The following is a 113373-nucleotide window of genomic DNA, read 5'->3' on the forward strand; positions in this document are numbered from 1 at the left end:
TCGGCGATGGCCCGGGCGACGACGGAGGTGGCATAGGCCTCGGCATCGGCGGCGATGCGGCGCGCCTTGGCGATCTGCTCGGCGGCGTAGAGCTCGGCATCGGCATTGAGTTCTACCGCGCGCTTGGCGCCCTCGGCCCGCGTCACCTGCGCGCGGCGCTCGCGCTCGGCGTTGAGCTGCTGAAGCATGGCGTCGCGCGTCGCCTGGTCGAGATTGACGTCGAGGATCTCGGCCCGCGTCACCTCGATCCCCCAATTGTCCACGGCGTCCTCGACCGAATTCTTGATCGTCTCGATCAGCTGGGCGCGGTTCGATTGCACCTCGTCGAGGTCCATCTTGCCCATCTCGGCGCGCACGATCCCGGCCACGGTCGTGGCGATGGCGCCGTCCACGTCGCGGATGCGGTAGACCGTCTTCTCGGGCTGGACGATCCGGTAGAAGACCGAGCTGTCGACCTGCACCAGGACGTTGTCCTTGGTGATCGCATCCTGGCTCGCCGTGGGCAATTGGCGCTCGAGGATCGAGATGCGATGCGCCACCTTATCAAGAAAGGGCACGATCATGTTGATGCCCGGCGCCAGCACCGAATGAAGCCGCCCGAAGCGCTCGACCACATGCTGCTCGGATTGCGGGACGATCTTGATCGCGCCGAAGATCGTGACGATCACGAGGATCGCCAGAAGGATGAGAAGGATGTTGGACGACAATATGTCCACGAGCGCGTCTTCTGTCATGTATCCGGTCCTGAAATGATGCGGCGGGCCGCTATGCCTTTTGCAAAGCAGCCTAATGCGCTTTATGCAGCCGCAAAAGCGAATTGAGGGCATGGGCCATGACGAAGCGGATCGAATTCGAGCTGGCGGCGACGGACGGGCAGGCGCGCACCGGGCGCATCACAACGCCGCGCGGCGACATCCGCACGCCCGCCTTCATGCCCGTGGGCACGGCGGCGACCGTCAAGGCGATGATGCCCGAAAGCGTTGCGGCGACGGGCGCCGACATCCTTCTGGGCAACACCTATCACCTCATGCTCCGCCCCACGGCGGAACGGATCGCGCGCCTCGGGGGACTGCACGACTTCATGAACTGGCAGGGGCCGATCCTGACGGATAGCGGCGGCTTTCAGGTGATGAGCCTTGCCGATCTACGCAAGCTGACCGAGGAGGGTGTCGCCTTCCGCAGCCATATCGATGGCTCGAAACACATGCTGACCCCCGAGCGCTCGATGGAGATCCAGCGCCTTCTGGGCAGCGATATCGTGATGTGTTTCGACGAATGCCCCGCCTTGCCCGCGACGGACAAGGCCGTGGCCGAGAGCATGGAACTCTCGATGCGGTGGGCGCGCCGCTCCAAGGACGCCTTCGGCGAGCGGCCGGGCCACGCGCTCTTCGGGATCATGCAGGGCGGCGTGACGCGCGAGCTTCGCGCCATAAGCGCCGGTAAACTCGTCGATATCGGTTTTGACGGCTACGCCATCGGCGGGCTTGCCGTGGGCGAGGGGCAGGAGGCCATGTTCGGCGTTCTGGACTACGCGCCCGGCATGCTGCCCGAGGACAAGCCGCGTTACCTGATGGGCGTGGGCAAGCCCGACGATATCGTCGGCGCGGTCGCGCGCGGCGTCGACATGATGGATTGCGTGCTGCCCTCGCGCTCGGGCCGCACCGGGCAGGCCTGGACGCGGAGGGGGCAGGTCAATATCAAGAACGCACGCCACGCGGACGATCCGCGCCCGCTGGATGAAGACTGCACATGCCCCGCCTGCCGGAACTACAGCCGCGCCTACCTGCATCACGTCTTCCGCGCGCAGGAGATGATCTCGGGGATGCTGCTGACCTGGCATAACCTGCATTACTACCAAGAGATCATGGCCGGGATGCGTGGCGCGATCGCGGAAGGCACGTTCGATGCGTGGCAACGTGAGTTTCACAGCCTCCGCGCCGAAGGCGATATCGAGCCTCTCTGACAACCTGTAAGCCAGGCTTTCAGATCATCACGAAAACTGATGCAGTCGTGCCTTGCTGCAGCGCAGCGCGTTCTTACCTGTCAGTCCACGCAGCAGCATTTCCGAAAGGCATTCGCAATGACCGAGACACTCTTCACCCCCATCGACGCCGGCGCGCTCCACGCGAAGAACCGCGTGGTGATGGCGCCACTGACCCGGAACCGGGCCGACAACGACACCGGCGAAGTGGGAGACATGCATGTCGACTATTACCGCCAGCGTGCGGGCGCCGGCATCATCATCACCGAGGCCACGCAGATCAGCCCCGAAGGCAAGGGGTATTTCCAGACCCCCGGCATTCACACCGAGGGACAGGTCGCCGCGTGGAAGCGCGTCACCGACGCCGTGCACGAAACGGGTGGCACCATCGTGATACAGCTGTGGCATGTGGGGCGCGTCAGCCATACCTCGCTGCAGCCGGGCGGCGGGCAGCCCGTCGCGCCCTCGGCCATTTCGGCAGGCGTGCAGACCTTTACCGCCGATGGCTTCGTCGACACGTCGACGCCCCGCGCTCTGGGGCTGGACGAAATGCCACGCGTCGTCGCCGATTACGTCCACGCGGCCAAAATGGCCAAGAAGGCCGGGTTCGACGGGGTCGAGGTGCATGGCGCCAATGGCTATCTGCTGGACCAGTTCCTGAAGACCGGAAGCAACCACCGGACGGATGCCTATGGTGGCAGTCCCGAGAACCGTGCACGCCTTCTGCTCGAGGTTCTGGACGCCGTGACCGAGGTTTGGGGCGGCGATCGCACCGGCCTGCGCCTGTCGCCTTTCTCGCCCGCCAATGGCATCGAGGACGCGCATGCGCAGGAGACAGCGGAATACCTCATCCCGAAGCTCAATCGCTTCGGCCTTGCCTACCTGCACATGATCGAAGGGGCGACCGGCGGGCCGCGCGAGCTGGACGAAGGCCAGAGCCTCGCCGCGCTTCGCAAGCTTTTCAATGGCGTCTACATGGGCAATAACGGCTATGATCGCGCGATGGCCATCGAAGCCGTCGAGACCGGCAAGGCCGATATGGTCGCCTTCGGCGTGCCCTTCATCGCCAATCCCGACCTGCCCGAAAGGCTGCGGCAGAACGCTCCGCTGAACGCCCCCGACAAGGACACGTTCTATGGCGGCGGACGCGAAGGCTATACCGATTACCCCGCCCTGCCTGAAACCGTTTCTTGATCGGCGAGAACGAGAGGGCGGCTCATGGCCGCCCTCTCCACCTCGGGCGACTTGCGCAATTTAGACCAAATCGGCGCGGGGAAGACCTTGCCCCTCGCGCGCCGCGGCGTCATTCTGACCCGCAAGGTTGAAAGCGGCGGGGGACCGCCCCAAATCAACTCCCAGACGGAGAGGGCATGGCCGCCGCCGGGCGGGGCCTGACCCTCTTGCCAATAAAGGTTCGGAGAGAATTCGGGCCGATGCATAAGGAAAGAGCATGAAAGAGCCTCTCAACTCCTCCTACCCGGTGCTGCCGCTGCGCGATATCGTGGTGTTCCCGCACATGATCGTGCCGCTTTTCGTGGGCCGGGAGAAATCCGTGCGCGCGCTCGAGGAGGTCATGTCGGACGACAAGCAGATCCTGTTGTCGAGCCAGATCGACCCGAGCGTCGACGATCCGGACGCCAAGGGCATCTACAAGGCCGGCGTGCTGGCCAACGTGCTGCAACTGCTGAAACTGCCCGACGGCACCGTCAAGGTGCTGGTCGAGGGCGTGGCGCGGGTGCGCATCACCGAATATCTCGACAACGCGGATTTCTTCGAGGCCCGCGCCGAGTATCTGACCGAGATGCCGGGCGACGCCACGACGATCGAGGCGCTGCTGCGCTCCGTCACGAACGAGTTCGAGCGCTATTCCAAGGTAAAGAAGAACGTGCCCGAAGAGGCGCTGACAGCCGTGGCCGAAGCGGGTGATCCCGCGCGCCTCGCCGATCTTGTCGCCGGCCATCTCGGGATCGAGGTGCAGCAGAAGCAGGAGCTTCTGGAGACGCTTTCGGTCAGCGAGCGGCTGGAGAAGGTCTACGGCCTGATGCAGGGCGAGATGAGCGTTCTTCAGGTCGAGAAGAAGATCAAGACGCGCGTCAAGAGCCAGATGGAGCGCACCCAGCGCGAATATTATCTGAATGAGCAGATGAAGGCCATTCAGAAGGAGCTGGGCGACGGCGAGGATGGCGAGGGCGAAGTCGCCGAGCTCGAAAAGCGCATCGGCGAGACCAAGCTCAGCAAGGAGGCGCGCGAGAAGGCCGAGGGTGAGCTGAAGAAGCTCAAGAACATGAGCCCGATGAGCGCCGAGGCGACCGTCGTGCGCAACTATCTCGACTGGATGCTGTCGATCCCGTGGGGCGTGAAGAGCCGCGTGAAAAAGGATCTTGGCCGCGCCGAGCAGATCCTCGATGACGATCACTATGGTCTCGAGAAGGTCAAGGAGCGCATCGTCGAGTATCTGGCCGTCCAGCAGCGCTCGAAGAAGCTGAAGGGCCCGATCATGTGCCTCGTTGGACCTCCGGGCGTGGGCAAGACCTCGCTCGGCAAGTCGGTCGCCAAGGCGACCGGGCGGGAGTTCATCCGCATCAGCCTTGGCGGCGTGCGCGACGAAAGCGAGATCCGCGGCCACCGCCGGACCTATATCGGCTCCATGCCGGGCAAGATCATTCAGGCGCTGAAAAAGGCCAAGACGACGAACCCGCTCATCCTTCTCGACGAGATCGACAAGATGGGGCAGGACTTCCGCGGCGATCCGGCCTCGGCCATGCTCGAGGTGCTCGACCCCGAGCAGAACGGGACCTTCGTCGACCACTATCTCGAGGTGGAATACGACCTCTCGAACGTGATGTTCCTGACCACGTCGAACAGCTACAACATGCCCGGCCCGCTGATGGACCGCATGGAGATCATCCCGCTGGCCGGCTATACCGAGGACGAAAAGCGCGAGATCGCCAAGCAGCACCTGCTGTCGAAACAGGTCAAGAACCACGGCCTCAAGAAGGGCGAGTTCGAGCTGACCGATGCGGCGCTGACGGATATCATCCGCTACTATACCCGCGAGGCGGGCGTGCGGAACCTCGAGCGCGAGATCGCGAAGGTCGCGCGAAAGGCGGTGACCAAGATCATCAAGAAGGAGGTCGCCTCCGTCACGGTGACGCCGGAAAACCTCAGCGACTTCCTCGGCGTGCGCAAGCACAAGTTCGGACTGGCCGAGGAGGCCGATCAGGTCGGCGTCGTCACGGGTCTTGCCTACACATCCGTTGGCGGGGAGCTTCTGAATATCGAAGCGCTGCGCCTGCCGGGCAAGGGCCGGATGAAAACCACTGGCAAGCTCGGCGACGTGATGAAGGAGTCGATCGACGCGGCGAATTCCTATGTCCGCTCGGTCGCGCCCGCCATCGGGATCAAGCCGCCGCGCCTCGAGAAGTGGGATATCCACGTGCATGTGCCCGAAGGTGCGACGCCCAAGGACGGGCCGAGCGCGGGTCTTGCGATGGTGACCTCCATCGTGTCGGTGCTCACGGGCATTCCGGTGCGCAAGGATATCGCCATGACCGGCGAGGTGACGCTGCGCGGCAACGCGCTGCCCATCGGCGGCCTCAAGGAGAAGCTGCTCGCCGCGCTGCGGGGCGGGATCAAGACGGTGCTCATCCCGCAGGAGAACGAGAAGGATCTGAGCGAGATTCCGGACAATGTGAAGGAAGGGCTCGAGATTGTTCCCATCACCCATGTGCGCGATGTTCTGCGCCTCGCGCTGACCCGCGCGCCCGAGCCGGTGGAGTGGGACGAGGCCGCCGAGGAGGCCGCCGCCGCAGAGGCCGCGCTCAAGGCGGGGCCGGACAGCACCGGCGCGACCGCGCATTGATTTGGATCGCATGAGACTTTGAAAGGGCGCCCTAGTGGGCGCCCTTTATTATCTCAAAACATAAGCTTACGCAAATGAGTTCGCGCGGAAATCAGATGTGATGACGCTCAGTTCGCGCTGACCAAGGCCGTGATGAACACGAGCGCCGTGAGCGACAGCGCGACGATCTCGGCTTGGTTTGTCGACGAGCTGGCCGTCTCGGCCTCGATCACGGCAGGCTCCATGACCGGCTCGGAAAGATTGCCGGCCATGACGGGCGCGGCGGCGAATGTCGCTGCGGCGATGGCCGCGAGAAAAGTTGCTTTCATGAAAATCCCCCAAGGTTGTTCGCGCTTGCCGCGATTTGTTTTCGATGTGGAGCGCGAGCATTTGCGGCGCCGCGCTTGGTCCCATTCCGAGGTTTGCAGCATACTGACGTTGCGTCAAGCATCGCCGCGCCGTCAGATCAGCGGCGCCTCCGCCTCGGCCCGTTCCAGATCGGCCAGAAGCGCGGCATAGGTCTTGGCCGCGCGGGCGATGCGGCCGGGGGGAAGGCCGAGATTCTCCACTCGGATCAGCGCCTCGAAGCCGAGAAAGAACGGCAGGACCACGCCGCGCTCGTGTGCATCGAGCGCAAAGCCTTGCGCGAACTCGGCTAGGCAGTCGCGGTCGACGCCGAAGACGCTGACGGGCGAGAGGCGCAGGCGGCGACGGCCCATATGCATCGCGAAGCGGGCGATGTCCTTGAGCACGGGCATGCGGCGCGAGCCGCCGAGATCGATCCCCGTGACGCGCGGTGCCTCGACGATAAGGTTGTTGGGATGAAAATCGCCGTGGCAGATCGCGCAGCGCCAGGGCGCCGCCTCGATCGCGGGCGCAAGGCGCCGCATCTGCGCGAGGATGCCCGCCTCGATCTTCTGCAATCCGTCAAAGGGCTGCTGGCGGGCGGCGCGCTCGGCACGGGCGATCCAGCGGTCCGGTTGCGCGGCCTCGAAGGCCTCGGTCGGGGCGGTGCTGGCGCGCAGCCACGCAGCGGCGCGCGGCAGATGGGCGCCGCGCTCGGCCTCGTCGAGACTGTAGAGAAGGCTCATCAGCGGGGTTCCCGGCACGTCCTCCTGAACCGTCACGCCCGCCTCGGGCGCGGCGCAGATCGGTTCGGGAATGCGCAGGTCGCCCTGCGACATGTAGGGCCAGAGGCGCTCCATCTCGTCCCAATCGCGCCGCGCCGCGCCGTCCGCCGGATCGAGATGCATGCGCAGGATGACGGCGCGCCCGTCCAGAGCGGCGCGCAGGATGATGCGTTTGCGCTTCACATGCCGGATGAGCGCGCCGGGCACGATCCGCGCGAGGCGCGGCTCGGCGCGGGCGGCATCTTCCAACTGGCGCGCGACGAGGCTGCGAAGCTGCGGGTCGAGGGGGGCATCGGCATTCATCGGCGCAGTCAAGCGCAGGGGCGCGGCGCGGTCAATCGGGCAATCGCGCGGCTGGGCGTTGAACCCCTCGGGGCGCGCGGCTATGCTCGCCGCTGCGGCGGGACGGCCCCGCCGAATGCCAGACGCGAGAGGCCCCAGATGAGCGATAGACCCGTTGCCGAAATGAGTTTCGAAGAGGCGATGGCCGAACTCGAGCAGGTGGTCGGCCGCCTCGAGAGGGGCGATGTGGCGCTGGACGAGTCGATCACCCTCTATGAGCGCGGTGCCGCCTTGAAAAAACGCTGCGAATCCAAGCTGAAAGAAGCCGAAGAGAAGGTTGCCGCGATCACGCTCGACAGCGATGGAGAGCCTGCGGGCCTGCGCCCCGTCGACGGGGTGTGAGCAGGGTGGAGGCCGAGCTGGACGCCGCGCGCGCGGCGGTCGAAGCGCATCTGGACCGGGCGCTCGCGCCTTTCGGTGGGCATGATATCGCCGCCGCCATGCGCCACGCGGCGACAGGCGGCAAGCGGTTGCGCGCCTGCCTCGTGCTGGCCTCCGCGCGGCTGCACGGCGTGCCCGACCATCAGGCCATATGGCCCGCATGCGCCATCGAGGCGCTGCATGCTTATAGTCTCGTCCATGACGATCTGCCCTGCATGGATGACGACGATGCACGGCGCGGCCAGCCCACTGTGCATGTCAAATGGGACGAGATGACGGCCGTTCTGACGGGCGACGCGCTTCAGGCGCTAGCTTTCGAGCTGGTCACCCATCCCGAGGCCGGGAGCGGCGAGGTGCGCGCGGGGCTGGCGCGCAGCCTCGCGCAGGCGGCGGGCGGGCAGGGCATGGTCCTCGGCCAGGCGCTCGACATGGCGGCCGAGCGGCCGGGGGCGGCGCTCAATCTCGAGCAGATCACGGCCTTGCAGCGCGGCAAGACGGGCGCGCTTTTCGAGTGGAGCGCCGCGGCGGGCGCGCGCATGGCCGAGGCCGATCCCGCGCCGCTCATCCGCTATGCCGCCGCGATGGGGCAGGCCTTCCAGATCCACGACGATGTGATCGACGTGACGGGCGATGCCGAAGCGGCGGGCAAGGCGGTGGGCAAGGACGCCGCCAAGGGCAAGGCGACCTTCGTGTCGCTCCTCGGCCTCGAGGGCGCGCGCGCACGCGCCGCCGCGCTGGTTGACGAGGCCGAGGACGCGCTATCTGGTTACGGGAGCGCCGCCGATCCCTTGCGGCGCATCGCTCGCTTCGCTATCTCGCGGAAAAGCTGATCCGCCGCCCGGCGCGGACTTTCCGCGCATCACCGCCCCGAGGAGGGGCAGAGCCATGACTACCGAACCCGACACGGCACCCCGCACACCGCTTCTCGATGGCGTCTCGAGTCCCGCCGATCTCAAGCGGCTGAGCGACGCGGACCTCGGGCGCCTCGCGGGTGAGCTGAGGGCCGAGACGATCCACGCGGTTTCGCAGACCGGCGGGCATCTGGGGGCGGGTCTCGGCGTGGTGGAGTTGACCGTCGCGCTTCATGCGGTGTTCGACGCGCCGCGCGACAAGATCATCTGGGATGTGAGCCATCAGAGCTATCCGCACAAGATCCTGACGGGCCGGCGCGAGCGGATGAAGACCATCCGGCAGAAGGACGGTCTCAGCGGCTTCACCAAGCGCAGCGAGAGCGCTTACGATCCGTTCGGCGCGGCTCATTCCAGCACCTCGATCAGCGCCGCGCTCGGTTATGCCGTGGCGCGTGATCTGGGCGGCGCCTGCGAGACGGGCCACGGCGACTGCGTCGCCATCATCGGCGACGGCGCGATGAGCGCGGGCATGGCCTTCGAGGCGATGAACAACGCGGGCGCGCTCGGCAAGCGGATGTTCGTCATTCTCAACGACAACGAGATGTCCATCGCGCCGCCCGTCGGCGCGCTCTCGTCCTACCTCTCGCGCCTCTATGCCGAGCAGCCGTTTCAGGAATTGAAGGCCGCCGCGAAGGGCGCGGTCTCGCTCCTGCCCGGCCCGTTTCAGGAGGGTGCGCGCCGCGCCAAGGAGATGCTGAAGGGCCTCGCGGTGGGCGGCACGCTCTTCGAGGAGCTTGGATTCTCGTATCTCGGGCCCATCGACGGGCATGACATGGACCAGCTTCTGCCGATCCTGCGCACCGTCCGCCAGCGCGCGACGGGGCCCATGCTGATCCATGTGCTGACGAAGAAGGGCAAGGGCTATGCGCCCGCGGAGGGCGCAGACGACGGCGGGCATGCGACGGCGAAATTCGACGTGGCGACGGGCAAGCAGAAAAAGGCGCCCAGCAACGCGCCGAGCTATACGTCGGTCTTCGGGCGGGCGCTGGTGGAGCATGCGAGCCGTGACGACCGGATCGTCGCGGTCACGGCGGCCATGCCGGGCGGCACGGGCCTTGATCTCATGGCCGAGCGCTATCCGTCGCGCTGTTTCGACGTGGGCATCGCCGAGCAGCACGCGGTGACCTTCTCCGCCGGGATGGCGGCGGGCGGCTTGCGGCCCTTCTGCGCGCTCTATTCGACCTTTTTGCAACGCGGCTACGACCAGGTCGTGCATGACGTGGCGATCCAGCGCCTTCCCGTGCGCTTCGCCATCGACCGTGCGGGGCTGGTGGGCGCCGATGGTGCGACCCATGCGGGCAGTTTCGACACGGCGTTCCTCGCCAATCTGCCCGGATTCGTCGTGATGGCCGCGGCTGACGAGGCCGAGCTTGTGCATATGGTCGCCACCGCCGCCGCGCATGACGAGGGTCCCATCGCGTTCCGCTATCCGCGCGGCGAGGGCGAGGGGGTGACCATGCCCGAGCGCGGCGAGCCGCTCGAGATCGGCAAGGGGCGCATGATCGAGGAGGGCAGCCGCGTCGCGCTGCTCAGCTTCGGCACGCGCCTTGGCGAGGTGCGCCGCGCCGCCGAAGCGCTGCGCGCGCGGGGCATCACCCCCAGCATCGCCGATGCGCGCTTTGCCAAGCCGCTCGACCGGGACATGATCCTGAAACTCGCGCAGGATCACGAGGCGCTCATCACCATCGAGGAAGGCGCGATCGGCGGTTTCGGCAGCCATGTGGCGCAGCTTCTGGCGGATGAGGGCGTGTTCGATCACGGGCTGAAATTCCGCGCGATGGTGCTACCCGACATCTTCATCGACCAGGCGAGTCCTGCGGACATGTATGCGGTGGCGGGCCTCGGGGCCGAGCAGATCGAGGCGAAGGTGCTCGAGGTTCTGGGCGTGGCGCAGATCGCGGGCAAGCGGGCATAGGCGGAAAACCGGCACGGCCCGCAATTCGGCCTTTTCTTGGGGCGATGCCGGCTTAGCTTTCACTGCATGATGATGTTTCGTGCCCTCGCCGCCGCGTTTTTGATCGCTTCTCCCGCCATCGGGCAAACGCTGGATGGCCCGAGCGGCCCCATTCCCGTCACGCGCATGGCCGATGGGCTGGACGGTCCCTGGTCCTTCGGGTTTCTGCCGGGTGGCGATGTGCTCATCACCGAGAAGGGTGGCACGCTCTGGCGTCTTTCGGACGGCCCCAAGACCGAAATCGGCGGCGTCGGCCCCATCGAGGTGATCGGGCAGGGCGGCCTGCTAGACGTTCTTGTCCCGCGCGATTTCGCCGAGAGCCGCCAGCTTTATTTCTCCCATTCGATCCGGCAGGGACGCGGCGCTGGCACGGCCCTAGCGGTCGCGACGCTGGCGGAGGGCGCCGATACGCTCGGCGACTGGCGTGTGATCTTCGAGATCGAGGAGGGCAGCCAGGGCGGGCGCCATTTCGGCTCGCGTCTCGTCGAAGGCACGGACGGGCTGATCTACATGACCGTGGGCGAGCGGGGCGACCGGCCCTCGGCGCAAGATTTAGGCCGCGAGAACGGGAGCGTGCTGCGCCTGACGCGCGAGGGCGCGCCGGCGCCGGGCAATCCCTTCATCGGGCGGGAGGGCGCGCAGTCCGCCATCTGGTCCTACGGGCATCGCAATCCGCAGGGCGCGGCGCTTGACGCGCAGGGCACTCTATGGGTGAGCGAGCATGGCGCGGCGGGCGGCGACGAGGTCAACCGCGTCGCCGAGGGCGCGAATTATGGCTGGCCCGTCATCTCCTACGGCACGCATTATTCGGGCCGGCCCTTCGAGGCGACGGCGAAGCCCGGCATGGAGCAACCCGCTTTCTATTGGGACCCCAGCATCGCGCCCTCGGGCCTCATGATCTATTCCGGCGCGCTCTTGCCCGAATGGGAGGGCGATTTCTTCACCGGATCGCTCAAGTTCGGCTTCATCTCGCGCCTGTCGGGCGATCCTTTGGAAGAGGTTCAGCGGCTCGAAGGCCCCGAGACGGCCCGCCTGCGGGACATCCGCGAGGGACCGGACGGCGCGATCTGGTTTCTGAGCGAAGGTCAGGGCGCCCTCTTCCGCATGGCACCCTGACGGGTCAGACCGACAGGCGCGAGGAATGCGAGCCGCGCTCGCGGTAAGGCGTCGTGTTGTAATGCGCGCGGTAGCATTTCGAGAAATGCGAGGGCGAGGAAAAGCCGCAGGCCAGCGCCACGTTGATGACCGTCATATCCGTCTGCATCAGCAGGTTGCGCGCTTTCTGGAGTCGCAATTCCATGTAATAGCGCTTGGGCGAGCGGCTGAGATAGCGGCGGAAGAGGCGCTCGAGTTGCCGGGTGGACATGCCCGCATCGCGCGCGAGCGTCGCGGGGCTGATCGGCTCCTCGACATTACTCTCCATCATCTGGATCACCTGGCTCAGCTTGGGATGGCGCACGCCGATCCGCGTCGGAACCGACAGTCGCTGCGTGTCCTGATCGGTGCGGATCGACGAATAGATGAGCTGATCGGCGACCGCGTTCGCCAGCTTCTCGTCATGGTCCTGCGCGATGATGTTGAGCATGAGGTCGATGGACGAGGTGCCGCCTGCCGTCGTCATGCGCGCGCCGTCGACGGTGAAGACCGACTTCGTTAGGTTCACCTCGGGAAACTCCTCGGAGAAGCTGTCGTGGTTCTCCCAGTGGATCGTCGCGCGCTTGCCGTCGAGCAGCCCCGCGCGCGCCAGAAGATAGGAGGCGGTGCAGAGCCCGCCCATCTTGAGACCGCGCCGGGCCTCGCGGCGCAGCCAGTTCAGCATGCGCTTGGTCGCGGCCTGCTGGATCTCGATCCCGCCGCAGAGAAGCACGGTGTCGTCGCGGCTCAGCTCGCCCAAAGACCCGTCGAGCTGAAAGCGCGAGCCGGCCGAGCAGGCGATCACGTCGTCGCTGTCGCCGATCACGGACCATTCATAGATCGTCTTTTCCGCCATGCGGTTGGCGATGCGCAGGCATTCCACGGCGGCGGCGAAACTCAGCAGCGTGAAATTGTCGATCAGCACGAAGACGAAGCGCCGCGGCGCCGCGGAGGCGCTGGCGGGTTTTGCGGCAGAGAGGCCGGTGGCCGTGCCGTACTGGCTCTTGCGCGGGTCGCTGGACATGAACGATGCGGCCTCGGGTTGGCGTTTCGATTAAACGGGTGTTCCACGAAAACGATGCTTTTGACAAGGGATGCGGCGCGAAATTGACATGCGCGCGGCATTATTCGTGTGGCGCTGCGCCGAGGCCTTTGCTATGCAGCCGTCTCAGAATTGACCAAGGCGGAGTGGATCTGATGGCTGAATGGAGCAAATCCGACTGGCGCGCGATGCCGCGCGTTCAGATGCCCGACTATACCGATGCGGCAGCGCTGAAGGATGTCGAGGCGCGGCTCGCGCAGTTTCCGCCGCTGGTCTTCGCGGGCGAGGCGCGGCGCCTCAAGGCGCAGCTCGGCGCGGCGTCGCGCGGCGAGGCGTTCCTGCTGCAAGGGGGCGACTGCGCCGAGGCGTTCAACCAGTTCAGCGCGGATGCCATCCGCGACACGTTCAAGGTGATGCTGCAAATGGCGATGGTGCTGACCTTCGCTGCCAAGGTGCCCGTCGTGAAGGTCGGCCGCATGGCCGGCCAGTTCGCCAAGCCGCGCAGCGCGCCCACCGAGACGGTGGATGGCGTGGAGCTGCCGAGCTATCGCGGCGACATCATCAACGAGCTGGCATTCTCCAAGGAGGCGCGGGTTCCCAATCCGGCCAACATGCTCAAGGCCTATACGCAATCCTCGGCGACGCTGAACTTCCTGCGCGCCTTGTCCAAGGGCGGCTATGCCGACATGAACAAGGTCCATAGCTGGACGCTCGGGTTCACCGAAAGCGAGAAGGCCGCCCGCTTCCGCGAAATGGCGGGCCGGATCACCGATGCGCTCGACTTCATGCGCGCGGCCGGGATCAACGACGGCTCGACCGAGGCGCTTCAGACGGTGGATTTCTACACCAGCCACGAGTCGCTCCTGCTGGAATACGAAGAGGCGCTGACGCGGCTCGACACCACCTCAGGCAACTGGCTCGCCGGGTCTGGGCACATGATCTGGATCGGCGACCGCACGCGCCAGCCCGACGGCGCGCATGTCAACTTCGCCAGCGGCGTGCTCAACCCCATCGGCCTCAAATGCGGACCCAGCATGACCGAGGAGGATTTGAAGCTCCTTCTGGCCAAGCTGAACCCCGCGAACGAGGCCGGACGCCTCACGCTGATCGCGCGTTTCGGCGCGGGCAAGGTGAGCGAGCATCTGCCGCGCCTCATCCGCACCGTGCGCGACGTGGGCGCCAACGTGGTCTGGGTGTGCGATCCGATGCACGGCAACACGATCAAGTCGGCCTCGGGCTACAAGACGCGGCCTTTTGACGCTGTCCTGCGCGAGGTGCGCGAGTTCTTCGCCGTGCACAAGGCCGAGGGCACGATTCCCGGCGGCGTGCATTTCGAGATGACCGGCCAGGACGTCACCGAATGCATCGGCGGCGTGCAGGCCGTGACGGACGAGGATCTGAGCGATCGCTACCACACCGCCTGCGATCCGCGCCTCAACGCATCGCAATCGCTCGAGCTGGCCTTTCTCGTCGCGGAGGAACTGTCCTCGCTTCATGAGGAGCGCCGCGCCGAAGCGGTGTGACGCTGCCGGCGTCTTCGGGTAAAGGCGCGCGGGGCCTCCCTGCGCGCCTTTTTCATGCCCGAGCTTACCTGCACAATCAGACGTAAGCTGCTCAATAATTGGGCAAACCATTCCGCGCAGGCACGAATTTGCGGCGACGCAGCATTTCTCTCGCTCTTGCAGCGCATTCGGGTTGCCGCATCGCAGCAAGGCATGGTTTCAATGAGAGACAGGCGGAAGCCAGCGATACCTCCTCCCATCGCTTTTCGCCCACACGATCCGTTCGGGGCACCTCCTCCCGCCCCGCCCGGCACGATAAAGGCAGCGCCACGGTATCCTCCTCCCACCACGGCGCTGACGACAAGAAATGGTCCAACAGGGCACGGCCGGGCGGCATCCACCGCTCGGCCGTTTTCCGGTCAGCTCTTGACGAGGCGCAGGTAGGGGCGCTCCGACGGCCTGCGCGGGGCCGGGGCGGGCGCGGCAGGCTCCTCGGCCGGCAGGGTCGGCGCCGCATCCGGCCTGTCATCACCGCAGAGCGGCGACAGCTCGGCATGCGCGATCTCGAACCGGCGCGGCCCGCGCCCGATCGTGCCCGTCGTCACGAGGCAGCCGAGGGCCCGCGAGATATCGCCTAGATCGCTGCGCAGGGGCATCATGAGAAGCGTGCCGTGCAATTCGGGCGCGCCGGGGCGGGCGGCGCTGGAGAGGGTGAGCCGCACCGTGGCGGGCTGATCGAAGAGGCAGACGAGGTGATGCGCGAGCGCGTCGCGCGCGCCCGGTTCGAGAAAGGCGCTGATCGGCATGCCGCGCACCTCCATGCCCATGAGGTCCGTCAGGTGCCCGCCCGCGATGCGCAGCCGGGCGAGACCGGGCGCGATGCGCTCGGTGATGAAGGCATGGCTCAGCAAGGGCTCGATCCCGCGCGGGTCGATGTCGGAGCGGCGCGGCACCAGCGCGCCACGGCGCATCTTGCGCCAATAGGCCTCGAACGCCGCGAGGGCAGGGCCGTGCGGGCCTGCGCCCGGCGCCGGGGCCTGCGATGGTCCGAATGGTCTGCCGCCGTGATCCTTGCTCATCCTCTGGCCCTCCAGCCACCAGCAATGCAGTCCGAACAGCCGGGCAGACGGCCCGGTTCCCCCCCGGTTCCCCCTGACGCCGCGCGCCATGCGCCTCATGTTCGGTCTGTCCCCCAGTCCCGGCGCCTCGACCGAGTCGATGCGGCGCCTCGGATCGATCATGCCACAGGTCCGGCGGCATTTATCTAAAATCCTATTCAACTGGTTAATCTTTGCCGAGCGCCGCGCGCGGCGGACCAAGGACGCGCTGCGGCTTGCCTCGGGCGCGGCGGCGCCTTAGACCGGGCGCTGTTCGATGATCGACACCAGCCAAAGGGATCGCCATGACCGCACCCCAAGCCTCGCTCCGCTCGATGACCGCCTTCGCCGCAGGGCGCGGCGGCGTGCCCGGGCATGAGTGGACATGGGAGCTGCGCAGCGTCAACGGCAAGGGGCTCGATCTGCGGCTGCGCGTGCCGGACTGGATTTCGGGACTGGAAGCCGGTCTGCGCGCCAAGCTGACGGCGGCGCTGTCGCGCGGCAATGTCTCGCTCTCGGTCCGGGTGCAGGCCGAGGAGGCGGGCGGGCGGCTGACCGTCAATGCCGCGCAGCTCGATGCCGCGCTCGATGCCGTGGCCGAGGTCGAGGCCCGCGCGATGGCGCGCGGCCTCTCGCTCGCCCCGGCGCGTCCCGGCGATCTTCTGGGCATTCGCGGCGTGCTCGAAATGACGAGCGCCGAGGCCGATACCGAAGCGCTCTGTGCCGCCATGCTGACCGATTTCGACGCCGTTCTGAGCGATTTCGAGACGATGCGCGCGCAGGAAGGCGCGGCGCTCGCCGCGCTGCTCGAGGGGCATCTGGCCGAGATCGCGCGCCTCACGGACGCCGCCGCGACCGCCGCCGAGGCCCGGCGTCCCGAGGCCGCCGCCGCGCTCACCGCGGCGCTCGCGCGGGTGATGGAGGGCGCGCCCGGCGCGGACGAGGCGCGCGTCGCGCAGGAGCTGGCGCTCATCGCCGTCAAATCCGACATCACCGAGGAGATCGGCCGGCTTCACGCCCATGTCGAGGCGGCGCGCGCGCTTCTGGCCAGCGGTGCACCCGTGGGGCGCAAGCTCGATTTCCTCGCGCAGGAATTCAACCGCGAAGCCAACACGCTTTGCTCCAAGGCCGGCTCGAGCACGCTCACGGCCATCGGCCTCGAGATGAAGGCCGCCGTCGATCAGCTGCGCGAGCAGGTCCAGAATGTCGAGTGAGGGTTAAGCATGGTGCAAAGACGCGGCCTTTTGATCATCCTGTCCTCGCCCTCGGGCGCGGGCAAGTCCACGCTGTCGCGCCGGCTGCGCGCCTGGGACGAGAATGTCCTCTTTTCGGTCTCGGCCACGACGCGCGCGCCGCGCGAGGGCGAGGTCGAGGGGCAGGACTACTATTTCATGCAGACCGACGATTTCAAACGGCAGGTCAACGAGGGCGAGATGCTCGAACATGCCTATGTCTTCGGCAATCTCTACGGCTCGCCCAAGGGACCGATCGAGGCTGCGATCAACGCGGGGCGCGACGTTCTCTTTGATATCGACTGGCAGGGCGCGCAACAGATCCAGAACTCGGATCTGGGCAAGCACACGCTGTCGATCTTCATCCTGCCGCCCTCCATCGCCGAGCTGCGCCGCCGCCTCGAATCGCGCGGGCAGGACAGCGCCGAGGTGATCGCCAAGCGCATGAAGAAAAGCTGGGACGAGATCAGCCACTGGGCGGAATACGACTATGTCCTGACCAACGACAATCTGGACGCGACCGAGACCAAGCTCAAGCAGATCATCGCCGCCGCGCGCCTGCGCCGCATCCAGCAGCCGGAACTGACCGAGCATGTGCGCAGCCTTCAGATGGAATTCGAGGATATCGCATGACACTTTACGCATTGGACGGCATTCGGCCCGAAACCCCGGAGAGCGGCGATTTCTGGGTCGCGCCCGGTGCGCATGTGATGGGCCGCGTGACTTTGGGCGAGGCGAGTTCGGTCTGGTTCGGCGCGGTCCTGCGCGGCGATAACGAGATGATCGCCGTGGGCGAGGGGACGAACATACAGGAAAACTGCGTTCTTCACACCGATATGGGCTTCCCGCTCACCATCGGCGCGGGGTGCACCATCGGGCACAAGGCGATGCTGCATGGCTGCACGATCGGCGAGAATTCCCTGATCGGCATGGGCGCGACGGTGCTGAACGGCGCGCGCATCGGGCGCGATTGCCTGATCGGGGCCGGGGCCTTGGTGACGGAAGGCAAGGAAATCCCCGACGGCAGCCTCGTCATGGGTGCGCCCGGCAAGATCATCCGCGATCTCGACGACGCCGCCATCGAGCGGCTTCGGGAAAGCGCGCGCCATTACCAGCGCACGATGCGGCGGCACAAGGCTGGCCTGAAGCCGATTTAGATTGGCGATCAGCGCGGTAGAAGGTCTTCTTCATCCGCCTGAAGGGCCAGCCACTCACGGAACTTGGCGAGCGCGGCGTCCTCCGCCTTGGTCTCGGGCCAGATCAGGAAATAGCTGCCCGGGCTGGGGACGGGACCACCCCAGACCGGCACGAGCCGCCCCGCCTCGAGATCGCCGCGCGCGAGATATTCCGGCAGGAGCGCAACGCCCAGCCCATGAAGCGCCGCCTGCGTGATGGTCGCGAATTGGTCGTAGACCGTGCCCGGCACCCGTGCGACCTCGACCCCCTGCGCAGCCAGCCACGCCCGCCAGGCATCGGGCCGCGTCTCGATATGCATGAGCGGCAGGTCCAGCAGGTCGCGCGCGTCGCGCGGCGCTTGCGCATCGATCAATTCGGGCGCGCACACGGCAATGACCGTCTCGCCCCTCAGCCGGAAGGAGGCCGTGCCCGGCCAATCGGCGGCGCCGAAATGTATCGCCGCGTCAAAGGGTTCTACATCGAAGTTGAATGGCTTTATCCGGGTGGACAGGTTCAGCGTCACTTCGGGATGCTGGCGCGCGAAATCGGGCAGGCGCGGGATCAGCCAGCGCATTCCGAACGTCGGCAGAATGGCGAGGCTGAGCGAGCCGCCCGAGGGATTTACCGCGAGTTTCATCGAGGCCTGCGCGATCCGCGCGAGCGCCTCGCGTATCTCGGCCGCGTAGTGCACCGCCTCGGGCGTGAGGCCCATCCGCCGCCCGGCCTTGACCACGAGCGCCACGCCCAGTTGTTCCTCGAGCGCCTGGATCTGGCGGCTGACCGCGCTTTGCGTGAGCGCCAGCGCCTCGGCGGCGGCCGTCGCGCTGCCCAGCCGGTCGAGCGCCTCGAGCGCGCGCAGGCTCGCGATAGAGGGCAAAAAGCGGCGGGGCAGGGTCATCTATTCCATTTCCTCATGGAAACTTCCGAAACACTTGGTGTTCTTCTGGCGCCCCGGGGCCTATATTGCAATCAGAACCCGTAAAACTCATGAAAGGGAATGGCATGAGCCTCGACGCCCCCGCAGAACGACCTAGCATCAAGGCCAAGGACGCGCCCGATCTCGCCGGTTTCGACTGGCAGGATCCGTTCCGCCTCGACGACCAGCTCGAGGAAGACGAGCGCATGATCGCGCAGAGCGCGCGCAGCTTCGCGCAGGAGACGCTCCAGACACGCGTCGTCAAGGATTACGCCGAGGAGGCCGTCGCACCCGAGCTTTTCCCGCAGATGGGCGAAATGGGCCTTCTTGGCACCACGATCCCCGAGGAATACGGCGGGCTGGGTGCGGGGTATGTCAGCTACGGCCTCGTCGCGCGCGAGATCGAGCGCGCCGACAGCGGGTACCGCTCGATGATGAGCGTGCAGTCCTCGCTCGTGATGTATCCGATCTATGCCTATGGCAGCGAGGAGCAGCGCCGGAAATATCTGCCCAAACTGGCCGCGGGCGAGTGGATCGGCTGTTTCGGCCTGACCGAACCCGATGCGGGCAGCGATCCCGCGGGCATGAAGACGCGCGCCGAGAAGATCGACGGTGGCTATCGCCTCACCGGCTCCAAGATGTGGATCTCGAACAGCCCCATCGCGGATGTCTTCGTGGTCTGGGCGAAGTCCGACGCGCATGATGGGAAAATCCGCGGCTTCGTTCTCGACAAGGGCATGAAGGGCCTCTCGGCGCCCAAGATCGCGGGCAAGCAGAGCCTGCGCGCCTCGGTCACCGGCGAGATCGTGATGAAGGGCGTCGAAGTGGGCGAGGAGGCGCTTCTGCCGCATGTCGAGGGCCTCAAGGGCCCGTTCGGCTGCCTCAACCGCGCGCGCTATGGCATCGCCTGGGGCGTGATGGGCGCCGCCGAGTTCTGCTGGCACGCCTCGCGTCAATATGGGCTCGACCGGCACCAGTTCCGCAAGCCGCTGGCGCAGACGCAGCTCTTCCAGCTCAAGCTCGCCAACATGCAGACCGAGATCACGCTGGGCCTTCAGGCCGCCTTGCGCGTCGGGCGCCTGATGGACGAGGCCAACGCCGCGCCCGAAATGATCAGCCTCATCAAGCGCAACAATTGCGGCAAGGCGCTCGATATCGCGCGCATGTCGCGCGACATGCATGGCGGCAACGGCATCTCCGAGGAGTATCAGGTGATCCGCCACATGGTGAACCTCGAGACGGTCAACACCTATGAGGGTACCCATGATGTCCACGCGCTGATCCTCGGGCGCGCGCAGACGGGCCTTCAGGCGTTTTTCTGAGGTCCGGGCAGGGCGGGCATAGCGCCCGCCCTTGATCCCGCGCAGGTTCGCGGCCAATGATCCGCGTGACATCAGCCCAAGGAGCTTTCCCAATGTCCGACATCACCCGCAGCCATACCGGCCCGCGCATGAGCCAGATCGTCACGCATAACGGCACCGTCTATCTTGCCGGTCAGGTCGGCAATGCCGGCGACAGCGTGAGCGAACAGACCAAGACCTGTCTTGCGAATATCGACGCGCTGCTGGCCGAGGCCGGGTCGGACAAGACGCGTATCCTCCAGACGATCATCTGGATGGCCGACATGAAGGACTTCGCCGAGATGAACGCCGTGTGGGAAGACTGGATTCCCGAGGGCCAAACGCCCGCGCGGGCCACGGGCGAGGCGAAACTGGCAACGCCGGACTACTTGGTCGAATTCATCGTGACCGCCGCTCAGAAGTGATGATGATGCGCCGCGGCGGGGGATGTCCGCCGCGGTGCAAACCTGCGCGATTGGCTTAATCCCAATTACGCATAATCAGTATTATGTAAATGTTTAGACTGAAAAGCATTGCGTAGGTGAAGCGCCACAACCCTTGCGGCACAATACCTTGCGCCACTCACTTCAACCTCAGACCGCATTCTTCGAATGCCTCGCGCGTCGCGGCCTTCTCGGCGTCCGTCAACTGCAAGAGCGGCGCGCGCACCGGCCCGCCGACCTGGCCCAGAATTTCCTGCCAGTATTTGCCATGCGCCTGCGGCTTGCCGCCCGGCTTGGTCCGGCGGATCGCGTCGCGCACCGGATCTAGGCTGTCGCGCACACGGCGCGCTTGCGCGAAATCCCCGGCGAAGGCCAGTTGTGTGTACTCGTGCATCCTGCGGTCCACCTTCGTCTGAAGCTGATACGGCGGCGACGAGCACAGGTAGAGCTTCCAGCCCAGTTCCTCGATATTGTCGAGCCATTCGGCCTCGGATGCGGTCGAGACATGGATCTTGTCGCCCACCATATGCGTGAGCCGGACATACATCTCGCGCGGCACGGAATACTTGATGGCGACGATGTTGGGCAGCTCCGCGATGCGCGCACAGAGTTCGGGCGACATGAGATAGCCGCTGTCAGGATGGCTCCACATCGCGATCCCGATATCCACTTCGTCGCATAATGCCTTGTAATAATTGAAGACCGTCTCATCCTGATCGGTCACGAAATGCAGCATGGGAGCATGGACGACGATATAGTCGGCGCCGCAATCCTGTGCATGGCGCGCAAGCTCGCGAACGGTGTCGAAATTCTGGTCCGAGGCCGACATGATCGTCGCGGCGCGGCCGTCACAGGCATCGACGGCGATCTCGATGTTGCGCTTGCGCTCTTCGAGGCTCATCGAAAAGAATTCGCCTTGCTTTCCGGCGATGAACAATCCTTGTATTTCAAGATCCTCCACCCAATGCCTGATGTTCTGCCTGAAGCCTTCTTCATCGAAGGCGCCATCCGGCTTGAACGGGTTGAGCGCGGCGGCCCAGATGCCGCACATATGCTCGCGGGCATAATCCTTGGCGTCGAGTTTCGAGTAGTTCATGTGGCCTCTCTTTCCTGCCGCGCGCGCGTCATCGCCTGCCAGAGCGTCAGCGAAGTCAGCGGCATTTGCAATTCCTCGACGCCGAGCGGCGCCAGCGCGTCGATGGCGGCATTGAGGATCGCCGCAGGCGCGCCGATCGTGCCCGCCTCGCCCACGCCCTTTGCCCCGAGCGCGTTCATCGGGCTGGGCGTCTGCATCTCGGCGAGCGTGACGGGCGGCATGTCGCCTGCGCGAGGCGCCGCGTAATCCATGAGCGAGGCGGTCAGAAGCTGGCCGCTCGCATCAAAGCGCACCGCCTCCATCAGTGCGGCGCCCAGGCCTTGGGCGAACCCGCCGATGATCTGCCCGGCCACCGACGCCGCATTGATGACGCGGCCCGCATCGTCCACGCAGAACGCGGCCTCGACGCTGGGCGCGCCCGTCTCGGGATCGACGCTGAGTTGCACGAGATAGGCGCCATAGCCCCAAGCCTGCCCGCTGGTCTCGTACCGGGTCTCGCGCGTGATCGGCAGCGTCTCGCCCGCCTCTTGCGCCGCGTGCACGGCGCGGCAGGCCTCGAACACGGCGCTGCCGCCGATGGCGGTGCTGCGCGAGGCGACGGCGCCGATCCCTTCGGGATCGGTCAGCGTGTCGCCGAAGCTCACATCGACCTGATCGGGTGCAAGGCCGAGCGCCTCGCCGGCGATGGCGGCATAGCTGCGCGCGCGGGCCTGCCCTTGGGCCGAGCTGCCGCTCGCCACATGCGCGCGGCCCTCCGCGCCGAGCGTCACGCGGGCGGATTCCCATCCCTCGCCGGAAGGCTCGAGAAAGAAGGCGACGCCCAGCCCGACAAGCGCACCCTCGGCGCGGCGGCGCTGCTGCGCCTCGCGGCGCGCGTCATAGTCGGAGACCTCGCGCAGGCGCCGCAGTGCGCCCGCATAATCGCCGCTGTCGAGCGTCTGGCCCGTGGCCGTCGATTTCGGCAGATCGCCGGGTGCGGGCAGGTTGCGGATGCGCAGATCGAACGGATCGCGCCCGGACGCGCGCGCGGCCTTGTCCACGAGCCGCTCCATCAGGGCCGCCGCCTCTGGCCGCCCTGCCCCGCGATAAATGCCCGTTGCTGCGCGATTTTCGCGCGAAAGCCGCGCCGAGACGCGAAGCGCGTCGATATCGTAGCCGCCCGGCAGAATACGCGCCGCGTTCCAGCCGGGAATGAGCGCGCTGTTGGGCAACCAATGCCCGAGGGGTGCCGCGATATCGGCCTCGAGCGCGGTGAAGCGGCCTTCGGCATCGAGCGCGAGCGTGCCCGTCATCTCGATGCCCCGGCCATGCGTGGCCGACAGGAAATCCTCGCTGCGCGTCGCGCTCCAGCGCACCGGGCGGCCGAGCCTGTGCGCGGCCCAGACGCAATAGACCTCCTCGGGATAGAGCGAGGCCTTCATCCCGAAGGCGCCGCCCACATCGGGCGCGATGACGCGCAGGCGCGCGGGATCGAGGCCGAGCATCCGGGCCAAGTGGCTGCGCGTGCGGTGCGGGGTCTGGGTGGAATGCCAGATGGTCAGGCGCCCGCCCGCCGCGGGACGCACCGCGATCTGCCGCGTCTCGAGGCTGAGCGGCGCGGTGCGCGGATGCGCGATGCGGGCGCTGACGCGGCAGGCGGCGCGCGCCATTTCGGCGGCAGGCGCGCCCGCATGCCAGTCGCGCGACGCGACGGCCTCGGGCGGCGGCGGCGCCTCCGCGTCGATGTCGAGCAGGATCGCCTCGGCGGCATCGAAGCCCTGCGCGCGCGTCTCGGCGAGGATCGCGGCCACGGGCTGGCCCACGGCCTGCACGGCGCCTTGCGCGAGGATAGGAAAGGCGCAGTCCGCCTCGAGCGGCATCACCTCGTTCACCGGAAGCGCGCCGATATGCGCGACATCGGCGCCGGTATGAATGGCCGCAACGCCCGGAAGCGCCTCCGCCTCGGTGCAGTCGAGCGCGGCGATCCGGCCCGCGGGCTCGTCGCTGCGCAGAAAGGTCACGCGCAAGGCGCCGGGAAGCGCGATGTCGTCGCAATAAAGGCCCGCGCCCCGCAGAAGGGCCCCGGGCGCGGGATCGCGGAAGCGGTCGGTCATGGGCGGACGGGATGCAGGTGGCGGATCATGCGTCAGCATGGCCCGCGCCCCGCCCCGCTGCAAATACCGACGCGGCGTGGCGCTATCACCAAATCCGATAGCCAGACGCTCTGGGCTTAGCTATCTTCTCGCAATGACGGGAGAGACGGTATGACATCCATCGGCATCATCGGTTTCGGGGCCATCGCGCAATATGTGGCGCGGGAGCTGGAGCGCGGCGGGCTGCGCGCGGCGGTCGTTCTGGCCCGACCGGGCCGCGAAGATGCGGCCCGCGCCGCGATGCAGATCGAGGCGGTCACCGATGCCGACGCGCTGGCCGAGCGCGCCGATCTCGTCATCGATTGCGCGGGTCACGCGGGCCTTGCGGCGCATGGGCCGACGCTTCTCGGAGCCGGGACGCGCCTCGTCACGCTGTCGCTGGGCGCGCTGGCGGATGAGGCGCTTGTGGGCGCGCTCGAGGCGGCGGCGCGGCGTGGCGGCGGCGTGCTTCAGCTCGCGTCCGGGGCGATCGGGGCGCTCGATGCGCTGGCGGCGGCGCGGGTCGGCGGGCTGGATGTCGTGCGCTACACCGGAACCAAGCCGCCGCGCGGCTGGGCCGGATCGCCAGCCGAGGAGGCGCTCGATCTCGGCGCGCTCACGCAAGCGGAGGCGCATTTCACCGGCACCGCCCGCGCCGCCGCGCTGGCCTATCCGAAAAACGCCAATGTCGCCGCCGCCGTGGCGCTGACCGGGCGCGGGTTCGACGCGACGGAGGTGCGGCTCATCGCCGATCCCGCGGCCACGCAGAACACGCACCGGATCGAAGCCGAGGGCGCGTTCGGGCGGCTCGACGTCACGATCAGCGGACATGCCTTGCCGGATAACCCCCGCTCCTCCGCGCTGGCCGCGATGAGCGCGGTGCACGCGGCGCGGCGCGAGACCGAGTGGATGCGCCTGTGAGCGCGGGAGGCCATGCGCAGATCACGGGCCGCGTCATCAACCGGCTGAAGCTGCGGCAGTTGCGCCTCCTGATCGCGGTCGGACGGCACGGCAGCATCCTGCATGCCGCGCGCGAGATGAACCTCTCGCAGCCCGCCGCGACCAAGATCATCAAGGATCTCGAGGCCGATTTCGAGGTGCAGCTCTTCGAGCGGACCAATCGCGGCGTTCTGCCGACCGCCGCCGGGGAGGCGCTCATCCGCGGCGGTCAGCTCATCTTCAGCCAGATCGGCACGACGGCGCAGGAGCTCGAGGATATCGCGGGCGGAAATGCGGGACGGATCGTGGTGGGGACGCTGCTCGCCGCATCGGCGCGGCTCCTGCCCGAGGCCATCGCGCGCGTGTCCGAGCAGCGCCCCCGCCTCGTCATCAAGGTGGTCGAGGGCACGAACGAGGTGCTGATGCCGCGCCTGCGCGCGGGCGAGCTCGATCTCGTGGTCGGGCGCCTGCCGATGATGCGCCATCGCTCGGATCTCGCGCAGGAAAAGCTGATGCAGGGCCGCATCGCGCTGGTGGTACGGGCGGGGCATCCGTTGCTGGCGCGGGGCACGCTCGCCTTCGACGACTTGCGCGCGCATGGCTGGATCCTGCCCCCTGCGGACACGACCCTGCGCCGCCAGCTCGACCAGTTCTTCGTCGAGGAGGGCCAGTTCGTGCCGCCGCGCGTGGTGGAATCGGTCAGCTTCGTGACCAACCGCGCGCTCCTCGCCGGGAGCGACATGATCTGCGCGATGCCGGCGGAGCTCGCGCATGGCGATCCGGCGGGCGGGCTTGCGGAGCTGCCCTTCGCGCTGCCCTTCGGCGACGGCCCGGTCGGCGCTTCCTACCGCAGCACGACGTCCCTGCCCCCGGCGGCCGCGGCGCTACTGGAGGCGCTGCGCGCCGTGGCTCAGCCGATCAGCGCGAGCGAGAGGCTCGGCCAGTAGCAGACGGCCAGCAGCACCAGCACCACCGCGACGAGGAAGGGCCAGAGTGCGCCGAAGATCGCGGTCGGCTTCACCTCGCTCATCGAGGCCGCGATATAGAGCCCGACCCCCACGGGCGGCGTGAGAAGGCCGAGCGCGAGATTGATGCTGATGACGACGCCGAACTGGAAGGGGCTGATGCCGTAATCGCCGGTCGCGATGGGCAGAAGGATGGGCGTGACGAGGATCAGCGCCGCGATCCCGTCGATCAGCATGCCCACGAGCAGCAGCGCCCCCATCACGATCAGCAGGAATACGAAGGGGTCCGACGTGAGCGAGGTGATCAGCGCGGCGAGTTTCTGGGGGATCGCCTCGTAGATCACGACCCAGCCGAAGACATTGGCCGCAGCCACCATGAAGATGACGAGCGAAGCGTTCTGCGCCGTGCGACGGAAAAGCGCGGCGAGATGCGAGGGCCGCAGCTCGCCATAGACCAGCCAGCCGAGCAGGAAGGCGATGAGCGAGGCGACCGCCGCGCTTTCGGTCGGGGTGGCGATGCCCATGACGATGCCGCCGATGATGGCGACGGGGATGAGCGCCGCCGGAAGCGCGGCGAGGATGGCGGCCACCGCCTCGCGCGCGCTCATCCATTCGCCCTTGGGGAATTCGGCGGCCAAGCCGATAAGCGTGACGACGATGAAGAAACTGCCCGCCATGAGAAGGCCCGGCAGGATCCCGGCGAGGAACATGTCGCCGATGGGGATCTGCGCCAGCACGCCGTAGATGACGAAGAGCATCGACGGCGGGATCACCGGCGCCAGAAGCCCGCCCGCCGCCGTGGTCGCGGCGGCGAAGCCCCGGTCATAGCCCTCGCGCTCCATCGCCGGGACCATCGCGCGGCTCATCACCGCGATCTGGCTCACGGCCGAGCCGATGATGGCGGCCATGAACATGTTGGCCAGAAGGTTGATCCAGACGAGGCCGCCGCGGAACCCGCCAACGAGCACGCGGGCGGCATTGACCAGACGCTTGGTCATACCGCCTTCGTTCATGAGCTCGCCCGTCAGCATGAAGAGCGGGATGGCGAGCAGGCCGTAATTCTCGGTTCCGGCGAACATCTGCTGCGCGAAGCTGTCGAAGAGGACGGTATTGCCCGATTGCTGGATATAGCTGATCGCCGTCATTGCGAGCACGATCGAGACGGGCACGGCCCCGAAGAGAAGGACGAGAAAGAGCGCGGCGGTCATGCTGTCGCCTCCGCCTCGGCGCGGCGCGCGATGTTGGCCACGGCATGCAGCGTCAGGCCGAGCGCGAAGAGCGGCATGATGAGCCAGAGCCAGAACTTACGGATGCCGAGCGTCAATGTCGGCTCCGCGTAGATGAAATTGAAGGTCGCGCCCTGGAAGGCCACCGTATCGAAGCCCGCGCGCATGAGGTCCAGCGGCAGGAACCAGCGCCAGCAGAGCCAGACCATCGTCAGCGCGAAGATGAGCACGACCATGTCGACGACACGGCCCGCAATGCGCGCGGCGCGCGGCGGCAGCATGTCGGTAAAAAGCGTCACGGCCACGGATTGCCCGTAATGCACCGCCGCCGAGGCGGCGAGGAAGGTCATCCATGTCATCGCATAGATCGCGGCCTCATCGACCCAAAAGATCGACGCGCTCATCGCGCGCGTGACCACGTTGAGGAGCACGAGCCCGGTGATCGCCACCGCGAGCGCGGCGGCGAGGCCCATCTCGATCCGGGCCCATAGATGTGAAAGCCTTTGCAGCACCCTGCCCCTCTTCGCGCCCGCCGAACGTGCGATTGGCCGCCCGAGCGCCGGGCGGCCATTGCTTCAGATCCGTGGCGCGATCACTCGGCCGATGCGGCGGCCGCTTCGCGCATCTCGGCGAGAACCGAGGATTGCTCGGACCAGATTTTGTCCCACTCGGCGGGAACGTCGCCGAAGAACTCCGGGCCGACATCGGTGAAGGCCGTGCCGGTGCCGCGCACCTGCTCGAGCCACTCCTGATCCTTGACGATATAGGTCGCGATGCACTCGTCGAGGCGCTTCTTCATCAGCTCGGTGATGGTCGCGCGCTCTTCCTCGCTCAGCTCGTTCCAGACCTTGGCCGAGACGAGGCCGACCATCGGGAACATCATGTGGTTCGAGGCGATCACGGTGTCGGCCTGCTCGAAATACTTGAGCTTCCAGATCAGCTCGGCATCCATGTCGATCGCGTTGACCTGACCGTTCGCCAGCGCGTCATAAACGGCGGGCAGCGGCATGGGCGTGGGCGCGGCGCCGAGGAGGTTGTAGAAATCGAGGATCGGCTTGAAGGGCGTGATGCGCAGCTTCTTGCCCTCGAGATCGGCGGCCGAGGTCACCTCGCCCTTCGAGACGATCTGGCGCAGACCGGCCATTCCGTAGCCGATGCCGACCACGCCGGCCTTGGCGGGCAGATCCTCGAGCATACGCAGCGCGAGATCCGATTGCAGGATGCGGCCCGCATGGGCGATGTCCTGCGCCATGTAGGGCGCGTAGAAGGCGCCGAAATCGGGCACGCGGTTCGAGACTTCGGCGACGGTCAGAAACGCCATGTCGAGCGCGCCGGTCTGGAGCTGCTGCATCATTTCGGCTTCGGAGCCGAGCTGCTGCGCCGGGAAGACGGTGATCGAATGCGTGCCGCCCGTCGCCTCGGCAAGGTCCGCGCCGAAATTCTCGGCGGCCTGCGTCCAGATGTGGTTGGGCGGCGTGATGAGGCCGAGGCGCATATCCTTGGCCGAAGCGGCGCCCGCCAGCAGCATCGTCGCGGCGGCCAGAGAGGCCGTCAGCGCGGCGGGCAGTTTGAAGTGATACGTCATGGTGGGGTTCTCCTCCCGTGGTGTCTGAACGCGCCTCTCTTGCGGAGGCGCTTGGAAGTCATGCGGGGTCCAGTCGGACCCAGCCCGCCGGCGGCTCCTTGCCCGGATGAACGCTGCCGCAATTCGGGCAAGTGCGCGCCTCGGTCGAGGCGTAGAAACGTTCATAGACAGGCGGCAGGTCGTCCACAATGGATTTCAGTTGCATCTCGGCGCGGTGGACGAGCGAATTGCACTCGAAACAATACCATTCGATGGCATCGAGCTCGCCCGTCTGGCGCTTGGGTTCGATCACGAGGCCGATGCTGCCCTCCTGCGGGCGCTGGGGCGAGTGGCGCACATGCGGCGGCAGAAGAAAGACATCGCCCTCGCGGATCGGCACATCATAGAATTCGTCGCCGTCCTTCAGCTTGAGGAGCATGTCGCCCTTGAGCTGATAGAAGAATTCCTCGACCGGATCGTCGTGATAGTCGGTGCGCTTGTTCGGGCCGCCGACGACGGTCACCATCAGGTCGGCATCCTCGAAGACTTTCTTGTTGCCGACCGGGGGCTTGAGCAGGTGCTTGTGCTCGTCGATCCACTTGTGAAAGTTGAATGCGGCCAGTCTGCCCATGCGCGTCTCTCCCCTTGATGCCCCGTCATTCTTCGCCCTGCCCGGCTGCCGCGCAATCAGGCAGGGCGAAATCCGCTATCGCGCTTTTGGATAGCAGGCGACCAAACTCTCGACCAAAGCGATAAGCGGCACAAGCGTTGGGATGCCGGAGACGTCAGGCCGTGGCGAAGAGATCGCCGAAGCGCTCGCGCAGGATGTTCTTTTGCACCTTGCCCATCGTGTTGCGCGGCAATTCGTCCAGCACGATCAGCTTGCGCGGATGCTTGAACCGCGCCAGCGCTTCGCCCGCCGCGCTCATGATGGCGGCCTCGTCGGGCGTCTTGCCCGGCTCGGGCACGAGAACGCCCACCACCGTCTCGCCGAAATCGGGATGCGGCACGCCGATCACCGCGCTTTCCAGCACGCCCGGCTGCTCGTCGAGGACAAGCTCGATCTCCTTCGGATAGATGTTGTAGCCGCCCGAGATGATGAGATCCTTGCCGCGCCCGACGATCTGCACATAGCCCTGGCTGTCGATCAGTCCCAGATCGCCGGTGATGAAGAACCCGTCCTCGCGCAATTCCTCGGCGGTCTTCTCGGGCATCTGCCAATAACCCTGAAAGACGTTCGGCCCACGCACCTCGAGCTGGCCCACCTCGCCCTGCGGCAGTTGCTCGCCCGTTTCGGGGTCCGTCACCTTCAACTCGACCCCCGGCAGCGGAAAACCCACGGTTCCGGCGCGTCGGTCGCCGTCATAGGGGTTCGAGGTATTCATGTTGGTCTCGGTCATGCCGTAGCGCTCGAGGATCGCATGGCCGGTGCGGTCCCGGAAACGGTCATGAGTCTCGGCCAGAAGCGGTGCGGAGCCGGAGGTGAAAAGCCGCATGTGGCGCGTTGCGTCCTTGTCGAAGCGCGCATCGTCCAGAAGACGTGTGTAGAAGGTAGGAACGCCCATCATGGTCGTCGCGCGCGGCAGATGCGCCATCACCGCGTCCACGTCGAATTTCGGCAAGAAGATCATCGCGCCCCCCGCCATCAGCGTCACGTTGCTCGCCACGAAAAGGCCGTGCGTGTGGAAAATGGGCAGGCAATGCAGCAGCACGTCATCGGCGGTGAAGCGCCATTCGCGCACCAGCACCTCGGCATTGCTCAGAAGGTTCTTCTGGCTCAGCATCGCGCCCTTCGAGCGGCCCGTCGTGCCCGAAGTATAGAGGAGCGCGGCCAGATCCTCCTCTCCCCGCGTGGCGGTCTCGAAACGGGCGGGCCGGCCCGCCGCGCCCTCCATCAGGCTGCCCGAGCCATCGCCGTTCAGCGTCTCGACCCGAGCGCCCTGCCCCTTCGCGATCCCCTCCATCGCCTCGCGCCCGGATGCGTCGCAAACGACCATGGAGGCGCCGGAATTCTCGATGAAATAGGCAAGCTCGCTCGCGGTATAGGCGGTGTTGAGCGGCAGGAAGACGACGCCCGCCTGCGCACAGGCGGCGTAGAGGGCCAGCGCCTCGGGCGATTTGGCGATCTGCGCGGCGAGCCGGTCGCCCGGCTCCAGCCCCGAGGCGGCAAGATGGCCCGCGATGCGCGCCGCCATCTGAAGAAAGGCGTCGTAGCTTACCTCCGCGCCGTCCGGCAGGATGAGAAACGGCGCGTCCGAGCCGGCATGGCGTCCGAAAAGCGTATCGTAAAGCGGGTTGGCCATGGCTCAGGCTCCTTTGGTCATCTTGGTCTCGGCGGCGGCGGCGAGCGATTTGACCGCGCTCGTCGCGGCCACGGCGCCCGTCGCGGCGAAGGCCTCGTGCCGCTCGGCGGTGCGGCGCAGATCGTAGAGGTAGTTCACCATCACGCCGCCCGACTGGGCGCGGCCCTTTTCCGACAGATCGGCCTGCCCGTGCAAGGCATGAACGATCGCGCCATTGCCCAGATGGAACCGCGCAACCGGATCGCGCGGCAGCTCGGCCCGCCCCTTTGCATTCAGCAGGTAATGGGCGGCGAAAGCGGGCAGATCGGCTTCGGCGGGGGCCAGCTCTTCGGAGCCGAGCCACTCCATCAGCCCCGGAATGGGCGAGAGCGTGACGAAGCGCGACAGCCCGTCCAGCTCGGCCGACAGATCGCCCGCCACCTGCTTGATGAGCGAGTTGCCGAAGGAGATGCCCGCAAGCCCCGATTGGCAATTCGAGATCGAGTAGAAGACTGCCGTGTCGGCCTCGCCGGCCTTCAGCGCGGCGCGCTCCTCGGCCAGAAGCGGGCCGATCGCGCCGGGGATGCCGCGCGTCAGCGCGACCTCGACGAAGATCAGCGGCTCGTCCGGCATGGCCGGGTGAAAGAAGGCGAAGCAGCGCCGGTCCTCGGGCTGCACGCGGCGGCGCAGGTCGTCCCAACTGCTGATCCGGTGGACCGCCTCGTAGGCGATGATCTTCTCGAGGATCTGCGCGGGCGTGTTCCATGTGATGCGCCGCAGCACCAGAAAGCCTCGGTTGAACCACGACGCGAAAAGGTGCCGGAAGTCGAGATCGAGCGCCTCGAGTTCGGGCGTGCCGCGCCCGAGGCGCAGCAGATCCGCCCGCATCTCGACAAGCGCACCGGTCGCGCCCGGAACCTGGTTGAGCCGGCGGATCAACTCCTGCCGGGGCGGCTCGCAGGCGGCCATGAAATCGCGATAGCTGCCACGCGCGGGCGCCGCCTCGTAGGCGTCGAGCGCGGCGCGCGCCGTCGCCGGATCGACGTTCATCGCGTGGGCCACATGGGTGAAGAAGGCCAGCTTCGCCGCATCGTCCATCGCGGCATAGCGCGTCAGGATCTGCTCGGCGAGGATCGTGCCCGACATCTCGCCATGCGTCGTGACCAGCGCATCGGCCAACTCCTCGAGCGGGCGGCGCGACCAGTCCCCGCGCCGCGCGCCGCCCGCGCCCCTCTCGAAGACCGAGGCCAGAAGATCGCTGAGAACCGTCATGTCGCCGCGCCCATCACATAGTCGGGAAGCCAGGTGGCAAGGCCCGGAAAGAGGCAGAGAATGATGATGGCGATCACCATGCAGGCCACGAAGGGCAGCGAGCCGGTGAGGATGGTCTTGAGCGAGATATCCGGCGCGATGCCGTTGATGACGTAGAGGTTGAGACCCACGGGCGGGCTGATGAGGCCGATCTCCATGTTGATCGTGAGGATCACGGCGAACCAGATCGGATCGAACCCCGCGACAGTGATGATGGGCAGAAGGATCGGCGCCGCCATCAGGATCACCGCCACCGGCGGCAGGAAGAAGCCCGCGACCAGCAGGAACACGTTGATCGCGCCCATCAGCACCCAGCGGTTCACCTCGAGCGTGCCGATCCATTCCGCGATGGACTGCGTGATGAAGAGGCTGCTGAGCATGTAGCTGAAGACGCCCGCCGCACCGATGATGAAGAGGATCATGACGCTCTCGCGGGTCGAGTCGCGCAGGATGAGCCACAGGCCCGCCGGGCTCCAGAGTCTGTAGATCACGACCGCGATCACGATGCAGAGGAGCGCGCCGACAGCCGCCGTCTCGGACGGTGTCGCGATGCCGCCATACATGGCGTAGAGCACGCCGAGGATGATGACGATGAACGGAATGACGCGCGGCAGGATCTCGAATTTCTGGCGCCATGTGTAGGTGCTGACGGTCAGGACCTGAATGTTGCCCGATCTCACCGTGGCGTAAATCGACCACGCCATGAAGAGCGCGACCAGAAGAAGGCCCGGAATGACGCCCGCGAGGAAAAGCCGCCCGATCGAGGTTTCGGTCGCGATGCCGTAGACGATCATGGTGACCGAGGGCGGGATGAGGATGCCGAGCGTGCCGCCCGCCGCGATGCTGCCCGCGGCCACGCCGTCGGGATAGCCGCGCTTGCGCATCTCGGGAATGCCCATCTTGCCGATCGCCGCGCAGGTCGCAGGGCTCGAGCCGGACATGGCCGAGAAGAGCGCGCAGGCACCGAGGTTCGAGACCACCAGACCGCCCGGCACGCGCGTCAGCCAGCGCTCGAGCGCCTCGTAGAGGTCGGCCCCCGCGCGCGTCGATGCGATGGAGGCACCCATGATGATGAACATCGGAATGCTGAGAAGCGCGAAGCTGTTGAGCTTGCCGAAGAATATCTCGGGCATCAACTCGAGCGAGCGCATGCCGTCGAAGACGACGAGGAACCCGCCCGAGACGATCAGAAGCCCGAGCGCGACGGAGACGCCGGAGAAAAGCACCGCGATGGTGAAAAGGGCGACAAGCCCCCCGAGAACGAGCGGATCCATCAGTTATCCTCCAGGCCGAAGGGCGGCTCGACACGCAGCACGAGGGCGACGAGATCCGCGATGAGTTGCAAAAGCAGCAGGCCGAAGCCCACGGGAATGGCGAGATAGGGGATCCACAGGCGCACGCCCCAGATCGTGTCGGATTTCCAGCCACGCTCCCATGCGAAATGCCAGTACTCGTAGCCGTACCAGAGCATGATCGCAACGATGAGCGCGCTGATGCCGAGCGTGAAGATCGCCATGACGTAGCGCGCGCGCGGCGGCAGCGCGATGGGCACGAGATCGACATTCACATGCCCGCGCAGGCGCTGCACATAGGGCAGGCCGATCAGCGTGGCGGCGATCATCAGATAGACGACCATCTCGGTCTGCCAGATCGTCGACTGGTTCAGCACCGCGCGCACGAAGATCATCTGGCAGGTGATCCCGACCGCCACGACGATCATCGCCGCCGAGATCCAGCCCGCCAAGGTCGACAGCGCAGCGACGATTTTCAGAAAGATGTTGTCGCCTGTCTGGGCGACCCTGTGGGTCACTTGTCCGGCCATGTCGCGCTCCTTTTGGGTGAGGTGCCGCTGAATTCGGGGTGCAGGCCGCCGCCCCTTTCGCGCGGATGGCGCATGAAAGGGTCCCGGCCTGCGATGTTTCGAGAAAGGATGCAGGCAGGGCGCGGCGGATGCGCACCCTGCCCGCCCGGCGTCACTCGACGGCGAGCGCCATGTCCAGAAGCTCCTGCCCGTCGGGCACGGAGGCGATGAAGTCCTTGTAGGACGTCTCGGCGGCCACGGCACGCCAGGCCTCAAAATCGGCTTCGCTCATCTGCGCGATCTCGACGCCCGCATCCTTGAAGGCCTGCACGGAGTCGGAGTCTTCTTTCTTGGCCTCCTCGACGTAATAGGCCTCGGCCTTGGCCGCCGCGTCCGTCAGCGCCTGCTGCTGCTCGGGCGTGAGGCCCTCGAAGGTCGACTTGTTCATCAGGAGCGGCTGATACATGAACCAGAGCGCGTAGTCGCCCGGGGGCGTGTAGCAGGCGACCTGCTCGTAGATGCGGTAGCTCACGAAGGACGAGGACGAGGTGTTCGCCGCGCTCAAAACGCCCGTCTGCATTGCGTTGTAGATCTCCGAGCTCGACATCGATGCGATCGAGGCGCCGGCACCGGCCAGCATCTGCTCGAACGCCTTGCCGGCGGCGCGCGTCTGAAGGCCCGCCACATCCTCGGGCTTGGTGATGCACTTGTCCTTGCCGACGAAGCCGCCCGCGAGATAGCCGTGCACCAGCACCATCACGTCGTCCTCAGCCATCTTCTCCTCGATCGCCTCCATGAAGGGGCTGTTGCTGAGGCGCGTGGCGTGGTCGTGGTTCTTCACGAGGCCCGGCATCAGGGTGAGGTTGTAGGAAGGCTGCTGGCCGCCCGCATAGCTGAGCGGCAGGACCGCCATGTCGAGCTGTCCGCGGCTGAGCGGCTGATACTGCTCGCGCGCCTTGAAAAGCGACTCCGAGCCGAAGATCTTGATATCGAGGCCCACATCGGCGGCGGCGACCTCGTCGACGACGATCTGCGCGACCTTGTGACGGATGTCGTTGTTCGACCACTGATGCGACAGGCGCAGCTCGGTCGCCCAGGCGGTCCCGCTCAGCGCCATCAGGGCGCCGGCCGCGACGGCTGTCTTGAACATGGTTGTCATGATGTGTCCTCCCAGACTTTTTTGCTTGCCCGGCCTCCCCGCCGGAACGCGTGATCCGAACGTTAGGCGCCTCGTGTTTTCCGAGTCAATCTTTTTGTATACAAAAAATTCATCTTTGCATGCGCAAGGCCCCGCGCTATCGTTAGGCATGGAAAAGCGCCGCGCAGACCTGATCGCCGAGGAAATCGAGGAGCTCGTCTTCGACGGGACCTATCCCGACGGCACGCGCCTCGACGAAAACGCGCTGGCCGAGCGGTTCGGCGTGTCGCGCACGCCCATCCGCGAGGCGCTTCAGAAACTCGTGCAATCGGGCCTTGCCGCGCAGCTCCCGCGCCGCGGCGTCTTCGTGCGTCAGCCCGGCCCGGTCGAGCTGATCGAGATGTTCGAGGTCATGGCCGAGCTCGAAGCGGCCGCCGCGCGGCTGGCGGCGCGGCGCATCACCGACGACGCGCTGGCCGAGCTGGGCCGGGCCAACGCGCTCTGCGCCAAGGCCGTGGAGGAGAACGCCCCCGGCGCCTATTATGCCGAAAACGAGCGCTTTCATCAGATCATCTACGCCCAGAGCGGCAACGGCTTTCTGCGCGCAGAGGCCGAGAAGCTGCACCGCCGCCTGCGCCCCTTCCGGCGTCAGCAGCTGCGCCTGCGCGGGCGCCTCGCGCAATCCATGGCCGAGCACGAGAGCATCGTCGCCGCCCTGACGCGCGGCGACGGTCCGGGCGCGGCGGACGCGATGCGCGGCCATATCGCCGTGCAGGGCGAGAAATTCCACTACCTCATGTCGAGCCTGCGCCAGGCGGCCGAATAGCGCAGCCGCGATCTCGACAGACGCGCGCGCGGCGGTCATAACAAGAGCAGCAAGGGAGCCGCCGCCATGACCTCTATCCTCATTCTCAACGGGCCCAACCTGAACCTTCTGGGCACCCGCCAGCCCGAGGTCTACGGACACTCCACCCTCGCGGATATCGAAGCCATGTGCCGCGCCCATGCCGCCGCGCGCGGCGCCGAGATGCAGTTCGCGCAGAGCAACCACGAGGGCGCGCTGATCGACCAGATCCACGCCGCCAAGGGCGTGCATGCGGGCATCATTCTCAATGCCGGAGCCTATACGCATACCTCCATCGCGCTCATGGACGCGATCGCCTCGGTCGAGCTGCCGACGATCGAGCTGCATCTGTCGAACGTGCATGCGCGCGAGGATTTCCGCCATGTGAGCTACATCGCCAAGGTCGCGCTCGGCGTCATCTGCGGCTTCGGCGCGGCGGGATATCCCATGGCGATGGACGCGCTGCTCGCGCATCTCGCGCAGAAGGGCTGAGCGCAAGGCGCCTCGGAAAGGCGAAGCGCGCGTTTACGACACGCGGGTCGCGAAAGGGCGAGACTCGGGCCGGGCTTGCGGCAATCTGCCCGCATGACGGCAGCCGCTCATATCCCCGCGCCCCCGATGTCGCGCACCCTTCAGGGGATCATCTGCGTCGTCGCGGGCATGGTCCTCTTCGTCGGGCAGGACATCATGATGAAGGGCATGCTCACGCAATATCCCGTGTGGATGCTCATTTTCGTGCGCTCGATGGCGGCGCTCTGCACGCTTCTGCCGCTCGTTCTTTGGCTCGGCGCGCCGCACCGCATCTGGACGCCACTCTGGCCCTGGTATCTCGCGCGGGCGATTCTCTTCGCCTCCGGCTTCGCCTGTTTCTACGCGGCCTTTCCCTTCATGGGGCTTGCGGAGGTCATCACGCTCTTCTTCTCGGCGCCGCTGATGACGGCGACGCTCGCCGCGATCTTCCTTCAGGAGAAGATCGGCCTCCACCGCGCCGGCGCGCTTCTGGTCGGCTTCATCGGAGTTGTCATCGCGGTCGATCCGACCAGCGGCAATTTCGGCTGGATCGCGGTCCTGCCGCTCCTTTGCGCGCTCACCTATGCGGTCAGCCAGACCATCGTGCGCCGCATCGGCGAGCAGGACACGTCGCTTACCGTCGGGCTCTACACCATTTCCTTTTCGGGCGTGGTGATCGTGCCCATCGGTTTCGCCGTCAGCGCGCTTCTCGAGATCACGCCCGAGCTCGATCACCTGCGCATGTCATGGCCCCTGCCGAGCCTCGAGGGCGTCCTGATGCTGGCGGTGCTCGGCTGCGTCGGCACGGCGGCCTACACGCTCGTCTCGCGCGCCTACCAGATCGCGAATGCCAGCGTCATCGCGCCCTTCGACTACAGCTATCTGCCGCTCGCCGGGCTGTTGGCCTTCCTGCTCTGGGGCGAAGTGCCGCCGAGCTCCACCTTGATCGGCATGGTTCTGATCGTGGGCAGCGGGATGTATACCGCATGGCGCGAGCTGCGCGTGCCGCGCGAGGAGACGGAGACCATGCCCATCGCGCAAACCGTCTTCACCCCCGGCGCACCGGCCGTCATGCGCGAGGACGCGCTCGATGCCGAGGCCGTGCTGCTGGACGAGGATGGCGAGAAAATCACCTGACGCGGAGGCGAGGGTCACATAGCTGTCACGCGCGGGGTCTATGCTTCGGCAAACATCTCCAGGACGCTGCCGATGGACACCACACTCCCCCTCGCCGCTTCGCGCATCAGCTATGCCCACTCCGCCAAGACGCGGCCCGGCCAAGCCTTCATCCGCCTCATGGAAAGCACGACCGGACGCCGGGGCCTCATCCGCCGCGCCGCCGGCTACGAGCAGGACATCGCCGCGGGCCGGTGTTTCTTCGAGGTGATGGCCGACCGCTACGGGCTCAGCCTCGACGTGGTGTCGGGCAGTCTCGATGCCATTCCGCGCACCGGGCCGGTGATCTTCATCGCCAATCATCCCTACGGTATCCTCGACGGGCTGATGCTGGGCTGGATCATGGCGCGCACGCGGGGCGATTTCCGCATCATGGCGCATTCGGCCTTCAATATCGCCCCCCATCTCGGCGCCTATCTGCTGCCGATCCGCTTCGACGCCAGCAAGGAGGCGATCGAGCAGAACCTCGTGACGCGCCGCGATGCGCTGGCGCTCCTCGCGAAGGGCGGCGCGGTGGGCGTCTTTCCGGGCGGCACCGTCAGCACGGCGGCAAAGCCCTTCTCGCGGCCGATGGACCCGGCCTGGCGCAGCTTCACGGCGCGCATGATCGCCAAATCCGAGGCGCGGATCGTTCCGATCTATTTCGACGGCCACACCTCGCGCCTCTTTCAGATCGCGAGCCACCTGCATTACACGCTGCGCATGGGCCTTCTGATCCAGGAGTTCCGCAAGCGCGTGGACACGCCCGTCCGCGTCGCCATCGGCGCCCCGATCGAGCGCGCGGCGCTGGCGCCGCTGGCTTCGGACGGCAAGGCGATGATGCGCTACCTGCGCGAGCAGACCTATGCGCTGGCGCCGGGCGCGGTCCGGCCGGCGGAGATGGGCTTCGAGTTCGAGGCGTTCCACCGCGACTGACGGATTCCGCGTAAACGGGCCTCACGAAAAAGGGGCGCACCCTGCGGTGCGCCCCTTCTCATCTCCATCGGACGTGGTCCGGATCAGCTCTTGCCGACCTTGGCGACCTCGGCGGCGAAATCCTCTTTCTCCACCGCGATGCCTTCGCCCACTTCGAGACGCACATAGCCGGTCAGCGTGACGCCCGCCTCCTTGGCGGCGGCCTCGACCGTCAGGTCGGGGTTCATCACGAAAGCCTGGCCCATCAGGGTCGACTCGGCCATGAACTTCTTCATGCGGCCCTCGATCATCTTCTCGATGACCTGCTCGGGCTTGCCGCTCTCGCGGGCGATGTCCATCTGGACCTGCTTTTCCTTCTCGACGACGGCGGAATCGAGCGATGCCTCGTCGAAGGCGGCGGGGTTCGTGGCGGCGATGTGCATCGCGACCTGGCGGCCGAAGGTCTCGTCCCCTTCGAGAGCGACGAGAACGCCGATCTTGCCCATGCCGTCAGTGGCAGCGTTGTGCACGTAGGAGACCACGGTGGACCCCTCGAGCGCGGCCATCCGGCGCAGCGTCATGTTCTCGCCGATGGTGGCGATCTTGTCGGTGATGGTCGCCTCGACGGTCTTGCCGCCCAGATCGGCGGCCTTCAGCGCCTCGACATCGTCCACCTTGATCGCGGCATCGGCGATCGACGCCACCATCTTCTGGAAATCGCCGTTCTTGGCGACGAAGTCGGTTTCCGAGTTGATCTCGACGGCGACGCCGCGGCCACCCTCGACCTTGACGGCCACGAGGCCCTCGGCCGCGGTGCGGCCCGATTTCTTAGCGGCTTTCGCCAGACCCTTGGTGCGCAGCCAGTCGACGGCGGCGTCCATGTCGCCATTCGCCTCGGTCAGCGCCTTCTTCGCGTCCATCATGCCTGCGCCTGTCGAATCGCGCAGCTCTTTCACCATTGCAGCAGTGATTGCCATTGGGCTCTCCTGAATTTGTCGAAACCGCCCGGCGGGTTTGCCGCCGGGCGCTGAGTGGATTGGAAAGGCTGACGGATCAGCTGTTCTGACCGGCTTTCGCGGCCATGTCGGAGACTTCCTCGCTCGACTTGATGTCGAGGGGCGCGTCCTTGGTCTGCTTGTCGTCATGCACGGCTTCGTGGCTGATGTCGCCTGTCTCGACGCCGGTCGAGGCGGCTTCCTCGACGGGGGCGTCTTCCATCTCGCCGATATCGATGCCTGCGGCGCCCATCTGGGCGCTCATGCCGTCGAGCGCGGCGCGGCTGACGAGATCGCAATAAAGCGCGATGGCGCGGGCCGCGTCGTCGTTGCCGGGGATGATGTAGTCGATGCCGTCGGGCGAGCAGTTGGTGTCGACGACCGCGACGACGGGGATGCCCAGCTTGTTGGCTTCGGCGACGGCCAGCTGCTCTTTCTTGACGTCGATGACGAAGAGAAGGTCAGGCACGCCGCCCATTTCGCGGATACCGCCCAGCGAGGCCTGAAGTTTGGTCTGGTCACGCTCCATGCCCAGACGCTCTTTCTTGGTCAGGCCCTCGGCGCCGGCCTCGAGCAGCTCGTCGATCTCCTTCAGGCGGTGGATCGACTTCGAGACGGTCTGCCAGTTGGTGAGCGTGCCGCCCAGCCAGCGGTGATTCATGTAGTACTGGGCGCATTTCTCGGCCGCCTCGGCGATCGGGCCTGCGGCCTGACGCTTGGTGCCGACGAAGAGCACGCGGCCGTTCTTGGCCACGGTCTCGCGCACGACGTTGAGCGCGGCGTCCAGCATCGGGACGGTCTGCGTCAGGTCCATGATGTGGATGCCGTTGCGCGCGCCATAGATGAACTCGCCCATGCGGGGGTTCCAACGCTGCGTCTGGTGGCCGAAGTGAACGCCAGCTTCCAAGAGCTGACGCATGGAGAACTCGGGAAGAGCCATGCCGTATTCCTTTTCCGGTTTTCGCCTCGGCACGGGGTGAGAGGGTTTGTCCCTCAACCGGTGGACTGCCGGGGATGTCTCCCCCGGACGGCCCGCCCGTGCCTGCGGATTTCAAGTAGGCGCGCTATAGACCGCCTCGCGAGGCAGCGCAAGGGCTGCGGAACGGATCGGGGCGGATCGGCCCCTCCGCGCCGTCTTGCGCCGATGCAACGCGCACCCCACTTAATCGGCGCGGGCCCTCCTGCCCCATTGCCGCAAGGGCGCAATGCCCCTAAACCGATACGATCCTATCCAGCGAAGGCCGACACGTCCATGAATGCACCTTTCGACGATCCCTCCGGCCCGCCCCGGCGCGTGGGCCTGCTGGCGCGGCTGCGAGCTCGGTTCCTGACCGGTCTCGTCGTCGTTCTGCCCGTGGCGCTGACGATCTGGCTGATCTGGACGATGATCGGCTGGGTCGACGGGCTGGTGCTGCCGCTCATTCCTTACGACCTGAAGCCGTCGAATTACATCGGCATCGACGTGCGCGGCGTCGGCGTGATCGTCTTTCTCATCTTCACCATCCTCGTCGGGTGGATCGCCAAGGGGCTGATCGGACGCACGCTCATCCGTTTCGGCGAGAACCTCGTCGCGCGCATGCCCGTCGTCCGCTCGATCTATTCCGGGGTCAAGCAGATCTCCGAGACGATCTTCGCCCAGACCGAGCGCAGCTTCGAGACCGCCTGCCTCGTCCAGTATCCGCGCAAGGGCATCTGGGCCATCGGCTTCATCTCGACCAAGGCGAAGGGCGAGATCGCGACGCGTGCCGAAACCAGCGGCGCGCTCATGAGTGTCTTTCTGCCCACGACGCCCAACCCGACCTCGGGCTTCTTGCTGTTCGTTCCCGAGGAAGACGTGATCGAGCTCGACATGACGGTCGAGGACGCGGCCAAGCTCGTCATTTCGGCGGGGCTGGTCTATCCGAACCAGGTCGATCCCAAGGCGCTGCCGACCAAGTAGCGCTCAGCCGAACATCGCCCGCAGATCGGTGCTCGCGCGCGTGCCTACATCGTCCCAATGCGCCTCGAGAAACGCATCCGCCGCCGCGCGCCCCGCGTCCTTGAGGCGGCGCAGCAAGAACGGGTTCGGCGTCATCTTGGTCGAGACCGAAAGCTCGGCCATCAGCGCATCGTCGGCGATCATGTGCACGCGCAGGCGCTTCATCGCCCGGTCGCTGATCGTGCCCGCGTCGAGCAGCCGCTGGACGAAATCGATCGCCCGCAATTCGCGCAGGAGCGACGAGTTGAAGCTGATCTCGTTGATGCGGTTCTGAATGTCCTGCGGGCTCTTGGGCACCTCGGAGCGGAGCAGCGGATTGATGTTCACGATCACGATATCGGCGGGCAGGTCGGGCTGGAAGAGCGGGAAGAGCGCCGGATTGCCGGTGAAACCGCCATCCCAATAGGCCTCGCCGTCGATCTCCACCGCCTGAAAGAGCGTCGGCAGGCAGGCCGAGGCCAGAAGCGCGTCGGCGCCGATGTCATGCCCGTCGAAGATGCGGATCTTGCCGGTGCGCACATTGGTTGCGCAGACGTTGAGGAGCGGCGCATGATCGGCGCAGACCTTGTCATATTCGAAATTCTCGACCACGCGGCGCAGCGGATTGCTGTAGAACGGCCCGTAGGCATAGGGCGAGATCATGCGCGTCATCGTCTCGGACACCGAGGCCGGCAGGGTGTATTCGAGCGCGCTGCGCGCGGCCCCGGCCCCCGGCGCCCAGCCCATCATCCAGGACGGCATGCGCAGATCCTCGACCGCGCCCATCTGCGCCCAGAGCCAATCGAGCTGCGCGCGCGCGCCCTCGCGCCCATCCATCACATAGCCCGCCTTGAAGGCGGCCCCGTTGAGCGCGCCCGCCGAGGTCCCCGAGATGGCGCTGATCTCGAGGCTTTCCTCGTCCAGAAGCCGGTCGAGCACGCCCCATGTGAAGGCGCCATGCGCGCCGCCGCCCTGAAGGGCCAGATTGATCCGCTTGGTCGGCATGAGAGCCCTCGCTTCTACGCTCCAGCGTGATTTCGTTGGGTCACGGTTCCGCCCCGCACGCGTTGGTCCCGAACGGCGGCGGGCCTCACAGCGCCGTCCAGCCTCCATCGACGCTGATCGTGGTGCCGGTGACCTGCGCCGCCGCATCCGAGCACAGATAGAGCGCCGTGCCGCCCAGTTGCTCGACCGTCGCGAATTCCTTGGAGGGCTGGCGCTCGAGCAGGACTTTCTCGATCACCTCTTCGCGGCTCATGCCGTATTCCTTCATCGTGTCCGGGATCTGGCTTTCGACCAGCGGGGTGAGCACATAGCCCGGGCAGATCGCGTTGGCCGTGATCGGCTCCTTCGCGGTCTCGAGCGCGGTGACCTTGGTCAGACCCACGATGCCGTGCTTGGCCGCGACATAGGCGGACTTGTAGGGGCTGGCGGTCAGGCCGTGCGCAGAGGCGATGTTGACGACCCGGCCCCAACCCGCCTTGCGCATCATCGGCAGCGCGGCCGCTGTCGTATGGAAGGCAGAGCTGAGATTGATCGCGATGATCTGGTCCCATTTCTCGCTGGGAAACTCGGGAAGCGGCGCGACATGCTGGATACCGGCGTTGTTGATGAGAACATCGCAGGCGCCCGCTTTCTCGATCAGCGCGCGGCACTCGGCGCCCTTGGACATGTCGGCTTTGATGTAGCGTACCTCGGTGCCGAATTCCTCGGCCATGTCCGACGCGAGCTTGTGGTCGTCCTCCGTATCGCTGAAGGAATTGAGCACGACATGCGCGCCGGCCTTCGCCATCTCCCGCGCGATCCCGAGGCCGATGCCCGAATTGCTGCCGGTGACGATGACGGTCTTGCCCGAAATGCTCATGATGCGCTCCTCCGCTCTGTTGCAATGCAGAATATAATGCTGCATCTGCAAATGTCACAAGGCCCGTCACCATGCGCCTTTCCTGCCCGCCCCTGCGCAGGACCCACGCAACCGAATGGCCAAAAAAAACGCCAGCGCGAGGCTGGCGTTCAGTTATTGAGGCAGGTTTCATACAGGCAAGAAACCTATCGAGCAGTGCCCTCTTTATAAGCAATCTCGCGCCCGCGTCCAAGCATAAAGTTTGCAGAGCCGCCGAGCGCCCTCTAACCTCCGGTTTCGCCTCGGCCCTTGCCCATAACGCAGATAAGGAATTGTCCCCGCGATGAGATCACTTTGTTTCCCGCAGCTTAAGGGCGTTTCTTCATTCATGGCCGTTATTTTGCTGGGCCTCGGCCCCGCGGCGGCCGAGCCGGTTCACGGTATCGCGATGTATGGCGAGCCGGCCCTCCCACCCGGCTTCGAGGCCCTGCCCTACGCCAATCCGGATGCGCCCAAGGGCGGCAGCGTGACCACCGCGAATGTCGGGCGCTTCGATTCGCTCAACCCTTTCGCGCCCAAAGGAACGCCGCCCTGGCAGTTCCGGCACCTCGCCTACGAATCGCTTCTGGGCCGCTCCTGGGATGAGCCCTTCACGCTTTACGGCCTCCTGGCCGAGAGCGTCGAGACGGACGCCGCGCGCACATGGGTCGAATTCACGCTCAATCCCGATGCCGCCTTTTCGGACGGAACGCCGGTCACCACCGAGGATGTGATCTGGTCCTTCGAGACGCTCGGCACGCGCGGGCATCTGCGCTACCGCGATTTCTGGACCAAGATCGCCCGCATCGAAGAGACCGGCCCCGGCAAGGTGCGCATCGATTTCGATACGTCGGAGGGCGCGCCCGACCGTGATCTGGTGCTCCTCGCCGGGCTGCGCCCCATCCTCAAGAAAGCGCAGTGGGAGGATGCCGTCTTCGAGGATGGCGCGATCGAGGACATCCCCATCGGCACCGCGCCCTACGTGGTCGAGAGCTATGACATCGGCCGGCAGGTCATCTTGCGCCGCAATCCCGATTACTGGGGCAAGGATCTGCCCTTTCGGCGCGGCACCAACAATTTCGACGAGATCCGCATCGATTTCTACGGTGACGACGCGGTGATGAAGGAAGCCTTCAAGGCCGGCGAAATCAGCTATATCCGCGAATTCAACGCCGAGCGCTGGGAAGAGCTCGCGAGCCTGCCCGCCGTGCAGAGCGGCGAGATCAAGCGCAGTGTGATCCCGAGCGGCCAGCCCTCGGGCATCGCGGGCTTCGTGATGAACACGCGCAATCCGCCGCTCGACGACTGGCGGGTGCGCGAGGCGCTGATCCGCGCGTTCAACTTCGAATACATCAACGACACGCTGACCGGCGGGCGCCAGCCGCGCATCACCTCCTATTTCTCGGGCTCCGAGCTCGGGATGGAGCCCGGCCCCGCGCCCGAGGCCGAGCGCGCCCTGCTCGAGCCTTTCGCGGAAAGCCTTCTGCCCGGCGCGCTCGATGGCTACGCCCTGCCCGCGTCGGACGGCACGCGCCGCAACCGCAACAATATCCGCGCCGCCGCCGATCTTCTGGCCGAGGCGGGCTGGACCGTCTCGGACGGGCTCTTGCGCAAGGATGGCGAGCCGCTGACGCTGACCGTGCTCTTGCAGCAGGATGCGCTGGTGCAGCAGGCGACCGCGATGATGGACATCTACGCGCGCGCGCTCGAGCGGCTGGGGATCACTCTCGACATCCAGAGCGTCGACTCGGCGCAATACAACCTGCGCGAGGCCAATTACGATTTCGATCTGACTTTCATGCGCCGCTCCCTCTCGCTCAGCCCCGGCGCCGAGCAGTATTTCTATTGGGGCGCCGAGGGCGCGAACGAGCCGGGAAGCCGCAATCTCATGGGGATGGACAGCCCCGCCGCCGAAGCCATGATCCGCGCGATGCTGGCGGCGACCGAGCGCGAAGATTTCGTGACCGCCGTGCGTGCGCTCGACCGGGTGTTGATTTCGGGCCGCTATGTGATCCCGATTCAGCAGTATTCCGAAGGACGCATTGCCCATGACGCGCGGCTGAAGTATCCTGAAACACGGCTGCCTCTTTATGGCGACGGCGTGGGATTCCTGCCCGAAGTCTGGTGGATGGCCGAAAACGAGTGAGATGCAGGTGACGAGACCGGAGAAACTGGCAGCACCCGCATTCGGGCAAAAAGGCAAGAGCAGGTAATTCAAGATGAAGAAGATGATCGCTCTCTGGGCGCTGGCCGTTCTGGCCGGCTGCGCGACGGTCGATGGCGTGGGCCAGGACCTTTCGGGCGCGGCGCGCGGCGTTCAGAGCTGGTTCTGATCTAGACGCGCAGCGCGGGGACGCGCCCCGGCCCGCCGGCGTTGGCCGTGCGGGCCCTTTGGCGTTGCTCGCGGCGTTCCTTGCATCGCCCGGCCCCAGCGCCTACCAAGGCGGCATCCCGTCCCGGCCGTTGAAAAGGATGCGCCCATGGTCAAGCTCGACATCGTCTCCGACCCGATCTGCCCCTGGTGCTATATCGGCAAGACGCTTCTCGACCGCGCGCTGGCCGAGCGGCCAGACCATCCTTTCGTCATCGAATGGCACCCATTCCAGCTCAACCCCGACATGCCCGCGGGCGGCATGGACCGGCGCGCGTATCTCGAGGCCAAGTTCGGCGGCAAGGACGGCGCGGTGCGCGCCTATGCGCCGGTGGTCGAGCGCGCCGAGGCGGCGGGCCTCGACATCGATTTCGAGGCGATGACGCGCACGCCCAACACGCTCGACGCGCATAGGCTGATCCATTGGGCCGGCATCGAGGGCAAGCAGGAGGCCGCCGCGATGGGCCTCTTCGAGGCGTATTTCACCCAAGGGCGCGACATCGGCGATGCCGAGGTGCTGGCCGATATCGCCGACGGGATCGGCATGGATGCCGCCGTCGTCTCCAAGCTCTTGGCCTCGGACGCGGACCGCGCCGATATCGCCAAACGCGATGCGCAATTCCGCGAGATGGGCATCTCCTCGGTGCCGACTTTCATCGTCGCCGCGCAGCATGCCGTTCCGGGCGCGCAGGACAGCGCGCTCTGGCTGAGCGTGATCGACGAGATCATGGCGCAGCGCGCCGCCGAGGACGGCGCCTGAGCCTCGGCACGTTTCTGCATACCGCCGTATACTGAACGCTTTTCATCGCCGCGATGATGGGCTAGAAGCAGCGCATCATTCGCTCTTCCCAACCGAAAGGCCGCCCCATGTCCAAGATCAAGGTAGAAAACCCGGTCGTCGAGCTCGACGGCGACGAGATGACCCGCATCATCTGGGATTTCATCAAGAAGAAGCTGATCCTGCCCTATCTCGACATCGACCTGAAATACTACGATCTCAGCATCCAGTCCCGCGACGAGACCGATGACCAGATCACCGTCGATGCGGCCCATGCCATCCAGAAATACGGCGTCGGCGTCAAATGCGCGACCATCACCCCCGACGAAGGCCGGGTCGAGGAGTTCGGCCTCAAGAAGATGTGGCGCAGCCCCAACGGCACGATCCGCAACATCCTCGGCGGCGTCGTCTTCCGCGAGCCGATCATCTGCTCGAACGTGCCGCGCCTCGTGCCGGGCTGGACCCAGCCCATCGTGATCGGCCGCCACGCCTATGGCGACCAGTATCGCGCGACCGACATGAAATTCCCCGGACCGGGCAAGCTGTCGATGAAATTCGTCGGCGAGGACGGCACCGTGATGGAGGAAGAGGTCTTCGACGCGCCCTCCTCCGGCGTCTACATGGGCATGTACAACCTCGACGAGTCGATCCGCGATTTCGCCCGCGCCTCCTTCAACTACGGGCTCAAGCGCGGCTATCCGGTGTACCTGTCGACCAAGAATACCATCCTCAAGAATTACGATGGCCAGTTCATGATCATCTTCCAGAAGGTGTTCGACGAGGAGTTCAAGGACAAGTTCGACGAGGCGGGCCTCACCTACGAGCATCGCCTGATCGACGACATGGTCGCCTCGGCGATGAAATGGTCGGGCGGCTATGTCTGGGCCTGCAAGAACTATGATGGCGACGTGCAGTCCGACACCGTGGCGCAGGGCTTCGGCTCGCTGGGCCTCATGACATCGCAACTCATGACGCCCGACGGCAAGATCGTGGAGGCCGAGGCGGCCCACGGCACCGTCACGCGCCACTACCGCCAGCACCAGAAGGGCGAGGAGACCTCGACCAACTCGATCGCGTCGATCTTCGCCTGGACGGGCGGCCTGCGCCATCGCGGCAAGCTCGACGGCAACGAGGCGCTGACCAACTTCGCCGAGACGCTCGAGAAGGTCGTCGTCCAGACGGTCGAAGCGGGCCACATGACGAAGGACCTCGCTCTGCTGGTCGGCCCCGATCAGAAATGGCTGACCACGATGGGCTTCCTCGAGAAGGTCGACGAGAACCTGAACAAGGCGCTCAACGGCTGATCTGCCGGATCGGAGATGAACGAAGGGCGGGCCGATCGGCCCGCCCTTTTGCGTTTGTTGAGCTGGATATGCGCATCGAGAGATCTGGTCAAACGAGCGGGCATAGGTCCGCTGGGGAGAACAAAACCGTCGTTTAAGGAACGATGCACAAAATCCATTTCAGAATTTGCGCATCAGTTAAGAGTTTCCAAGAGATAAAATACTGCAGCCATGATCATTAGAACAAAAATTAGTATGGTCACTTTGATAACTTTCCAAATTCGTCGCCACCCGCCACGTTCCAACCAGTCGAACGCCTCTTCAGTGGCTTCTTTGATCATCGCGTCAGAAAACTTTTTCTTGCCGACACCGACGTCGATTGCCCGCTTATCGCTCCGACGCTCTCGGGCGAGGTCTCGCTTATTGTTCGTCATCGCTGATGCCCGCCAAATATCCGGAGCGGTCTCCCGCGCTCTCATCGCTTACAGTCACCGCCCGTATCTCGGCACGTATCGTTGGTGCAAAGATACTGCTCAATTTCATATTGTTTCGTCTTTTGAGAATCCGCAATGCGTGCAGCGCGCAGCATTGGGCAAGATGGGCACGAGATAAAGCCGTTCACGACGCGCAGACCCGCACCACGCATAGCCAACCTACCCCGGCAATCGCACCCCGTGCCGCCCCGCCAGATCGGTGATGAACTGCCATGCCAAGCGCCCCGAGCGGCCGCCGCGCGTGGCCTGCCATTCGATCGCCTCGGCGCGCAGGGCCTCGTCCGAAATGTCGATGCCGAAAGCGTCGCAATAGCCCCGGATCATCGACAGGAACCCGTCCTGATCGCAGGCGTGAAAGCCGAGCCAGAGGCCGAAGCGGTCGCTGAGCGAGACCTTCTCCTCCACCGCCTCGCCGGGATTGATCGCCGAGCCGCGCTCGTTCTCGATCATGTCGCGGGGCATGAGGTGGCGGCGGTTCGACGTGGCGTAGAAGATCACGTTCTCGGGCCGGCCCTCGATCCCGCCATCCAGAACCGCCTTGAGCGATTTGTAATGCTGGTCGTCATGGCTGAAGCTCAGATCGTCGCAGAAAAGCACGAAACGCGCCTCCGCGCCGCGCAGGAGCGCCAGAAGCCGGGTGACGCTCGTCAGGTCCTCGCGCTGCAATTCGACGATCTTGAGCGGCAGGCCCTGCGCCACCACTTCGGCATGCACCGCCTTGACGAGGCTCGATTTTCCCATGCCGCGCGCGCCCCAAAGAAGCGCGTTGTTGGCCGGAAATCCGCGCGCGAAATGGAGCGTGTTTTCCAGCAGCGTGTCACGCGCACGGTCGATCCCGACCAGAAGCCGCATATCGACGCGCGCCACGTCGGGCACGGGTTGCAGGTGATCGGGCGAGACGTGCCACACGAAGGCGTCGCAGGCCCCGAGATCGGGCGCGGGGGCGGGCGGCGGGCTGATGCGTTCGAGCGCGGCCGCGATCCGCTCCATCGGGTCCGCCGCGGCGCTCACGAGCGCTTGTCCTCGCCGACCTCGTCCTCGGGATGGGCGCCCGTATCGGCCTCTTCCTCGTCCTCGTCATCGAACCACAGACCTTCGGCGCGCAGTTTCGCCTCGCGCTTGCGCTCGACGCGGGCGACGAGCTGGATCGAGATTTCGTAAAGGCCATAGACCACGACGAAGAGGATGCCTTGGGTGATGACATCGGGCGGCGTCACCAGCGCGGCGAGGATGAGAATGCCCACCACCGCGTATTTGCGCACCGCGCGCAGACCGCCGGCGCTGACCAGCCCCGCCTTGCCCATGAGCGTGAGCAGAACGGGCAGCTGGAAGCAGAGGCCGAACGCCACGATGAATTTGATGGTGAGGTTCAGGTATTCCTGCGCCGAGCCCTGGAACACAACGCTGAGCGGGGCCGCGCCTTGCACGCCATCCACCGCCTCGCCCGAGCTGCCGAATTGCTGGAAGCCGAGGAAAAAGTCGTAGGCGAGCGGCGTCACCACGTAAAAGGCGAAGGCCGCGCCCAACAGGAACATGAATGGCGACGCGATCAGGAAGGGCAGGAACGCGCCCTTCTCGTTGCGGTAGAGGCCCGGCGCCACGAAGCGCCACATCTGGTTCGCGATGAAGGGAAAGGCGAGGATGAAGCCGCCCAGAAGCGAAACCTTGATGGCGACGAAGAAGCCCTCTTGCGGGCTGATGAAGATCAGGTCGCAATCCTGCCCGCGATCGGCCAGAACCGAGCAAAGCGGCGCGGTGAGATAGTTGAAGATGGGCGTCGCGACGGTGAAGCAGATCACCATGCCGGCGAGGAAATACATCACCGAGTGGATGAGGCGGGTGCGCAGCTCGGCCAGATGCTCGATCAGCGGGGCGCTGCTATCCTCGATCTCGTCGCCGGTGCTCATGATTTGGTCTCGGTCCTAGCCGTGGATTTCGCGACGGTCTTGCTGGCCGTCTTGGCGGCGGGTTTGGCCGGAGTCTTGGCGGGCGACTTGGCCGATGCCTTGGCGGGCGACTTGTCAGCGGGAGCCGCCTTGGCCGGGGCCTTCTTCGCGGCGGTGGTGGACGCCTTGGCAGGTGCCTTGGCGCTCGGCGCGGCCTTCGCGGGCGCCTTCTTGGTCGCAGCGGCCTTGGCGGGTGGCTTGGCCTGAGCATTCTGGGCCTCACCCGCCTTGCTCGAGGTCTCGCTCTTGGCGGACGCCGCTTCGGCCTCGGCCTTCTCGCGGTCGAGCCGCTCTTGCGTCTTCTTGGCGGAATGGGCGGTGATCTTGTCCTTCGCCGCCTGCCGCTCGGGCGAGAGAGGCTCGGGCGCCTGCTTGGGCTTGCCGGCATCGCGCGTGGCCTGGGTGAAGCTCGTCGCGCTCTTCTTGACCTCGTTCATGGCCGAGCCGATGGGATTGCTGGCCTTGCGCAGCGTGTCGGACATGCCAGACACGCCCGCATCATCCGCCGCATCGTTCATCGCCTTCGAGAATTCGCGCGCCATGCCCTTGGCCTTGCCCACGAATTGCCCGACGGTGCGGAACATTCCGGGCAGATCCTTCGGGCCGACCACGATCAGCGCGACGATTCCGATGACCAGCAGCTCGGTCCAGCCTAGGTCGAACATTCCGGTTTCAGACCTTGTCTTTTTTCTTGGATTTCACGTCATCCTTGGGGGTCACGTCGCGCACCTCGTGATCGACATCGGCGTCCTTGGCGGATGTCTCGATCTCCTTGTTGCCCTCGTCGATCCCCTTCTTGAAGGAGGTGATGCCCTTGCCGACTTCGCCCATCAGCGACGAGATCTTGCCGCGACCGAACAGCACCAGCACGACGACGGCGATCAGAAGAAGGCCGGGAAGGCCGATATTGTTGAGCATGAAGTCTCTCCCTTGGGTTCGGGTGCGTGCGAGCGCCCCGCTTCATTCACTGCGACCTCGTATTTAAACCTTGGCGCAGCCGGTTGAAAGGGCAAAGCGCGCGGCGCGGGGGCGCGATGCGCTAAAAATGGCTGTGCGCCCCTGCCCCGCCCATCAACTCGCGGGGAAGACGAAGCAGCGATCGCGCCGCAGCATGAGCCAGAGCGGCTTGCCGGGGCTGGGCAGAAAGACGTTCGGCACCGTCGCCTTGAGGATCGAGCCGTCGTGATCCATGCGGAACTCGACGATGCTTTCCGAGCCCATGAAACGCGCCCGCTCGACCACGCCGCGCGCGGGCGTGCCGTCCTGCGCGGTGGGATCGGGGCCGCGTCCGCCCCGGTCGAAATCGATCTTGATGTGCTGCGGGCGGATCACGATATCGACCTCGGCGCCGTCGGGCACGCCGGGCGCGAGGAAATGGCCGAAGGGCGTTTCGGTCAGAGCGCCGCGCACCGTGCCCCGTATCACGTTGATATCGCTGAAGAAGGCGACGGCGTCCTTGTCCACGGGCGCGTTGTAGACATTATAGGGCGCGCCCTGCTGCACGATGCGTCCGCCGCGCATGAGGGCGATATCGTCGGCCATGCGCATCGCCTCGTCGGGCTCGTGCGTGACTAGAAGAACCGCCGCGTCCTCTTCGCGCAGGATGTCGAGCGTCTCGTCGCGGATGCCGTCGCGCAGGCGGTTGTCGAGGCCCGAGAAGGGCTCGTCCATCAGCATGATGCGCGGGCGCGGCGCAAGGGCGCGGGCGAGGGCCACGCGCTGCTGCTCGCCGCCCGAGAGCTCGTGCGGAAAAGATTTCGTGTAATGCGCGAGGCCCACACGCTCGAGCAGTTCGGCCACGCGCGCCCGGGTCTCGGCCTTGGTTCCCGACAGACCGAAGGCGACATTGCCCTCGACGCTCAGATGCGGAAAGAGCGCGAAATCCTGGAACATGAGGCCGATCTGGCGCTCCTCCGGGGGCACGCGCGCGCTGCCGTCGCAGATCACCTTGCCGTCGACGCGGATCGTGCCGCTGTCCTGCGTCTCGACCCCCGCGATCATGCGCAGCGTCGTCGATTTTCCGCAGCCCGAGGGGCCGAGAAGACACGTCACCTGCCCCGGCATCACCGACAGCGAGATGTCGTCCACCACGAGCCGGCCGTCATAGCGGCGGCTGAGCTGGTCGATCTGCAAGCGTGGCGTCTGCGCGGGCATGAACGGGCCTTGGTCAGGTGCGGGTATCCGACCGAAGCGGTCGGGAATGCCCTCGGACCTGCCAGATAGCAACGCCCCCCGGCCCTTGCAAGCTCTGCCGGTCAGTCCGCGCGCCGCGCGCCGGCCAGTGTCGCGGCGAAGCCGAACACGAGAACCGCCACGCAGATCAGCAGAAGCTGCTCGTATTTATGCGCCTCGGGCAGGATCGCCATGGCCCAATCCGCGCCCCGCGCGAAATAGAGAACCGCGCCCGCCATCGCCGCCGCGAAGGCCGCGAGATAGGACCAAAGCGCGATGCGCCGCCCCATCACGAGACCCACGATCAGGATGGGCGTGAGGAACATCGACGCCGTGCCGCTGACCGCGACCGCATCGAACAGCGTCTGGTTGCCCCAGAGCGTCAGCGCCGCGCCGAGCGCCATGAAGGCGCACATCGCGATCCGCCCCGAGGCGAGGCTGCGCGCGCCGAGGCACAGCTCCTCGACCACGAGCCGCGCCGCGCTCGCGAGCGCCGAATCGAGCGTCGAGAGGGCGGAGACCAGAAGCGAGACAAGCAGCGCGACATAGAGCCAGGCCGGGAACATCGCGGACCACGTGCCCAGAAGCTCGCCCTCGTATTCCGCGCCGATCACTCCCGCCTGAATGCCGAACATCCCGAAGGCGATGATGCAGAGCGTCGAGATCCAGAATGCGTGCAGAAAAGAGCGGCGCGTCGTCTCGCGATCCGCGAGAAAGCCACGATCCATCATCACCGGATCATGCGCGGGGTAGGAGAAGACCTGCAGGAGCGCTACGAGGAGGAGCACCTGTCCGTTCCACGCGCCCGAGGTTCCGGGCGCGGTCAGCACGCGGCCGAGATCGAAGCCGGGACTGAGGATCAGCGCCACGAAGGCCGCGGCGAAGACGGCGAGAAAGACGCTCATCTGCAGGACATCCGTGCGCAGCGCGGCGCTCAGCCCGCCACAGGCGCTGTAGCCAAGACCGAGCAGCGCCACGAGCAGGATCGACGCCTCGCGCGCGATGCCGATCTCGGGCAGCACCGCCGCGAAGATGAGGCCGACCACCAGGAGGTTGGCGAAGACTTCGGAGAGGAGCCGCAGCGCGATGACGAGATTGTAGCATGCGGTGCCGGTGCCGCCGAACCGCGCCCCGAGCCAGTCCTGCACCGAGCCCGCGCCGCCGTCGCGCAGCCGCGCCACGATATAGCCGCCCGTCAGGAACGAGCCGTAATAGGCGGCATAGGCGAGCGTGCCCCAGATCCCGTAGAAATAGCCGAGAATGGCCGAATTCATCAGCGAGCGGGCGAAGATCCAGGTCGTGACCTGGCTCAGCACCAGCACCCAGAGGCCGGGCGCGCGCCCGGTCTCGCCCCGGCCGCCGAAAAAGCCGTCGACCGTGGCGCGGCGCGGCGCGGCGATCAGGCTGGCGAGGATGATCGCGCCGAAAACGGCGATGATGATAGCGGCTTGCATGACTGTCCCTTCCCGTGGCGGCGCCCGTCGCGGCGCGCTCTCTTTCGGGAAGGGCTACCCCGGCCCGAAGGCCGGGGCCATCGGCAATCGCATCGCTGGCGAAACCGTGATCGGCGCGCGCTACATCGTGAGCGAGGTGGCGCCCCCATCGATGAGCAGATTCTGCCCCACGATGAATCCCGCCTGCACCGAACAGAGGAAAGCGCAGGCCGCGCCGAACTCGTCCGCGGTGCCGTAACGGCGCGTGGGAATGCTCGCATAGCGCCGCTCGCGCGCCTCCTGCATGGTGATGCCCTCGGCGTCGGCCACCCGCCCGTCGAGCTGCACCGCGCGGTCCGTCGCGTGGATGCCGGGCAAGAGGTTGTTGATGGTCACGCCCTGCGGCGCCACCTGCCGCGCGGTGCCCGCGACATAGCCCGTCAGCCCCGTGCGCGCCGCGTTCGACAGCCCCAGCGCCGGGATCGGCGCGCGCACCGATTGCGAAGTGATGTTGACGATCCGGCCCCAGCCGCGCTCCATCATGCCGGGCAGCACGGCCTTCATCAGCGCGATGGGCGTGAGCATGTTGGCATCGAGCGCGGCGATGAAATCGTCCCGGTCCCAATCGCTCCAGAGACCCGGAGGCGGGCCGCCCGCGTTCGTCACAAGGATATCGAGAGCGCCGGCGGCCTCAAGCACAGCCGACTGCCCTTCTGCCGTGGTGATGTCGCAGGCCACGGTCATCACCTCGACGCCGAACTCGGCGCGGATCGTCTCGGCGGCGGCCTCGAGCGCGTCCTGCCCCCGCGCGTTCATGACGAGGTGCACTCCCTCGGCGGCGAGGCTGCGCGCGCAGCCCAGCCCCAGACCCTTCGACGACGCACATACCAGAGCGCGCTTGCCGCTCAGACCCATATCCATCTACACTTCTCCCATGCGATGGGGCGACCCGCGCGATCATGGCACGGCCGATGCCCCGTTTTTGGCCGAAGGCGGGCGCAAGAGCGCCACAATCGTCCGATAGTGCAGACCCTAGGCCAGAGCCGAGGGAGGAAAAAGCCCGGATCGCCCTGCCCTCTGCGCCTGTTTTCCGCGCGCCGTGGCACGCCTCTTGCAGGGCGCGCTTGACCCGGCCGCGCGAATGAGAGAGCGAGACGTGATGACAACTGCCTTCGTTCAGATCCTGCCGGTCTATCTTGCGCGCGACATCACCGTCGTGAGCGGCGCGAATCTGGGCGATGCCATCTCCTTCGCCGAAGAGCTCGATCTCGACGACGTCTACGAAATGGGTCAGCGCGCCCAGTCCGTTCGCCTCTCGGTCCAGCCCGAAAGCGGCGGCGCGCTGCGGATCGCCGATGGCTCGGCGATCGGAACGCCCGGCCACGCCGTTCATCTCGACAGCGCGCTGACGCTGATGACGGCGAACGGGACCACGACCGAAATCCTCGTGATGGTCGAGGTCGATGACGCGGGCGATGTCGAGGCCGTCTATGCGATGCCCCTCGCCCAGATGACTGCCCGCTGCGAATACACGCTCGTCGGGATCGACCGGGACGCCGCCCGCGCGCGCTTCGCGCAGGTGGCTTGCGTCTCCTTCTCGCGCGGCACGCATGTCACGCTCGCCTCGGGCGCACAGGCCCCGATCGAGACGCTGAGGCCGGGCGACATGGTGCTGACGCGCGACGACGGGCCGCGCCCGCTGCGCTGGATCGGCGCCGCGACCGCGCGCGCCGTGGGCGATTTCGCCCCGATCCGCATCCGCGCGGGCACGCTCAACAACGCGGGCGATCTTCTGGTCAGCCCCGAAAGCCGGCTCTTCATCTATCAGCGCAGCGACGCGCTCGGCGCGGGACGCCACGAGGTGCTGGTGCGTGCGCGCCTTCTGGTGAACGGCAGCAGCGTCATCCAGGAGCGCGGCGGCTTTGTCGATTACTTCCAGCTTCTCTTCGACGAGCACCAGATCATCTATGTCGAGGGGATCGGCGCCGAGACGATGCTGGTCGATCCGCGCACGCAAAGTGTTCTGCCCCCCGATCTGCCCAACGGCCTCGCCGCCCCGCGGCGGGGGCACGAGCGCGCGGCGCATCTCGATTTCGAGGTGCAGTCGCGCCTTCTCGATCATCCCGACGCCGCCGAGATCCTGCGGCGCGCGTCGATCCGCTGACACGCGCCGGGCATTGCGCGCGCGCGCGCGCCGCACTATACGCGCCTCATGCTGGACACCGCACCCAACCGCCCCGATCTGCCGCCCGAAATCGCGCGGCGCCGCACCTTCGCGATCATCTCGCATCCCGATGCGGGCAAGACGACCCTGACCGAGAAATTCCTGCTTTTCGGCGGTGCGATCCAGATGGCCGGACAGGTCCGTGCCAAGGGCGAGGCGCGGCGCACGCGCTCGGATTTCATGCAGATGGAGAAGGATCGGGGCATCTCCGTCTCGGCCTCGGCCATGTCCTTCGATTTCAAGGATTTTCGCTTCAACCTGGTGGACACACCCGGCCATAGCGACTTCTCCGAGGACACCTACCGCACGCTGACCGCCGTGGACGCCGCCGTGATGGTGATCGACGGCGCCAAGGGCGTCGAGAGCCAGACCCAGAAGCTTTTCGAAGTCTGCCGCCTGCGCGATCTGCCCATCCTCACCTTCTGCAACAAGATGGACCGCGAGAGCCGCGAGGTCTTCGACATCATAGACGAGATCCAGGAAAACCTCGCAATCGACGTCACGCCCGCAAGCTGGCCCATCGGCATGGGCCGCGATTTCGTCGGCTGCTACGACATGCTGAACGACCGGCTGGAGCTGATGGATCGCGCCGACCGCAACAGGGTGGCCGAAAGCATCGAAATCAAGGGTCTGAGCGATCCCAAGCTGGACGAGCATCTGCCCGCCGCCGCCGTCGCCAGACTGCGCGAGGAGGTCGAGATGGCCCGCGAGCTTCTGCCGCCGCTCGACGCGCAGGCCGTGCTCGAGGGGCATATGACGCCCATCTGGTTCGGCTCGGCCATCAACAGCTTCGGCGTCAAGGAGCTGATGAGCGGCATCGCGACCTACGGCCCCGAGCCGCAGCCCCAAAGCGCCGAGCCGCGCCAGATCGCGCCCGAAGAGGAGAAGGTCACCGGCTTCGTCTTCAAGGTGCAGGCCAACATGGATCCCAAGCACCGCGACCGCGTGGCCTTCCTGCGCATGGCGTCCGGTCATTTCAAGCGGGGCATGAAACTCACGCATGTGCGCTCGAAGAAGGCGATGACCGTCTCGAGCCCGGTGCTCTTCCTCGCCTCGGACCGCGAGCTGGCCGAGGAGGCCTGGGCCGGCGACATCATCGGCATCCCGAACCATGGCCAGCTGCGCATCGGCGACACGCTGACCGAGGGCGAGGCGCTGCGCGTGACAGGCATCCCGAGCTTCGCGCCCGAACTTCTGCAAACAGCCCGCGCGGGCGATCCGATGAAGGCCAAGCATCTGGAGAAGGCGCTGATGCAATTCGCCGAGGAAGGCGCCGCGAAGGTGTTCAAGCCCGCCTTCGGTTCGGGCTTCATCGTCGGCGTCGTCGGCGCGCTGCAATTCGAGGTTCTGGCCAGCCGGATCGAATTGGAATACGGCCTGCCCGTCCGCTTCGAGCCGTCGCAATTCACCTCCGCGCGCTGGGCGCTGGGCAGTCAGGCCGCCATCGACGCGTTCATCAAGGCGAACCAGACGCATATCGCGCATGACAATGACGGCGACGTCGTCTATCTCACCCGGCTGCAATGGGACATCGACCGCGTCGAGCGCGACTACCCCGATATCCGCCTGACTTCGACCAAGGAAATGATGGTCTGAGACCGCTCGGAAGGCGCGGCGCTATAACGGCAGAGCGGTCTTGCAGTTTACCCTACGGCATGCTCCAAGTGGCGAATTTCGGGCCTTTTCGCCGCCATATGAGCGTTGCGAATTTGCCGCGACTTCGTATAAATGAAGCACCGCCTCGGCGGTATAGATAGGCTTGTCGAAACAATGGGGGTTGCTTCGTCCGGTCGTTGCCGTTTTTGCATGGAAAGACACGCGTAAGTTGCATCAATCGTCGCGCGCCGGGCCTCATTCGCCCCAAGCCGGAAACGAAGTGTTTCGCTAGATTTTTCTGAAGTTCGCAAAGACCGATGCTACTTTCGATCTTGTCGAAATAAAGGCAATTCGGAGGCACGCGCGCGGCGCGGCGACGTGCGGAGGCGGTCATCGAGGACCGCCGGAGCAACGCACTGACGGACTTTCGGACATGCCTGCCCCGCATCCGATGCGGGTATTCGAGGCGCTGTGCCTCGGATGGTTTGTATGAGTGCGCGGATGGGGGTCCGCGCCGTGTTGAGTGGGTGAGTTAGGCTGCCATGTCCGACGCCAATATAGACATCGCGCACGCGGCGGCGCCGCGCATCGCCGTGCCGGCCTATCGCGTCGGGCGACCGCAGCACTCGGCGCAGTCGGCACGCTACGACATGGCGCCCGCGCAAGGCCATCATGCCTATGTCCCGCCCGCGCCTAGGCGCGACCGCCCCTACCGGCTCGTCGGCAAGCGCTGCCTCGACATCGCGCTCGTGGTGCTCGCGGCGCCCGTGGCGCTGACGCTCATCGCGGTCGCCGCGCTGGCGCTCTGGATGGAGGGGGGCGCGCCGTTCTACCGTCAGGCGCGGCTCGGCAAGGGCGGCAGCCGCTTTTCGATCCTCAAGCTGCGCACGATGGTGCGCGATGCCGACCGGCTGCTCGAGGTCCATCTGGCCGCCGATCCCGCGCTGCGCGCGGAATGGGACACCACGCAGAAGCTGCGCAATGATCCGCGCATCACGCGCATCGGCTCTTTCCTGCGCAAGACGTCGCTGGACGAGCTGCCGCAATTGTGGAACGTTCTGAGGGGCGACATGAGCCTCGTCGGGCCGCGCCCGATGCTGCCCGAGCAATTGCCGATCTACGGCGATGCCACGCATTATTTCGCCCTGAGGCCGGGCATCACGGGCTATTGGCAGGTCTCGCAGCGCAACGAGGGGGCGTTTCGCACCCGCGTCGCGCTCGACGCGGCTTATGACTACGACGTATCGCTCGCCGAGGATGCCAAGGTGCTCTGGCGCACGGTCGGCGCGGTGATGAACCGGACGGGGTATTAGGCCATGTTCCAGCGTTTCAAGGAGAGCGGGCGCCGAACCGAGCGCAAGCCGCAAGGCGACGCGGCGCCCCAGAAAGACGACGATCTGCCCTTCGATCTCGAGCTGACGCGCCGTGTGAGGGGCGCGCGCATGGCGCCGAAATGGGGCACCCGCGATCCCGCCGAGCCGCCGCTCATGGGCGAGGGCTTCGACGCCGAGGCGTTCGAGGCGTTCGAGGGCGAGGATATGGACGATGTGGCGGACCTGCCCGATCTATCGGAAGAGCCGCGCCTCTGCGAGCTGGTCCTGCGCGATGACATCCGCTCGGGCTGGTCCGGCGCCTGGGATGCCCTGCCGACCGCGCGCTTCGGGCATGGGAGCGCACCGCTCGAGGTGCAGGCGCGGCTGCTCGGGCAGGACCGCGCCATCCTGCGCGCCTTCGACGATCTGCGCACGCAGCTTTTGCGCACGATGCACGGCGCGGGCTGGTCGCGGATCGCGATCACGGCCCCGACGGGCGGGTCGGGCGCCAGCTTCACCGCCCTCAACCTCGCGCTGTGCATCGCGCGCATTCCGGGCATGCGCGCGCTTCTGATAGATCTCGACCAGCGCGACCCGAGCATCGCCGCGATGCTCGGCATGCGCGCGGGCGGCGGATTGCAGGCGCTCCTCGCGGGCGAGATCGCGCCCGAAGAGCATCTGGTCAAGCCTTGCGGCACGCTCGCCCTCGGTCTCGGGCGCGGACGCTCGGAGACCGCCTCCGAGCTGTTGCACGCGCGCCAAACGGGCGCGGTGGTGGACGACATGCTGGACAGGCTCCACCCCGATATCGCGCTTTTCGATTTGCCCGCCATGCTCGAGCATGACGATCTGGAGGCGTTTCTGCCGCATGTCGATGGGGTGCTTCTGGTCGCGGACGCGACGCGCACGTTGGCGCCCCAGATCACCGAATGCGAGCGGCGCCTCGAGGGCAAAACGAACCTTCTGGGCATCATCCTGAACCGCACCCGCCCCGAACGCCGCAGCCGCGCGGGCGCCCGCCGCGCCGCCTGAGCGCGCGGCCTCCCGCCCACTTGACGGAGCCGCGCTCTGCACCGACGCTATCGGCGGCGCGTCACAATCTCGCCCATTTACCATGGCAAACGGGACATGCGCGGGCGGCGCGCCACCCGAGGCGCATGGCACCAAGGACCACGCAGGAGACGACGAGCGGATGGGATCGATCTTCTCGATTTCCGATTTCTTCGACATGCTGCGGCGCCGCCGCCGCCTGATCGCGCTCGTCTTCCTGCTTGGATGCGTCCTGTCGCTCATCGTCGCGGCGGCGCAGCGGCACATGTACACCTCTTCCGAAGTGCTCCAGATGCAAGGCGCCGTGATTCCGGGCGATCTCGCACCCTCGACGGTGCAGGGCTCGTCCGCGCGTCGCCTGCAACTGATCGAGCAGCAGGTGATGTCGCGCGGCGCGATTCTCGCGCTGATCGAAGAGCTCGGCCTCTTCACCGACCAGCCGGGCATGACCGATGTGCAGCAGGTGGCCGCGATCCGCGAGGCGGTCAGCATCACGGGCGTCGCCGCCGCGCGCGAAGGGTTCAGCGACGACGGTCAGGTCTCCTTGCTGCGCATCACCGCGGACTGGCCGACCGCCGCCGGGGCGCAGGCCCTCGCGCACGAGATTTCGCGGCGCACCGTCTCGCTCAGCGTGGCCACGCGGCTCGATCAATCGCGCGAGACGCTCGATTTCTTCATGTTGCAGGAAGACAGGGCACGGCGCGATCTGCAAGCGCTCGAGCGCGAGGTCAGCGCCTACCGCGAGGCCAATACCTCGGCCCTGCCGAGCGCGACCGAAGCCGTCCAGCGCGAGATCGCGGCGCTCAACGAGGCGATGATCGGGATCGACCGGCGGATGATCGCGCTCGGCCGCCAGATCGCCGCCCCCGCCGAATCGCGGGTCGAGCGGCGCGCCCGCGAAGAACAGCAGGCCGAGATGGAGGGCCTCGCCGAGGAGCGCGCGCTCCTTCAGCGCAATATCGACGCGCTCGGCGCGTCGATCGCGGACACGCCGGAGACGGCGGCGCAGCTCGAGGATTACGCGCGCCGGATCACCGCCCGGCAGGAGGCCGTGGAGGCCGCCACGGCCCGCCGCAAGGAGGCCGAGGTCGCTTACCAGCTCGAGACGCAGCGGCAGGCCGAACGTCTGACCGTGCTCGAACCTGCGGCCCTGCCCGATTACCCCTATACGCGCTCGCGCAAGGCGCTGGCGGTGCTCGGTGCCTTCGCGAGCCTTGTCGTGGCGATCGGCGCGGCGTTCCTCATGGACCTTCGCCATCCGGTGATCCGCTCTGCGGCGCAGATGGAACATGCGCTGGGGCTTCGGCCGGTCGTGTCGATCCCGCAGATGCGCCCCCCGCGCCGCAAGCGCAGCCTGCGCGACCGGCTTTTGCGCCGCTGATCCGTCAGAGCGCGGTCAGCGCCGCGATCGCGTCCCGATGCAGCCAAAGCGCCAGCGCCGCGAGGCCGAGCGCCCCGAGGCCGAAGGCCGCGTCATGCTGGGCGTCCCAGGCGTCATGCCGCCGCGCGAGCCGCACCAGCAGCGGATAGCTCGCCACCAGCCCCGCGCCCATGCCGGCCAGCGCCCCGATGAGGCCGAAGGCGGCGAACCCCGCGTAAAGCATCCCGATCTGGAGGACCGAGCGCAGCGCGGAATAGACGAAGACCCCGCGCGAATCGCCCGCCGCCAGCGCAGCCCGGTCATAGCTCAGCCCGATGGCCTGCGGCAGGAAGCCGAGCGCGATCAGCACCATCATCGCTCCCGCCGGGGCGTAGCGCGGATCGTAGAGCAGCCCCACGAGCCACGGCCCGGCCAGAGCCATGACAGCGAGAAGCGCGAAAATCCCGCCCGTCATCAGCACGCGCATCTTGCGCAGCCGCGCGCGGTTCGACGCGCTCTCGCCAGGGGGTCGGTCGCGGTAGATGGGTATGAGGATCTGCTGCGCCAGAGTGCCCCCCAGAAGCATCGGAAAACTGGCGAGGAAAAAGCCGATATTGTAGATGCCGAGCGTGCCGAGGTCCAAGAGCGCGCCGAGGATCGCCTTGTCGCCCTGCGCGCTGACGAAGGCGAAAGCGGTGCTGAGAAAGATCCATTTGCCGAAATGCACCTGCTCGTGCAGCGCCGCCCGCTCGAGGCCGAAGCGGTTGCTGAGACCGGGCAGGAAGGCCGAAGTCAGCGCCAGCTTGGCCGCCGCCGTGATGACCGATCCGAGCACCAGCGCGATCACCGACCCGGTGGCCAGCGCGAGGCCGATCATCGCCGCCACGCCCACCGCCTGCGCCGCCAGATCGAGCGCCGTCAGCCTGCCGAAGACGAGATGCCGATGCGCCGTCTCGATCCGGGTCGGAAGAAAGCCCGAGATGACCAGCGCAAGCCCCGCGATGGGCAGGTAGAGGGCGAGGTCGGGCTCGCCGTAGAGCCGCGCCATCGGCAGCGCCAACACCAGCGTCACGGCCCAGAGCGCGGCCCCCCGCATCACCTGGATCGTCCAGGCGGTATTCAGAAAGGCCGGATCGTCGCCGCGCTTCGACTGGCTGATCGAGGGGCCGATGCCGACATCCGAGAACATCATCAGCCCCACGGTCACGACCGTGACCAGCGTCATGAGGCCGAAGGCTTCGGGGAAGAGCAGCCGCGTGAGGATGAGGTTCGACGCAAGGCGCAGGGCCTGAGCGCCCGCATAGCCGATCATCACCCATGTGGCGCTGCGCAGGATGCGCGCGGTCAGCGCACCGCCCATGAAGGCCGAGCCGAGACGCCTCATGCGCGCGCCTGCCGTGCGCGGGGGCCACCCTTCACCGCGAAATGGGCGCGGCTGGGCGCAATGGCCTTGTGCGGCGCGGTGCGGCGGCTAGGCTGCGCATCAGCCAGCCGGAGCGCCGTTTCTTGAAGATCGCCTATATCCTCAACACCTATCCGCAGCCCTCGCACAGCTTCATCCGCCGCGAAATCCGCGCGCTCGAACGGCAGGGCTTCGAGATCGACCGCATCGCGATGCGCGCCGCCGATGTGCCGCTCATCGATGCGGGTGATCGCGAGGAGGCGGCGCGCACGCATTATGTTCTGCGCGCCGGGGCGCTGCGGCTTTTGCGCGATCTGGCTTATATGGCGTGGCGCGCGCCCCGCCGGATGGGCGCGGCATGCGCCCTCGCCAGGCGCTGCGGCGCGCGCAGCGAGGTGGGCCGGCTGCGCCACATGATCTATCTGGCCGAGGCCGCCCATGTCGCGCGGCGCTGCGCCGCGACCGGCGCGCTCCATGCCCATGCGCATTTCGGCACCAACGCGGCCGCGGTGGCGATGCTTTCGCATGTCATGGGCGGGCCGCGCTACAGCTTCACCGTCCACGGACCCGAGGAGTTCGACGCACCGCGCAGCCTTTCGCTGGCCGAGAAGATGACGCGCGCCGCCTTCACCGTCGCGATCAGCAGCTACGGGCGCGCGCAGTTGAGCCGCCTTGTGCCGCATGATCTCTGGGCGCGCATCCGCATCGTGCATTGCGGGATCGAGCCTGAGCTTTTCGCGGCGCCCGCCCCGATACCCGGCGGGCCGCCGCATCTCGTCGCGATCGGCCGTTTCGTCGAGCAGAAGGGCCAGATGATGCTTCCGGGTGCCCTTCGCCGCGCGCTGCGCGAGGCGCCGGACCTGCACCTCACGCTGATCGGGGACGGCCCTCTGCGCGGCGCGCTCGAAGCGGACATCGCGGTGGCGGGGATCGGCGGGCATGTGACGCTCGCCGGATGGCAGGACGAGGCGGGCATCCGCGCCGCTCTCGCGCGCGCGCATGCGCTCGTCATGCCCAGCTTCGCCGAAGGGCTGCCGATGGTCGTGATGGAGGCGATGGCCGCCGCGCGCCCGGTCCTCGCGACCCATATCGCGGGTACGCCCGAACTCGTTCAGGACGGCGTCACCGGCTGGCTCGTTCCAGCAGGCGACGAGGCGGCGCTGGCCGAGGCGATGGTGCGGGTGGCGAAGACACCGCAGGGCGATCTGGAGGAGATGGGCGCGGCGGGCCGCACCCGCGTTCTTGCGCGGCATGACGCGGATCGCGAGGCCGCGAAGCTCGCCGATCTCTTCCGCGAGGCGCTTCATCGCCCGCGCACCCAGCCGCCCGGCCCCGGAAACCGCACGGCGAGCGACACCGCCCCATAGACGCAAAAACCCGCAGGATCGCGCAACGCAAGGCCGAGCAGCCCGCCGAGGCCGAGCCTTCGGCGGCCATCGTTGCGCAGGAGCTGAGGCCAGCGCGTTGCGATCTCGGCCACGCCGCGATCCTGCCGGCGCCGCACGCGCACCAGCCGCCGCCAGCCTTCGACCATCGGCCAGCTGTAATGCGCGGGCACGCGGATACGCTCGGCGGGCGCGAAATGGAGGCGCACGAAGGTGTCGTCCGAAATGATCTCGGGCCACTCGCCCCAGCGCGCGCGCCCGGCGGCATTGACCGCATAGATGCCGAAGCCCTGCACGCCCTCCGTCATGAAGGGAAGGCGGCGCCAGAACCGCGCATAGGCGCGCGTCACTGGGCTGCGCGCCTCGGCCACGATGGGCGTGCCGCTCGCATATCGGGGTTCGGCGCCCTCGAGCGCCTGGGCGAGCTGCGCGATCAGGTGCGGCGCGACCAGCACATCGGCATCAAGATAGATGCGGCTGTCATGCGCCGCCGCAGCATCACCCAGACCCAGCGCGCGCAGCTTGCCGCCTGTCTTCGTCTCGATCACATGAAGATCGCGCCCCGGCGCCTGATGCGCGCGCGCGAGCCGCGCGGTGGCGTCGGTGCAGCCATTTGCTATCACGATCACCTGCATGCCCACTCCGCCCAGATCGGAGGCGAAAACGGCATCGAGGCAGGCGTCGATATAGCCAGCCTCGTCATGCGCCGGAAGGATGACGCTGACCGCGCTCACATCCGCGCCTCGATGGCGCGCCAGCGCGGATTGGCGTCGCTGGGCCAGCGCATCGCGCCCCAGGAGCCCCATTTCCCGGGGGCGGAGACATCGTTGAACTGGTTGAACGGCCCCGCCCCGAGCGCCGCCCAACTATCCATGAGATCGGCATAGAGCGCGCCCATCTCGGGACTGTAGTTGAGATGGACGAAAAACTCGGTGAGCGCGTCGTCGTCCACCTGAAGGCCCAGCCCGACGACATGGCTTCCGCCCTCGTACATCGTCAGCGCGAGGCCGTGCCGCTCGGCCACCTCGGCGTGATAGGGAAAGATGCGCTGCACCAGATCGGCCAGCGTATCGTCCGCCTCGCCGCTCTCGGCGCCGTCGCGCAGCTCGGCGGCGGCGCGCGCCGTCGCCGCATCGAAGCGGTGCCGTGCGACATGCGCGGCGAGCGCATCGCCGGCGAGGCCCGCGGCGCGGCCCGCCCCCTCGGCGTCGGCGCGGCTTTCCTCGAGCCAGCCCGCGATCTGCGCGCGGCGCCTGTCGGTGCCCAGAACATGGCCGAAATAGCCTGTGATCGCATAGGCATCGAACGCATCCACCGGCGCGGGCCAGCCTTCGTCGAGCGCGAGCGAGGGCGTGAGGATGTCGGCCTCGAGCCCCAGCCATCCCGTTTGCGTGCCGATCACATTGACGAGCCGCGCGCGCTCGGCCCCGAAGACGTCCGACCAGATCAGCGCCACTTCGGACGCGCGCAGCCCGTGAAACTGCGCGCCGCGATCCTCGACGCCCCAAAGCTCGAGCGCCTGCGCATCGGCCCATTCGGTCTGCGCGAATTGCCAGTTCCAGACTTCGTTGGAGAATTCGACATGGACGCGCATCCCGTCCGGCAGCCCCGGCAGAAGCGCATGCACTGCCTCGGCCATCGCGCGCACATAGGGATCGCCCGCGAGATGCGGCACGCAGATCCACGGCTCCGCCCCCGTCTCGGCCGCGAGCGCCATGATGATCCCGAGCGGCGCCCCATGGCGCGTGTAGGAAAAATCATCGACCCGCGCGCGCGCCTCCCACTCGCTCGCCTCGGAATCGTTGGTGTTCATCCAATCCATGAAGCGCAGCCCGCGCATCCGCATCATGGTCTCGAGCCAATCGGGCCGGAAAATCGCGCCATCTTCATGTGCTGCCTGAAGGTCTTCCCGCACTACGCTGATATTGCGTATGTAATCACCTGTCCCATTCGGATCGACCCGCTGAAGACGGATTTCGACGGGGCCGGGTCCGGGCGTGAAATCGAAGCTGACCTCGCCCGCGCCGTAGCGCACGTTCTGCGCCCGGCCCGCGACCTCGACGATCCCCTCGCCCTCGAAGCGCAACACATAGCGCCCGGCCAGCGCGGTGGCCTCCTCGGGCATGTCGGTGAGAATGACCGTGCCGATGGAGCCCAGATCACGCGGCAGGCGCATGGGCCATCCTTGCGCGTCGAACAGCCCCTCGGCCTCGAGCGCGGCGAAATCGCGCCCGCCCCATTGCCCGGGCAGATGGCCGATCCAGCGGCGCGCGGTCTTGAAAACGACGATGAAGGGCTGCTCGGTGCTCCAATCGGTGATCGGAGCGAGGTTGACGGCGACGCCCTGACCCGCGATCGCCCCGGCCTCCTGCGCCTTGCCCAGATGAGGCGCGAAGGGCGCGGCGGCCAGCCCCGCGAGGACGGCGCGGCGGCTGAGCGGCATCATGGCGCCACCCCCGTCATCGGCATGGCGGAGACCACATCCCAGACCGTCTCCTGCATGACGCGGGCGAGCTCGGGTCCCGGCTCGTCCGCCGGGCTCCCATCCGCGCGGGCGAGCGCATGGGGCAGGCCCACGGGCGAGCGATGATAGAGCACCGCGTAATGCGTGAGCGCCACGAGGTAATTGCCCAGATCGCTCGGGTGGATCATGTCCTGGCTGCCATCTTCGGCCAGGCGGAAGAGATCGGTGCGATCCGTCATCGGCCCGATCCCGCCCGCCGCCTCGACGCGCCGCACGAGCGCCGCCATGACCTGGCCTGCCGGGATGAGGCGGATGGGCGGCGCATCCGCCGTATGCGCCGGGCGCAGAAGACGCGAGACCCAAGCCCCTTGCAGATCGCGACCCAGCCGCTCGAGCCAGCCCGCCTCGTCGTCGAGGCGGTGCCATGTCTCGTAAAGATAGAGCCGCGTGCCGGGGTCGGCCTGCCGCGCGAGGCCCGCCCACTCGGCCAGGTATTTGGCCGAGGCGTGATGCCGGATCGCGTCTTCGATCTCGACCATCTCGGTCAGGATCACGGCGTCATAGGTGCCGCTCGAAATCGCCTCGCGCGCCGGCGCGAAACGCGGATGATCGTTTTCGGCCTCGAAGCCGTTGATGGGCAGGTCCGGCTCCCAATGCTCGCGCAGCGACGTGCCCCAGCCAAGCTGGCTCATGTAAGCGTGGGGTGCCGGCGCGAGCTGCTCGAGCATGGCAGGCATGTCCCGCCCGACGAGCGAATGGCCGAGGTGATAGACGCGCATCCCTGCTTCGGGCGGGACGGAAGGCGCCGCATGGGCCGCCGCGAAGGCCTCGGGCGAGACGGGCGCCGCGCGCATCGCCCAGAGCGCCGCCGCACCCGCAAGAAGGACGGCGCCCGCGCCCAGCCAGATCATCATGCGCTTGCCCATTGCGGCCCCGCCCCTCTCTTGCACTGCCTTGCCATTCTCAGCCCAGCCCCCAGCGCGGCCCGCGCGCCAGCGTCATGGCGCAGGCGATCACCTCATCCGTCATCACGAAGCGCCCGGCAAGGCAAGTGCCTTGCGCGAAGCTGCCCACCTCCTCGGCGAAAGTCGCCTCGAACTGGCCGGTATCGAGATCGGGCGTGATCTCGAGCGCGCCGAAGCCGACGAGGCGGCCTGTGAGCGGATATTGACATTTATAGGCGCACTCCTTGGCCGAGAAGATCAGCCGCGCCAGAAGGCCCCGCTGCGGCTCGGGCTGGCAGGCGAGCCACGCGCGCTCGGCAAGGGTGCAGATTTCGGGCAACAGGACAGGGTCGAGCGGCGCGGCAGGTTCGAGATCGATGCCGAGAGCGCGCAGCTCGCCTTGCCGCGCGAGCGCGGCGACGCAGAGCGTGTCGATATGCGAGATGCTGCCCGCGATCCCCTCGGGCCAGATGGGCGCGCGGTCCGGGCCTTGCGGGATTTCGCAGGGCGCGCGGCCAAGCTGCGCGAGCGCGCGCCGCGCCGCCGCGCGCCCCGCCGCGAATTCGCGCTGGCGCTTCGGGACCGCGCGCCGCATCGCCTCGGCCTCGCGCGCGACGAGGGCCGGCTGCTCCTCGCGCGGGTCGGTCAGCGCGAGGGCGACGCCGCTCGGGAAGAGCGCCTGAAGCCGCGCGGCAAGGGGCGGCGGCGGCGCCTCGGCGCGGGCTCGCGCGGCGGAGGGGCGGATCATGCTCATTGCGCCGCCTGCCCGCGCGCCGCGCGCATCGCCCGGCGCCGCTCCATGATCTCGGCGCGCGCATCAAGACTGGGCGCCATCGCCCCAGCGGTGGGTCCGCCGCCCAGATGGGCCGCAAGCTCGGAGAGGACCGGGAAGCGGAAGACGTCCGTGATTGAAAGACGCAGCTCCGGAAGGGCCGCGCGGATATCGCGGTGCATCTGCACGGCGAGGAGCGAATGCCCGCCCAGTTGGAAGAAATTGTCGCCGGGCTTCACCTCGGGCAGGCCGAGAACGGTGCACCAGATGGCGGCGATCCGCGCCTCGAGATCGACAAGCGCGGCGCCTGTCGGCTTGGGTTCGGATACGGCGGGCCGGGGCGCTTCGACGGCAATCGCGGGCGCCGGCGCCTGCATTCCGGCCAGCGCCTTACGGTCGATCTTCTTGTTCGGGGTGAGCGGGAAGGCCGCGTGCCGCATGATCCGCGCGGGCACCATCGCGGGCGGCAGATCCCGCGCCAGCGCGGCGCGCATCGTCTCCGCGTCCTGCGCCTCCATGCCCGTCACATGACCCGTCAGGCGGATGTCGCCGCCCGTCCCCGAAGCGGTGACGACCGCGCCGGTGACCCCCGGCAGCGCGGCGAGCCGCGCCTCGATCTCGCCCAGCTCGATCCGGTGCCCCCGGATCTTGATCTGCCCGTCGCTGCGCCCGATGAAGCCGAGCGTGCCGTCCGCGCGCCATGCGGCAAGATCGCCCGTGTCGTAGAGTCTGCCACCCGCAAGGCCCGGCAGATCGCGGAACCGCTCCGCCGTGAGGGCATCCCGCCGCCAGTATCCGCCCGCGACCCCCGCCCCTCCGATCCAGAGCTGGCCCGGCACGCCGATGGGCAGGCGCGCGCCGTCTGGCCCGAGCACATGGCAGACCGTGTTGGCGATGGGCCGGCCGATCGGCGCCGTGCCGGTGAAAGGCGCATCCAGCGGCTGCACGGTGGACCAGATCGTCGTCTCGGTTGGGCCGTACATGTTGAAGATCCGCGCGGGGCTCGCGCGGCGCAGATCGGCCACCAGATCGGCGGGCAGCGCCTCTCCGCCGAGATAGATGTGCTCGAGCCGCCCCAGCGCCGCGCGCGCCTCGGGGTCCATGGCCAGGATGCGGCCCATGCTGGGCGTGCATTGCAGATGCGTCACGTCATGGCGCGAAATCTGCGCCGCGATCGAGAAATCATCCGCCGCCGGTTCCGCGTCCCTCCGCGTGCGGCGCAGCAGTTCGGCCAGCGGGCGCAGGCCGTCGAGCACGGTCTGCGCCTCGATGCCGTAATCGACGAGGCAGGCGATCTCGGTCACGCCGATGGCGGCAAGCTCTTCGGTGCGGGCGAGCGCGTCTTCCACGGTGCCGAAAAGGCCCGCATCCTCGAAATAGCGCTGATAGGCGAACTCGAGGATCGCCTCCATCTCGTCCTCTTCCAGCCCGGCAAGGTCGATCTCCATCGGGGTCTCGATGCCCTTCGGCTTCTTGAAGGCGGGAAAGGCCCAGGCGTATTGCTTGATGAGGCCGGCGGCGCTGCGCAGATAGTCCTTCATCGGCCCGCGCGCCGTCTCGCGTGCGGCCTCGCGCGTATCCGCCAGATAGGTGTGCAGCATCATCGTCACATCGAACGCGGCCGGATCGTGCCCCGCCTCGCGCAGCGCCTCGTGATAAAGCGCGATCTTGCCCCGCACCTCCTCGATGCTCTGGCCCAGAAGATGCGTGAGCACATGCGCGCCGAGACGCCCCGCCTCGCGCCATGTCTCGGGATTGCCGGCGGTCGTGACCCAGACGGGCAGTTCGGCTTGCAATGGTCTGGGATAGGTCGTGACGGCGTGCCGCCCTCCGCCTGCGGTCTCGAACGCCACCTCCTCGCCGCGCCAGAGCGCGCGCAGATCTTGCAGCGTGCGCATGAGCGCGGGCTTGTTTTCGGGCGGTGTGTTCTCGGGGCGCAGGATGAAATCATCCGGCTGCCAACCCGAGGCGAGCGCCAGCCCCGCACGCCCGCCGGTGAGATTGTCGATCACCGCCCATTCCTCGGCGATGCGGGCCGGATGGTGGAGCGGCGCGACGCAGCTTCCGGCGCGCACGGCCACGTTGCGCGTGACCGCCGCCACCGCCGCGCCCGTCACCGACGGGTTCGGATAGGCGCCGCCGAAGGCATGGAAATGCCGCTCGGGCGTCCAGACCGACGCGAAGCCATGCGCATCGGCGAATTTCGCGCCCTCGAGCAGGAGGTGATACTTGCCCGCGTCGCTGCCGCCGTCATTGCCCCAGTAATAGAGGCCGAATTCCATTTTGTCCGCACCGCGCCCCGCCCCCGTGCGCCCCATGCCGCTCGACACCGCCGCGCGCGTCTCGCCGCCCGCGATCACGACGCGAAAGCCGCGCGCGAGCGTGTGGAACAGCTCGAGCACCGAGATGTCGAAGGCAAGGCTCGTGACGGCGAGCCAGGTGCGGCCTTCGCCCGCGCCGATATGAGCGTCCATGCCCGCGCGGAAATTGGCGACGTTGCGATGGCTGACGCTGACGCCCTTGGGCGTTCCCGTGGAGCCGGAAGTGTAGATGAGATAGGCGGGATCGTCGGGCGTGGCCCCGTCGATGACCGGCGCGTGATCGGCGCTCGCATCCTCAATGTAGAGCACGCGGGCGCCGCTCTCGGGCAGTTTCGACGCGAGCGCGGCTTGGCTCAGCAGGATCGCCGCATCGCTATCCTCGATCGCATGGGCGAGCCGGGCGGCGGGATAATCGGGGTCGAGCGGGACATAGGCCGCGCCCGCCCTCAGGATCCCGAGCGCGCCGATCACAAGCTCGGGGCCGCGCGCGGCGCAGAGCGCGACATGCGCGCCCCGGCCCGAACCGGCCTCTTGCAGCATCGCCGCCACGGCTTCGACCTGCGTCATCAGATCCCCATAGCTGAGCGCGCGGTCCTCGAAGACGAGCGCGTCGGCCTCGGGATGCCGCGCGGCCTCGGCGGCGATGGCGGCGTGGATCGTCTCGGCCTCGCCCAGAGAAACCTCCGGCCCCTGCCACGCATCGAGGCGCAGACGGTCGGCCTCCGGCAGACCCTCGGGCGGTGCGGCGAGGCATTCCTCCAGCCGTGCGGCAAGAAGCGAAGCGGCGTCGGCGTCGATGCGCGCCGCATCGACGGCAAGCCGACCCTCGGGCCAAAGAACGCAGAGCGCGCAGCCCCCGATGGGCGCGCCGGTCTCGGACAGCCCGACGTCAGGCACAGAGAGTCCCGGCGCCCCCGCAAGGCGCAGGCCCAGATCGGCCGCCATCGCGCCATGCGCCTCGGCATCCACCAATGCTTCGGGCGCTCTGCCGGAGGCGAGCGGCATCCAAGGCGCGATGTCGCGCGGCGCCGCCTCATGCGCGGCGGCGATGGCGGGCGCGGCATAGGCGAGATATCCCTCGCCCCCCGCGCTCAGCGCGGCCCAGCGGGCGATGCGCGCGGTCGCCTCGCCCCGCGCAAGGCCCTCCGGCACCGCGAGATCGCGAAGCTCCCAGCGGGGCGCCTCGCCTGCCGCGCGGGCCAGAGGCGCGGCGATGGGCGCGTCGGCCCCGAGCGCCGCGCGCCAGTGATCCTCGTGCTGCGCAAGGCGTCCGAGCGCGATCATATCCGGCTGAACGCTCGCCAGCATCTCGCCCGGCACGACCGCCAGATCGGGCGCGCGCCCGTCCATGCGGCGAAGGCCCGTGAGGCGCAGCGCGCGGTCCGCACACATCACCTCGATCCAATCGCCCCCCGCCACCAGCACCCTGCCCGGAGCGCCCTGCCCCTCGGCCTCTTCGGCCCGCCCCACGGCGAGGGGCGTGCCCCCGACGACGATCCGCGCGCACGCGACCGGATTGGCGTGACCCGCGAAATCGAGCGCGCGGACAAGATCGCGCGCCGCCCGCGCGGGACCGGCGAAATCGAGATATCCCGCCCTCGGCACCAGATCCGCGCGGCGATGCACAGCGCGCGCGCCATGCGCTTGCGTCGCGGTGCGCGGCGCGGGCGAGGCAAGCTCGGTCATCACATCCTCGAATGCCTCAAGCCCTTCGGCATAGCAGCGCGCGTTCAGCGCATGCGCGCTCATGTCCTGCGGGAGCGGGAAACGGCGCTTGGCCAGGATATCGCCCGTATCGACACCCGCCTCCATCATGTGCCAGCTTATGCCATGCGAGCTCCGCCCCTCCGCGATGGCCCAGACCGGGGCGTTGACGCCCGCAAGCTCGGGCAAGGGGCCGTCATGGAAATTCACCGCACCGCGCTTCGGCCAGCGCAGCATCTCGGGCGAGACGATCCGCAGATTGGCCGCGCTGATGAGCCAGTCGATGCCCTCGGGGGCGCGCGGCGGCAGATCCTCGATCCGCTCGGTCACCGGCAGGCCCGCGCCTTCGGCCCAGTCCCGCACCGCGCCGCTGCGCGTCGCCACGCCGAGGATGCGCGCGCCGCGCTCGATCAGGCGGGCACCGCAGGCGATGGTCAGACTTTCGTCGCCGATGAGGGCGCAGGTGAAAAGGCTCATGGGTTGGCTCCCTTGGCGAGCGCCGCGCGGGAAGGCCGGATCACGCGGCGCGACCGGCACGCCCATACGCGGCGCAGCCCATGGGCCAGAAGATCGCGCAGAAAGCGCGGCGGATCGCGCCGCGCGCGCCCCGTGAGCAGGCAGCGGAGCCGCCAGAGCGCCTCGCCCGCCGCGCGCGAGAGCGTCGCGGCGACCGCATAGGCGCGTCCGTGATTCTGCACGAAGTAGTGAAGGCGCGAGTCGAACCAGTAGCTTGGCGTGCGCGCCCACGCGCGCATCCCGGTCGAGACCGACCCGATATGCATGACCTCGGATGCCGGCACATAGAGGCAGGTCCAGCCTGCCCGCGCCGCGCGCAGGCTGAGATCCGTCTCTTCGTAATAGAGAAAGAAGGCCTCGTCGAAGAGGCCGACCTCTTCGAGCATCCGCGCGCGCAGGAGAAGCGATGCGCCGGCCACCCAATCGACGCGGGCCGTTTCTTCGGGCACGGGAAGCGGCACGACCCAGTCGCGCAGCAGGCGCGTGAAGATCCCGGTGCGCACCGCGCCCTCGAACTCGCCGAGAATGCTGGGAAAGCGGAAGGCCGTGCGATGGAGCACGCCGTCTTCTCCGATGGTGCGCGAGCCGGCCATGCCCGCCGAGGGATCGGCCTCCAGCGCCGCGAGAAGTGCGCGCAGCGCGTCCGGGCGCGGCTGCGCGTCCGAGTTGAGGATATAGACGAAATCATGCGCCGCGCCGCCCGGCAGAGACGCGGCCGCGCGCATCCCGAAATTGTTGCCCGCGCCGAAGCCGCCGTTGCGGGGCGATTGCAGCAGCGTCACCCGGTCCCAGCCGCGCGCGGCGATTCCCTCGCCGATGATCCGCGCGGAGGCGTCGCCCGATGCGTTGTCGACGATCACGATGCGGCCCGCGATGCCCTCCATCGCGCCGAGCGCGGCCTCGGCGGCACGGAGGCTCAGCTCCGGCGTGCGGTAGTTGAGCACGATCACGAGGACCGAGGGAGAGGCGTTCGTCGTCATTCCGCCGCCGTCCTGCCGGACCAGCCATCGCTGCCCCGCTCCGCTTCGCCGCGCCCCTCGGCCCGCGCGATGCGCGCGCTGACATGGCCCGCCAGAACCGACACGTTGGGCACGAGCACCATGCTGTCGTGATCGCCCGGCACCTCGACGATCTCGAGCCGGGGGCAGAGCGCGCTCCACCCGTTATCCTCGAGCACGTATTCGCGCGCGGCGCTGATCCACGCGCCGCCCATGCCGCGCCAATGCCGGTCGAGCGGCGGGCGGTAGAGCGTCACCGGCCCGTTCCACGGACGCGGGGTGTAGGCGGCGGCGGCGGTGCGGAAGGCCCGCTCGATCTCGGCATTGTGGAAGGCGCCGGGCGCCGTGTCCTGCGGGGCCATGCGGCGTTTCGAGAGTTCCCAGCGCAGCCGCGCCGACGCCCATTCGCCGAAGTAACGCGGCCCCTTCCGGCGCAGCTCCTGAAGCTTGATGAGCGCCTTGTCCGCCCGCCCGAGCGGCGGGCGCACCGGCAACGGCGTGTCGAGAAGCGCGAGCGTCGCCACCTCCTCGCCCGCCGCCGCGAGCTGCTGCGCGATCTCGAAGGCGGTGATGCCGCCGCCCGAGAATCCGGCCAGATGATAGGGGCCTTCGGGCTGCACGCTGCGGATCTCGGCGATGCAATCGGCGGCGGCGTCCTCCATCCGGGTGTGTGGCGCCGCGCCCCCCATCAGCCCGCGCGCCTGCAACCCCCAGACCGGGCGCTCCTTGCCGGTAAGAAGGGCGAGCTGGCGCAGGTTGAGCACATTGCCGAACATGCCCGCGACGATGAAGAGCGGCGCCGCCTCCTTGCGCATATCGGGATGAAGCGGCACGAGGTGCTGGGGCGTGTCCCGCCCCGTGGGCGCGTCAGCCGTGGCATCGGGCGCCTCCGCTGCGCCGCCTCCCGCCTCCTCGATCCGCCGCGCGAGCGCCGCGATGCTGGGGGCCTCGAAGAGCACGGCGAGCGGGAAGTCGACGCCATAGCGCTGCTTGACCTGCGCGAAGAGCCGGACAGCCAGAAGCGAGTGCCCGCCGAGATCGAAAAAACTGTCCTCCGCGCCGATCTGCGAAATGCCGAGGAGCGAGGACCAGATATCGGCCAGCTCGCTCTCGATGCCCTCGCGCGGCGCGACGTAATCGCCCTCGAGCGCCGGGCGCTCGAAGCTGGTCGCGCTCGCGGTCGGCGCGGCGGCGGCGCGGCGTGCCTCTTCGATGAGCGCGTTCAGATCGAAGGGCGAGATGGCGAGACGCGCGGTCCCGTGGGTGCGCGCGAGGCTGATGGCACGGGCCAGCGCCTCGGTTCCTTCGGCGGGCGTGATCCCTTCGACGATCTGGCGCATCAGCCGCGTCTCGGCGGGGGAGAGCGGCGCGGCCTCGCCCGGCTCGAAGATCACGTCACGCGGCGCGGGCGGCGCGCCGAGCCGCGCGAGCGCGGAGGCCGGAAGGCGCTGCATGCGCAGACCCTCGGCCTCGATCAGGACCTCGCCATCCGGCGCGGCGATTGTGATGTCGAAAAGCGCCGTTCCGGCCTCGGGGGCGGGGCGCAGGCGCACCCAGCTCACGATATCGGCGGGCAGCGGCGCATGGACGCGCAGCGCGGCATAGCCGGCAGGCACCCAGAGATCTTCGGGCGCATAGGCCTCGTGAAGCCCGATGGCCCAGCCCGTCGAGATGTCGAGGAGCGCGGGGTGGACGCGCCAGCCCTCGGCGAGATCGCGGTGAAACTCCTCGGGCAGCGACAGGTGCGCGAGCCCCTCGCCCGGGCCCGACGCCGCGCGGGTCAGGACGCGCCAACGCGGCCCGAAGGCGAGATGCGCCTCCTGCGGCGAGGCGAAATCGCCGCCGCCCGCCTCGTGACACGGCTTGTCGCAACGCGCGGCGATGGCGTCTAGGTCGATCCGGGGGGCAATGCCTTGCATCGGCTCCAGCCGCCCCTCGGCAGAGACGAGCATTCCGCCGCGCCCATCGAGCGTGACGTGGCGGCGCAGGGACAGGGCGCCCTCTTCGGTCAGGTGCAGGCTTCCCGCCTCGATCTTACCCGGCTCGGCAAGGAAGGGGCGCAGGAAGGCGAGGCCGGTAAGGGCGAACGGCTTGAACGCGCCTTCGGGCGCCATCGCCTCGGCGGCAAGCTCGACCATCGCGGTGCCGGGCAGAAGGATATGGCCCGCGCGGGTGCGATGCTCGGCCAGCACCCAGTCCCGCTCGGGCGAGAGCGCCAGCGCGAAGCGCGCGGCGCCGTCGGCATCCTCGCCCACATCGCGCAGCAAGGGCAGATCGAGGGGCTGCGGGGCGGCCTCGACTGCGCCGGTGCGGCGCGCCATCGCCTCCGCCGCCATGCCGATCTCGGACCAGACGCCCCAGTTGACGCAAAGAACGCGCGTCTGCCCGCCGCGCCGCGCCTCCGCCACCGCGTCGAAATAGGCGTTGGCGGCGACGTAATCGACCTGCCCGGCGGGCGTGGTCGCCGTGCTGGTCGAGGAAAAGAGCACCAGAAGCTCGGCCGCGCCGTCGGGAAAGATTTCTTCCAGCACGCGCAGACCCGCGATCTTGGGCGCGAGCACGGCCTCCATGCGCGCGTCGTCCTTGGAGAGGATCGGCGCGTCGTCGATCACGCCAGCCGCGTGGATGATGCCCGAAAGCGGGCCGATCCGGGCGATTTCGGCGCGTACGCGCTGCATGTCGGCAAGATCGGTCACATCGGCCACGAGCGCCGTCGCCCGCCCGCCGAGCGCCTCGATCTCGCGCATGAGACGGATGCGCGCCGCGTCCCGGCCGGATCCTTGCGAGAGGCGGTCCCAGTCGCCGCGCGGCTGCATCGCGCGGCGCGACAGCAACACGACATGCCCGCCCGCGCGCCGGGCGATATCGCGCGCGACGGACGCGCCGATCCCGCCGAAGCCCCCGGTCACGAGGTAGACGCCCTGCGGCACATAGACCGGCGGCTCCTCCGGCGCGGGGAGCGGCTGCGCGCGCAGCACCCGCTCGAGCCGCTGTCCACCGCGATGCGCCGCCACGCCGCAGCCCGGCTCGGCCAGAAGATCGCGCATCAGGAGCTTGCGACGCGCCTCGGCGGCCTCGGCCTCGGCGCGTTTCAGTCGTCCGTGCGGTGCAGGAGGGCGCTCGATATCGATCATCTGCGCGGTGAGGCCCGGAAATTCGCGCGGGATCACGCCCACCGGGCCGAGCACGCAGGCCTTCTCGGGATAGCCGGGCGCATCCTCGGCGCCGATGCGCAACGCCTGCGAGGTCACGACGCTCAGATGGCATCCTTCGGGCAAGGCCGCGCCCGCCATCGCCTGCGCAAGATGCGTGAGGCTCCGAAGCCCATGTTCGAGATTGCGGTCGAAGAAACTCGATCCCGGCCTGTGCGTCTCCGCGCCGGTCACGCCCCAGAGATGCACGATGCGCTCGGGCAGCCGCCCATCGGCGGCGAGCGCCGAGAAGAGCGCCTCATAGCCTTCGCGGCCCTGCTCGGGGGCGAGGATATAGGCCTCCGCGCCGCGCCGCTGGAAACTGTCGCCCGAGCGGACAGTGGTCACGCCATGGCCCGCCATGCCGAGCGCCGCGATGATCGACTCGGCCACGCCCGCATCATCCGCGAAGAAGAGCCAGCTGCGGCGCGGGCCGAGGCTCGCCTCGGTCTCGATATCGCAATCGGCGGGCGCGGGGCGCCAGCGCGGCACGAAGCCCCACTCGGCGATATCTTCGGCGCGCGGCACCGCCGCCGCGGCCTCATGGGCCCGGGCCGGCTCGATGAAATAGCGGCTGCGCTGGAACTGGTAGCCTGGCAGCACCACGCGGCTCCGCCGCGCGCCGCCCCAGATCTGGCCCCAATCGGCCTCGATGCCTGACGCCCAGAGGCGGCCGATCACGCCGAGGAAATGCGCGTCATCCGCGATGGCCTGATCGGGGTGGCGCAGCGTGCTGAAGGCGCGGCCGGGGCCGACCTGCGGCGCCATCTGCGCGAGCGAGGCCAGCGCACGCCCCGGCCCGACCTCGAGAAACACCGAAGGACGCGCGCCGAGCGCATCGATGCAGGCGGCGAAGCGCACGGTATGACGAAGCTGATCTGTCCAGTAGGCGGGATCGGTTGCCTCGGCCTCGCTCAGGGGCGCGCCGCTCCGGTTCGACAGGATCGGGATCGACGGCGCATTGAGACTCAGCCCCTCCAGATGCGCGCGGAACTGCGGCAGGATCGGATCGAGCATGCGCGAATGGGCCGCGATGTCGATGGCGATGCGCTGGCATTCGATGCCTTCCGCCGCCAGCCGCTCGGCCAGGTCCGCGAGCGCCGCCTGCGGCCCCGAGACCGCGCACAGCCCCGGCGCGTTGATGCTGGCGATGTCGAGCGCGTCGCCCATGAGCGGCGCGAGATCCTCGGGCCTCATCGGCACGCTCAGCATGCCGCCCGGCGGCACGCTGTCGAAAAGCCGACCGCGCAGCAGCACCAGATCGATGCACCCCTCGAAGGTCATGACGCCCGCCAGCGCGGCGGCGGTGTTCTCGCCCATCGAGTGGCCGACCAGCGCATCGGGCCGCACCCCCCAGCTCATCCAGAGCTGGGCCAGCGCGAATTCGGTGATCATGATGAGCGGCAATTGCACCGAGGGCGTTTTGAGCGCCTCGGCGGCGGCGGCCACATCGCCCGGCTCGGGCAGCCAGAGCGCGCGGATGTCATAGCCGAGTTGCGGCGCGAGATGATCGAGGCCGCGGTCCATCCAGTCGGCGAAGACCGGCTCGGTCTCATAAAGATCGCGCGCCATGCCGGGATATTGCGCGCCACCGCCGGGGAACATGAAGACGATCTGCGGGGGCATCTCGGGGGCCTCATGCGTGTGAACGCGCAGGGGATCGCCCGCCTCGAGCAATGCGGCCGCCTCCTCATGCGTCGCGGCGACGAGGCAGCGGCGCTTGGCAAAGCCGTGGCGGCCTTCGCGGAGCGTCCAGGCGATATCTGCCAGCGGCGTTTCGGGATGGGCGCGCAGATGCGCGGCCAGCGCGGCCGAGGCGGCATCGAGCGCGGGCTTGCTGCGCGCCGAGAGGGTGAGGACGTGGAACGGGAATTCCGCAGGCTCGGACGCGGCGCGCGCGGGCGCCTCCTCGAGAACGACATGCGCGTTCGTGCCGCCCACGCCGAGCGAATTGACGCCCGCGCGGCGGGGCTGCCCGGCGGCGTTCCAATCCATGAGCCTGTCCGCCACGGCGAAACGGCCACCAGCGAAGTCGATCTCGGGATTGGGCGCCTCGAAATTGAGGCTGGGCGGAATCTGTGCGTGGTGCAGTGCGAGCGCGGCCTTGATGAGGCCCACGACGCCCGCCGCCGTGTCGAGATGCCCGATATTCGTTTTGACCGAGCCGATATGGCAAAGGCCCCGCGCGCCCGCATGGGCCGCGTTCAGCGCCGCCACCTCGATCGGATCGCCCAGATAGGTGCCGGTGCCGTGGCATTCGATATAGCCGATGCTCTCCGGCTCCACCCGCGCATCCGCGAGCGCCGCGCGCACCGCCGCCGCCTGCCCCTCGACCGAGGGCGCGAGATAGCCCGCCTTCTGCGCGCCGTCGTTATTGATGGCCGAGCCCTTGATGACGGCCCAGATATGATCGCCATCGGCCAGCGCATCCTCGAGGCGCCGCAGCGCCACCGCGCCTGCGCCGCTGCCGAACACGGTGCCCGCCGCGCGGTGATCGAACGCGTGGCAATGCCCATCGGGCGAAAGGATCTCGTTTTCCTTGTAGAGATAACCGCGCCCATGCGGCAGCTCGATCGTGACGCCGCCCGCGAGCGCCATGTCGCACTCGCCGCGTATCAGCGCCTGGCGCGCGTAATGCACCGCGACGAGCGATGTGGAACAGGCGGTCTGGAGCGTGACGCTCGGCCCCTTCAGATCGAAGACATGGCTCACGCGCGTCGAGAGGAAATCCTTGTCATTGCCGGTATGGCGCAGCAGGAAAAGGCCCACATCCTCGACCAGATCGGGATTGGTGCGGATGTTGTCGTGAAAATAGCTGCCCTGCCCGCAGCCCGCGAAAACGCCGATCCGGCCGGCGAAGCCGCGCGGCGCGTGGTCCGCCTGCTCCATCGCGGCCCATGTCACCTCGAGAAACTTGCGGTGCTGCGGATCGAGGATGGCCGCCTCGCGCGGCCCGAAGCCGAAGAACTCGGCGTCGAAATCGGCGAGGCCTTCCAGCAAAGCGGCGGCGGGCACGTAGTTTTTTCGGGCGAGCATCGCGGGATCCTCGCCCGCCTCGATCAACGCCGCGCGGCCCAGCCGCGTGATGCTCTCGGTGCCCGTAACGAGATTTTCCCAGAACCGCGCAAGATCGGGCGCGCCGGGAACGTCCGCGGCCATCCCGACGATCGCGATGTCCCCCGAAGGCCCTGTGGCCGCCTGTTTCTCGAACGTCTCACTCATGAAAAACGCAACTCTCCTGTGGCTTTCGCGCGGACACACGAAAACAACGGCGGAAATCTACTACGGCGCAGCGCCACCGCGAAGAAATCTTTGCCGTCCGCATGAGGTCAGGCCGCCAAGCGCTTGGGAAAAATGGGTTTTAGAGGCACCCGAAAGATCTTTTTCCGACACGGCCTTGGCGACAAACCCGAAGCCGGAAACATATTGGTCCGCACGCCTGAACAATGCCACATTTCCGAGGCCCTTCAAAGGGAATCACGACCGGTGCGACCTCTGGCCCATGGCGCTGCGCCGGGACGGTACGGCGGCGTTCATATCCCCGATCACGGCCCGGCGGCGCGGGCGCGACGGGCCAGCCGGTGCTGGCTCGGCCGGGTCTTCGCTCCGCAGCCGCGCCTCGCAGACGCCGAGGATCGCGCCCGCCATCAGCCACGTGTAGGGCGTCAGGATCGCGTTAAGGAGCATGTCGATCATCGTGATCGCCAGCAAAAGCGCCATCGGCCCGACGACGAAGGGCATCCCGCGTGGCTCGGGTCCGGCCCGCGCGCGCCCCATGCCCCACCACAAGAGAAAGAGCGGCCCGCCGATCAGCCCCATCTGGGCGATATAGCCTACCCAGCCGAAGGTGCCGAAGACGATGATCCACTCGCCATCGGGAATGGTGAGTATCTCGCCCGTCTGCGCGTCGCGCACGAGATTGCGCCCCCACCCGCCCCAACCGAAGAGAGGTTTTTCATCCGCGCGGTCAAGCAGTTGCTCCTCGTTGTTGAAGCGAAACCCGAGCGATTGCGCGCGCTCGGGGCTGTAGCTCTTGGCCTTGGCCAGAATGGCGTCGGTCGGGATCCAGCCGTTGTTGCGCAGCATCGGGTAGATCATCGCGACGAGGGCCAGAACCAGCGCAAGGCGGACCATCAGCCGGGACGAGGCAAGGAGCATGATCGGCGCCAGCGCCACGGCGTAGAGAAGCGACGCGACGCTCTTGCAAAGCACGAGCACGACCAGAAGATAGGCCGCCGCGAAGAGGAATTTCAGGCGTTGACCGTCAGCCGCGCCGCGCGACAGGGCGATGGCGGCGAGCGCCGCGCTCATCACGAAAAAGGCGAGCCAGAGCGCATGCGGCAGGAACACGATGGGCCGGAAGCCGCCCTGCCGCATCATCTGCTCGAAATCGTGCTGGAAAAACCCGTAGACCCAGGTGTTGATCTGCGGGCTCAGCCGGATCTCGACCAGCGCGGGCAGCGAATAGACCAGCGCACCGATGGCGAGGGCGAGCAAGAGCTCGCGCAGGCCCCGCTCGCTCGCCAGAAGGCTGCGGCCCAGAAAGAACGGCGCGAGCGTGATAAGTTGGCCGACCACCACCGACAGAAGATCGCGCAGGCCGAGGCCGGGCAGCGTGGCGGTCGGGAAGAGGATCGGCGCGGTATTGCCCAGAAGGCTGAAAACGATCCCGTCGCCATTCGTCAGCACTGTCGGCACCGCCCCCAGCACGAAGAGCAGCACCAGCGCGCGCATCGGCCACCCGTCGGGCCAGAGCGACACGCGCCGCCGCAGGTAGAAGACCGCGAGCGCGAAGGCGCAGATATTCGGGATCGAGATCTTGTTCATCTCGGGCACGAGCGGCAGATCGAAGCCGGTTGCCGGGGGCAGCACCAGATAGCCGCCGAGGATGCACCAGATGATCGCCCGCTCGGGCGGCAGGCGCCGGCAGAGGAGCGCGCAGACCGGCGGCCAGATCAGCAGCATCAGATAGGCAAGGGCGTTGGGCATGGGCGGTCCGGCAAGGTCTGTCGGCCCCGTCTTAGCACGCGGCGCCGCCCCTGTCCCGCATGGCGGCGGTTGCATCGTGCCCCGGCGCGGATATGAAGGAGGCGGAGCGGAGGGGCGCGCGATGTTTCTGAAAACCCGAAACGGCATCGAGGTGCCGGTGACGCATGGGGCGCGGGACGCGCTCTTCGCCGATCTGCACGCGCATCTGTCGGCGCGGCGGGGGTTCGCGATGGCGACCGTCAATCTCGATCACATGGTGCGGATCGGGCGCGATCCGGACTTCGCCGCCGCTTACGCGTGCCACGAGATCATCGTCGCAGACGGGCGCCCGATCCGCTGGCTCTCGAGGCTCGCGGGGCAGCCCGCCCAGCTGATGCCCGGCTCGGACATGATCCTTCCGCTCGCCCGGCTCGCGGCCGAGTGCAGCCGTCCCATCGCGCTTGTCGGCTCGACCGAGGCGGCGCTGAGCGGCGCGGCTGCGCGGCTGCGCGCCGAGGTGCCGGGTCTCGAGATCGCCCTCAGGCGCGCGCCGCCCATGGGGTTCGATCCCGAAGGCGCGGCGGCGCGGGCGCTGCTCGCAGAGCTCGAAGCCTCGGGCGCGGCGCTGTGTTTTCTGGCGCTGGGCGCGCCCAAGCAAGAGAGGTTGGCGGCGCTGGGGCGCCGCCTCGCGCCCTCGGTAGGCTTCGCCTCCATCGGCGCGGGGCTCGATTTCCTCTCGGGCCACCAGCGCCGCGCGCCGCGCGTGATGCGGGCATTGGCGCTCGAATGGCTCTGGCGCGCGGCGACGAGCCCCCGCCGCCTCGGGCCGCGCTATATACGCTGCGCCGCCATCCTGCCGGGGCTGGCCTGGCGCGCCCGGCGCGCGCGCGTCACTTGTACTCGATGAGACCGCCGCCCCGGCGCAGGAGCCGCCCGGCGTAGAAGCGCAAGGCACCGCCCGCCTCGGGAAACTTGCCCAGAAGAGTGAAGAACGCCCAGGCCGGATCGCCCGAGCGCCATGCCAGCCGCGCGGCCTGGGCGGGATAGGCGAGCGCGGCCAGCGCGAGCGGCGGCCAAGCCAGCCCACCCAAGAGGATGAACGCGGGCAAGGCCGCGCCCCAGATCAAGGCGCGGCGGGTTTCCCGGACCCAATGCCGCTCGGGCGTCCGCCCATGACGGGCGGCGCCCTCGGCATAGGCATGGCCCGCGCGACGGGCGCGGCGCCACCATTGCGAGAGCCGCGTGATCGCCGCGTCATGCCGCGTCATCTCCGCATCGAGGCGGAAGACGCTCCATCCTTCGGCCCGCAGCCGCAGGCAGAGATCCGGCTCCTCCCCCGCGATGAGCGTGGCAGCGAAGCCGCCCACCTCTTCGAGCGCGGCGCGGCGCATCAGCGCGTCGCCACCGCAGGCCCGCGCGGGGCCGATGGGCGTATCCCATTCGATATCGCAGAGCCGGTTGTAGACGCTCGCCTCGGGATGCGTCTCGCGGCGGCGACCGCAGACGACGGCGCAAGCGGGATCGCCGTGCATATGATCCAGCGCCGCCGCGATCCAGCCCGGCGCGACGGTGCAATCCCCGTCGACGAACTGGACGAACTCGGCCTCTACGCGCGCCAGCCCGGCATTGCGTGCCCGCGCGGCGGTGAAGGGCTGGCCCGTGTCGAGTGCGACAACCTCCGCACCGGCGGCACGCGCGGCCTCACAGCTGCCATCGGTGCTGCCGCTGTCGACATAGATGATCCGTGCCACCTGCCCTTGCAGCGACGCGAGGCACGCGATGAGCCGCACGCCCTCGTTGCGCCCGATGACGACGGCCTCGACCGGCGCGCTCATTTCGCCTCGTCGCCGAAGAGCGCGGGCGCCATCTGCGCGACGAAGGCATCCGAACGCGCGTAGTCGTGCAGAACCTCGAAGGCGTTGCGGGCGATGCGCTTGCGCTTCACATGGTCGGCCAGAAGATCGCGCACGCGCGGCTCGAAATCGGACATGTCCCATTTGACCGGCACATAGGTCTCGTCCGGGATGAAGATGTCGGGCGCGGTCTCGACATGGCTCATGTCCTGCTTGACGAGCGCCGCGCCGCAAAGGATCGCCTCGTAATCGCGCCAGCAGACTTCGCCATAGCCGAAGGGGCAGAAGCACATCTTGGACGCGCGCAATTCGCGCAGGAACCTTGCATGCGGAATGCCCGTGCCGGTGACCGCGCGCACGCCTTCGAGCCGCGAGACCGCCTCGGCGCAGCCCTGCCGCATTGCGCGATACCAGGGCGTGCCCTCGACCGCGATGCGCGCATGCAGATCGGCAGGGCGCGGGCCGCGCGGCATCCGCCCCCGCGCGAATTTCGGCAGCATGAAATCTGCGGTCAGAAAGGACGGCCCGACATAAATTTTCTTAAGGAAGCCTTTGGGAATGATGAATTCTCGCGTCTCATGATCGAGGCCATGCGCCTTTCCGTAGTGATCCATCAAGGTGGTGTCGCCGAAGGTTGGCTCGCCATATTGGCTACGATCGCGCAGGACATGCTTCGAGACATAGGCATCGACATGCGGGCCGACCCGCTCGGCCAGGCGCAGATCGGTGGGCGCGAACCAGTCGAGATAGACGCGCCGCGCACCCGGGTTGTGGGCGTCGATCTGCGCCAAGATGGCCGCAAGAGCGTCATCCGATATATCGAAATTCGTCTGGATACAGATAGTTGTGGCGCGTTTCACAAGCTCCGCATCAAGAGTGCCGTCCACGGGAATCTCCCGGAATTCCGCGTCCCACATGTCGCGGAACCTGTCCGCGTAATGGTGAAAGCCGAAGAGCTGGCTTTGAGGGATCGGATGATCGACCGCGAGGAAAAGAACGCGCCGCCGCGCGGCCAGGTCGAAGGGCGCGCGCAGCTCCCCCGCGCGCCGCTTTGCGTGCTGGCGGCGCCGCAGCTTGAGCCGAAGCCGCCCGATCATGGCGCGCGCTCCGGCAAGCTGTCCGAGATGAGCCTTCTGGGCCGCGCCGCCTCGAGCGTGCCGGCGAGATCGAGGAGCCGCCGCGCGCGCGCCGCATCGAGCCCGTCGAGGCAGAGCGCGTGGAGGCGCAGCGCCATGTCCGGCCCGCGTTTCAACTGCCCGGGCGGGCGCAGGAAGGCGCGACGCTCCGCCTTGGCGCGCGGCCCCATCGCGGCGGTGATGCGCATGACATCGAGCGCGCCGCGCAGCTTGTGCATGGCGCCGCCCCCTTGCGGCGCGGGCGCGCGGAAACCGGCGGCGTAGGGGATATCGGCGAAATCCGGATAGGCCCGCGCGATCACGTCGTCATGGAGCATCTGGTCACACGTGACCGCGTAGGGCAGCGAAAGGCAGAACTCCGCGAAATCGGGATCGAGATAGGGGCAGAAGACGGGAGTCGCCGGTGCCAGAATGGCTTGCGGGACGAAGTTGATCTCGCGCCGCGTGCGGTGATACATCCAGAAGACCTGATAGGGGTCGGGCGCGTCCGCATATGCCGCGATGGTCTCGCCCAGATAGTCATGCACCTCCTCGTCCATGCCGGGCGAAAGGATCGGCCCCGCGCCGCGTCCCCAGCCAGGCTCGGAAATGACGCGCCCATGCCCCTCGCAGAGGCCGCGCGCGATGCCGGTGAAATCGCCTTTCTCGGCCAAGCGAAAGAAAGCTTCGGCGTCGTTGTCGGGATTGGTCAGGATATCGCCCGCGATCCCGTCGAAGGCGGCACCGCCCCGCGCGAGCATGTAGTCGTGAAGGGGCATCATCTGCGCATGCTCGTCGGCGCAAAGGCTCGTCATCACGGCGCAGCGCAGCGCATCCGCAAGGCGCGGGCGCGCGTGGCCCGCGACGTCATGGGCGATACCTGCCCGCTCGGCCAGCGCGCGGGCGGCGAGCGCCTCGCCGTTCATCGCGGCGCCGTTGTGATGAAAGGTGATGCAGGAGCGCGGGCGACGGCCCTGATGCAGCATTTCGAGCAGGATGTGCCGCGAGTCGCGCCCGCCGCTGAGCGGCAGCGTCAAGGGCTCGTCCCACATGTCGAGGATGCGGCGCATCGCCTCGCGGAAATGCGCGGTCATGCCTTCGAGCGCGCCCTCTCGCGTGATGCTCTGCACCTTGGGGATCGGCGTGCCGCCCGTGATCTCGAGCCGGCCCTCCCGCCACTCGAGTCTGCCGTTCGGCGGCAGGGTCCGGACATGCCTGAGCGGCGTGTCGTCATTGATGAAGACGCCGATGCGGTGAAAGACGGCCAGAGCGCGCGTGTCGGGCGCGGGATCGGCGCCCGCCGCGACGAGCGCGAGAAGCGAGGGCGATATGGCGATCGTATCGCCCTTGCGATAGACGAAGAGGCTGTGAAACCCGTGGCGATCCACCTCGGCCCGCAACCGCGTTCCATCCCACTTCCACGCGGCGTAAAGCCTGCCGATCCGTGCCGGCAGATCAGGCCCCGACCGCCACGAGGCGCAGCCGGACATGACGGGCGCGCCCTGCCCCCAATCAAGCCAGATGAGCGGCGGATCGGCCCCGATGGTCATGAAAGGCGCGCTCCCGGCGCTCTCACCGCGCCGAAGCTGCTGCACCCAGGCCAATTCGCGAAAGCCCTCATCGCCCGATCACCATGTCCGCGCGCAGACCGCCGAGACGCTCGGACCTGCCGAGGCGCAGGCTGCCGCCATGGGCGCGCATGATATCCGTCGCGATCGAGAGGCCGAGACCCACCCCAGGCCCCTTGTCCTGATTGCGCGACGCCTCGAGCCGGGCGAAGGGCCGCAGGGCCTCGTCGCGCTGCGCCTCGGGAATGCCGGGCCCGTCATCCTCGACGCTGATGCGCAGGGCGCGCTCGGTCAGCATCATGGAAAGCTCGGCGCGGGTGCCGTAACGCACGGCGTTGTTGATGAGGTTCTCGACCGCGCGCCGTATCGCGACGGGCCGCAGCGGCACTTCGCCCGAACCGGTGATCTCGTGCACCGTCACCGGGATCTGCGCGCGCGCGCAATCCTCGGCGATGCGCCGGATGAGCCTCGCCGGATCGACGGGCTCGGCCTCGCCCTCGGCGGTGCCGCGCGCGAAATCGAGGAATGCGTCGAGGAGCCGCTCCATGTCGCGCACATCGCGCAGCATCGGCGCGCGCTCGGCATCGTCCTCGAGCATCTCGAGGCTCAGCTTCAACCGCGTGAGCGGCGTGCGCAGATCGTGGCTCACCCCCGAGAGCATCAGCGTGCGCTGCTCGATCTGCCGCTCGATCCGGGCGCGCATGTCGAGAAAGGCGCTGCCGGCGGCGCGCACCTCGTTGGCGCCTGAGGGTCGATAGGGCACCGTGCGCCCGCGCCCGAACGCCTCGGCGGCCCGGGCGAGCCGCGTGATCGGGCGAAGCTGATTGCGCAGGTAGAGATAGGCGATGAGCGTCATCAGCACGCTGAAAAACAGCATGTTGACGAAAAGCTGATGCGGATTGGAGGCCGAGAACCGGCGCCGATCCACCGTCATCCGCAGCATGCCCTCCGCATCCTCGAGATAGAGCCGCACGATCTGCTGGTTGCCGAGATCGACCGCGCGCAGGCGCGGCAGCAACGCCTCGATCTCGTCGATGAGGATGATGCCGGTGATATCGTACCAGCTGCGGATATTCTCGAGCGGGACCGCGCTCTCTTCGATCCGGGTGATCGTGATGGCCAGCGCGTCCGCGATGGGGGCCGGATCATCGGCATCGAGCAGAAGGCGCACTTCGCGGCTGACGGAGGTGGTCATCTGCCGCGTGACCCCTTCGAAGAGGCGCTGCGCCGAGACGACGGAGACGACGAGCAAGAGCGAAATGACCGGCAAAAGCAGGATCAGGAAAGCGCGACCATAAAGGCCACGCGGCATGGTGCGCTTGAGCCATCGGAACATCATGGCCGACGCTAGCGCGGCCCCCGGTGGCGCGCAAGGCGCCGCCGCGCGGCAGGTGGCGCGGGCGCGGCTGGACGTCCTTGGGCGCGCGGTCTAGCCTGCCGCTTCAGACAGTTACGCCGGAGCACCGCCGCCCATGTCCGACCGCCCTGCCCCCGCTTTCGACCCGAAGCCGGGCGCCGCGCTCGAGATCGCGCGGGGCCTGCGCCGCATTCTGGCGCCCAACCCCTCCGCTATGACCTTCCGAGGCACGAATACCTACCTGCTCGGGCACCGCGAAATCGCGGTGATCGACCCCGGCCCGGACGATCCCGGGCACCTCGATGCCATACTGCACGCGCTCGGCCCCGGCGCGCGCGTCACGCATATTCTCGTGACGCACGCGCATCTTGATCATTCGGCCCTCGCGCCCCGGCTGGCCCACGAGACCGGCGCGCCGGTGCTGGCCTTCGGCGACGCGCTGGCCGGGCGCAGCGCGGTCATGCAGAGGCTTGCGGATCAGGGCCTGACGCGGGGCGGCGAAGGCGTCGATCTCGCATTCGCGCCGGACCGCCGCCTTGCCGATGGCGAGACGGTCGAGACCGGCGACTGGCGCCTTGGCGCCATCTGGACGCCCGGGCATTTCGGAAATCACCTCTGCTTTGCCTGGGATGAGGCGATCTTCACCGGGGATCTCGTGATGGGCTGGGCCAGCTCGCTCGTCTCGCCGCCCGACGGGGACGCCGGGGACTTCACCGCATCATGCCGCAAGCTCGCGGCGCTCGGCCCGAACGTCCTCTACCCCGGTCACGGCGCACCGGTGGAGAACCCCGCCGAGCGCCTCGACTGGCTGATCGCCCACCGCGCGGCCCGCGAGGCCGCGATCCTTACCGCGCTCGCCGTGCGCCCCGGCACTGCGGCCGAGATCGCCGCCACGATCTACACCGACACCCCCGCGGCCCTCCTGCCCGCCGCCGCCCGCAACGTGCTCGCGCATCTGATCGATCTCGCCGCGCGCGGGATTGTCGCGCATGAGGGGGCCGTCAATGCAGAGACAGTTTTCCGGGCGAACGAGGGAGAGTAGGGGATTGACCGGGCAAACATAGACCGATCGGCAGCTCACAAAACCTTGATATCAGGGGGTTTTGGCTCCGGCGGTAGGGATCGAACCTACGACCAATTGATTAACAGTCAACTGCTCTACCGCTGAGCTACGCCGGAACACGAGGTGCCGTATAGCAATGCGGTTTGGTGGCGTCCAGAGGGGAATCGGGAAAAAACGCGCGGTGCGGACAAAAGATTTCGCGGGGCTTTGAGAGGGCTTCAATGTGCTGTTTCGAGTGATCCGGACGCGCCGCGTCGGCCAGTCTGCGAGCTTGCGGGGAGAGGCGTCGGTGAGCGCATGTCATGCCTCGGGAAGGCCCGCCCTGCCCGGCGAAAAGCGCCGTTGTCGCAAGGGCGCGCGCCGCCCGCTGCCACCCTCTTCGCACGTTGCGACCCTGCGCCACTCATCACCGCTCCATTTTTTGTTTGAGCGCACATTCAAATTATCTATACTCGGGACAACCACAAGGGAGCCCGCACGCCATGAACATCCAGAACACGCAAGTGCCGACCGAATGGGATCGCAAGGGCCTGCCGGCCTGGAGCTTCTTCAGCCCTGAAATGCTGGAAGCCGAGAAGGAGCAGCTTTTCCGGCGGCATTGGCAGGTTGTCTGCCATGTGAATGACGTGCCCGAGCCGGGCGATTTCGTGGCCTCGGACCTCGTGGGCGAGCGCGCGCTGGTCGTGCGCGGGCGCGATATGAAGGTGCGTTCGTTCCATAATCTATGCCGCCATCGCGGCAGCCGGGTCGTTGCCGAGGAATCCGGCAATTGCAAATCGGCGATCATCTGCCCTTTCCATGGCTGGGCCTACAATCTCGACGGTACGCTGCGCGGCGCGGCGCAGCCGCAATCGCTGCCCGATCTCGACCCGGTCGAGATGGGGCTCAAGCCGGTCGAGATGGAAATCTGGCAGGGCTTCGTCTTTGTGCGTTTCAAGGAAGGACCGCAACCCTCGGTCGCCGAGATCATGGCGCGCTTCGACGACGAGCTTGCGCAATACGATCTCGAGAACCTCGTACCCGCCGAGGATGTCTTCTGGGCCGGCGAGATCGAGGCCAACTGGAAATGCGTGCGCGACGTCGACAACGAGGGATATCATGTCGCGATGGCTCATCCCGGCCTGCACGACCTTTTCGGCACGAACTACCATGACGAGCCCTTCACCCACGGCACATCGCGCTCGCTCGGCCAGTTCCGCGAGGGCAAGCATCGGCTCTGGAGCGTCGAGAACTACCGCAAGATCCTTCAGCCGCCCGAGCGGCTCGACGACGATCACAAGGCGGCGTGGCTCTATGTCGGGGTGTTTCCGAACCTCGTCTTCGGCCTCTATCCGGACTCGGTCATCTTCTATCACGAGTTTCCCGTCGAGAACGGGCGCACCATCCAGCGCGGCAGCGTCTATCGCCACAAGGACGAGGACCGGCGCATGCGCCTTGCGCGCTACCTGTCGATGCGCATCGACCGCATCACCTCCAAGGAGGACGAGCAGCTCATCGAATGGACGTGGGAAGCCGCGTTTTCGAGCGGTTTCGACGGGATCGTCCTGTCGGATCTCGAATACGGCGTGCGCAGCTATCATGACATTCTGCGCGGGATCTTCCCCGTGCTCGACGGCGACGAGCCGCCCGAGGGCACCTTGCTGCGCGAGAACGAAAGGCGCCTGAAAGAAGCCGCCAGGTGACTGCGCCGGACGCCGAGCCAAGTTCCGAGGCAAGCGCCGGGCCACGCTCGGCGCTTGCCTTGAGACGCGCGCCGTGTATCGCTGATATCGAGCCACGGGAGATGCCCCTATCGTGCCCAGCCTGAGTCAGCAAAGCCGCCAGGGCCTGACCCTCATCAGCCCCACCCTCATCTATGCGCTGGTCATGCTGGCCGCGCCGCTGGCGATGGTGGTGATGTTCAGCTTCTGGACGCAGACCTATCTCGACCTCGACAGGACGCTGACCTTCGACAATTACCGCGAGGCCTGGACGCAGCCCATCTTTCAGGTTCTGATGTGGCGCAGCCTGCGCATCTCGCTGATCGTGACGGTGGCGACGGTGATCCTCGCCTTTCCGATCGCCTACTACATCTCGTTCCATGTCAAATCGCGCAAGGCGTTGTGGCTTTTCCTCATCACGGTGCCCTTCTGGACGAGCTACCTTCTGCGCGTGTTCCTGTGGAAGGTGATCCTCGGATATAACGGTGTCTTCAATTCTGCGCTGATGAGCCTCGGGATCATCGACGAGCCGCTGACCTTCATCCTCTACAACGAGAACGCGGTCGTGCTGACGCTGGCCCATGCTTGGGCGCCCTTCGCGATCCTGCCCATCTTCGTCGCGCTCGAGAAGATCGACCGCTCGCTTCTGGAGGCGGCTGAGGATCTGGGCGACGGGCCGGTGCGCCGCTTCTTCCGCATCACGCTGCCGCTGGCGATGCCAGGGGTGGTGGCGGCGACGCTGATCGTGCTGATCCCGACGGTGGGCGATTACATCACGCCCAAGCTCGTCGGCGGCACGGACGGGCTGATGGTGGCCAACATGATCCAGGTGCAGTTCGGCAAGGCGAACAACGCGCCGCTCGGCGCGGCACTCGCGGTGACCTCGATGGTCGTGGTCGGCGCGATCAGCGTCGGGCTCTATTTCGCGGGGCGCAAGCTGGGAGGAAAGACACGATGATGCGCGGGCTTGCCAGATACGCATCGGGCCGGTGGCTCGCGGTCTATGCGACCTGCTACATGATCTTTCTCTATGCGCCGGTCATCCTGCTTCCGCTCTTCGCCTTCAACGACGCGACGATCATCGCCTTCCCGCTCGCCGGCTACACGACCAAGTGGTTCGATCTCCTGTGGGAGACCGACGCGCTGCACAGCGCCGTGCGCAACAGCGCCATCGTCGCGCTGAGCACGGCGCTCATAAGCACGCTTCTGGGGGCCTGCGCCGCGCGCTCGGCGGCGAAATACCGCTTTCCGGCGCAGAAGGGCATCATGGGCTTCATCATGTTGCCGCTCGTGCTGCCCGAGATCATCGTCGCCGTGGCGCTGCTGGTGATGCTGATGCAACTCGGCATGTCGCTCTCGCTCTGGACGGTGATCGCGGGCCATGTGCTGATCTGCACGCCCTTCTCCATCGCGATCCTCAGTTCCGCTTTCGCGGGGATGGAGGAAAGCCTCGAGGAAGCGTCCTTCGATCTGGGCGAGACGCGCTGGGGCACGTTCCGGCGCGTGACGCTGCCGCTCATCATGCCGGGCATCGTCTCGAGCCTCCTGATCACCTTCACCATCAGCCTCGACGAGTTCATCATCGCCTTCTTCCTGACCGGCACCGATGTCACCCTGCCCGTCTACATCTGGAGCCAGCTGCGCTTCCCGTCCAAGCTGCCCTCGATCATGGCGCTGGGCACGATCCTGCTGGCCGTCTCCATCGCCCTTCTCGTCGTGGCCGAATTCTTCCGCCGCCGCGCGGTGCGCCGCCGCGGGATGGATGGCGGCTCAACACAAGGACTGATCTGAACATGACGCAAGCCGCCTCCGCGCCCATCATCGAAATCAAAGGCGTGACCAAGAATTTCGGGGCCGTCACCGCGCTGAAGGGCGTCGATGCGGTGATCCACGAGGGCGAGTTCTTCTCGCTGCTCGGCCCCTCGGGCTGCGGCAAGACCACGCTTTTGCGCCTCATTGCGGGGTTCGAGCAGGTCTCGGGCGGCACGATCATGATCGGCGGCAAATCGATGAAGGACATCCCCGCCAACCGCCGCCCGACCAACATGGTCTTTCAAAGCTACGCGATCTTCCCGCATCTCGATGTGGCCGAGAACGTGGGCTACGGCCTCGTCAAGAAGAAGCTGGGCAAGGCCGAAATGGCCCGCGAAGTCGAGCAGGCGCTCGAGATGGTGGATCTTGCGGGCTACGGCAAGCGCAAGGCGCACGAGCTGTCGGGCGGTCAGCGCCAGCGCGTCGCGCTGGCCCGTGCGCTCGTCATGCGGCCCAAGGTGATCCTTCTCGACGAGCCCTTGTCGGCGCTCGACAAGAAGCTGCGCGACCAGATGCAGCACGAGTTGCGGCGCCTTCAGAAAAGCCTCGGGATCACCTTCATCCTCGTCACGCACGACCAGGAGGAAGCGCTCATAATGTCCGATCGGATCGCCGTCATCTTCGACGGCACGATCGCGCAGCTCGCCACGCCCGAAGAGCTCTATCGCCGCCCCAGAACGCGCCGCGTCGCGTCCTTCATCGGGGTCATGAACTTTCTCGAGGCCAGCGCGACGGGCGGCAACGGCGCGCCCTATCAGCTCGACATTCCCGCGCTCGGACAGATCGAGGTGCCGGCGTCGCAGGCGCCCGCGGGGCTCGCGGCCTCGCGGATCAACGTCGTCGGCGTGCGCCCGGAGATGTTCACCATCACCGGCGAGGATACCGGTCATTTCGAGCGCGAGGTCCAAGGCACCGTGACCGGCACCGATTACTATGGCGACATGACCTATTACAGCGTCGCCCTTCCAGGCGCCGAGGCGCCCGTCACCATCTCGATGCGCAACACGGCGGGCCGTGCCGTCGCCCGCGAGGGCAGCACCGTGACCGTGGGGTGGGGCGCGGATTCCATCGTTCTTCTGGAGTGACCGACATGAGCGAGCTTCTCTACGACAAGGGCCATATCTCGTTTCTCGAAATGCTCTGGGGCGAGGGATATCTCTCGCCCGGCGGCCCCGAAGAGGTCTCGCGCGTGCTCGAGGGCCTGGATCTCGCGGGCAAGCGGGTGCTCGATATCGGGTGCGGCTCGGGCGCGATCACGCTTTCGCTCGCGCGCGATCACGGCGCGGCCCATGTGACGGGGATCGACGTCGAGGATGATGTGGTGGAGGCGGCCCGCGCGCGTATCGCCGCCGCCGGCGCAGAGGATGCGGTGACGATCGAGAAGGTCGCCCCCGGACCCTTTCCTCACGATGACGGCAGCTTCGACATCGTCTTCTCGAAGGATTCGATCATCCATATCCCCGACAAGGAATTCCTGGCGCGCGACGTCTTCCGCGTGCTGGCGCCCGGCGGCTGGCTCGCCGCTTCGGACTGGCTGATCGCGGGCGATGCGCCCACGCAGCAGATGCAGGACTATCTCGTCCTCGAGGATCTGGGCTTCGAGATGGCCTCCCCCATGCGCTACCGCGCCGCGCTCGAGGCGGCGGGGTTCGAGCGGATCACGCTCACCAACCGCAATCCGTGGTATCTCGGCGTCGCGCGCGAGGAGCTCGACCTGCTCGAAACCCGGCGCGATGCGCTCGCTGAGGCACACGGCGCCGAGTTCATCGACCATTCCATCGTCACATGGCGCGCCATGATCGGCGTGCTCGAGACGGGCGAGCACTGCCCGCATCATCTGCGGGCACGCAAACCCGCGTGACGCAAAAAAGGCGGGCCATGCCGGCCCGCCTTTCTGTTTGGTGCTTGGCGAGGCTCAGAAGCCCGCTTTGATCATCTCGAATTCGGCGATCATCTTCTCGCGCAGCTCGGGGCCGACGGGCGCTTGCCAGAGGGTGTTGGCGCGCAGCTCGTCATTCACGTTGAGGCCGACCGAGGCCAGCGTTTCTTCGGGAATGTCCGCCATCGCGGCGGTGTTGGAATGCCCGTAGCCCCACTGCGTCACGATGTATTCCGCCGATCCCGGATCGAGCCAGGCGTTGATGAAATCGTAGAAGAGATCTTCGTTCTCCTCCGATCCGCTGGCGAGGCGGGAATAGCCGCAGACCCATGAGGACGCGCCTTCATCCGTGTCGCGCTTGATCGCGATGGGGAAACCCTCGCCGCTCATCGTCGCGAAGGTCTCGTTCCAAGACCATGTGAGATAGACCTCGCCGCTCTGCATGAGCTGGCGCAGCGATGCGCCGTCGCTCCAATAGGTGCGCACGTTCTGGTGCAGCTTGCGCAGCCAGTCCGAGGCTTCCTGGAAGTCCTCATCCGTCGCCTTGGTCCAGTCCTTCACACCAGTGGCGAGAAAGGCGAGCGCATAGGCATCATCCACATTGTCGCCGATCGAGATGCGGCCCTGATGCTTGGGATCGATGAACGCATTGAGCGATTGCACGTCTTCCTCGCTCAGCTCCTCGGTGTTGTAGATGAGCGCCGTGTTGCCCCAATCGACCGGCACGAGGTAATGCTCGCCGTCCTTCATGTAGGCTTCGATATCGCGAAAACCCGGCTCGAGCTCGTCCCAGCGCTCGATGCGCGAGGTGTCGAGCGGCGCCAAAAGCCCCGCATCCATCCATTTCGGAACCGATTGCGAGCAGGGATGCGCGACATCAGCCTCGAAGCCCGCACGCAACTTCTGGAAGGCTTCCTCCTCGTCGCCGAAGAAGGAATAGGTCGGCGCTTCGCCGTGCTTGTCAACATAGGGCTGGAAAAAGCCCGGATCCTCGTAGCCCGCCCAATCGAAGACGACCAGATCGCCCCCTGCGGCAAGGCTCGGCCCGGCCGCGCTCAGCAGCGCGGCGGAGGATACGGCAAGTGCGAGATTTCGGTAGGCTGACATAGGGTTCTCCTTGTTGGACGGCTTCTTGGCGGGGGTGGCGCCTTCCGCCGCGAGAAGGCGGCGGACAGGAACGCGCAAGGCGGCACCGATAATTCCCGAGCCTTGGTCTATTGAGTGATTGCAGCGCGTTCCTTCGACTTATGAGTGACTTGCAGATCGATCTTCACGTCATGCCGCAGCAAGGCGCCGCGACACTTCTTCCAGCGCACGCTCAAGAATATCGAACATCTCGTCGACCTCGGCGCGTGTGATCACAAGGGGCGGCGAGAAGACCGCCATGTTGATGAGCGGGCGCACCAAAAGGCCCATCTCCTCGCAGACCTCGTCCAGCATAGCGCCAAGACGCCGCTCCCCGGCAAGCGTTTTCGCACCGCCCTCGATGCAGCCCAAGAGCCCCATACCGCGCACATCGCCCACGATATCGAAGCGGCGCAGCGCCTGAAGGCGCTTCTGGAAATGCGGGGCAAGCGCGCGCACATGCTCGAGAATGTTCTCGGTCTCGAGGATCTCGATATTCTTGAGCGCCGCCGCGCAACAGACGGGATGCGCGGAATAGGTGTAGCCATTGGCGAAGAGCGCGGCGTCGTCGGGATCGGTCATGCGCTCCATCACGCTGTCCGAAATGATGCAGGCCCCGAGCGGCAGATAGCCCGAGGTGAGGCCCTTGGCGCAGGTGATGATATCGGGCGTGATCCCGAAGACCTCCTGCGAGGCGAACCAATGGCCGAGGCGTCCGAAGCCGGTGACGACCTCGTCCGAGATGTAGAGAATGTCATGCTTGCGGCAGATCTCGTGCGTGCGCTTGTGATACCCCTCGGGTGGCACGATCACCCCGCCAGAGCAGAGGATCGGCTCGGCGATGAAGGCGCCCACATTCTCGGCGCCCACCTCGGCGATCATGGCCTCGAGATCGGCCACCTTCTCGTCGCACCACGCCTCGACGCTTTGTCCTTCGGCGCGGCGATAGGGGTTGACGTCCGGCAGGAACCGCACGAGCCGTTTTTCGACGTCGAACCGGGATTTATCCCGCTCCTTGCCGGTGACCGAGGAGGCGAGATAGGTCGAGCCGTGATAGCCCTTCTCGCGCGCGATCACGATCTTCTTGTCGGGCCGGCCGAGGCGATTGTTCATGAAATGCACGGTACGGATCGCCGTATCGACCGCGGTCGAGCCGCCCGTGGTAAAAAAGACATTGTTGAGATCGCCGGGCGCCATATCCGCCAGCTTCTTGGCGAGGATCGCCGAGGGCTCGGTCGTCGTGGTCCAGGGCGAGGTATAGGGCAGCGTCATGACCTGCTCGGCGATCGCGTCCGCCATCTCGCGGCGGCCATAGCCGATCTGGACGCACCACATGCCGCCCGGCCCGTCGATGAAGCGCTTGCCCGTCCCGTCCCAGAGATAGATGCCCTTGGCGCTGTCGACCATCATGTGATCGTAGCCGCGCCAGTCATCCATCGCGGCCCAAGGATGGAGCTGGTGGGTGCGGTCCCAATCGTGCAGATCTTCCGTGGCGGGAAGGTTCCTGTCGAGGGGGGCTGCAACTGTCATAGGACGCTCCTGCTGACGCTTCGGGCCTTCAGCCTAGCACATGGAGCCGGGTTGAAAAGTTTTTTTGACTGCTCAAACAAATAAATTCACTATGGCGTGGACGACGCCGCGTTGCTAAGTCAGCGCAACCCAGCCGAGTGATCCGCCCATGACCGACCAGCCCAGCCCCAAACCCCGCAAGGAGCGCAAGGAGAACGCCGACAGGCGGCGCCAGCAATTGCTGGATGCGACCTGGCGCTCCATCGCGGAGAACGGGCTGGCGCGCACGACGCTGGCCACCGTCGCGGCGCAGGCCGGTCTCTCCCAAGGGGTGGCGGTCTTTTACTTCAAATCGAAGGCGGGGCTTCTGACCGAGGCGCTGCGCGATCACTACGCGCGCTATCAGGCGACATGGGAGCGCGCGCTGGCCGAGGCCGGGGACGATCCGCGCGCGCGGCTCATCGCCCTCATCCGTGCCGATTTCGACCCCGAGATCTGCAATCCGGAGGCCCTGTCGATCTGGTTCGCCTTCTGGGGCGAGCAGAAATTTACCCCCGATTACGCGGCGATCTCGGCCCAGTTCGACATCGCCCGAAACGAGGCGATCCGCGAGGCCTGCGCCGCGCTGATGCAGGGTGCGGACGAGGGCGACATCACCCGCACGGCGGAGTGGATCGACACGTTTTCGGACGGCTATTGGCAGAGGCTTCACGTGCTGCCCGGCAGCTACAGCGCCAAGGATTGCCTGGCCGAGACGCTGCGCATGGTCGAACGCCTCGTGCCGCAGATCTCCGAGGCGGCGGCCGAGGCGCGCCGCGCGCTCTGAGCGCCGCGGGCGCCCTGCCCTAGCCCGCCGCCTTGGCGAGCCGCGCCAGCCGCGCCGCGCGCAGGCGCGCGAAGTCGTCGCCCGCATGATAGGACGAGCGGGTGAGCGGCGTGGCGGAGACCATCAAAAATCCCTTGCCGAAAGCCGCCTTCTCATAGGCCTTGAATTCGTCGGGCGTCACGAAGCGATCGAGCACATGATGCTTCGGCGTCGGCTGCAGATACTGCCCGATGGTCAGGAAATCGATATCGGCGGCGCGCATGTCGTCCATCACCTGATGCACCTGCTGGCGCTCTTCCCCGAGGCCGACCATGATGCCCGACTTGGTGAATATCTCGGGGTCCATCTCCTTGACGCGCTGCAATAGGCGCAGCGAGTGGAAATAGCGCGCGCCGGGCCGCACCGAAGGATAGAGCCCAGGCACGGTTTCGAGATTGTGATTGAAGACATCCGGCTTGGCATCCACGACCACTTGGAGCACCGACGGGTCGCAATGCAGGAAATCGGGCGTCAGGATCTCGATCGTGGTACCGGGGCTGCGATGGCGGATGGCGCGGATGGTCTGCGCGAAATGCTCGGCCCCGCCATCCTCGACATCGTCGCGGTCGACCGAGGTGATGACGACATGGTTGAGGCCCAGTTTCTGCACCGCATCGGCGACGCGGCCCGGCTCGAACACGTCGAGGTCCTCGGGCGGCTTGCCGGTGGCGATGTTGCAGAAGGTGCAGGCGCGAGTGCAGACCTCGCCCATGATCATCATGGTCGCGTGGCCCTGGCTCCAGCATTCGCCCACATTGGGACAGCCCGCCTCTTCGCAGACGGTCGTCAGATTGTGGTCGCGCATGATGCGCGCGGTTTCGGCATAGCCCTTGCCGCCGGGCGCCTTGACGCGGATCCACTCGGGCTTCTTGGGCTGGGCATTGTCGGGGCGGCGCGCCTTCTCGGGATGGCGCTGGCTCGGAATTTTCAGATCACGCAACGTGTGGTCCCCGCGGAGTCAGTGGTCGGTTGCCTTGAGTATAGGGATTGCCGACAGGAGTTGCCAGCATGCCGCGCGGCGTCAGGTCCGCTCGGGCTGCGGCATCGCCGCGCTGGCCGTTCCAGCGCCGCCGCGCGCGGCTTCGGTGATCCGCGTGCCGACGCCGGTCAGCACCTCGGCCAGGTCCGCGAACCAACCCTCGCCCGCCGTGGAGGCGCGCCGCACGAGGCAGATGGTGCGCTTCGGCTCGGGCGCCGAAAAACGCATGAGACGCATGCCGGGCGCGGCGCGCGTCTCGGCCTGCGCGGCAAGCTCGGGCATGAGCGTGAGGCCGAACCCCGCCGCGACGAGCCGTGTGAGCGTCGCCAGCGACGAGGCGCCCATGTCGATGCGCGCATGCCCCCTGCCCCGGTTGCAGGCCTCGAGCGCCTGATCGGTCAGGCAATGCCCGTCCTCGAGAAGCAGAAGCTGCTCGGCGCCCAGATCGTCGGGGCGCAGGGTGCGCACCGCGCTCGCGAGGCTTTCGAGCCGTGCCGCGCTCCCGGCCAAGAGGAATCGGTCGTCGAAAAGAGGCGCGGCCACCAGCCCCGCAGGCTCGACCGGCAGCGCCATCACGGCGGCGTCGATGCGTCCGGCCAGAAGATCGCCCGTCAGCCGCCCGGTCTGGGCCTCCTGCACCTGCACGTCGAGCGAGATGTCGCCGCTGCGCAATTCCTCCAGAACGCCGGGCAGCAGGTAGGGCGCCAGCGTCGGAATGAGGCCGATGCGCAGATGCGACGGCATTCCGCCATGCCAGCGCGCCGCATCCTCGAGCGCGCGCACCCCCTCGACCACCGCCTCGGCATGGGCGAGGATCATCCGGCCGAAGGGCGTCAGGACAACGTCGCGCGCGCGCCGCTCGACCAAGGGCTGGCCGAGCGCACCTTCGAGCTCGCGGATCTGCATCGAAAGCGCGGGCTGCGAGACCGAGGCCGCCGCCGCCGCACGCCCGAAATGGCGATGCTCGGCCAGCGCACGGAAATAGCCCAGTTGGCGCAGCGATATACTCATAACCCTGCCTTATCGCAAATAAAAGAAACTGTAATTTGCATTTATGGGTTTCAGCCGCCATGTTCAACTTGGAATGATTCCAGACGAAGGCCGCAGCGGCCATCGCCTGCATCGAGACTTCACCCATAGGCGCCGGGCGATCCGCCCCGCGCAGCCCCAAGGAGGCCCTCATGGACGGCAATCTCAAATGCCCCTTCAACGCCAAGAAAAAGCGCACCAACCGCGACTGGTGGCCCGATCAGCTGCAACTCGGCGTGCTGCACCAGCATGGCCGCAGCCCCAATCCGATGGGCCGGGACTTCAACTATGCCGAGGCGTTCAAGAAGCTCGACCTCGATGCGGTGAAGGCCGATCTGCGCGCCCTGATGACCGACAGCCAAGATTGGTGGCCGGCGGATTACGGCCATTACGGGCCGCTCTTCATCCGCATGGCGTGGCACGCGGCGGGCACGTACCGCGCCGCTGACGGGCGCGGCGGCTCGAACACCGGCAACCAGCGCTTCGCGCCGCTGAACTCCTGGCCCGATAACGGCAACCTCGACAAGGCGCGCCGCCTGCTCTGGCCGATCAAGAAGAAATACGGCGACAGCCTGAGCTGGGGCGATCTCTTCATCCTGACCGGCAACGTCGCGATCGAATCGATGGGCGGCCCGGTCTTCGGCTTCGGCGGTGGGCGCGAGGATATCTACGCCCCCGAGGAAGACGTGCATTGGGGATCCGAGACCGAATGGCTGGCCACGTCCGACAACGACAACAGCCGCTATTATGGCGAGCGCGAGATGGACAACCCCCTCGCCGCCGTCCAGATGGGCCTGATCTACGTCAACCCTGAAGGCCCCGACGGCAATCCCGATCCGGTCGCGTCCGGCTATGACGTGCGCCAGACCTTTACCCGGATGGGCGTCAATGACGAGGAGACCGTCGCGCTGGTCGCGGGCGGGCACACTTTCGGCAAGGCGCATGGCGCCAACGATCCCATCTATCAGGGCCCCGAGCCCGAGGCGGGCGACATGGCCGACATGGGCTTCGGCTGGAAGAACTCGAACGAGAGCGGCATCGGGGCGCACACGCTGACCTCGGGCATCGAGGGCGCATGGAAGCCGAGGCCCACGACCTGGGACATGGGCTATTTCGATGTGCTCTTCAACAACGAGTGGGTGCTGACCAAGAGCCCGGCGGGTGCGCAGCAATGGACGCCGCGCGATCCCAAGCCCGAGCATATGGTCGTCGATGCGCACGATCCCGACAAGAAGCATCCGCCGATGATGACCACCGCGGACCTCGCGATGCGCTTCGACGCGGAGTACGAGAAGATCTCGCGCCGCTTCTGGAAGGATCCCGAGCTCTTCGCCGACGCCTTCGCGCGCGCATGGTTCAAGCTCTGCCATCGCGACATGGGGCCGAAATCGCGCTATCTGGGCAAGGACGTTCCCGCCGAGGACCTGATCTGGCAGGACCCGATCCCCGCCGCCGATTACGACATGATCGACGACGCGGACATCAAGGCGCTCAAGACGCAGATCCTCGACAGCGGTCTGTCGGTGAGCGATCTGGTGTTCGTCGCCTGGGCCTCGGCCTCGACCTATCGCGGCTCGGACCATCGCGGCGGCGCCAATGGCGCGCGGATCCGCCTTGCCCCGCAGAAGGATTGGGCCGGAAACGAGCCCGAGCGCCTCGCCAAGGTCCTCGACGTCTACGAGGGCATCAAGGCCGATTTCGACGGCAAGTCCGGCGCCAAGAAGGTCTCGATCGCCGATCTGATCGTGCTGGGCGGCGTCGCGGCCATCGAGAAGGCGGCGGCCGATGCGGGACACAAGGTGGACGTGCCGTTCACCCCGGGCCGCACCGACGCGACCGCCGAGCAGACCGATGTCGAGAGCTTTGACGTGCTCGAGCCGGTCTATGACGGCTTCCGCAACTATCAGGACAGCCGCTACACGATGAAGGCCGAGCATCTGCTGATCGACCGCGCGCAGCTTCTGGGCCTGAACGCTCCCGAGATGACCGTGCTCGTCGGCGGACTGCGCGCGCTCGGCGCGGTGCATGGCGATAACTGTCACGGCGTGCTGACCACGCGCCCCGGCCAGCTGACGAACGATTTCTTCGTCAACCTGCTGGACATGGGGATCGAGTGGAAATCGACCGACGAGGGCCAGCACCATTTCGAGGCGAAGGACCGCAAAACGGGCGAGCTGCGCTGGACCGGCACACGCGCCGATCTGGTCTTCGGCTCGAACTCGCAGCTGCGTTCTGTCGCCGAGGTCTATGCCCAGGACGATGCCGAGCCGCGCTTCCTGCGCGATTTCGTCGCCGCTTGGACCAAGGTGATGGAGGCCGACCGCTTCGATCTGAAGTGATGGGCGCCGGATAGGAAAAGCGGAAAGAGCGGGCTTCGGCCCGCTCTTTTCTTGTGGCAGAGCCCCTTGCCGCCGAGCCATACTGGCGCCGAGAACGGAAAGGCACCCGCATGGACTGGCAGGAACACCGGCGCGAGGCGCATGCGCTTGGACGGATGCAGGAATTTCTCAAGCAGATCGTCTATGGCGGCAATGACGGCATCGTCACGACCTTCGCCATCGTGGCCGGATTCGCCGGGGCGCAGGCCGATGGGGTGGCGCAGATCGGCGGCGTCGCGGTGCTGGTCTTCGGCCTTGCCAATCTCTTCGCCGACGCGATCAGCATGGGCCTCGGCGAATTTCTCTCGACCCGCTCGCAGCACGATCTCTACCGCAATCGCCGCATCAGCGAGATGCAGGAGATCATGGACGATCCCGAGCACGAGCGCATGGAGCTATTCGAGATCCTGCGCCAGCGCGGCGTGCCGGCGGGCGAGGCAGACACGCTCACCACCATCGTCGCGCGCCATCCCGAGCTGATGGCCGATCTGATGATGACCTACGAATTCGGCATGCTCGACCCGGACGAGGACAACCCGGCGCTTTCGGGTTTCATGACGTTCCTGTCCTTCGTGATTTTCGGCGCGGTGCCGCTCATCCCCTATTTCCTGCTCGATCCGACGCGCCAGACCTTCTGGCTGTCGGTCGCCGCCACCGGCGCGGCGCTGGTCGCGCTCGGCATCGTGCGCTGGAACGCGACGGGCGAGCGGCTGGTGCGCACGGTGGGCGAGACGGTGCTGGTCGGCACCGTCTGCGCCCTCGTGGCCTATGCGGTGGGCGCGCTCGTCGGCGGCTGAGGCGCCTCGCCGCCACCCTGACGCCGGTTAGCCGCCATCCGCGTCAGCCGATCATGCCGCCCGCCTCGCCGAGGCCGTCGTAATGGCGCTTGAGGCGCTGGAGCGCGATGCGCAGCACGATCTTGCCCGAGCGCGCGGACCAGCCCATCCGCTTCTCCGCCTTCTCGAGCCCCTCGAGATGGCAGCAGCAGCGCAGTGCGATATCCCCGAGGCCCGGCCCCAGATCGTGGAGCGCCCCCTCGACCCGGCGGCGTGCCGCCTCCGAGCCGCGCGCATGGCCGCCCTGCCCGCCGGGGCTGGGCGCGGTCAGAAACCGGCTCCAGTCCTGGCTGACGCGCGGGCCCATCTGGCTCAGCTCGAAATCCTCGCGCAGGCGCTCGCCCGCGCGCACCAGATCGTCGGGGATGAAGCGCGCGCCGTCCCTGTCGCGCCGGCGCGACAGCGCCAGAAGCGGGCTTTCATTGGCCGAATAGCGCGGGCGGCGCGGCGCCTGTGCCTCGTCGCGGGCACTGAACGGCGCCTGCGCATCGGCGAAACCCGAGGCGCGGTTCTCGGCATCGGCCAGAAGCGCGCCGAGCGCGGCGCGCCCCGCCTTGGTGATATGATAGCGCGCAAGCCGGCCCGGCGCATCGCAGCCGATCCAGCCCTTCAGCGCCATCGCCTCGGCGACCGAGCGGTCCACCACGGCGGTGCGCGTGGGCTCGGCGGCGCCATCGGCGCGCACGACCACGGCCTTCTCCATCTGCGCCGCGACGGCCAGAACCGCCCCCGGCTCGGTCATCCGGCGCAGGATGCGGCCTGCCTCGGCCACAAGCTGCGCCTCGGTCACGTCGGCCACATCGCCTTGCGGCGCGTCACGGTGGGGTATCATGGCAGTCTCCTGGGTCAGGGGACCTGCACTCTCTCGCGGGGCGACGTGGCATCCGAGGCGGCGCAGCGCCTCGTCCACCATCGGATCGTCGCGCCGGGTCTCGAACTGGCGGATACGCCGCAGGACGGTGGAGGCGTGACAGCCGCTCTGCCGCGCCAGCGCCCGGATCGACGATCCCTGCTCGGTATGGGCGAGATAAAGCCTCGCCCCATGCGGCACCCAAGACGGCACGCCGCGCGCGCCGCCGCTGTCAGTTCCCAAGCCCAACATATCTACCCTTCTTTTGCCCTTGTCGCAGCGTTTCCGAGGGGTGTGCGCCCTGCCCGGCCGCTGGTTATCCACAGACTTTTCCACGTCCTTGAATGCAACCTATGCAAGAAAAAGTTACCGGTCCGTTAATTGTCAACGGTTTGGCAACGATGGTTGCTGAACAGTAAACAAAGGCGAACCGGACAGGGCGCTGACTCCGCGCTTCGCGCAACACCCTTTTAGGTTGTGCGATGACATCTTCCGCACATCAGCACGGAGAGTTTCGCGATGCACGATATCCTGACCGCCCTCGACAGCCTGCGTCGCCCGCGCCTTCTGATCCGCGCCGCGCGCATCGGCGCGGCCGAATACCGGCGCGAGGCGCATCTGCGGCGTCATTTCGGATACGGCACGCTGCCGCGCAGCGCCGCCGCGCTGGCCCGTCTGGTCGAGATGGAGGAGGCGCTGAACGATCAGCGCAAGGTCGGCACGAGCGGCTATTCGGCCACGCGCCATGTCGAGATCCTGATCGCCATGATGGGCGAGGCGCGGATCCTGCGCAGCGCCCACGCGGCCTGACATTCCAGGCCGCGCGGGTCTTGCGGTCGCTTACATGAAGGCGTCGGGCATCGACGCCTTTTTCTTGGCCACGAAGTCTTCGAGCGCCTCGGTGATCCCCTGGTCCAGCAGCGGTTGCTGGTAGGTGTCGAGCATCCGGTGCATCCGCAGGTTGGCGAGCGTCATCGTATCGCGCGCGCCTTCCTCGTCCCATGTCTCGAAGGGTTTGTAGTCGAACAGCTCCGTGCGCCAGAACGCATCCTTGAAGTTGGACTGCGTATGCGCGCAGCCGAGGAAATGCCCGCCCGGGCCGACCTCGCGCAGCGCGTCCATCGCCTGCCCGTTCTCGTCCCACTGCACACCGCGCGCGAGATTGTGCAGAACGCCGAGCTGGTCGGCATCCATCACGAATTTCTCGAACCCGGCGACGAGGCCGCCCTCGAGCCAGCCGCAGCTGTGCAGCATGAAGTTCACACCGCCCATCAGCGCCGCGTTCAGCGTGTTGGCCGATTCGTAGGCCGCCTGCGCATCGGGCAGCTTCGAGCCGCAAAGCCCGCCGCCCGAGCGGAACGGAAGGTTCATGCGGCGCGCGAGCTGACCCGCGCCGTAGAGGATGTGGCTCGCCTCGGGGGTGCCGAAGGTGGGCGCGCCCGAGTTCATGTCGATCGACGTGACGAACGCGCCGAAGATCACCGGCGCGCCGGGCCGCACGAGCTGGCTGTAGGCGACGCCCGCCATGACTTCGGCCAGAACCTGCGTGAGCGTGCCGATCACCGACACCGGCGCCATCGCGCCGCCCACGATGAAGGGCGAGATGATGCAGGCCTGATTGTTGGCGGCATAGACCTCGAGCGCGCCCATCATCACATCGTCGAAGGTCATCGGCGAGTTCACGTTGATGAGCGACGTCATCACCGTGTTCTCCTGCACGAAGTCCTTGCCGAAGAGGATGCTGCACATATCCACGCTGTCCTGCGCGCGGCTCGCCTCGGTGACGGAACCCATGAAAGGCTTATCGGACAGGGTCATGTGCGCCATCAGCATGTCGAGGTGACGCTTGTTCACAGGGATGTCCGTCGGCTCGCAGACGGTGCCGCCCGACATGTGCAGCCATTTGGACATGTAGCCCAGCTTCACGAACTTGCGGAAATCGTCCATCGTCGCATAGCGGCGGCCGCCTTCCATGTCGCGCACGAAGGGCGGGCCGTAGACCGGCGCGGTGACCAGCGTCTTGCCGCCGATCTCGACATTGCGCTCGGGGTTGCGCGCGTGCTGCGTGTAGCGGCTCGGCGCGGTCTCGCAGAGCTTGCGCGCGAGGCCGCGCGGGATGCGCACGCGCTCGCCCTCGATCTCGGCGCCGGCGTCGCGCCAGCGCTGGAGCGCGCCGGGATTGTCGACGACGTTCACGCCGATTTCGGCGAGAACCGTCTCGGCATTGCGCTCGATGATCTCGAGCGCCTCTTCGTTCAGCATCTCGTAGACGGGGATATTGCGCTCGATGAACTTGGCGGTCTCGACGCTGACGGCCGTGCGCTCGGCGCGGCGTGCGGCGCCTCCGCCCCCGCGTCCACGTCTGCCGAGTGTTGCTGCTTCTGCCATGCTATGCCCCTTCACGATACGGTGCAGCCCCGGTGCAGGGGCCATTCATCCGCACTCCATATCGCAGCGCCCGCGCGGCGCGGCGCGCAATTGCGCCGTTTGCGGGGGGAAAGCGACATGACGCGGCGTTGCGCCCGGCCCCTCGCAAAGCGCCTCCCTCTTGCGCAAGCCCGCCGCGCGTCCTACTAGGCTGGCATGACCGAGATACATCACGAACGCCTCCTCATCATCGACTTCGGAAGCCAGGTGACGCAGCTTATCGCGCGCCGCCTGCGCGAGCTGGATGTCTATTGCGAAATCCACCCGTTCCAGAACGTGACCGAGGCATTTCTCGAGGAGATGGCACCGCGCGCCGTGATCCTGTCGGGCGGCCCGGCCAGCGTCATGGACGAAGGCTCGCCGCGCCCGCCGATGCGTGTCTTCGAGATGGGCGTGCCGGTGCTCGGCATCTGCTACGGACAGCAAGTGATGATGCACATGCTGGGCGGCCGGGTCGAGCGCGGCGACGGCACCGCCGAATTCGGGCGCGCCTATGTGACGCCGACGAAAACGCGCATCGACCTCCTCAAGGGCTGGTTCCTCGAAGAGCGCGAGCAGGTCTGGATGAGCCATGGCGATCACGTCGCGGCCATCGCCCCCGGCTTCGAGATCTACGGCACATCGCCCGGCGCACCCTTCGCCGTCACCGCCGATCTCGAGCGGCGCTTCTACGCGGTGCAGTTCCATCCCGAGGTGCATCACACCCCGAACGGCAAGACGCTCTATCAGAATTTCATCCAGGATGCGGGCTTCACCGGCGACTGGACGATGGCTGCCTATCGCGAGGAGGCCGTGCGCCAGATCCGCGAGCAGGTGGGCGACCGGCAGGTCATCTGCGGCCTTTCGGGCGGCGTCGACTCCTCTGTCGCGGCCGTGCTGATCCACGAGGCCATCGGCGATCAGCTCACCTGCGTTTTCGTCGATCACGGCCTTCTGCGGCAAGGCGAGGCCGAAGAAGTCGTCACGATGTTCCGCGATCACTACAACATCCCGCTCATTCACGCGGATGAGGCGGACCTTTTCCTCGGCGAGCTCGACGGCGTGAGCGATCCGGAAACCAAGCGGAAGATCATCGGCCGCCTTTTCATCGACGTGTTCCAGAAATACGCGAACGAGATTGAGGGCGCCGAATTCCTCGCGCAGGGCACGCTCTATCCCGATGTGATCGAATCGGTCAGCTTCTCGGGCGGCCCGTCGGTCACCATCAAGTCGCACCACAACGTGGGCGGCCTGCCCGAAAAGATGGGGCTCAAGCTGATCGAGCCGCTGCGCGAGCTTTTCAAGGACGAGGTGCGCGCCCTCGGCATGGAGCTTGGCCTGCCCGCCAGCTTCATCGGACGCCACCCCTTCCCCGGCCCCGGCCTCGCCATCCGCTGCCCCGGCGAGATCACCCGCGAAAAACTCGAGATCCTTCGCAAGGCCGACGCGGTCTATATCGACCAGATCCGCAAGCATGGCCTCTATGACGAGATCTGGCAGGCGTTCGTCGCGATCCTGCCGGTCCGCACCGTGGGCGTCATGGGCGACGGGCGCACCTACGATTTCGCCTGCGCGCTGCGCGCCGTGACCTCCGTCGATGGCATGACCGCCGATTACTATCCGTTCAGCCACGACTTCCTCGGCGAGACGGCGACGCGCATCATCAACGAGGTGCGCGGCATCAACCGCGTGACCTACGACATCACCTCGAAACCTCCCGGCACGATCGAGTGGGAGTGAGTCGGCGAAACCGCTTCGCCGAATCACGTGAACATCACGCTTCAACCTCTTCGCACCGCAGTACTTTTCAGGTGACGCAACGTCACTGATGCGCAACTGTGACAGATTTGTGTCTTTCGGGCGTCCAGAGCGCCCGGCAGGCGCCACCGATCCATTCGCACAGTATCCAAGCGCCAAAGCGCCATGCTAGCGTCGATGCCAGTTTGATGCTTTGCAGCTTTGGGAGGAGTGCAAATGATGAAGCGAACCCTGTGGACGACGGCCGCCTTGGCCGCGATGGGGGCCGGCGCCGCCACGGCCGGCAATCTCGATCTGACCAAGACGCCGATCGATCTGATCTTCGAGGAAGGCAACTACGCCGAGCTGTCCTACGCCTTCGTGACCCCTTCGGTCACCGGGCGGGATCTTCTGGGCAACCCGATCTCGAATGTCGCCAACGATTTCAGCGTCCTCGGCAGCGGCGTGAAGTTCCAGCTGAACGATCAGCTCTCCTTCGCCATCATCCACGACCAGCCCTATGGCGTCGACGTTCAGTATAACGGCAACCCGGCGACGACCCTTCTGGGCAGCACCATGGCCGATGCGGATACGAACGCGCTGACCATGCTGGCGCGCTACCAGATGAGCAACGGCTTTTCCGTCTATGGCGGCCCGCGCGTCGTACGCGCCAAGGGCGAAGTGACGCTCTCGGGCCTCGCTTACGGCCCGCTCAATGGCTACAACGTCAAGTTTTCGTCCGATCAGGCGACCGGCTATGTGCTCGGCACCTCCTACGAGATCCCCGAAATCGCCTTCCGCGCCGCCCTGACCTACCATTCAGAGGTCGAGCTCGATATGCCGACGGTCGAAACCTTCCCGGGCGGCGCCCCTCTCGCCACCGGCACCACGACGTCCAAACTCCCGCAGAGCGTCAAGCTTCAGGTGCAATCGGGCATTGCGGAGAACACACTCGCCTTCGGCAGCGTGCGCTGGTCCGAACACGGTGTCTTCCAGCTCGATCCCCCGAGCGCCGCGCCCAACCTGACCGAACTCGATGACGCATGGACCTACGAGGTCGGGATCGGCCGGCGCTTCACCGACAAGTTTTCCGGGAGCATCACCTATTCATACGAGGACGAGACCGGCAACGATCTCGTCTCGCCGCTCGCGCCGACCAAGAACCGGCAGATCCTGACCGTCGGCGGCGAATACCAGGTGACCGAGGCCGTGACCGTCTCGGGCGGCCTGCGCTACATCTGGATCGGCGACGCCATCGCGGAAACCGGCACGCCCGACGCGCCGCGCGCGATCTTCTCGGGCAATGATGCCGTGACCTTCGGCATGAAGGTCGGCATCAGCTTCTGATCCGGACGCCGGACACGGCCAGAGGCCCCGCCGCGCAACCACGCGGCGGGGCCTTTCGCATTTGACGCGCCAAGGCTTCGTGGCTACTCACGAAGCGCGGCGTGAAAGGAACGAGGCATGATCTATTCAACGGCGGCCGAATGGCGGGACGCCCCGCAGAAGCGCGTGCTTTTCTACGGCATGTCCGGTCTCGGCAAGACGCATCTGTCGAACATGCTGCGCGGCGCGGGCGACTGGTTTCACTACTCGATAGACTACCGGATCGGCACCCGCTACATGGGCGAGCTGATCGCCGACAACGCCAAGGCGCATGCGATGCAGGTGCCGTTCCTGCGCGATCTGCTCCTGTCGGATTCGATCTATATCGGCTCGAATATCACGTTCAACAATCTCGCCCCGGTCTCGACCTATCTCGGCAAGCCCGGCGCGCCCGAGCGCGGCGGCATGCCCATCGGCGAGTACCGCACGCGGCAGGAGCAGTTCCGCCGCGCCGAGATCAACGCGCTCGGCGATACGGGCTACTTCATCGAGCGCGCGGCGCGGCTCTACGGCTATCCGCATTTCATCTGCGATACGGGCGGCTCGATCTGCGAATGGGTGGACGGGAATGACCCGGCCGACCCGCTCCTGACCGAGCTGTCGCGCCATTGCCTCATGGTCTATCTCGAAGGGAGCAAGGCGCATACGGCCGAGCTCATCCGCCGCTTCGACCGTGCGCCGAAGCCGATGGCCTATCAGCCCGAATTCCTGACCGACGCCTGGAGCGCCTACCTGCGCGAGAAGGGCTGCACCGAAAGCGATGTCGATCCCGACGGCTTCATCCGCTGGACCTATGCGCGCGCCCTCGCCCATCGCAAGCCGCGCTACGAGGCGATGGCGCCCTGGGGCGTCACGCTAACGCCCCGCGATGTCGAGGCGATCACGGATGCGGCAAGTTTCACCGACGCCATCGCCACCGCCCTTGAGCGACGCGCCCCCGCCCCTATCTGAGACGTTCCCGAAGACACGGAAGAGCCGCCCATGCCCATCAAGATCCCCGCCGACCTGCCCGCCTACGACGTGCTCACGCGCGAAGGCGTCATGGTCATGGACGAGGATCAGGCGGCGCGTCAGGATATCCGCCCGCTGCGCATCGGCCTGCTCAACCTCATGCCCAAGAAGATCCAGACCGAGAACCAGTTCGCCCGCCTGATCGGCGCGACGCCGCTCCAGATCGAATTCAGCCTGATCCGCATGAGCGAGCATCAGACCAAGAACACCGCCGCCGATCACATGGAGAGCTTCTATCGCTCCTTCGCCGAGGTCGAGGCCACGGGCGAGAAGTTCGACGGCCTCATCATCACCGGCGCCCCGATCGAGCATCTGGATTTTCCCGAAGTCACCTATTGGGAGGAGCTGTCCCGCGTCTTCGACTGGACGCAGGGCCATGTGCATTCCACCTTCGGCGTCTGCTGGGGCGGAATGGCGATGATCAACCACTTCCACGGCATCCGGAAACACATGCTGCCCGCCAAGGCCTTCGGCTGTTTCCGGCACGAGAACATGCAGCCCGCCTCGCCCTATCTGCGGGGGTTCTCGGACGACATGGTGATCCCGGTCAGCCGCTGGACCGAAATGCGCAAGGACGAGATCGACGCGGCGCCCGGCCTCACGACGCTGCTTCACTCGAGCGAGGTCGGCCCCTGCCTCGTCGAGGATGCGGCCCATCGCGCGCTCTATGTCTTCAACCATTTCGAATATGACAGCGATACGCTGAAACAGGAATACGACCGCGACGTCGCCGCGGGTACGCCCATCAACGTGCCCTGCAACTACTATCCGGACGACGATCCGGGCCGCGCGCCGCGCAATCGCTGGCGCAGCCACGCGCATCTGCTCTACGGCAACTGGATCTCGATGATCTACCAGACGGTGCCCTACGATATCGACGCGATCGGGACATGAGCGGATGGGCAAGATCTTGATATATCTGGCCCTTTTCATCGCGGCGCTCGTCGCGGTCGTTCAGGTGACCGCCGCCGTGCGCGAGCGGCGCGCCGTCGCCGAATACCCGCCCGAAGGGCAGATCCTCGATGTGGACGGCGTGCAGGTGCATGCGGTGGTGATGGGCGACGGGCCGGACCTCGTGCTGATCCACGGCGCCAGCGGCAACACGCGTGACATGACCTTCAGCCTCGCGCCCCGCCTCGCCGAGCGCTACCGGGTCATCGTCTTCGACCGGCCCGGCCTCGGCTACACGCAGCGCCTGAACCGCAGCGGCGCCAGCATCACCCAGCAGGCCGAGCTTCTGCGCGCCGCCGCCGCCCAACTGGGCGCGGAGCGGCCCATCGTGATGGGCCAGAGCTATGGTGGCGCCGTCGCGCTCGCCTGGGCCGCGACCTATCCCGAGGACGTCGCCGCGCTCATCCCGGTCGCCGCCGCCTCGAACCCGTGGGACACGGGGCTAGGCATGTTCTACGAGATCACGTCCTCGCGCTGGGGGCAGGCGCTCGTCGTGCCGCTCATCACCGCCTTCGTGCCCCAATCGGTCGTTCAATCCTCCATCGCGGGCGTGTTCGAGCCGCAGGAGCCGCCCGAAGGCTATGCCGAGGCCATCGCCGCGCCGCTGACCCTGCGCCGGGTGAGCCTCTCGGCCAATGCCGACCAGCGCGCGAACCTTCTGGACGAGATCGAGGCCCTCGTGCCGAAATACGGGCGCATCACCGCGCCGACCGAGATCATCCACGGCACCGCGGACACCACGGTCGGGCTGGAAATCCATTCGGAAAAGCTGGTCGACCAGATCCCCGGCGCGACGCTCGAGCGCCTGCCCGGCATGGGCCACATGCTCCAGCATGTCGCCGAGGACGAGGTCGTTGCCGCCATCGACCGCGCGGCGGGGCGGGCCGGCATCGCCGTGCCGCCCGAGTGATTGCAACGCGCCACGGCGCGCCCCATACTGCGACCGAGCGGAGACCCAGGACCATGACACTTCCCTTCGACGGCGCGATCAGCGCATTTCTCGCCTCCGGCGCGCCGGACCGCGTCGCCGAGGCGGTGCGCGGGGCGGACAAGGACGACATTCTCGCGCCCGACTATCCCTATGACGCGCGCATGAAGCGCAAAACCTATGACGAGGAGCTGCGCCTCCTGCAAACCGAGCTTGCGCGGCTTCAGGCCTGGGCGCAGGGATCGGGCACGCGCATCGCCATCGTCTTCGAGGGGCGCGACGCCGCCGGCAAGGGCGGCGCGATCAAGCGCCTTCACCAGCACCTCAACCCGCGGGGCGCGCGCGTCGTCGCCCTCTCCAAGCCGTCCGAGGCCGAGGCCTCCCAGTGGTATTTCCAGCGCTATGTCGCGCATCTGCCCTCCGCCGGCCAGATCGTCTCCTTCGATCGAAGCTGGTACAATCGCGGCGTGGTCGAGCATGTGTTCGGCTTCTGCACCCCCGAGCAGCGCGCGCGTTTCTTCGAGCAGGCCCCGGCCTTCGAGCGGATGCTGGTCGAGGACGGCATCATCCTCATCAAGTTCTGGCTGAATGTCGGCCGCGCCGAGCAGTTGCGCCGCTTTCTCGGGCGCGAAAGCGATCCGCTCAAGCAATGGAAGCTGAGCCGGATCGACGTCGAGGGGCTGGCCAAGTGGGATGCCTATACGGATGCCATCGCCGAGACGCTGGAGCGCACGCACCGCCCCGAGACGCCCTGGACCATCGTGCGCGCCGACGACAAGCGCCGCGCGCGGCTTGCGGTGCTGCGCCGCGTGCTTCATGCCGTGCCCTATGAAGGCAAGGACGCCGCCGCCATCGGCCCCATCGACGGCACCGTCTCGGGCGGGCCGGAGATATGGTCGGGCGGCGATACCGGATCCGCGCGTGCCTAAACGCGGCTACCATCACGGAAATCTCCGGCAGGCGCTGGTCGAGGCCGCGCTCGAGCTGATCGAGGACAAGGGTCCGACAGGCTTCACCCTCTCGGAGGCTGCGAGCCGCGCGGGCGTCACGCCCGCCGCCGTCTATCGCCATTTCGCGGGCCGCGACGACCTGATCGCCGAGGCGGCGCTGCAAGGCTACGAGATTTTCGGCGCGCTCATGGCGCGTGCCTATGACAGTGGCGGCCCCTCGGCGCTTTCGGCCTTCGAAGCGACCGGACGCGCCTATCTGGCCTTCGCGCGCAAGCATCCGGGCCACTA

Annotated in this window: 96 protein-coding genes and 1 tRNA gene (2 of these 97 cut by a window edge); 48 read left to right on the forward strand and 49 right to left on the reverse strand. The window is 67.1% G+C overall.

Features of this window, described 5'->3' with window-relative positions; all coding sequences use genetic code 11:
- Positions 1–734 carry the 5' portion of an SPFH domain-containing protein gene (locus ACGRVM_RS02700; RefSeq protein WP_377168955.1) on the reverse strand. 157 nt of this gene lie to the left of the window's left edge, so 734 of the gene's 891 nt are visible here — the first part of the coding sequence; it begins with the start codon at positions 732–734; the stop codon falls past the left edge of the window.
- A 98-nt stretch (positions 735–832) separates the two neighbouring features.
- Here ACGRVM_RS02700 and tgt point away from each other — a divergent pair, with 98 nt between their 5' ends.
- The 3 genes from tgt to lon all read left to right on the forward strand — a co-directional run bounded on the left by tgt (position 833) and on the right by lon (position 5843).
- Complete coding sequence (gene tgt / locus ACGRVM_RS02705; protein WP_377168953.1) at positions 833–1963, forward strand: tRNA guanosine(34) transglycosylase Tgt; 1131 nt, start codon at positions 833–835, stop codon at positions 1961–1963.
- Between the two features lie 117 nt (positions 1964–2080).
- A complete protein-coding gene (locus ACGRVM_RS02710) occupies positions 2081–3175 on the forward strand; it encodes an alkene reductase (RefSeq protein ID WP_377168951.1) in 1095 nt (364 codons plus the stop codon).
- Positions 3176–3431: 256 nt separating this feature from the next.
- Entirely contained in the window at positions 3432–5843 is a 2412-nt protein-coding gene (lon, locus tag ACGRVM_RS02715) for an endopeptidase La (RefSeq protein ID WP_377168949.1), read from the forward strand.
- A gap of 107 nt (positions 5844–5950) precedes the next feature.
- On the opposite strand, the gene ACGRVM_RS02720 is transcribed toward lon, so the two are convergent.
- A complete protein-coding gene (locus ACGRVM_RS02720) occupies positions 5951–6151 on the reverse strand; it encodes a hypothetical protein (protein WP_377168947.1) in 201 nt (66 codons plus the stop codon).
- A 132-nt stretch (positions 6152–6283) separates the two neighbouring features.
- Complete coding sequence (locus tag ACGRVM_RS02725; protein WP_377168945.1) at positions 6284–7255, reverse strand: aminoglycoside phosphotransferase family protein; 972 nt, start codon at positions 7253–7255, stop codon at positions 6284–6286.
- A 138-nt stretch (positions 7256–7393) separates the two neighbouring features.
- Between ACGRVM_RS02725 and ACGRVM_RS02730 the strand changes: the two genes are divergently transcribed.
- The 4 genes from ACGRVM_RS02730 to ACGRVM_RS02745 all read left to right on the forward strand — a co-directional run bounded on the left by ACGRVM_RS02730 (position 7394) and on the right by ACGRVM_RS02745 (position 11656).
- The gene (locus tag ACGRVM_RS02730) at positions 7394–7636 is read left to right on the forward strand and encodes an exodeoxyribonuclease VII small subunit (RefSeq protein WP_377168943.1); all 243 of its coding nucleotides are present in this window, start codon (positions 7394–7396) and stop codon (positions 7634–7636) included.
- A gap of 5 nt (positions 7637–7641) precedes the next feature.
- Positions 7642–8505 carry a polyprenyl synthetase family protein gene (locus tag ACGRVM_RS02735; protein ID WP_377170021.1) on the forward strand — a complete coding sequence of 288 codons (864 nt, stop codon included), beginning with the start codon at positions 7642–7644 and terminating at the stop codon, positions 8503–8505.
- A gap of 55 nt (positions 8506–8560) precedes the next feature.
- The gene (gene dxs / locus ACGRVM_RS02740) at positions 8561–10501 is read left to right on the forward strand and encodes a 1-deoxy-D-xylulose-5-phosphate synthase (protein ID WP_377168941.1); all 1941 of its coding nucleotides are present in this window, start codon (positions 8561–8563) and stop codon (positions 10499–10501) included.
- 72 nt (positions 10502–10573) lie between these two features.
- On the forward strand, positions 10574–11656 hold the full coding sequence (locus ACGRVM_RS02745) for a PQQ-dependent sugar dehydrogenase (protein WP_377170019.1): 1083 nt from the start codon (positions 10574–10576) through the stop codon (positions 11654–11656).
- A 4-nt stretch (positions 11657–11660) separates the two neighbouring features.
- Here the strand turns inward: ACGRVM_RS02745 and ACGRVM_RS02750 are convergent, their stop codons facing one another.
- Entirely contained in the window at positions 11661–12698 is a 1038-nt protein-coding gene (locus ACGRVM_RS02750) for a GlxA family transcriptional regulator (protein ID WP_377168939.1), read from the reverse strand.
- A gap of 173 nt (positions 12699–12871) precedes the next feature.
- On the opposite strand from ACGRVM_RS02750, the gene ACGRVM_RS02755 reads away from it, so the two are divergent.
- On the forward strand, positions 12872–14239 hold the full coding sequence (locus ACGRVM_RS02755) for a class II 3-deoxy-7-phosphoheptulonate synthase (protein ID WP_377168937.1): 1368 nt from the start codon (positions 12872–12874) through the stop codon (positions 14237–14239).
- 398 nt (positions 14240–14637) lie between these two features.
- On the opposite strand, the gene ACGRVM_RS02760 is transcribed toward ACGRVM_RS02755, so the two are convergent.
- Positions 14638–15297, reverse strand: a complete 660-nt coding sequence (locus ACGRVM_RS02760) for a PAS domain-containing protein (protein WP_377168935.1) — start codon at positions 15295–15297, stop codon at positions 14638–14640.
- A gap of 323 nt (positions 15298–15620) precedes the next feature.
- Between ACGRVM_RS02760 and ACGRVM_RS02765 the strand changes: the two genes are divergently transcribed.
- From ACGRVM_RS02765 to ACGRVM_RS02775, 3 genes are read left to right on the forward strand one after another with little or no spacing between them, the layout of a single operon-like run.
- The gene (locus ACGRVM_RS02765; protein ID WP_377168933.1) at positions 15621–16529 is read left to right on the forward strand and encodes a YicC/YloC family endoribonuclease; all 909 of its coding nucleotides are present in this window, start codon (positions 15621–15623) and stop codon (positions 16527–16529) included.
- A gap of 9 nt (positions 16530–16538) precedes the next feature.
- Positions 16539–17180, forward strand: a complete 642-nt coding sequence (gene gmk / locus ACGRVM_RS02770; RefSeq protein WP_377168931.1) for a guanylate kinase — start codon at positions 16539–16541, stop codon at positions 17178–17180.
- Positions 17177–17704 carry a gamma carbonic anhydrase family protein gene (locus tag ACGRVM_RS02775; protein WP_377168929.1) on the forward strand — a complete coding sequence of 176 codons (528 nt, stop codon included), beginning with the start codon at positions 17177–17179 and terminating at the stop codon, positions 17702–17704. Before gmk ends, ACGRVM_RS02775 begins: the two co-directional genes overlap by 4 nt.
- Before the next feature lie 8 nt (positions 17705–17712).
- Here the strand turns inward: ACGRVM_RS02775 and ACGRVM_RS02780 are convergent, their stop codons facing one another.
- Positions 17713–18621, reverse strand: coding sequence for a LysR family transcriptional regulator (locus ACGRVM_RS02780; RefSeq protein WP_377168927.1), 909 nt, complete (start codon positions 18619–18621; stop codon positions 17713–17715).
- A 104-nt stretch (positions 18622–18725) separates the two neighbouring features.
- On the opposite strand from ACGRVM_RS02780, the gene ACGRVM_RS02785 reads away from it, so the two are divergent.
- Positions 18726–19961 (forward strand): acyl-CoA dehydrogenase, encoded by a 1236-nt coding sequence (locus ACGRVM_RS02785; protein ID WP_377168925.1) that lies wholly within the window; start codon positions 18726–18728, stop codon positions 19959–19961.
- A 92-nt stretch (positions 19962–20053) separates the two neighbouring features.
- On the forward strand, positions 20054–20404 hold the full coding sequence (locus ACGRVM_RS02790; protein ID WP_377168923.1) for a RidA family protein: 351 nt from the start codon (positions 20054–20056) through the stop codon (positions 20402–20404).
- A 157-nt stretch (positions 20405–20561) separates the two neighbouring features.
- Here the strand turns inward: ACGRVM_RS02790 and ACGRVM_RS02795 are convergent, their stop codons facing one another.
- Positions 20562–21518: a dihydrodipicolinate synthase family protein gene (locus ACGRVM_RS02795; RefSeq protein WP_377168921.1), complete on the reverse strand. Its 957-nt coding sequence runs from the start codon at positions 21516–21518 to the stop codon at positions 20562–20564.
- Complete coding sequence (locus ACGRVM_RS02800) at positions 21515–23611, reverse strand: xanthine dehydrogenase family protein molybdopterin-binding subunit (RefSeq protein ID WP_377168919.1); 2097 nt, start codon at positions 23609–23611, stop codon at positions 21515–21517. Before ACGRVM_RS02800 ends, ACGRVM_RS02795 begins: the two co-directional genes overlap by 4 nt.
- A 150-nt stretch (positions 23612–23761) precedes the next feature.
- Here ACGRVM_RS02800 and ACGRVM_RS02805 point away from each other — a divergent pair, with 150 nt between their 5' ends.
- Both ACGRVM_RS02805 and ACGRVM_RS02810 read left to right on the forward strand, forming a co-directional pair.
- Complete coding sequence (locus tag ACGRVM_RS02805; RefSeq protein WP_377168917.1) at positions 23762–24550, forward strand: aspartate dehydrogenase; 789 nt, start codon at positions 23762–23764, stop codon at positions 24548–24550.
- Positions 24547–25515 carry a LysR substrate-binding domain-containing protein gene (locus ACGRVM_RS02810; RefSeq protein WP_377168915.1) on the forward strand — a complete coding sequence of 323 codons (969 nt, stop codon included), beginning with the start codon at positions 24547–24549 and terminating at the stop codon, positions 25513–25515. The genes ACGRVM_RS02805 and ACGRVM_RS02810 overlap by 4 nt, the downstream gene beginning before the upstream one ends.
- On the opposite strand, the gene ACGRVM_RS02815 is transcribed toward ACGRVM_RS02810, so the two are convergent.
- The 9 genes from ACGRVM_RS02815 to dctP form a co-directional block, all read right to left on the reverse strand.
- Positions 25479–26741, reverse strand: coding sequence for a TRAP transporter large permease (locus ACGRVM_RS02815; RefSeq protein WP_377168913.1), 1263 nt, complete (start codon positions 26739–26741; stop codon positions 25479–25481). The two genes, ACGRVM_RS02810 and ACGRVM_RS02815, sit on opposite strands and share 37 nt — an antisense overlap.
- Positions 26738–27271 carry a TRAP transporter small permease gene (locus tag ACGRVM_RS02820; protein ID WP_377168911.1) on the reverse strand — a complete coding sequence of 178 codons (534 nt, stop codon included), beginning with the start codon at positions 27269–27271 and terminating at the stop codon, positions 26738–26740. The genes ACGRVM_RS02815 and ACGRVM_RS02820 overlap by 4 nt, the downstream gene beginning before the upstream one ends.
- 80 nt (positions 27272–27351) lie before the next feature.
- Positions 27352–28344 (reverse strand): TRAP transporter substrate-binding protein, encoded by a 993-nt coding sequence (locus ACGRVM_RS02825; RefSeq protein ID WP_377168909.1) that lies wholly within the window; start codon positions 28342–28344, stop codon positions 27352–27354.
- Between the two features lie 58 nt (positions 28345–28402).
- Positions 28403–28954: a 3-hydroxyanthranilate 3,4-dioxygenase gene (locus tag ACGRVM_RS02830; RefSeq protein ID WP_377168907.1), complete on the reverse strand. Its 552-nt coding sequence runs from the start codon at positions 28952–28954 to the stop codon at positions 28403–28405.
- A 154-nt stretch (positions 28955–29108) separates the two neighbouring features.
- Positions 29109–30626, reverse strand: coding sequence for a malonate--CoA ligase (locus tag ACGRVM_RS02835; protein ID WP_377168905.1), 1518 nt, complete (start codon positions 30624–30626; stop codon positions 29109–29111).
- 3 nt (positions 30627–30629) lie between these two features.
- On the reverse strand, positions 30630–31877 hold the full coding sequence (locus tag ACGRVM_RS02840) for a malonyl-CoA decarboxylase (RefSeq protein ID WP_377168903.1): 1248 nt from the start codon (positions 31875–31877) through the stop codon (positions 30630–30632).
- Positions 31874–33190 carry a TRAP transporter large permease gene (locus ACGRVM_RS02845; protein ID WP_377168901.1) on the reverse strand — a complete coding sequence of 439 codons (1317 nt, stop codon included), beginning with the start codon at positions 33188–33190 and terminating at the stop codon, positions 31874–31876. The genes ACGRVM_RS02840 and ACGRVM_RS02845 overlap by 4 nt, the downstream gene beginning before the upstream one ends.
- Complete coding sequence (locus ACGRVM_RS02850; RefSeq protein WP_377168898.1) at positions 33190–33738, reverse strand: TRAP transporter small permease; 549 nt, start codon at positions 33736–33738, stop codon at positions 33190–33192. Before ACGRVM_RS02850 ends, ACGRVM_RS02845 begins: the two co-directional genes overlap by 1 nt.
- A gap of 151 nt (positions 33739–33889) precedes the next feature.
- Entirely contained in the window at positions 33890–34876 is a 987-nt protein-coding gene (gene dctP, locus ACGRVM_RS02855) for a TRAP transporter substrate-binding protein DctP (protein ID WP_377168896.1), read from the reverse strand.
- 148 nt (positions 34877–35024) lie between these two features.
- Here dctP and ACGRVM_RS02860 point away from each other — a divergent pair, with 148 nt between their 5' ends.
- The 4 genes from ACGRVM_RS02860 (at position 35025) to ACGRVM_RS02875 (ending at position 38300) form a co-directional block, all read left to right on the forward strand.
- Positions 35025–35681 (forward strand): GntR family transcriptional regulator, encoded by a 657-nt coding sequence (locus ACGRVM_RS02860; protein WP_377168894.1) that lies wholly within the window; start codon positions 35025–35027, stop codon positions 35679–35681.
- 66 nt (positions 35682–35747) lie between these two features.
- Complete coding sequence (gene aroQ, locus ACGRVM_RS02865) at positions 35748–36191, forward strand: type II 3-dehydroquinate dehydratase (protein ID WP_377168892.1); 444 nt, start codon at positions 35748–35750, stop codon at positions 36189–36191.
- A 93-nt stretch (positions 36192–36284) separates the two neighbouring features.
- Positions 36285–37346 carry a DMT family transporter gene (locus ACGRVM_RS02870; RefSeq protein ID WP_377168890.1) on the forward strand — a complete coding sequence of 354 codons (1062 nt, stop codon included), beginning with the start codon at positions 36285–36287 and terminating at the stop codon, positions 37344–37346.
- A gap of 72 nt (positions 37347–37418) precedes the next feature.
- The gene (locus tag ACGRVM_RS02875) at positions 37419–38300 is read left to right on the forward strand and encodes a lysophospholipid acyltransferase family protein (protein WP_377168888.1); all 882 of its coding nucleotides are present in this window, start codon (positions 37419–37421) and stop codon (positions 38298–38300) included.
- 83 nt (positions 38301–38383) lie between these two features.
- Here the strand turns inward: ACGRVM_RS02875 and tsf are convergent, their stop codons facing one another.
- The gene (tsf, locus tag ACGRVM_RS02880) at positions 38384–39256 is read right to left on the reverse strand and encodes a translation elongation factor Ts (RefSeq protein ID WP_377168886.1); all 873 of its coding nucleotides are present in this window, start codon (positions 39254–39256) and stop codon (positions 38384–38386) included.
- Between the two features lie 76 nt (positions 39257–39332).
- Positions 39333–40214, reverse strand: a complete 882-nt coding sequence (rpsB, locus tag ACGRVM_RS02885) for a 30S ribosomal protein S2 (RefSeq protein ID WP_377168884.1) — start codon at positions 40212–40214, stop codon at positions 39333–39335.
- A 312-nt stretch (positions 40215–40526) separates the two neighbouring features.
- Between rpsB and ACGRVM_RS02890 the strand changes: the two genes are divergently transcribed.
- Positions 40527–41213 (forward strand): DUF502 domain-containing protein, encoded by a 687-nt coding sequence (locus tag ACGRVM_RS02890; protein ID WP_377168882.1) that lies wholly within the window; start codon positions 40527–40529, stop codon positions 41211–41213.
- A gap of 3 nt (positions 41214–41216) precedes the next feature.
- Here ACGRVM_RS02890 and ACGRVM_RS02895 read toward each other — a convergent pair whose 3' ends face one another.
- Positions 41217–42236, reverse strand: a complete 1020-nt coding sequence (locus ACGRVM_RS02895) for a patatin-like phospholipase family protein (protein ID WP_377168880.1) — start codon at positions 42234–42236, stop codon at positions 41217–41219.
- Between the two features lie 85 nt (positions 42237–42321).
- A complete protein-coding gene (locus ACGRVM_RS02900) occupies positions 42322–43095 on the reverse strand; it encodes a 3-hydroxybutyrate dehydrogenase (RefSeq protein WP_377168877.1) in 774 nt (257 codons plus the stop codon).
- A 367-nt stretch (positions 43096–43462) separates the two neighbouring features.
- Here ACGRVM_RS02900 and ACGRVM_RS02905 point away from each other — a divergent pair, with 367 nt between their 5' ends.
- The 4 genes from ACGRVM_RS02905 (at position 43463) to ACGRVM_RS02920 (ending at position 47566) form a co-directional block, all read left to right on the forward strand.
- Entirely contained in the window at positions 43463–45259 is a 1797-nt protein-coding gene (locus ACGRVM_RS02905) for an extracellular solute-binding protein (RefSeq protein ID WP_377168875.1), read from the forward strand.
- 73 nt (positions 45260–45332) lie between these two features.
- Complete coding sequence (locus ACGRVM_RS02910; RefSeq protein WP_076533195.1) at positions 45333–45446, forward strand: entericidin EcnA/B family protein; 114 nt, start codon at positions 45333–45335, stop codon at positions 45444–45446.
- A gap of 147 nt (positions 45447–45593) precedes the next feature.
- Positions 45594–46244, forward strand: coding sequence for a DsbA family oxidoreductase (locus ACGRVM_RS02915; protein ID WP_377168873.1), 651 nt, complete (start codon positions 45594–45596; stop codon positions 46242–46244).
- Positions 46245–46351: 107 nt separating this feature from the next.
- Positions 46352–47566 carry an NADP-dependent isocitrate dehydrogenase gene (locus ACGRVM_RS02920; protein ID WP_377168871.1) on the forward strand — a complete coding sequence of 405 codons (1215 nt, stop codon included), beginning with the start codon at positions 46352–46354 and terminating at the stop codon, positions 47564–47566.
- Positions 47567–47739: 173 nt separating this feature from the next.
- On the opposite strand, the gene ACGRVM_RS02925 is transcribed toward ACGRVM_RS02920, so the two are convergent.
- From ACGRVM_RS02925 to ACGRVM_RS02960, 8 genes are all read right to left on the reverse strand, one after another.
- Positions 47740–47979: a hypothetical protein gene (locus tag ACGRVM_RS02925; RefSeq protein ID WP_377168869.1), complete on the reverse strand. Its 240-nt coding sequence runs from the start codon at positions 47977–47979 to the stop codon at positions 47740–47742.
- Positions 47980–48198: 219 nt separating this feature from the next.
- Positions 48199–49029, reverse strand: a complete 831-nt coding sequence (locus ACGRVM_RS02930; protein ID WP_377170017.1) for an ATP-binding protein — start codon at positions 49027–49029, stop codon at positions 48199–48201.
- Positions 49030–49046: 17 nt separating this feature from the next.
- Complete coding sequence (gene tatC / locus ACGRVM_RS02935; RefSeq protein ID WP_377168867.1) at positions 49047–49946, reverse strand: twin-arginine translocase subunit TatC; 900 nt, start codon at positions 49944–49946, stop codon at positions 49047–49049.
- On the reverse strand, positions 49943–50650 hold the full coding sequence (gene tatB / locus ACGRVM_RS02940; protein WP_377168865.1) for a Sec-independent protein translocase protein TatB: 708 nt from the start codon (positions 50648–50650) through the stop codon (positions 49943–49945). Before tatB ends, tatC begins: the two co-directional genes overlap by 4 nt.
- 7 nt (positions 50651–50657) lie before the next feature.
- Positions 50658–50903 (reverse strand): twin-arginine translocase TatA/TatE family subunit, encoded by a 246-nt coding sequence (locus tag ACGRVM_RS02945; protein ID WP_377168863.1) that lies wholly within the window; start codon positions 50901–50903, stop codon positions 50658–50660.
- A 153-nt stretch (positions 50904–51056) separates the two neighbouring features.
- The gene (locus ACGRVM_RS02950) at positions 51057–52139 is read right to left on the reverse strand and encodes an ABC transporter ATP-binding protein (protein WP_377168861.1); all 1083 of its coding nucleotides are present in this window, start codon (positions 52137–52139) and stop codon (positions 51057–51059) included.
- Between the two features lie 101 nt (positions 52140–52240).
- Positions 52241–53611: a sodium:proline symporter gene (locus ACGRVM_RS02955; RefSeq protein ID WP_377168859.1), complete on the reverse strand. Its 1371-nt coding sequence runs from the start codon at positions 53609–53611 to the stop codon at positions 52241–52243.
- Between the two features lie 120 nt (positions 53612–53731).
- Positions 53732–54511 carry an SDR family oxidoreductase gene (locus ACGRVM_RS02960; RefSeq protein ID WP_377168857.1) on the reverse strand — a complete coding sequence of 260 codons (780 nt, stop codon included), beginning with the start codon at positions 54509–54511 and terminating at the stop codon, positions 53732–53734.
- 238 nt (positions 54512–54749) lie between these two features.
- On the opposite strand from ACGRVM_RS02960, the gene ACGRVM_RS02965 reads away from it, so the two are divergent.
- The 5 genes from ACGRVM_RS02965 (at position 54750) to ACGRVM_RS02985 (ending at position 61154) form a co-directional block, all read left to right on the forward strand.
- Positions 54750–55754 carry a Hint domain-containing protein gene (locus ACGRVM_RS02965; protein ID WP_377168855.1) on the forward strand — a complete coding sequence of 335 codons (1005 nt, stop codon included), beginning with the start codon at positions 54750–54752 and terminating at the stop codon, positions 55752–55754.
- Positions 55755–55802: 48 nt separating this feature from the next.
- On the forward strand, positions 55803–57410 hold the full coding sequence (locus tag ACGRVM_RS02970) for a peptide chain release factor 3 (protein ID WP_377168853.1): 1608 nt from the start codon (positions 55803–55805) through the stop codon (positions 57408–57410).
- 650 nt (positions 57411–58060) lie between these two features.
- Positions 58061–58723, forward strand: coding sequence for a sugar transferase (locus ACGRVM_RS02975; RefSeq protein WP_377170015.1), 663 nt, complete (start codon positions 58061–58063; stop codon positions 58721–58723).
- A gap of 3 nt (positions 58724–58726) precedes the next feature.
- The gene (locus ACGRVM_RS02980; RefSeq protein ID WP_377168851.1) at positions 58727–59755 is read left to right on the forward strand and encodes a CpsD/CapB family tyrosine-protein kinase; all 1029 of its coding nucleotides are present in this window, start codon (positions 58727–58729) and stop codon (positions 59753–59755) included.
- Between the two features lie 82 nt (positions 59756–59837).
- Positions 59838–61154, forward strand: coding sequence for a GumC domain-containing protein (locus tag ACGRVM_RS02985; RefSeq protein WP_377168849.1), 1317 nt, complete (start codon positions 59838–59840; stop codon positions 61152–61154).
- A 4-nt stretch (positions 61155–61158) separates the two neighbouring features.
- Here the strand turns inward: ACGRVM_RS02985 and ACGRVM_RS02990 are convergent, their stop codons facing one another.
- The gene (locus ACGRVM_RS02990; RefSeq protein WP_377168846.1) at positions 61159–62517 is read right to left on the reverse strand and encodes an oligosaccharide flippase family protein; all 1359 of its coding nucleotides are present in this window, start codon (positions 62515–62517) and stop codon (positions 61159–61161) included.
- Between the two features lie 122 nt (positions 62518–62639).
- On the opposite strand from ACGRVM_RS02990, the gene ACGRVM_RS02995 reads away from it, so the two are divergent.
- A complete protein-coding gene (locus ACGRVM_RS02995) occupies positions 62640–63902 on the forward strand; it encodes a glycosyltransferase family 4 protein (RefSeq protein WP_377168844.1) in 1263 nt (420 codons plus the stop codon).
- On the opposite strand, the gene ACGRVM_RS03000 is transcribed toward ACGRVM_RS02995, so the two are convergent.
- From ACGRVM_RS03000 to ACGRVM_RS03035, 8 genes are all read right to left on the reverse strand, one after another.
- Positions 63839–64654 carry a glycosyltransferase gene (locus tag ACGRVM_RS03000; RefSeq protein WP_377168842.1) on the reverse strand — a complete coding sequence of 272 codons (816 nt, stop codon included), beginning with the start codon at positions 64652–64654 and terminating at the stop codon, positions 63839–63841. The genes ACGRVM_RS02995 and ACGRVM_RS03000 overlap by 64 nt on opposite strands.
- On the reverse strand, positions 64651–66366 hold the full coding sequence (locus ACGRVM_RS03005) for a hypothetical protein (RefSeq protein WP_394624016.1): 1716 nt from the start codon (positions 66364–66366) through the stop codon (positions 64651–64653). The genes ACGRVM_RS03000 and ACGRVM_RS03005 overlap by 4 nt, the downstream gene beginning before the upstream one ends.
- Complete coding sequence (locus ACGRVM_RS03010) at positions 66363–67310, reverse strand: hypothetical protein (protein WP_377168838.1); 948 nt, start codon at positions 67308–67310, stop codon at positions 66363–66365. The genes ACGRVM_RS03005 and ACGRVM_RS03010 overlap by 4 nt, the downstream gene beginning before the upstream one ends.
- Before the next feature lie 37 nt (positions 67311–67347).
- Entirely contained in the window at positions 67348–68082 is a 735-nt protein-coding gene (locus ACGRVM_RS03015; RefSeq protein ID WP_377168836.1) for a 4'-phosphopantetheinyl transferase family protein, read from the reverse strand.
- Positions 68079–72602, reverse strand: a complete 4524-nt coding sequence (locus ACGRVM_RS03020) for a MupA/Atu3671 family FMN-dependent luciferase-like monooxygenase (protein WP_377168834.1) — start codon at positions 72600–72602, stop codon at positions 68079–68081. Before ACGRVM_RS03020 ends, ACGRVM_RS03015 begins: the two co-directional genes overlap by 4 nt.
- A complete protein-coding gene (locus ACGRVM_RS03025) occupies positions 72599–73621 on the reverse strand; it encodes a glycosyltransferase (protein WP_377168831.1) in 1023 nt (340 codons plus the stop codon). The genes ACGRVM_RS03020 and ACGRVM_RS03025 overlap by 4 nt, the downstream gene beginning before the upstream one ends.
- Positions 73618–80052, reverse strand: coding sequence for a type I polyketide synthase (locus ACGRVM_RS03030; protein WP_377168829.1), 6435 nt, complete (start codon positions 80050–80052; stop codon positions 73618–73620). Before ACGRVM_RS03030 ends, ACGRVM_RS03025 begins: the two co-directional genes overlap by 4 nt.
- A gap of 255 nt (positions 80053–80307) precedes the next feature.
- A complete protein-coding gene (locus ACGRVM_RS03035) occupies positions 80308–81819 on the reverse strand; it encodes a hypothetical protein (RefSeq protein ID WP_377168827.1) in 1512 nt (503 codons plus the stop codon).
- 121 nt (positions 81820–81940) lie between these two features.
- On the opposite strand from ACGRVM_RS03035, the gene ACGRVM_RS03040 reads away from it, so the two are divergent.
- Positions 81941–82705, forward strand: a complete 765-nt coding sequence (locus ACGRVM_RS03040) for a WecB/TagA/CpsF family glycosyltransferase (RefSeq protein ID WP_377168825.1) — start codon at positions 81941–81943, stop codon at positions 82703–82705.
- On the opposite strand, the gene ACGRVM_RS03045 is transcribed toward ACGRVM_RS03040, so the two are convergent.
- The 4 genes from ACGRVM_RS03045 to ACGRVM_RS03060 form a co-directional block, all read right to left on the reverse strand.
- A complete protein-coding gene (locus ACGRVM_RS03045) occupies positions 82689–83633 on the reverse strand; it encodes a glycosyltransferase family 2 protein (RefSeq protein ID WP_377168823.1) in 945 nt (314 codons plus the stop codon). The two genes, ACGRVM_RS03040 and ACGRVM_RS03045, sit on opposite strands and share 17 nt — an antisense overlap.
- The gene (locus ACGRVM_RS03050; protein ID WP_377168821.1) at positions 83630–84748 is read right to left on the reverse strand and encodes a glycosyltransferase; all 1119 of its coding nucleotides are present in this window, start codon (positions 84746–84748) and stop codon (positions 83630–83632) included. The genes ACGRVM_RS03045 and ACGRVM_RS03050 overlap by 4 nt, the downstream gene beginning before the upstream one ends.
- Entirely contained in the window at positions 84745–86316 is a 1572-nt protein-coding gene (locus tag ACGRVM_RS03055) for an asparagine synthetase B family protein (RefSeq protein WP_377168819.1), read from the reverse strand. Before ACGRVM_RS03055 ends, ACGRVM_RS03050 begins: the two co-directional genes overlap by 4 nt.
- Positions 86317–86383: 67 nt before the next feature.
- Positions 86384–87673 carry an ATP-binding protein gene (locus ACGRVM_RS03060; protein WP_377168817.1) on the reverse strand — a complete coding sequence of 430 codons (1290 nt, stop codon included), beginning with the start codon at positions 87671–87673 and terminating at the stop codon, positions 86384–86386.
- A gap of 133 nt (positions 87674–87806) precedes the next feature.
- On the opposite strand from ACGRVM_RS03060, the gene ACGRVM_RS03065 reads away from it, so the two are divergent.
- On the forward strand, positions 87807–88733 hold the full coding sequence (locus tag ACGRVM_RS03065) for an MBL fold metallo-hydrolase (protein ID WP_377168815.1): 927 nt from the start codon (positions 87807–87809) through the stop codon (positions 88731–88733).
- Between the two features lie 62 nt (positions 88734–88795).
- Here the strand turns inward: ACGRVM_RS03065 and ACGRVM_RS03070 are convergent.
- Positions 88796–88870 (reverse strand) — tRNA-Asn (locus ACGRVM_RS03070).
- Positions 88871–89236: 366 nt separating this feature from the next.
- On the opposite strand from ACGRVM_RS03070, the gene ACGRVM_RS03075 reads away from it, so the two are divergent.
- From ACGRVM_RS03075 to ACGRVM_RS03095, 5 genes are all read left to right on the forward strand, one after another.
- Complete coding sequence (locus ACGRVM_RS03075) at positions 89237–90436, forward strand: aromatic ring-hydroxylating oxygenase subunit alpha (RefSeq protein WP_377168813.1); 1200 nt, start codon at positions 89237–89239, stop codon at positions 90434–90436.
- Between the two features lie 121 nt (positions 90437–90557).
- Positions 90558–91412 (forward strand): ABC transporter permease, encoded by an 855-nt coding sequence (locus ACGRVM_RS03080; RefSeq protein ID WP_377170013.1) that lies wholly within the window; start codon positions 90558–90560, stop codon positions 91410–91412.
- A complete protein-coding gene (locus ACGRVM_RS03085; RefSeq protein ID WP_377168811.1) occupies positions 91409–92245 on the forward strand; it encodes an ABC transporter permease in 837 nt (278 codons plus the stop codon). The genes ACGRVM_RS03080 and ACGRVM_RS03085 overlap by 4 nt, the downstream gene beginning before the upstream one ends.
- A 2-nt stretch (positions 92246–92247) precedes the next feature.
- Complete coding sequence (locus ACGRVM_RS03090; protein ID WP_377168809.1) at positions 92248–93351, forward strand: ABC transporter ATP-binding protein; 1104 nt, start codon at positions 92248–92250, stop codon at positions 93349–93351.
- Positions 93352–93356: 5 nt separating this feature from the next.
- Positions 93357–94127, forward strand: coding sequence for a methyltransferase domain-containing protein (locus ACGRVM_RS03095; RefSeq protein WP_377168807.1), 771 nt, complete (start codon positions 93357–93359; stop codon positions 94125–94127).
- Between the two features lie 54 nt (positions 94128–94181).
- On the opposite strand, the gene ACGRVM_RS03100 is transcribed toward ACGRVM_RS03095, so the two are convergent.
- The gene (locus ACGRVM_RS03100; RefSeq protein WP_377168805.1) at positions 94182–95252 is read right to left on the reverse strand and encodes an extracellular solute-binding protein; all 1071 of its coding nucleotides are present in this window, start codon (positions 95250–95252) and stop codon (positions 94182–94184) included.
- A 168-nt stretch (positions 95253–95420) separates the two neighbouring features.
- Positions 95421–96800, reverse strand: coding sequence for an aminotransferase (locus ACGRVM_RS03105; RefSeq protein ID WP_377168803.1), 1380 nt, complete (start codon positions 96798–96800; stop codon positions 95421–95423).
- 148 nt (positions 96801–96948) lie between these two features.
- On the opposite strand from ACGRVM_RS03105, the gene ACGRVM_RS03110 reads away from it, so the two are divergent.
- The gene (locus tag ACGRVM_RS03110) at positions 96949–97605 is read left to right on the forward strand and encodes a TetR family transcriptional regulator C-terminal domain-containing protein (RefSeq protein WP_377168801.1); all 657 of its coding nucleotides are present in this window, start codon (positions 96949–96951) and stop codon (positions 97603–97605) included.
- A gap of 19 nt (positions 97606–97624) precedes the next feature.
- On the opposite strand, the gene lipA is transcribed toward ACGRVM_RS03110, so the two are convergent.
- On the reverse strand, positions 97625–98584 hold the full coding sequence (gene lipA, locus ACGRVM_RS03115; RefSeq protein ID WP_377168798.1) for a lipoyl synthase: 960 nt from the start codon (positions 98582–98584) through the stop codon (positions 97625–97627).
- A gap of 81 nt (positions 98585–98665) precedes the next feature.
- Positions 98666–99634, reverse strand: a complete 969-nt coding sequence (locus ACGRVM_RS03120; RefSeq protein ID WP_377168796.1) for a LysR substrate-binding domain-containing protein — start codon at positions 99632–99634, stop codon at positions 98666–98668.
- A gap of 170 nt (positions 99635–99804) precedes the next feature.
- Between ACGRVM_RS03120 and katG the strand changes: the two genes are divergently transcribed.
- On the forward strand, positions 99805–101991 hold the full coding sequence (gene katG, locus ACGRVM_RS03125; RefSeq protein ID WP_377168794.1) for a catalase/peroxidase HPI: 2187 nt from the start codon (positions 99805–99807) through the stop codon (positions 101989–101991).
- Positions 101992–102101: 110 nt separating this feature from the next.
- Positions 102102–102827 (forward strand): VIT1/CCC1 transporter family protein, encoded by a 726-nt coding sequence (locus ACGRVM_RS03130; protein WP_377168792.1) that lies wholly within the window; start codon positions 102102–102104, stop codon positions 102825–102827.
- A gap of 43 nt (positions 102828–102870) precedes the next feature.
- Here the strand turns inward: ACGRVM_RS03130 and ACGRVM_RS03135 are convergent, their stop codons facing one another.
- Entirely contained in the window at positions 102871–103968 is a 1098-nt protein-coding gene (locus tag ACGRVM_RS03135; RefSeq protein ID WP_377168790.1) for a DUF6456 domain-containing protein, read from the reverse strand.
- Between the two features lie 267 nt (positions 103969–104235).
- Between ACGRVM_RS03135 and ACGRVM_RS03140 the strand changes: the two genes are divergently transcribed.
- A complete protein-coding gene (locus ACGRVM_RS03140) occupies positions 104236–104526 on the forward strand; it encodes a DUF6477 family protein (protein WP_377168788.1) in 291 nt (96 codons plus the stop codon).
- Between the two features lie 30 nt (positions 104527–104556).
- Here the strand turns inward: ACGRVM_RS03140 and ACGRVM_RS03145 are convergent, their stop codons facing one another.
- Complete coding sequence (locus tag ACGRVM_RS03145; RefSeq protein ID WP_377168786.1) at positions 104557–106104, reverse strand: trimethylamine methyltransferase family protein; 1548 nt, start codon at positions 106102–106104, stop codon at positions 104557–104559.
- Positions 106105–106299: 195 nt separating this feature from the next.
- Between ACGRVM_RS03145 and guaA the strand changes: the two genes are divergently transcribed.
- The 7 genes from guaA to ACGRVM_RS03180 all read left to right on the forward strand — a co-directional run.
- Positions 106300–107862, forward strand: a complete 1563-nt coding sequence (gene guaA, locus ACGRVM_RS03150; protein ID WP_377168784.1) for a glutamine-hydrolyzing GMP synthase — start codon at positions 106300–106302, stop codon at positions 107860–107862.
- A gap of 234 nt (positions 107863–108096) precedes the next feature.
- On the forward strand, positions 108097–109206 hold the full coding sequence (locus ACGRVM_RS03155; protein ID WP_377168782.1) for an OmpP1/FadL family transporter: 1110 nt from the start codon (positions 108097–108099) through the stop codon (positions 109204–109206).
- Between the two features lie 117 nt (positions 109207–109323).
- Positions 109324–110196, forward strand: coding sequence for an ATPase (locus tag ACGRVM_RS03160; RefSeq protein WP_377168780.1), 873 nt, complete (start codon positions 109324–109326; stop codon positions 110194–110196).
- 30 nt (positions 110197–110226) lie between these two features.
- The gene (metA, locus tag ACGRVM_RS03165) at positions 110227–111150 is read left to right on the forward strand and encodes a homoserine O-acetyltransferase MetA (RefSeq protein WP_377168778.1); all 924 of its coding nucleotides are present in this window, start codon (positions 110227–110229) and stop codon (positions 111148–111150) included.
- Positions 111151–111163: 13 nt separating this feature from the next.
- Entirely contained in the window at positions 111164–112117 is a 954-nt protein-coding gene (locus ACGRVM_RS03170; protein WP_377170011.1) for an alpha/beta fold hydrolase, read from the forward strand.
- Between the two features lie 53 nt (positions 112118–112170).
- A complete protein-coding gene (gene ppk2, locus ACGRVM_RS03175) occupies positions 112171–113064 on the forward strand; it encodes a polyphosphate kinase 2 (protein WP_377168776.1) in 894 nt (297 codons plus the stop codon).
- A protein-coding gene (locus tag ACGRVM_RS03180) for a TetR/AcrR family transcriptional regulator (RefSeq protein ID WP_377168774.1) crosses the window boundary here: on the forward strand, positions 113057–113373 show its 5' portion. Its footprint extends 310 nt past the window's final position; only the first 317 of its 627 coding nucleotides appear in the window; it begins with the start codon at positions 113057–113059; its stop codon lies beyond the right edge, outside the window. The genes ppk2 and ACGRVM_RS03180 overlap by 8 nt, the downstream gene beginning before the upstream one ends.

This window comes from Roseovarius aquimarinus (genome assembly GCF_043661195.1).
Taxonomy (GTDB): Bacteria; Pseudomonadota; Alphaproteobacteria; order Rhodobacterales; family Rhodobacteraceae; genus Roseovarius; species Roseovarius aquimarinus.

What these genes read in the sequence shown, in the direction of transcription:
- ACGRVM_RS02730 (WP_377168943.1), top strand. Translation starts at nt 7,394, where the DNA reads ATGAGCGATAGACCCGTTGCCGAAATGAGTTTCGAAGAGGCGATGGCC.
- ACGRVM_RS02710 (WP_377168951.1), top strand. Translation starts at nt 2,081, where the DNA reads ATGACCGAGACACTCTTCACCCCCATCGACGCCGGCGCGCTCCACGCG.
- metA (WP_377168778.1), top strand. Translation starts at nt 110,227, where the DNA reads ATGCCCATCAAGATCCCCGCCGACCTGCCCGCCTACGACGTGCTCACG.
- ACGRVM_RS03120 (WP_377168796.1), bottom strand. Translation starts at nt 99,634, where the DNA reads ATGAGTATATCGCTGCGCCAACTGGGCTATTTCCGTGCGCTGGCCGAG.
- guaA (WP_377168784.1), top strand. Translation starts at nt 106,300, where the DNA reads ATGACCGAGATACATCACGAACGCCTCCTCATCATCGACTTCGGAAGC.
- ACGRVM_RS02795 (WP_377168921.1), bottom strand. Translation starts at nt 21,518, where the DNA reads ATGAACTACTCGAAACTCGACGCCAAGGATTATGCCCGCGAGCATATG.
- ACGRVM_RS02825 (WP_377168909.1), bottom strand. Translation starts at nt 28,344, where the DNA reads ATGACGTATCACTTCAAACTGCCCGCCGCGCTGACGGCCTCTCTGGCC.
- ACGRVM_RS02895 (WP_377168880.1), bottom strand. Translation starts at nt 42,236, where the DNA reads ATGCCGACCAAGCGGATCAATCTGGCCCTTCAGGGCGGCGGCGCGCAT.
- ACGRVM_RS03140 (WP_377168788.1), top strand. Translation starts at nt 104,236, where the DNA reads ATGCACGATATCCTGACCGCCCTCGACAGCCTGCGTCGCCCGCGCCTT.
- gmk (WP_377168931.1), top strand. Translation starts at nt 16,539, where the DNA reads ATGGTGCAAAGACGCGGCCTTTTGATCATCCTGTCCTCGCCCTCGGGC.
- ACGRVM_RS03055 (WP_377168819.1), bottom strand. Translation starts at nt 86,316, where the DNA reads ATGACCATCGGGGCCGATCCGCCGCTCATCTGGCTTGATTGGGGGCAG.
- ACGRVM_RS03005 (WP_394624016.1), bottom strand. Translation starts at nt 66,366, where the DNA reads ATGATGCCGCTCAGCCGCCGCGCCGTCCTCGCGGGGCTGGCCGCCGCG.
- ACGRVM_RS02970 (WP_377168853.1), top strand. Translation starts at nt 55,803, where the DNA reads ATGCTGGACACCGCACCCAACCGCCCCGATCTGCCGCCCGAAATCGCG.
- ACGRVM_RS03035 (WP_377168827.1), bottom strand. Translation starts at nt 81,819, where the DNA reads ATGCCCAACGCCCTTGCCTATCTGATGCTGCTGATCTGGCCGCCGGTC.
- ACGRVM_RS02725 (WP_377168945.1), bottom strand. Translation starts at nt 7,255, where the DNA reads ATGAATGCCGATGCCCCCCTCGACCCGCAGCTTCGCAGCCTCGTCGCG.
- ACGRVM_RS03060 (WP_377168817.1), bottom strand. Translation starts at nt 87,673, where the DNA reads ATGATGTTCCGATGGCTCAAGCGCACCATGCCGCGTGGCCTTTATGGT.
- ACGRVM_RS02815 (WP_377168913.1), bottom strand. Translation starts at nt 26,741, where the DNA reads ATGACCGCCGCGCTCTTTCTCGTCCTTCTCTTCGGGGCCGTGCCCGTC.
- ACGRVM_RS03095 (WP_377168807.1), top strand. Translation starts at nt 93,357, where the DNA reads ATGAGCGAGCTTCTCTACGACAAGGGCCATATCTCGTTTCTCGAAATG.
- ACGRVM_RS02890 (WP_377168882.1), top strand. Translation starts at nt 40,527, where the DNA reads ATGAATGCACCTTTCGACGATCCCTCCGGCCCGCCCCGGCGCGTGGGC.
- aroQ (WP_377168892.1), top strand. Translation starts at nt 35,748, where the DNA reads ATGACCTCTATCCTCATTCTCAACGGGCCCAACCTGAACCTTCTGGGC.
- ACGRVM_RS03040 (WP_377168825.1), top strand. Translation starts at nt 81,941, where the DNA reads ATGTTTCTGAAAACCCGAAACGGCATCGAGGTGCCGGTGACGCATGGG.
- ACGRVM_RS03145 (WP_377168786.1), bottom strand. Translation starts at nt 106,104, where the DNA reads ATGGCAGAAGCAGCAACACTCGGCAGACGTGGACGCGGGGGCGGAGGC.
- ACGRVM_RS03105 (WP_377168803.1), bottom strand. Translation starts at nt 96,800, where the DNA reads ATGACAGTTGCAGCCCCCCTCGACAGGAACCTTCCCGCCACGGAAGAT.
- ACGRVM_RS03155 (WP_377168782.1), top strand. Translation starts at nt 108,097, where the DNA reads ATGATGAAGCGAACCCTGTGGACGACGGCCGCCTTGGCCGCGATGGGG.
- tatC (WP_377168867.1), bottom strand. Translation starts at nt 49,946, where the DNA reads ATGAGCACCGGCGACGAGATCGAGGATAGCAGCGCCCCGCTGATCGAG.
- ACGRVM_RS02790 (WP_377168923.1), top strand. Translation starts at nt 20,054, where the DNA reads ATGTCCGACATCACCCGCAGCCATACCGGCCCGCGCATGAGCCAGATC.
- ACGRVM_RS03015 (WP_377168836.1), bottom strand. Translation starts at nt 68,082, where the DNA reads ATGAGCATGATCCGCCCCTCCGCCGCGCGAGCCCGCGCCGAGGCGCCG.
- ACGRVM_RS02975 (WP_377170015.1), top strand. Translation starts at nt 58,061, where the DNA reads ATGGCGCCCGCGCAAGGCCATCATGCCTATGTCCCGCCCGCGCCTAGG.
- ACGRVM_RS02840 (WP_377168903.1), bottom strand. Translation starts at nt 31,877, where the DNA reads ATGACGGTTCTCAGCGATCTTCTGGCCTCGGTCTTCGAGAGGGGCGCG.
- ACGRVM_RS03130 (WP_377168792.1), top strand. Translation starts at nt 102,102, where the DNA reads ATGGACTGGCAGGAACACCGGCGCGAGGCGCATGCGCTTGGACGGATG.
- ACGRVM_RS02900 (WP_377168877.1), bottom strand. Translation starts at nt 43,095, where the DNA reads ATGAGCATTTCGGGCAAGACCGTCATCGTCACCGGCAGCAATTCGGGC.
- ACGRVM_RS02805 (WP_377168917.1), top strand. Translation starts at nt 23,762, where the DNA reads ATGACATCCATCGGCATCATCGGTTTCGGGGCCATCGCGCAATATGTG.
- ACGRVM_RS02980 (WP_377168851.1), top strand. Translation starts at nt 58,727, where the DNA reads ATGTTCCAGCGTTTCAAGGAGAGCGGGCGCCGAACCGAGCGCAAGCCG.
- tsf (WP_377168886.1), bottom strand. Translation starts at nt 39,256, where the DNA reads ATGGCAATCACTGCTGCAATGGTGAAAGAGCTGCGCGATTCGACAGGC.
- ACGRVM_RS02860 (WP_377168894.1), top strand. Translation starts at nt 35,025, where the DNA reads ATGGAAAAGCGCCGCGCAGACCTGATCGCCGAGGAAATCGAGGAGCTC.
- ACGRVM_RS02835 (WP_377168905.1), bottom strand. Translation starts at nt 30,626, where the DNA reads ATGGCCAACCCGCTTTACGATACGCTTTTCGGACGCCATGCCGGCTCG.
- ACGRVM_RS02870 (WP_377168890.1), top strand. Translation starts at nt 36,285, where the DNA reads ATGACGGCAGCCGCTCATATCCCCGCGCCCCCGATGTCGCGCACCCTT.
- ACGRVM_RS02910 (WP_076533195.1), top strand. Translation starts at nt 45,333, where the DNA reads ATGAAGAAGATGATCGCTCTCTGGGCGCTGGCCGTTCTGGCCGGCTGC.
- ACGRVM_RS03030 (WP_377168829.1), bottom strand. Translation starts at nt 80,052, where the DNA reads ATGAGTGAGACGTTCGAGAAACAGGCGGCCACAGGGCCTTCGGGGGAC.
- ACGRVM_RS02960 (WP_377168857.1), bottom strand. Translation starts at nt 54,511, where the DNA reads ATGGATATGGGTCTGAGCGGCAAGCGCGCTCTGGTATGTGCGTCGTCG.
- ACGRVM_RS02915 (WP_377168873.1), top strand. Translation starts at nt 45,594, where the DNA reads ATGGTCAAGCTCGACATCGTCTCCGACCCGATCTGCCCCTGGTGCTAT.
- tatB (WP_377168865.1), bottom strand. Translation starts at nt 50,650, where the DNA reads ATGTTCGACCTAGGCTGGACCGAGCTGCTGGTCATCGGAATCGTCGCG.
- ACGRVM_RS03075 (WP_377168813.1), top strand. Translation starts at nt 89,237, where the DNA reads ATGAACATCCAGAACACGCAAGTGCCGACCGAATGGGATCGCAAGGGC.
- ACGRVM_RS02985 (WP_377168849.1), top strand. Translation starts at nt 59,838, where the DNA reads ATGGCAAACGGGACATGCGCGGGCGGCGCGCCACCCGAGGCGCATGGC.
- ACGRVM_RS02875 (WP_377168888.1), top strand. Translation starts at nt 37,419, where the DNA reads ATGGACACCACACTCCCCCTCGCCGCTTCGCGCATCAGCTATGCCCAC.
- ACGRVM_RS02800 (WP_377168919.1), bottom strand. Translation starts at nt 23,611, where the DNA reads ATGACCGACCGCTTCCGCGATCCCGCGCCCGGGGCCCTTCTGCGGGGC.
- ACGRVM_RS02845 (WP_377168901.1), bottom strand. Translation starts at nt 33,190, where the DNA reads ATGGATCCGCTCGTTCTCGGGGGGCTTGTCGCCCTTTTCACCATCGCG.
- ppk2 (WP_377168776.1), top strand. Translation starts at nt 112,171, where the DNA reads ATGACACTTCCCTTCGACGGCGCGATCAGCGCATTTCTCGCCTCCGGC.
- dctP (WP_377168896.1), bottom strand. Translation starts at nt 34,876, where the DNA reads ATGACAACCATGTTCAAGACAGCCGTCGCGGCCGGCGCCCTGATGGCG.
- ACGRVM_RS02755 (WP_377168937.1), top strand. Translation starts at nt 12,872, where the DNA reads ATGGCTGAATGGAGCAAATCCGACTGGCGCGCGATGCCGCGCGTTCAG.
- ACGRVM_RS03050 (WP_377168821.1), bottom strand. Translation starts at nt 84,748, where the DNA reads ATGATCGGGCGGCTTCGGCTCAAGCTGCGGCGCCGCCAGCACGCAAAG.
- ACGRVM_RS03100 (WP_377168805.1), bottom strand. Translation starts at nt 95,252, where the DNA reads ATGTCAGCCTACCGAAATCTCGCACTTGCCGTATCCTCCGCCGCGCTG.
- ACGRVM_RS02955 (WP_377168859.1), bottom strand. Translation starts at nt 53,611, where the DNA reads ATGCAAGCCGCTATCATCATCGCCGTTTTCGGCGCGATCATCCTCGCC.
- ACGRVM_RS02775 (WP_377168929.1), top strand. Translation starts at nt 17,177, where the DNA reads ATGACACTTTACGCATTGGACGGCATTCGGCCCGAAACCCCGGAGAGC.
- ACGRVM_RS02750 (WP_377168939.1), bottom strand. Translation starts at nt 12,698, where the DNA reads ATGTCCAGCGACCCGCGCAAGAGCCAGTACGGCACGGCCACCGGCCTC.
- ACGRVM_RS02785 (WP_377168925.1), top strand. Translation starts at nt 18,726, where the DNA reads ATGAGCCTCGACGCCCCCGCAGAACGACCTAGCATCAAGGCCAAGGAC.
- ACGRVM_RS03025 (WP_377168831.1), bottom strand. Translation starts at nt 73,621, where the DNA reads ATGACGACGAACGCCTCTCCCTCGGTCCTCGTGATCGTGCTCAACTAC.
- ACGRVM_RS03020 (WP_377168834.1), bottom strand. Translation starts at nt 72,602, where the DNA reads ATGAGCCTTTTCACCTGCGCCCTCATCGGCGACGAAAGTCTGACCATC.
- ACGRVM_RS03065 (WP_377168815.1), top strand. Translation starts at nt 87,807, where the DNA reads ATGTCCGACCGCCCTGCCCCCGCTTTCGACCCGAAGCCGGGCGCCGCG.
- ACGRVM_RS03090 (WP_377168809.1), top strand. Translation starts at nt 92,248, where the DNA reads ATGACGCAAGCCGCCTCCGCGCCCATCATCGAAATCAAAGGCGTGACC.
- ACGRVM_RS03110 (WP_377168801.1), top strand. Translation starts at nt 96,949, where the DNA reads ATGACCGACCAGCCCAGCCCCAAACCCCGCAAGGAGCGCAAGGAGAAC.
- ACGRVM_RS02765 (WP_377168933.1), top strand. Translation starts at nt 15,621, where the DNA reads ATGACCGCACCCCAAGCCTCGCTCCGCTCGATGACCGCCTTCGCCGCA.
- ACGRVM_RS02760 (WP_377168935.1), bottom strand. Translation starts at nt 15,297, where the DNA reads ATGAGCAAGGATCACGGCGGCAGACCATTCGGACCATCGCAGGCCCCG.
- ACGRVM_RS02930 (WP_377170017.1), bottom strand. Translation starts at nt 49,029, where the DNA reads ATGGAGCGGATCGCGGCCGCGCTCGAACGCATCAGCCCGCCGCCCGCC.
- ACGRVM_RS03160 (WP_377168780.1), top strand. Translation starts at nt 109,324, where the DNA reads ATGATCTATTCAACGGCGGCCGAATGGCGGGACGCCCCGCAGAAGCGC.
- ACGRVM_RS03085 (WP_377168811.1), top strand. Translation starts at nt 91,409, where the DNA reads ATGATGCGCGGGCTTGCCAGATACGCATCGGGCCGGTGGCTCGCGGTC.
- ACGRVM_RS02745 (WP_377170019.1), top strand. Translation starts at nt 10,574, where the DNA reads ATGTTTCGTGCCCTCGCCGCCGCGTTTTTGATCGCTTCTCCCGCCATC.
- ACGRVM_RS02905 (WP_377168875.1), top strand. Translation starts at nt 43,463, where the DNA reads ATGGCCGTTATTTTGCTGGGCCTCGGCCCCGCGGCGGCCGAGCCGGTT.
- ACGRVM_RS02925 (WP_377168869.1), bottom strand. Translation starts at nt 47,979, where the DNA reads ATGACGAACAATAAGCGAGACCTCGCCCGAGAGCGTCGGAGCGATAAG.
- ACGRVM_RS02950 (WP_377168861.1), bottom strand. Translation starts at nt 52,139, where the DNA reads ATGCCCGCGCAGACGCCACGCTTGCAGATCGACCAGCTCAGCCGCCGC.
- ACGRVM_RS02720 (WP_377168947.1), bottom strand. Translation starts at nt 6,151, where the DNA reads ATGAAAGCAACTTTTCTCGCGGCCATCGCCGCAGCGACATTCGCCGCC.
- ACGRVM_RS03045 (WP_377168823.1), bottom strand. Translation starts at nt 83,633, where the DNA reads ATGAGCGCGCCGGTCGAGGCCGTCGTCATCGGGCGCAACGAGGGCGTG.
- ACGRVM_RS02965 (WP_377168855.1), top strand. Translation starts at nt 54,750, where the DNA reads ATGACAACTGCCTTCGTTCAGATCCTGCCGGTCTATCTTGCGCGCGAC.
- ACGRVM_RS02850 (WP_377168898.1), bottom strand. Translation starts at nt 33,738, where the DNA reads ATGGCCGGACAAGTGACCCACAGGGTCGCCCAGACAGGCGACAACATC.
- ACGRVM_RS02780 (WP_377168927.1), bottom strand. Translation starts at nt 18,621, where the DNA reads ATGACCCTGCCCCGCCGCTTTTTGCCCTCTATCGCGAGCCTGCGCGCG.
- ACGRVM_RS02945 (WP_377168863.1), bottom strand. Translation starts at nt 50,903, where the DNA reads ATGCTCAACAATATCGGCCTTCCCGGCCTTCTTCTGATCGCCGTCGTC.
- ACGRVM_RS03135 (WP_377168790.1), bottom strand. Translation starts at nt 103,968, where the DNA reads ATGTTGGGCTTGGGAACTGACAGCGGCGGCGCGCGCGGCGTGCCGTCT.
- ACGRVM_RS02920 (WP_377168871.1), top strand. Translation starts at nt 46,352, where the DNA reads ATGTCCAAGATCAAGGTAGAAAACCCGGTCGTCGAGCTCGACGGCGAC.
- dxs (WP_377168941.1), top strand. Translation starts at nt 8,561, where the DNA reads ATGACTACCGAACCCGACACGGCACCCCGCACACCGCTTCTCGATGGC.
- ACGRVM_RS03010 (WP_377168838.1), bottom strand. Translation starts at nt 67,310, where the DNA reads ATGGGCAAGCGCATGATGATCTGGCTGGGCGCGGGCGCCGTCCTTCTT.
- tgt (WP_377168953.1), top strand. Translation starts at nt 833, where the DNA reads ATGACGAAGCGGATCGAATTCGAGCTGGCGGCGACGGACGGGCAGGCG.
- ACGRVM_RS02990 (WP_377168846.1), bottom strand. Translation starts at nt 62,517, where the DNA reads ATGAGGCGTCTCGGCTCGGCCTTCATGGGCGGTGCGCTGACCGCGCGC.
- katG (WP_377168794.1), top strand. Translation starts at nt 99,805, where the DNA reads ATGGACGGCAATCTCAAATGCCCCTTCAACGCCAAGAAAAAGCGCACC.
- rpsB (WP_377168884.1), bottom strand. Translation starts at nt 40,214, where the DNA reads ATGGCTCTTCCCGAGTTCTCCATGCGTCAGCTCTTGGAAGCTGGCGTT.
- lon (WP_377168949.1), top strand. Translation starts at nt 3,432, where the DNA reads ATGAAAGAGCCTCTCAACTCCTCCTACCCGGTGCTGCCGCTGCGCGAT.
- ACGRVM_RS02830 (WP_377168907.1), bottom strand. Translation starts at nt 28,954, where the DNA reads ATGGGCAGACTGGCCGCATTCAACTTTCACAAGTGGATCGACGAGCAC.